112 protein-coding genes, 2 tRNA genes, 1 other RNA gene and 1 pseudogene (1 of these 116 only partly in view) are annotated in these 111,339 nt (G+C 71.2%); 67 read left to right on the forward strand and 49 right to left on the reverse strand.

Annotated elements, in window-relative coordinates; all coding sequences use genetic code 11:
- Positions 1-26: 26 nt before the first annotated feature.
- The 10 genes from H4696_RS35760 to H4696_RS35805 form a co-directional block, all read right to left on the reverse strand.
- Positions 27-1,502 (reverse strand): LCP family protein, encoded by a 1,476-nt coding sequence (locus tag H4696_RS35760; protein WP_192782708.1) that lies wholly within the window; start codon positions 1,500-1,502, stop codon positions 27-29.
- Positions 1,503-2,629: 1,127 nt separating this feature from the next.
- Positions 2,630-3,304, reverse strand: coding sequence for a GGDEF domain-containing protein (locus H4696_RS35765; RefSeq protein ID WP_086864523.1), 675 nt, complete (start codon positions 3,302-3,304; stop codon positions 2,630-2,632).
- Positions 3,305-3,424: 120 nt separating this feature from the next.
- Complete coding sequence (gene idi, locus H4696_RS35770) at positions 3,425-3,988, reverse strand: isopentenyl-diphosphate Delta-isomerase (protein ID WP_086864522.1); 564 nt, start codon at positions 3,986-3,988, stop codon at positions 3,425-3,427.
- Positions 3,989-4,075: 87 nt separating this feature from the next.
- Positions 4,076-4,909, reverse strand: coding sequence for an alpha/beta fold hydrolase (locus H4696_RS35775; RefSeq protein WP_086864521.1), 834 nt, complete (start codon positions 4,907-4,909; stop codon positions 4,076-4,078).
- Between the two features lie 9 nt (positions 4,910-4,918).
- A complete protein-coding gene (locus tag H4696_RS35780) occupies positions 4,919-5,470 on the reverse strand; it encodes a cysteine hydrolase family protein (RefSeq protein WP_086864520.1) in 552 nt (183 codons plus the stop codon).
- A complete protein-coding gene (locus H4696_RS35785; protein ID WP_192782709.1) occupies positions 5,467-6,900 on the reverse strand; it encodes a purine-cytosine permease family protein in 1,434 nt (477 codons plus the stop codon). The genes H4696_RS35780 and H4696_RS35785 overlap by 4 nt, the downstream gene beginning before the upstream one ends.
- Entirely contained in the window at positions 6,897-7,772 is an 876-nt protein-coding gene (locus H4696_RS35790; protein ID WP_086859083.1) for a PfkB family carbohydrate kinase, read from the reverse strand. Before H4696_RS35790 ends, H4696_RS35785 begins: the two co-directional genes overlap by 4 nt.
- Entirely contained in the window at positions 7,769-8,764 is a 996-nt protein-coding gene (locus tag H4696_RS35795; protein WP_086859084.1) for an ADP-ribosylglycohydrolase family protein, read from the reverse strand. Before H4696_RS35795 ends, H4696_RS35790 begins: the two co-directional genes overlap by 4 nt.
- Positions 8,761-9,453, reverse strand: a complete 693-nt coding sequence (locus H4696_RS35800) for a GntR family transcriptional regulator (protein WP_169734954.1) — start codon at positions 9,451-9,453, stop codon at positions 8,761-8,763. Before H4696_RS35800 ends, H4696_RS35795 begins: the two co-directional genes overlap by 4 nt.
- A gap of 33 nt (positions 9,454-9,486) precedes the next feature.
- Entirely contained in the window at positions 9,487-10,137 is a 651-nt protein-coding gene (locus tag H4696_RS35805) for a VC0807 family protein (protein WP_086859086.1), read from the reverse strand.
- Positions 10,138-10,246: 109 nt separating this feature from the next.
- On the opposite strand from H4696_RS35805, the gene H4696_RS35810 reads away from it, so the two are divergent.
- Complete coding sequence (locus H4696_RS35810; protein WP_086859128.1) at positions 10,247-10,630, forward strand: hypothetical protein; 384 nt, start codon at positions 10,247-10,249, stop codon at positions 10,628-10,630.
- Here H4696_RS35810 and dusB read toward each other — a convergent pair.
- Positions 10,551-11,690 (reverse strand): tRNA dihydrouridine synthase DusB, encoded by a 1,140-nt coding sequence (dusB, locus tag H4696_RS35815; protein WP_086859087.1) that lies wholly within the window; start codon positions 11,688-11,690, stop codon positions 10,551-10,553. The two genes, H4696_RS35810 and dusB, sit on opposite strands and share 80 nt — an antisense overlap.
- 37 nt (positions 11,691-11,727) lie before the next feature.
- Complete coding sequence (locus H4696_RS51335; RefSeq protein ID WP_249026971.1) at positions 11,728-13,656, reverse strand: phosphorylase family protein; 1,929 nt, start codon at positions 13,654-13,656, stop codon at positions 11,728-11,730.
- 334 nt (positions 13,657-13,990) lie between these two features.
- Between H4696_RS51335 and H4696_RS35825 the strand changes: the two genes are divergently transcribed.
- From H4696_RS35825 to H4696_RS35835, 3 genes are all read left to right on the forward strand, one after another.
- A complete protein-coding gene (locus H4696_RS35825) occupies positions 13,991-14,956 on the forward strand; it encodes a Gfo/Idh/MocA family protein (protein WP_086859088.1) in 966 nt (321 codons plus the stop codon).
- Between the two features lie 60 nt (positions 14,957-15,016).
- Complete coding sequence (locus H4696_RS35830) at positions 15,017-16,834, forward strand: DUF2339 domain-containing protein (RefSeq protein ID WP_225955886.1); 1,818 nt, start codon at positions 15,017-15,019, stop codon at positions 16,832-16,834.
- Positions 16,835-16,901: 67 nt separating this feature from the next.
- Complete coding sequence (locus tag H4696_RS35835) at positions 16,902-17,294, forward strand: TIGR03667 family PPOX class F420-dependent oxidoreductase (protein WP_086859090.1); 393 nt, start codon at positions 16,902-16,904, stop codon at positions 17,292-17,294.
- Here the strand turns inward: H4696_RS35835 and H4696_RS35840 are convergent, their stop codons facing one another.
- Positions 17,295-17,858: a superoxide dismutase family protein gene (locus H4696_RS35840; protein WP_086859091.1), complete on the reverse strand. Its 564-nt coding sequence runs from the start codon at positions 17,856-17,858 to the stop codon at positions 17,295-17,297.
- Between the two features lie 125 nt (positions 17,859-17,983).
- On the opposite strand from H4696_RS35840, the gene H4696_RS35845 reads away from it, so the two are divergent.
- A complete protein-coding gene (locus H4696_RS35845; RefSeq protein WP_086859092.1) occupies positions 17,984-18,472 on the forward strand; it encodes a DUF6328 family protein in 489 nt (162 codons plus the stop codon).
- Here H4696_RS35845 and H4696_RS35850 read toward each other — a convergent pair.
- Entirely contained in the window at positions 18,448-18,840 is a 393-nt protein-coding gene (locus tag H4696_RS35850) for a VOC family protein (RefSeq protein ID WP_086859093.1), read from the reverse strand. The two genes, H4696_RS35845 and H4696_RS35850, sit on opposite strands and share 25 nt — an antisense overlap.
- Positions 18,841-18,919: 79 nt before the next feature.
- Between H4696_RS35850 and H4696_RS35855 the strand changes: the two genes are divergently transcribed.
- Together H4696_RS35855 and helR are read left to right on the forward strand one after the other, a co-directional pair.
- The gene (locus tag H4696_RS35855) at positions 18,920-20,737 is read left to right on the forward strand and encodes a LamG-like jellyroll fold domain-containing protein (RefSeq protein WP_086859094.1); all 1,818 of its coding nucleotides are present in this window, start codon (positions 18,920-18,922) and stop codon (positions 20,735-20,737) included.
- A 99-nt stretch (positions 20,738-20,836) separates the two neighbouring features.
- Positions 20,837-23,041, forward strand: a complete 2,205-nt coding sequence (helR, locus tag H4696_RS35860; protein WP_086859095.1) for an RNA polymerase recycling motor ATPase HelR — start codon at positions 20,837-20,839, stop codon at positions 23,039-23,041.
- A 46-nt stretch (positions 23,042-23,087) separates the two neighbouring features.
- On the opposite strand, the gene H4696_RS35865 is transcribed toward helR, so the two are convergent.
- Positions 23,088-23,564 carry an Lrp/AsnC family transcriptional regulator gene (locus H4696_RS35865; RefSeq protein ID WP_086859096.1) on the reverse strand — a complete coding sequence of 159 codons (477 nt, stop codon included), beginning with the start codon at positions 23,562-23,564 and terminating at the stop codon, positions 23,088-23,090.
- A gap of 264 nt (positions 23,565-23,828) precedes the next feature.
- Between H4696_RS35865 and H4696_RS35870 the strand changes: the two genes are divergently transcribed.
- Complete coding sequence (locus H4696_RS35870; protein ID WP_086859097.1) at positions 23,829-25,367, forward strand: APC family permease; 1,539 nt, start codon at positions 23,829-23,831, stop codon at positions 25,365-25,367.
- Here H4696_RS35870 and H4696_RS35875 read toward each other — a convergent pair.
- Positions 25,364-26,725 carry an FAD-dependent monooxygenase gene (locus H4696_RS35875; RefSeq protein ID WP_086859098.1) on the reverse strand — a complete coding sequence of 454 codons (1,362 nt, stop codon included), beginning with the start codon at positions 26,723-26,725 and terminating at the stop codon, positions 25,364-25,366. The genes H4696_RS35870 and H4696_RS35875 overlap by 4 nt on opposite strands.
- Before the next feature lie 63 nt (positions 26,726-26,788).
- On the opposite strand from H4696_RS35875, the gene H4696_RS35880 reads away from it, so the two are divergent.
- Positions 26,789-27,409: a TetR/AcrR family transcriptional regulator C-terminal domain-containing protein gene (locus H4696_RS35880; protein ID WP_086859099.1), complete on the forward strand. Its 621-nt coding sequence runs from the start codon at positions 26,789-26,791 to the stop codon at positions 27,407-27,409.
- Here the strand turns inward: H4696_RS35880 and lysA are convergent.
- On the reverse strand, positions 27,387-28,730 hold the full coding sequence (gene lysA / locus H4696_RS35885; RefSeq protein ID WP_086859100.1) for a diaminopimelate decarboxylase: 1,344 nt from the start codon (positions 28,728-28,730) through the stop codon (positions 27,387-27,389). The genes H4696_RS35880 and lysA overlap by 23 nt on opposite strands.
- 315 nt (positions 28,731-29,045) lie before the next feature.
- Here lysA and H4696_RS35890 point away from each other — a divergent pair, with 315 nt between their 5' ends.
- Positions 29,046-29,780 (forward strand): sigma factor-like helix-turn-helix DNA-binding protein, encoded by a 735-nt coding sequence (locus H4696_RS35890; RefSeq protein WP_338064907.1) that lies wholly within the window; start codon positions 29,046-29,048, stop codon positions 29,778-29,780.
- Here the strand turns inward: H4696_RS35890 and H4696_RS35895 are convergent.
- The 4 genes from H4696_RS35895 to H4696_RS35910 all read right to left on the reverse strand — a co-directional run bounded on the left by H4696_RS35895 (position 29,777) and on the right by H4696_RS35910 (position 32,564).
- Complete coding sequence (locus H4696_RS35895; RefSeq protein ID WP_169734956.1) at positions 29,777-29,935, reverse strand: DUF6307 family protein; 159 nt, start codon at positions 29,933-29,935, stop codon at positions 29,777-29,779. The genes H4696_RS35890 and H4696_RS35895 overlap by 4 nt on opposite strands.
- Positions 29,932-30,138, reverse strand: coding sequence for an RGCVC family protein (locus H4696_RS35900; RefSeq protein ID WP_086859101.1), 207 nt, complete (start codon positions 30,136-30,138; stop codon positions 29,932-29,934). Before H4696_RS35900 ends, H4696_RS35895 begins: the two co-directional genes overlap by 4 nt.
- Positions 30,135-31,178 carry a fatty acid desaturase family protein gene (locus H4696_RS35905; protein WP_086859102.1) on the reverse strand — a complete coding sequence of 348 codons (1,044 nt, stop codon included), beginning with the start codon at positions 31,176-31,178 and terminating at the stop codon, positions 30,135-30,137. The genes H4696_RS35900 and H4696_RS35905 overlap by 4 nt, the downstream gene beginning before the upstream one ends.
- Before the next feature lie 468 nt (positions 31,179-31,646).
- A complete protein-coding gene (locus H4696_RS35910) occupies positions 31,647-32,564 on the reverse strand; it encodes a dihydrodipicolinate synthase family protein (RefSeq protein WP_086859103.1) in 918 nt (305 codons plus the stop codon).
- An 88-nt stretch (positions 32,565-32,652) separates the two neighbouring features.
- Between H4696_RS35910 and H4696_RS35915 the strand changes: the two genes are divergently transcribed.
- The 5 genes from H4696_RS35915 to H4696_RS35935 all read left to right on the forward strand — a co-directional run bounded on the left by H4696_RS35915 (position 32,653) and on the right by H4696_RS35935 (position 37,577).
- Positions 32,653-33,849 carry an extracellular solute-binding protein gene (locus tag H4696_RS35915; RefSeq protein WP_086859104.1) on the forward strand — a complete coding sequence of 399 codons (1,197 nt, stop codon included), beginning with the start codon at positions 32,653-32,655 and terminating at the stop codon, positions 33,847-33,849.
- Complete coding sequence (locus H4696_RS35920; RefSeq protein WP_086859105.1) at positions 33,846-34,895, forward strand: ABC transporter ATP-binding protein; 1,050 nt, start codon at positions 33,846-33,848, stop codon at positions 34,893-34,895. The genes H4696_RS35915 and H4696_RS35920 overlap by 4 nt, the downstream gene beginning before the upstream one ends.
- Positions 34,892-35,785, forward strand: coding sequence for an ABC transporter permease (locus H4696_RS35925; protein ID WP_086859106.1), 894 nt, complete (start codon positions 34,892-34,894; stop codon positions 35,783-35,785). The genes H4696_RS35920 and H4696_RS35925 overlap by 4 nt, the downstream gene beginning before the upstream one ends.
- Positions 35,782-36,609, forward strand: a complete 828-nt coding sequence (locus H4696_RS35930; RefSeq protein ID WP_086859107.1) for an ABC transporter permease — start codon at positions 35,782-35,784, stop codon at positions 36,607-36,609. The genes H4696_RS35925 and H4696_RS35930 overlap by 4 nt, the downstream gene beginning before the upstream one ends.
- Before the next feature lie 122 nt (positions 36,610-36,731).
- Positions 36,732-37,577, forward strand: a complete 846-nt coding sequence (locus tag H4696_RS35935) for a MerR family transcriptional regulator (protein ID WP_086859108.1) — start codon at positions 36,732-36,734, stop codon at positions 37,575-37,577.
- On the opposite strand, the pseudogene thrS reads toward H4696_RS35935, so the two are convergent.
- From thrS to H4696_RS35950, 3 genes and pseudogenes are all read right to left on the reverse strand, one after another.
- Positions 37,504-38,733: pseudogene (gene thrS / locus H4696_RS35940) on the reverse strand (threonine--tRNA ligase); the annotation flags it as partial. The gene H4696_RS35935 and the pseudogene thrS overlap by 74 nt on opposite strands.
- Before the next feature lie 171 nt (positions 38,734-38,904).
- Complete coding sequence (locus H4696_RS35945; protein WP_086859110.1) at positions 38,905-39,369, reverse strand: heme-degrading domain-containing protein; 465 nt, start codon at positions 39,367-39,369, stop codon at positions 38,905-38,907.
- A 25-nt stretch (positions 39,370-39,394) separates the two neighbouring features.
- On the reverse strand, positions 39,395-39,772 hold the full coding sequence (locus H4696_RS35950; RefSeq protein WP_086859111.1) for a VOC family protein: 378 nt from the start codon (positions 39,770-39,772) through the stop codon (positions 39,395-39,397).
- 68 nt (positions 39,773-39,840) lie between these two features.
- On the opposite strand from H4696_RS35950, the gene H4696_RS35955 reads away from it, so the two are divergent.
- Positions 39,841-41,787 (forward strand): phosphocholine-specific phospholipase C, encoded by a 1,947-nt coding sequence (locus tag H4696_RS35955; protein WP_086859112.1) that lies wholly within the window; start codon positions 39,841-39,843, stop codon positions 41,785-41,787.
- On the opposite strand, the gene H4696_RS35960 is transcribed toward H4696_RS35955, so the two are convergent.
- Positions 41,784-43,013, reverse strand: coding sequence for a M20 metallopeptidase family protein (locus H4696_RS35960; protein ID WP_086859113.1), 1,230 nt, complete (start codon positions 43,011-43,013; stop codon positions 41,784-41,786). The genes H4696_RS35955 and H4696_RS35960 overlap by 4 nt on opposite strands.
- A gap of 77 nt (positions 43,014-43,090) precedes the next feature.
- Between H4696_RS35960 and H4696_RS35965 the strand changes: the two genes are divergently transcribed.
- The 4 genes from H4696_RS35965 (at position 43,091) to H4696_RS35980 (ending at position 44,383) form a co-directional block, all read left to right on the forward strand.
- On the forward strand, positions 43,091-43,573 hold the full coding sequence (locus tag H4696_RS35965) for a tRNA adenosine deaminase-associated protein (protein ID WP_203612659.1): 483 nt from the start codon (positions 43,091-43,093) through the stop codon (positions 43,571-43,573).
- Between the two features lie 23 nt (positions 43,574-43,596).
- On the forward strand, positions 43,597-44,025 hold the full coding sequence (locus tag H4696_RS35970; protein ID WP_086859115.1) for a nucleoside deaminase: 429 nt from the start codon (positions 43,597-43,599) through the stop codon (positions 44,023-44,025).
- Positions 44,026-44,052: 27 nt separating this feature from the next.
- Positions 44,053-44,262: a CsbD family protein gene (locus tag H4696_RS35975; RefSeq protein WP_225955887.1), complete on the forward strand. Its 210-nt coding sequence runs from the start codon at positions 44,053-44,055 to the stop codon at positions 44,260-44,262.
- 33 nt (positions 44,263-44,295) lie between these two features.
- Positions 44,296-44,383 (forward strand) — tRNA-Ser (locus H4696_RS35980).
- A gap of 55 nt (positions 44,384-44,438) precedes the next feature.
- Here the strand turns inward: H4696_RS35980 and H4696_RS35985 are convergent.
- Positions 44,439-45,113 carry an NBR1-Ig-like domain-containing protein gene (locus tag H4696_RS35985; RefSeq protein ID WP_192782710.1) on the reverse strand — a complete coding sequence of 225 codons (675 nt, stop codon included), beginning with the start codon at positions 45,111-45,113 and terminating at the stop codon, positions 44,439-44,441.
- A 90-nt stretch (positions 45,114-45,203) separates the two neighbouring features.
- Here H4696_RS35985 and H4696_RS35990 point away from each other — a divergent pair, with 90 nt between their 5' ends.
- Together H4696_RS35990 and H4696_RS35995 are read left to right on the forward strand one after the other, a co-directional pair.
- Positions 45,204-45,605, forward strand: a complete 402-nt coding sequence (locus H4696_RS35990) for a hypothetical protein (RefSeq protein ID WP_143265047.1) — start codon at positions 45,204-45,206, stop codon at positions 45,603-45,605.
- Between the two features lie 62 nt (positions 45,606-45,667).
- Entirely contained in the window at positions 45,668-46,444 is a 777-nt protein-coding gene (locus H4696_RS35995; protein WP_086859118.1) for an SDR family oxidoreductase, read from the forward strand.
- On the opposite strand, the gene H4696_RS36000 is transcribed toward H4696_RS35995, so the two are convergent.
- Together H4696_RS36000 and H4696_RS36005 are read right to left on the reverse strand one after the other, a co-directional pair.
- Positions 46,437-47,009: a hypothetical protein gene (locus H4696_RS36000; protein WP_086859119.1), complete on the reverse strand. Its 573-nt coding sequence runs from the start codon at positions 47,007-47,009 to the stop codon at positions 46,437-46,439. The genes H4696_RS35995 and H4696_RS36000 overlap by 8 nt on opposite strands.
- Entirely contained in the window at positions 47,006-47,362 is a 357-nt protein-coding gene (locus H4696_RS36005; protein ID WP_225955888.1) for a hypothetical protein, read from the reverse strand. The genes H4696_RS36000 and H4696_RS36005 overlap by 4 nt, the downstream gene beginning before the upstream one ends.
- Before the next feature lie 107 nt (positions 47,363-47,469).
- On the opposite strand from H4696_RS36005, the gene H4696_RS36010 reads away from it, so the two are divergent.
- From H4696_RS36010 to H4696_RS36020, 3 genes are read left to right on the forward strand one after another with little or no spacing between them, the layout of a single operon-like run.
- Positions 47,470-47,637 carry a hypothetical protein gene (locus H4696_RS36010; protein WP_192782711.1) on the forward strand — a complete coding sequence of 56 codons (168 nt, stop codon included), beginning with the start codon at positions 47,470-47,472 and terminating at the stop codon, positions 47,635-47,637.
- A gap of 47 nt (positions 47,638-47,684) precedes the next feature.
- Positions 47,685-48,602, forward strand: coding sequence for a TauD/TfdA dioxygenase family protein (locus tag H4696_RS36015; RefSeq protein ID WP_086859121.1), 918 nt, complete (start codon positions 47,685-47,687; stop codon positions 48,600-48,602).
- 16 nt (positions 48,603-48,618) lie between these two features.
- Entirely contained in the window at positions 48,619-49,065 is a 447-nt protein-coding gene (locus tag H4696_RS36020; RefSeq protein WP_192782712.1) for a limonene-1,2-epoxide hydrolase family protein, read from the forward strand.
- 347 nt (positions 49,066-49,412) lie between these two features.
- On the opposite strand, the gene H4696_RS36025 is transcribed toward H4696_RS36020, so the two are convergent.
- Positions 49,413-50,363: a CapA family protein gene (locus H4696_RS36025; RefSeq protein WP_086859123.1), complete on the reverse strand. Its 951-nt coding sequence runs from the start codon at positions 50,361-50,363 to the stop codon at positions 49,413-49,415.
- A gap of 126 nt (positions 50,364-50,489) precedes the next feature.
- Here H4696_RS36025 and H4696_RS36030 point away from each other — a divergent pair, with 126 nt between their 5' ends.
- The 8 genes from H4696_RS36030 to H4696_RS36065 all read left to right on the forward strand — a co-directional run bounded on the left by H4696_RS36030 (position 50,490) and on the right by H4696_RS36065 (position 56,896).
- Positions 50,490-52,958, forward strand: a complete 2,469-nt coding sequence (locus tag H4696_RS36030) for an endonuclease/exonuclease/phosphatase family protein (protein ID WP_086859124.1) — start codon at positions 50,490-50,492, stop codon at positions 52,956-52,958.
- A 129-nt stretch (positions 52,959-53,087) separates the two neighbouring features.
- A complete protein-coding gene (locus H4696_RS36035; RefSeq protein WP_086859125.1) occupies positions 53,088-53,546 on the forward strand; it encodes a hypothetical protein in 459 nt (152 codons plus the stop codon).
- Positions 53,543-54,745 (forward strand): putative T7SS-secreted protein, encoded by a 1,203-nt coding sequence (locus H4696_RS36040; protein ID WP_086859126.1) that lies wholly within the window; start codon positions 53,543-53,545, stop codon positions 54,743-54,745. The genes H4696_RS36035 and H4696_RS36040 overlap by 4 nt, the downstream gene beginning before the upstream one ends.
- The gene (locus tag H4696_RS36045; protein WP_225955890.1) at positions 54,745-55,320 is read left to right on the forward strand and encodes a hypothetical protein; all 576 of its coding nucleotides are present in this window, start codon (positions 54,745-54,747) and stop codon (positions 55,318-55,320) included. The genes H4696_RS36040 and H4696_RS36045 overlap by 1 nt, the downstream gene beginning before the upstream one ends.
- Positions 55,317-55,655 (forward strand): hypothetical protein, encoded by a 339-nt coding sequence (locus H4696_RS36050; RefSeq protein ID WP_086862336.1) that lies wholly within the window; start codon positions 55,317-55,319, stop codon positions 55,653-55,655. Before H4696_RS36045 ends, H4696_RS36050 begins: the two co-directional genes overlap by 4 nt.
- Positions 55,643-56,110 (forward strand): hypothetical protein, encoded by a 468-nt coding sequence (locus tag H4696_RS36055; RefSeq protein WP_249027087.1) that lies wholly within the window; start codon positions 55,643-55,645, stop codon positions 56,108-56,110. Before H4696_RS36050 ends, H4696_RS36055 begins: the two co-directional genes overlap by 13 nt.
- Positions 56,107-56,463: a hypothetical protein gene (locus H4696_RS36060; protein WP_225955891.1), complete on the forward strand. Its 357-nt coding sequence runs from the start codon at positions 56,107-56,109 to the stop codon at positions 56,461-56,463. Before H4696_RS36055 ends, H4696_RS36060 begins: the two co-directional genes overlap by 4 nt.
- A 64-nt stretch (positions 56,464-56,527) precedes the next feature.
- On the forward strand, positions 56,528-56,896 hold the full coding sequence (locus H4696_RS36065; RefSeq protein ID WP_086862337.1) for a YbaB/EbfC family nucleoid-associated protein: 369 nt from the start codon (positions 56,528-56,530) through the stop codon (positions 56,894-56,896).
- 6 nt (positions 56,897-56,902) lie between these two features.
- Here the strand turns inward: H4696_RS36065 and H4696_RS36070 are convergent, their stop codons facing one another.
- The 7 genes from H4696_RS36070 to H4696_RS36100 form a co-directional block, all read right to left on the reverse strand.
- Entirely contained in the window at positions 56,903-57,304 is a 402-nt protein-coding gene (locus H4696_RS36070; protein WP_086862338.1) for a hypothetical protein, read from the reverse strand.
- Positions 57,301-60,030: an FtsK/SpoIIIE domain-containing protein gene (locus H4696_RS36075; protein WP_086862339.1), complete on the reverse strand. Its 2,730-nt coding sequence runs from the start codon at positions 60,028-60,030 to the stop codon at positions 57,301-57,303. Before H4696_RS36075 ends, H4696_RS36070 begins: the two co-directional genes overlap by 4 nt.
- A 34-nt stretch (positions 60,031-60,064) precedes the next feature.
- Positions 60,065-60,310 carry a hypothetical protein gene (locus H4696_RS36080; RefSeq protein WP_086862340.1) on the reverse strand — a complete coding sequence of 82 codons (246 nt, stop codon included), beginning with the start codon at positions 60,308-60,310 and terminating at the stop codon, positions 60,065-60,067.
- 4 nt (positions 60,311-60,314) lie between these two features.
- Entirely contained in the window at positions 60,315-60,575 is a 261-nt protein-coding gene (locus H4696_RS36085; RefSeq protein ID WP_003056176.1) for a hypothetical protein, read from the reverse strand.
- Positions 60,576-60,948: 373 nt separating this feature from the next.
- Positions 60,949-61,830 (reverse strand): class I SAM-dependent methyltransferase, encoded by an 882-nt coding sequence (locus tag H4696_RS36090; RefSeq protein WP_086862341.1) that lies wholly within the window; start codon positions 61,828-61,830, stop codon positions 60,949-60,951.
- Between the two features lie 115 nt (positions 61,831-61,945).
- A tRNA-Ser gene (locus H4696_RS36095) sits at positions 61,946-62,030 on the reverse strand.
- Positions 62,031-62,074: 44 nt separating this feature from the next.
- Positions 62,075-62,818 carry a PP2C family protein-serine/threonine phosphatase gene (locus H4696_RS36100; protein WP_192782713.1) on the reverse strand — a complete coding sequence of 248 codons (744 nt, stop codon included), beginning with the start codon at positions 62,816-62,818 and terminating at the stop codon, positions 62,075-62,077.
- Between the two features lie 78 nt (positions 62,819-62,896).
- Between H4696_RS36100 and H4696_RS36105 the strand changes: the two genes are divergently transcribed.
- Positions 62,897-64,591 carry an HsdM family class I SAM-dependent methyltransferase gene (locus H4696_RS36105; protein WP_086862343.1) on the forward strand — a complete coding sequence of 565 codons (1,695 nt, stop codon included), beginning with the start codon at positions 62,897-62,899 and terminating at the stop codon, positions 64,589-64,591.
- Positions 64,592-64,599: 8 nt separating this feature from the next.
- Positions 64,600-65,490, forward strand: coding sequence for a serine/threonine-protein kinase (locus H4696_RS36110; protein ID WP_086862344.1), 891 nt, complete (start codon positions 64,600-64,602; stop codon positions 65,488-65,490).
- Here the strand turns inward: H4696_RS36110 and H4696_RS36115 are convergent.
- Complete coding sequence (locus tag H4696_RS36115) at positions 65,480-65,989, reverse strand: hypothetical protein (RefSeq protein WP_086862345.1); 510 nt, start codon at positions 65,987-65,989, stop codon at positions 65,480-65,482. The two genes, H4696_RS36110 and H4696_RS36115, sit on opposite strands and share 11 nt — an antisense overlap.
- 206 nt (positions 65,990-66,195) lie before the next feature.
- Here H4696_RS36115 and H4696_RS36120 point away from each other — a divergent pair, with 206 nt between their 5' ends.
- Both H4696_RS36120 and H4696_RS36125 read left to right on the forward strand, forming a co-directional pair.
- Entirely contained in the window at positions 66,196-66,837 is a 642-nt protein-coding gene (locus tag H4696_RS36120) for a L,D-transpeptidase family protein (RefSeq protein ID WP_192782714.1), read from the forward strand.
- A 111-nt stretch (positions 66,838-66,948) separates the two neighbouring features.
- Positions 66,949-69,783, forward strand: a complete 2,835-nt coding sequence (locus tag H4696_RS36125; RefSeq protein ID WP_192782715.1) for a PQQ-dependent sugar dehydrogenase — start codon at positions 66,949-66,951, stop codon at positions 69,781-69,783.
- A gap of 51 nt (positions 69,784-69,834) precedes the next feature.
- Here the strand turns inward: H4696_RS36125 and H4696_RS36130 are convergent, their stop codons facing one another.
- Together H4696_RS36130 and H4696_RS36135 are read right to left on the reverse strand one after the other, a co-directional pair.
- Positions 69,835-71,352, reverse strand: a complete 1,518-nt coding sequence (locus tag H4696_RS36130; RefSeq protein ID WP_086864874.1) for a 3-hydroxyacyl-CoA dehydrogenase — start codon at positions 71,350-71,352, stop codon at positions 69,835-69,837.
- 41 nt (positions 71,353-71,393) lie between these two features.
- Positions 71,394-72,065 (reverse strand): TetR/AcrR family transcriptional regulator, encoded by a 672-nt coding sequence (locus H4696_RS36135; RefSeq protein ID WP_192782716.1) that lies wholly within the window; start codon positions 72,063-72,065, stop codon positions 71,394-71,396.
- Positions 72,066-72,449: 384 nt separating this feature from the next.
- On the opposite strand from H4696_RS36135, the gene H4696_RS36140 reads away from it, so the two are divergent.
- Entirely contained in the window at positions 72,450-72,896 is a 447-nt protein-coding gene (locus H4696_RS36140; RefSeq protein WP_192782717.1) for a nitroreductase family deazaflavin-dependent oxidoreductase, read from the forward strand.
- Here H4696_RS36140 and H4696_RS36145 read toward each other — a convergent pair.
- From H4696_RS36145 to H4696_RS36160, 4 genes are all read right to left on the reverse strand, one after another.
- Complete coding sequence (locus tag H4696_RS36145; protein WP_086864815.1) at positions 72,886-73,083, reverse strand: hypothetical protein; 198 nt, start codon at positions 73,081-73,083, stop codon at positions 72,886-72,888. The genes H4696_RS36140 and H4696_RS36145 overlap by 11 nt on opposite strands.
- Before the next feature lie 9 nt (positions 73,084-73,092).
- Positions 73,093-73,758, reverse strand: a complete 666-nt coding sequence (locus H4696_RS36150) for a response regulator (protein ID WP_086864814.1) — start codon at positions 73,756-73,758, stop codon at positions 73,093-73,095.
- On the reverse strand, positions 73,755-74,909 hold the full coding sequence (locus H4696_RS36155; protein WP_192782718.1) for a histidine kinase: 1,155 nt from the start codon (positions 74,907-74,909) through the stop codon (positions 73,755-73,757). The genes H4696_RS36150 and H4696_RS36155 overlap by 4 nt, the downstream gene beginning before the upstream one ends.
- 107 nt (positions 74,910-75,016) lie before the next feature.
- Positions 75,017-75,628, reverse strand: coding sequence for a hypothetical protein (locus H4696_RS36160; RefSeq protein ID WP_192782719.1), 612 nt, complete (start codon positions 75,626-75,628; stop codon positions 75,017-75,019).
- A 168-nt stretch (positions 75,629-75,796) separates the two neighbouring features.
- On the opposite strand from H4696_RS36160, the gene H4696_RS36165 reads away from it, so the two are divergent.
- A complete protein-coding gene (locus H4696_RS36165) occupies positions 75,797-76,546 on the forward strand; it encodes a response regulator transcription factor (RefSeq protein WP_086845625.1) in 750 nt (249 codons plus the stop codon).
- On the forward strand, positions 76,524-78,032 hold the full coding sequence (locus H4696_RS36170) for a sensor histidine kinase (RefSeq protein ID WP_086862842.1): 1,509 nt from the start codon (positions 76,524-76,526) through the stop codon (positions 78,030-78,032). The genes H4696_RS36165 and H4696_RS36170 overlap by 23 nt, the downstream gene beginning before the upstream one ends.
- Here H4696_RS36170 and H4696_RS36175 read toward each other — a convergent pair.
- Complete coding sequence (locus H4696_RS36175; protein WP_192782720.1) at positions 78,001-78,306, reverse strand: hypothetical protein; 306 nt, start codon at positions 78,304-78,306, stop codon at positions 78,001-78,003. The genes H4696_RS36170 and H4696_RS36175 overlap by 32 nt on opposite strands.
- 89 nt (positions 78,307-78,395) lie before the next feature.
- Between H4696_RS36175 and H4696_RS36180 the strand changes: the two genes are divergently transcribed.
- The 9 genes from H4696_RS36180 (at position 78,396) to ffs (ending at position 87,924) form a co-directional block, all read left to right on the forward strand.
- Positions 78,396-80,288, forward strand: a complete 1,893-nt coding sequence (locus H4696_RS36180; RefSeq protein ID WP_225955892.1) for a glycosyltransferase family 39 protein — start codon at positions 78,396-78,398, stop codon at positions 80,286-80,288.
- Positions 80,289-80,967: 679 nt separating this feature from the next.
- Positions 80,968-81,936, forward strand: coding sequence for an ABC transporter substrate-binding protein (locus H4696_RS36185; RefSeq protein WP_086861821.1), 969 nt, complete (start codon positions 80,968-80,970; stop codon positions 81,934-81,936).
- Positions 81,933-82,871 carry an ABC transporter permease gene (locus H4696_RS36190; protein WP_086861819.1) on the forward strand — a complete coding sequence of 313 codons (939 nt, stop codon included), beginning with the start codon at positions 81,933-81,935 and terminating at the stop codon, positions 82,869-82,871. Before H4696_RS36185 ends, H4696_RS36190 begins: the two co-directional genes overlap by 4 nt.
- Positions 82,868-83,656, forward strand: a complete 789-nt coding sequence (locus tag H4696_RS36195; RefSeq protein WP_086861820.1) for an ABC transporter ATP-binding protein — start codon at positions 82,868-82,870, stop codon at positions 83,654-83,656. The genes H4696_RS36190 and H4696_RS36195 overlap by 4 nt, the downstream gene beginning before the upstream one ends.
- A 25-nt stretch (positions 83,657-83,681) precedes the next feature.
- A complete protein-coding gene (locus H4696_RS36200) occupies positions 83,682-86,447 on the forward strand; it encodes a sensor histidine kinase (protein WP_086861818.1) in 2,766 nt (921 codons plus the stop codon).
- Positions 86,444-86,878 (forward strand): roadblock/LC7 domain-containing protein, encoded by a 435-nt coding sequence (locus H4696_RS36205; protein ID WP_086861817.1) that lies wholly within the window; start codon positions 86,444-86,446, stop codon positions 86,876-86,878. The genes H4696_RS36200 and H4696_RS36205 overlap by 4 nt, the downstream gene beginning before the upstream one ends.
- On the forward strand, positions 86,878-87,231 hold the full coding sequence (locus H4696_RS36210) for a DUF742 domain-containing protein (protein ID WP_086861816.1): 354 nt from the start codon (positions 86,878-86,880) through the stop codon (positions 87,229-87,231). The genes H4696_RS36205 and H4696_RS36210 overlap by 1 nt, the downstream gene beginning before the upstream one ends.
- Positions 87,209-87,808 carry a GTP-binding protein gene (locus H4696_RS36215; RefSeq protein ID WP_086861815.1) on the forward strand — a complete coding sequence of 200 codons (600 nt, stop codon included), beginning with the start codon at positions 87,209-87,211 and terminating at the stop codon, positions 87,806-87,808. Before H4696_RS36210 ends, H4696_RS36215 begins: the two co-directional genes overlap by 23 nt.
- A gap of 21 nt (positions 87,809-87,829) precedes the next feature.
- Positions 87,830-87,924: signal recognition particle sRNA small type (ffs, locus tag H4696_RS36220), an RNA gene on the forward strand.
- A gap of 250 nt (positions 87,925-88,174) precedes the next feature.
- Here ffs and H4696_RS36225 read toward each other — a convergent pair.
- A complete protein-coding gene (locus H4696_RS36225) occupies positions 88,175-89,050 on the reverse strand; it encodes a spermidine synthase (RefSeq protein WP_192782722.1) in 876 nt (291 codons plus the stop codon).
- Between the two features lie 83 nt (positions 89,051-89,133).
- On the opposite strand from H4696_RS36225, the gene H4696_RS36230 reads away from it, so the two are divergent.
- On the forward strand, positions 89,134-90,657 hold the full coding sequence (locus tag H4696_RS36230) for an ALF repeat-containing protein (RefSeq protein ID WP_338078709.1): 1,524 nt from the start codon (positions 89,134-89,136) through the stop codon (positions 90,655-90,657).
- A gap of 44 nt (positions 90,658-90,701) precedes the next feature.
- Positions 90,702-92,777 carry a DNA polymerase III subunit gamma and tau gene (locus H4696_RS36235; protein WP_192782724.1) on the forward strand — a complete coding sequence of 692 codons (2,076 nt, stop codon included), beginning with the start codon at positions 90,702-90,704 and terminating at the stop codon, positions 92,775-92,777.
- 61 nt (positions 92,778-92,838) lie between these two features.
- Here the strand turns inward: H4696_RS36235 and H4696_RS36240 are convergent, their stop codons facing one another.
- On the reverse strand, positions 92,839-93,690 hold the full coding sequence (locus H4696_RS36240; RefSeq protein ID WP_338078710.1) for an N-acetylmuramoyl-L-alanine amidase: 852 nt from the start codon (positions 93,688-93,690) through the stop codon (positions 92,839-92,841).
- A gap of 78 nt (positions 93,691-93,768) precedes the next feature.
- Here H4696_RS36240 and H4696_RS36245 point away from each other — a divergent pair, with 78 nt between their 5' ends.
- Both H4696_RS36245 and recR read left to right on the forward strand, forming a co-directional pair.
- Entirely contained in the window at positions 93,769-94,128 is a 360-nt protein-coding gene (locus tag H4696_RS36245) for a YbaB/EbfC family nucleoid-associated protein (protein WP_086864816.1), read from the forward strand.
- 5 nt (positions 94,129-94,133) lie between these two features.
- The gene (gene recR / locus H4696_RS36250) at positions 94,134-94,730 is read left to right on the forward strand and encodes a recombination mediator RecR (RefSeq protein ID WP_086864817.1); all 597 of its coding nucleotides are present in this window, start codon (positions 94,134-94,136) and stop codon (positions 94,728-94,730) included.
- Here the strand turns inward: recR and H4696_RS36255 are convergent.
- Positions 94,727-95,287: a glucosaminidase domain-containing protein gene (locus tag H4696_RS36255; protein ID WP_086864818.1), complete on the reverse strand. Its 561-nt coding sequence runs from the start codon at positions 95,285-95,287 to the stop codon at positions 94,727-94,729. The genes recR and H4696_RS36255 overlap by 4 nt on opposite strands.
- 59 nt (positions 95,288-95,346) lie before the next feature.
- The gene (locus H4696_RS36260; RefSeq protein WP_086864819.1) at positions 95,347-96,444 is read right to left on the reverse strand and encodes a UDP-N-acetylglucosamine 2-epimerase; all 1,098 of its coding nucleotides are present in this window, start codon (positions 96,442-96,444) and stop codon (positions 95,347-95,349) included.
- An 84-nt stretch (positions 96,445-96,528) separates the two neighbouring features.
- On the opposite strand from H4696_RS36260, the gene H4696_RS36265 reads away from it, so the two are divergent.
- The 11 genes from H4696_RS36265 to H4696_RS36315 all read left to right on the forward strand — a co-directional run bounded on the left by H4696_RS36265 (position 96,529) and on the right by H4696_RS36315 (position 108,774).
- Positions 96,529-97,548 (forward strand): glycosyltransferase family 2 protein, encoded by a 1,020-nt coding sequence (locus H4696_RS36265; RefSeq protein ID WP_086864820.1) that lies wholly within the window; start codon positions 96,529-96,531, stop codon positions 97,546-97,548.
- Positions 97,545-98,852, forward strand: coding sequence for a lipopolysaccharide biosynthesis protein (locus tag H4696_RS36270; RefSeq protein ID WP_086864821.1), 1,308 nt, complete (start codon positions 97,545-97,547; stop codon positions 98,850-98,852). Before H4696_RS36265 ends, H4696_RS36270 begins: the two co-directional genes overlap by 4 nt.
- An 83-nt stretch (positions 98,853-98,935) precedes the next feature.
- Complete coding sequence (locus tag H4696_RS36275) at positions 98,936-100,903, forward strand: DUF6541 family protein (protein WP_192782725.1); 1,968 nt, start codon at positions 98,936-98,938, stop codon at positions 100,901-100,903.
- Positions 100,904-100,962: 59 nt separating this feature from the next.
- Positions 100,963-101,664 carry a glycosyltransferase family 2 protein gene (locus H4696_RS36280; protein ID WP_086862207.1) on the forward strand — a complete coding sequence of 234 codons (702 nt, stop codon included), beginning with the start codon at positions 100,963-100,965 and terminating at the stop codon, positions 101,662-101,664.
- A 13-nt stretch (positions 101,665-101,677) separates the two neighbouring features.
- A complete protein-coding gene (locus tag H4696_RS36285) occupies positions 101,678-102,112 on the forward strand; it encodes a DUF2304 domain-containing protein (protein ID WP_086862205.1) in 435 nt (144 codons plus the stop codon).
- 52 nt (positions 102,113-102,164) lie between these two features.
- A complete protein-coding gene (locus H4696_RS36290) occupies positions 102,165-102,653 on the forward strand; it encodes a uridine kinase family protein (RefSeq protein ID WP_249027075.1) in 489 nt (162 codons plus the stop codon).
- Between the two features lie 318 nt (positions 102,654-102,971).
- On the forward strand, positions 102,972-104,648 hold the full coding sequence (locus H4696_RS36295) for an ABC transporter substrate-binding protein (RefSeq protein ID WP_225955893.1): 1,677 nt from the start codon (positions 102,972-102,974) through the stop codon (positions 104,646-104,648).
- 87 nt (positions 104,649-104,735) lie between these two features.
- Entirely contained in the window at positions 104,736-105,737 is a 1,002-nt protein-coding gene (locus H4696_RS36300; protein WP_086862203.1) for an ABC transporter permease, read from the forward strand.
- The gene (locus H4696_RS36305; RefSeq protein WP_086862202.1) at positions 105,734-106,663 is read left to right on the forward strand and encodes an ABC transporter permease; all 930 of its coding nucleotides are present in this window, start codon (positions 105,734-105,736) and stop codon (positions 106,661-106,663) included. The genes H4696_RS36300 and H4696_RS36305 overlap by 4 nt, the downstream gene beginning before the upstream one ends.
- A gap of 6 nt (positions 106,664-106,669) precedes the next feature.
- On the forward strand, positions 106,670-107,665 hold the full coding sequence (locus tag H4696_RS36310) for an ABC transporter ATP-binding protein (protein WP_086862201.1): 996 nt from the start codon (positions 106,670-106,672) through the stop codon (positions 107,663-107,665).
- Positions 107,662-108,774, forward strand: coding sequence for an ABC transporter ATP-binding protein (locus H4696_RS36315; protein WP_086862200.1), 1,113 nt, complete (start codon positions 107,662-107,664; stop codon positions 108,772-108,774). The genes H4696_RS36310 and H4696_RS36315 overlap by 4 nt, the downstream gene beginning before the upstream one ends.
- Before the next feature lie 68 nt (positions 108,775-108,842).
- Here the strand turns inward: H4696_RS36315 and H4696_RS36320 are convergent, their stop codons facing one another.
- Complete coding sequence (locus H4696_RS36320) at positions 108,843-109,274, reverse strand: nuclear transport factor 2 family protein (RefSeq protein ID WP_086862199.1); 432 nt, start codon at positions 109,272-109,274, stop codon at positions 108,843-108,845.
- 86 nt (positions 109,275-109,360) lie between these two features.
- Between H4696_RS36320 and H4696_RS36325 the strand changes: the two genes are divergently transcribed.
- The 3 genes from H4696_RS36325 to H4696_RS36335 all read left to right on the forward strand — a co-directional run.
- Positions 109,361-109,720, forward strand: coding sequence for a YciI family protein (locus tag H4696_RS36325; RefSeq protein ID WP_086862198.1), 360 nt, complete (start codon positions 109,361-109,363; stop codon positions 109,718-109,720).
- Positions 109,717-110,898 carry an RNA polymerase sigma factor gene (locus H4696_RS36330; protein ID WP_086862197.1) on the forward strand — a complete coding sequence of 394 codons (1,182 nt, stop codon included), beginning with the start codon at positions 109,717-109,719 and terminating at the stop codon, positions 110,896-110,898. The genes H4696_RS36325 and H4696_RS36330 overlap by 4 nt, the downstream gene beginning before the upstream one ends.
- 401 nt (positions 110,899-111,299) lie before the next feature.
- Positions 111,300-111,339, forward strand: the beginning of a protein-coding gene (locus H4696_RS36335; RefSeq protein ID WP_086863563.1) for an SDR family oxidoreductase. It continues 605 nt past the right edge of the window; only the first 40 of its 645 coding nucleotides appear in the window; the start codon lies at positions 111,300-111,302; its stop codon lies beyond the right edge, outside the window.

A 111,339-nucleotide genomic window follows, 5' to 3' on the forward strand; every position in this document is an offset into this window, starting at 1 on the left:
GAACCCGGTCTAACGATCCTCGCGGATCAGCCCGTGGTGCCGCTCTTCTTGCTGGTCGTGGTGCTCTTGGAACTGCCGGTCTTCGACTTCGACGTGCTGGTCGGCGGCGCCTGCTCGCTCGGCGGGATCGGCGCGTTCGGGTTGGGCAGCGGGGCGTTGTTGCGCAGCGCGTCGAAGAGGGCCTTCGCCTTGCTGCGGACGAGGACCTCGTTGCCGCGGCTGTTGTGTTCCCCGGTCGTCGGCACGGTGAGGAACGTGATCTTCGACGGGTCCAGGCCCTTCATCGACTGCGCCAGGCTCATCATCTGCTTGACGCCGAGGTTGTCGCCGAAGGTGGCCTTCGCGAACGCCGTGATGAAGTCGCTGAGCTTGCCGGGGTCGAGCACGACGTCCGACGACATGACCTTCTTCAGCAGCGCGCCGATGAACAGCTGCTGCCGCTTGATGCGGCCGTAGTCGGACGTCGGGTCGCCCTTGACGTGGCGCGCGCGGACGAAGTTCAGCGCTTGATCACCGGAGATGGTGACGTCGCCGGTCTCCAGCAGCACCTTGCCGAGGATGGTGTCGTCGATCGGGGTCTCGTTGTGCACGGTGACCCCGTGCACGGCGTCGACCATCTCCTTGAAGCCGTTGAAGTCGATGCCGATGAAGTGGTTGATCCGCAGCCCGGTGATCTGCTGGATCACCTTGGTGGTGCAGGGCGGGCCGCCGACCGCGTAGGCGGTGTTGAGCTTCGCGATCTTCTGCTCGGGAACCTTTTCGTCGGTCGTCTTGCTCTGCGCGGTGTCCCAGCGCTGGCACTCGGGCCGGTCGATCTCGAGGTCGCGCGGGAACGACGTGACGACGACCCGCTTCCGGTCGGCCGGGATGTGCGCCACCATCACGGTGTCGCTCCGCGCGCCGGGGGTGCTGTCGGCGGTGCCGACGCCCTCCTCGTCGGACGCGCCGTCGCGGGTGTCGGAGCCGACCATCAGGAAGTTCTCGTCGTTGGCCTGCGCGTCGGCGTCCTGGATGTCGGAGGAGTTCTCGTCGAGCGCGGATACCTGGGTGAACTTCGCGTCGAAGTACGTTTGGGCGCCCCACGCGCCCCCGATCCCGAGGAAAACGAGCCCGGCGACCACGGCGGCGGCGATCCGCCCGAACCGCACCGAGCGCTCGATCTTCCGCGCCTTCTTCTCCTGCAACCGGGTCTGCGCGGCCTGCTCCTCGGAGACGGCCTCGCTTTCGCCCTGCGGCGTCGTGGTGACCACGCGCTGAAGGGCGGTGCGGGTGCTCTCGATGATCGAAGCGGGCGAGAGGCGCTCACGGCGTTCGCGCCGCTTCGCTTCTTCGGCTTCCATCTCGTCGTGCGCGGCGGAGAACCGGGCGAGGGTGTGATCGATCTTGCGCCGGTACTGGGTCGCCTCGTCGATCGCTTCCATCTCGTCGGTCATGGTCAGCGGATCGAGCGCGGCCCGCGGCGGGACGCCGGGCGTGCGCTGCGGCGCCGCGCCTTCCGCCATCGCGGCGCGGCTCTCGTCGGGTGCGGTGCCTCGGCGCGGAGCAGGGCTGTCCGGGGTGGCGCCGGGGCGGCGGCCGGCTGGTCCGGCACGGCGGACGGCCTCGGGCGTGGCGGCGCGGTTCTCGTCGGGTGCGGCGCCCCGGCGCGGCGCGGGGCTGTCCGGAGTACCGGGAGGACCGACCGGGCGCGCGGTGGCGGGCCGTCGCTCGGGAGAACGGTGCGGAGCGGGCCCGTCCGGCGCGGCAGCACGGCGGGGCGCGTCGACCGCCGGAGCGTGGCGGGTGGCGGCATCCTCGGGCGCACCACGCCGGGGCGCGGGTCCCTCGGCCGTGCGCCGGGCAGCGGGGGCGTCGGCGGTGGGGCTGTGACGGGTTGCGGGGCTGCCGTTCGCGGGGGTGTGGCGGGTTGCGGGGCTGCCGGCTGCCGGGGTGTGGCGGGGAGCGTCGTCGGGTGCCGCTGCGCGTCGGGCGGCGGGCGCGTCGGCCGCGGGGGTGTGGCGAGGGGCGTCGTCGGGCGAGGCCGCGCGCCGGGGGCGGCGAGGGGGCTGGGGCGCCGCCGACGTCTGCTGGGGGCCTGGGTTGGCCGCCGGGGGACGGCGCTGGAGCGGGGCCTCCGGGGCCGGGGCCGCCGCTGCCGTACGGCGGGGCTGGCGGGGGCGCGGGGGGCGTGGTTGACGGTTCGCGTCCGTGGGTACTGGGTCTTCGGCGGGAGGCTGCGGTGCCCGGCTCCGAGACGGCGGCTCGGCGGCCCGGCGGTCGGGCTCGCGGGGCGGTACCGGCCGCACGCCGGTGGTCTTGGCCACGACGTCCGAGACGCTGATGCCGCCCTGGTCCTCCATCGACCTGCGTCTACCCGTCCGGGGCCGCGCCGGGCCATCGGTGCGGCGACCGGTTCCCGGGCTGTCGTGCTCGTCCGGCACTCGGTCTCCTTCCGCACGATCTCGACTAGGGCGTCCTCCCCCGCAGGAGGTGATCGTTCCCCCGGAGGTTTTCGTTATCGTACGGATACCCCCCGTTCGTGACGACACCCTCCCGGAAATTTCTTCACCTTGAGTCGACGAACGGCCGCTCGGCGTCGACAAACGGGTGAAGCATCCCGTCGGCAATCCGGAGTAATGCCGTGTTTACGTTACTCAGAGTGGGTTAATAACTGCGTGCTTTGCGCGTCGCGATAGGCCACTTTGTTGCGCCCCGCGCGTTTCGCCGCATAAAGCAGGTTGTCGGCGCTGCGCAGCTGGCGTTCGGGGGACGACGGTGCCCCGGCTTCGTGCGCCAGCCCGGCGCTGATCGTGACGTGCAGCCCCGGCTGGAGTTCTGACCAGGGATGACGGGCCACGCGCACCCGGGCCGCGTCGACGATGCGGATCGCGTGCCCGGCGTCGACGCCCGGCAGCCACAGCACGAACTCCTCGCCGCCGTAGCGGGCGCAAAATGCGTCCGGGGGCAGTTCCTCCTGCAGCAGATCGGCGACCCGGCGGAGGACGCGGTCGCCGACGAGGTGACCGTACGTGTCGTTCACGCGCTTGAAGCGGTCCAGATCGACCAGTGCGATCCCGAGTGGGGGACGGTCGGTGAACGGTCCGTAGAGCCGCTCGTCGAGATAGCGCCGGTTGTAGCTTGACGTCAGCGCGTCGCGCAGGCTGCCGTCGCGGGCGATGTCCAGCGCGGACCGCAGGTGCTGGTACGCGCGCCGCCAGTCGCCTTGGGTCGCGAAGAGGCCGGCGATGGCTTCGTGCAGGCGGAGCAGGTCCGGCGGCCGTGGGCGGCCGGCCCGGCTCAGCGCGCTTTCGCCCTCGGCGACCATGCCCACCTCCACCACCCCATGGTTGTCGTCGCGGCGGAGGCCGCTCTTGAGGCATCGGTGCGGACGAAGGTGAATTTCGCTCAAACGGGACAGTGGTGGTGACTCTGCGGAGTGGTCACTTCAGAGGCCGGAGAACGGCTCGATGCCCTTGAGCTGGGCGAACTGATCTTTGGCCCAGTAACTCACGTCAGCCGTGACGTCGTCGAGTAGCTCCGCGTAGTCGGTCCAGGCGACCCAGCGCCAGTCGCCGACCTCGGCCGGGTTCGGGGACGGCTCGTCGTCGGCCCACGCGACGAACACCGGGCAGAACTCGTTCTCGACGATCCCCTGGAACGGCGGCGTCCGGTAGCGGTAGTTCGGCAGCACACAGCGCAGCCCGGACAGCGACGGCAGCCCCAGCTCGTAGGCCGCGCGCCGGCGGACGGCGTCTTCGAGCGACTCGCCCGGCGCGGGGTGACCGCAGACGCTGTTGGTCCAGACCCCCGGCCAGACCTTCTTGTCGGCGGCGCGCTGGGTGATCAGCAGGGCGTCGTCGCCGCGGCGCAGGACGTAGCACGAAAAGGCCAGGTGCAACCGGGTGTGCTCGTGGTGGCTGGCCAGCTTCGGGCCGGTTTCGCCGGTGGGCACGCCGCCTTCGGTGACGAAGACGACCTGCTCGGTCTCGGGTTCGGTCGCGATATCCACGTCGCCCAGTGAACACGAACGCGCCGAACCGGCCGTACCGCGAGGTGGGTGGGTTACCCGCGATCCGCCCGGCGGGGTGACGGCCGGTTACCGCGCGTCGAGATGCTCGACGAGCAGCGAGGTGACGGCCTCCGGCGCCTCTTCCGGCACCCAGTGCGTGACGTCCTCGAGCATCTCGAACCGGTACGGCCCGGTCACCCAGTTCGCGGTGTCGAGCGCGGCGGTCGAGCCGAAGGAGACGTCCTCGGTGCTCCAGACGTACAGCGTCGGCACGGCGATCTTTCCGATCTTCCCGCCGGGCCGCCCCGCGCGGTACCAGTTGAGCGCCGCGGTGAGCGCCCCCGGCTCGGACAGCCGCCGCACGTAGTCGTCGACCTTGGACGGCGACACCCGCCGCTCGAACATGTCCCGCAGCGCGCGGCCGTCGTTCTCCAGCATCCGCCGCTCGGTGACGCGCGTCTGCCGCCACTCGGTCATGTACCGCGTGCGCAGGTGCTGGTCCTCATCGGTCTTCATGGCCGCGGCGAGCGCGGCGGGGTGCGGCGTGGAGATGACGGCGAGGCTGCGCAGCCGCTCGGGGTGCGCATCGGCGGTCCACCACGCGACGGCACCACCCCAGTCGTGCCCGACGAGGTCGAACCGCTCCCAGCCCAGCTCTTTGGTGATCGTGACGACGTCCTCGACGAGGTGGTCGATCGAGTATTCGGCCGCCTGCTCCGGCCGCACCCCGGGCGAGTAGCCCCGCTGATCGGGCGCGACGGCCCGGTAGCCGAGCACCCCGAGCGTGGCGACCTGGTGCTCCCACTCGGTCGCGGCTTCGGGGAAGCCGTGCAGCAGCAGCACGGGCCGCCCGTCTTCGGGCCCGGCGGCGATGGCGTCGAAGGTTCCGGCCTCGGTGGGGATGCTGATGTGGTCGATCACGGGCCGAATCTACTTCGCGGGGTTGAACGGCGAGTGGCCGAGCACCTCCTCGGTGGTAGCCACGGTTACCAAGGGGCTGTAGAGCCGCAGGATGTCCAGCGCCTTTGCGTGGCTTTCGTCGTCCACGCCCGCGCACGCGTCGGACACCACGGTCACCGAGACGCCCGCGTCCGCTGCGGCCAGGGCGGTCGACAGGACGCAGCAGTCCGTCGATACGCCCGCCAGTACCAGCCGGGCGCCGCCGACGCGGGTGGCCATTCTGGGGGTCCACTTGCCGAACGTTGTCGCGTCCACTGTGGATGGTGGGTGGAACGCGTCGACGACTTGGTACAGCGGCGCGTCCGGGGGCTGCAGGGCGAAGGGCCACTGCGCGTAGTACTGCTTCCAAGCCCCTTCTGGGCGCGAAGGCGCGACGAACCGCGTGAACACGACGTCGTCGCCGAATGCGTTCACCAGCCGGCGAATCGGGGGGATTGTCTCGGCGAAGCGCGGGGTGAACCACTCGCTCGCCGGGTCGGCGAAGACGTTCTGCAGGTCGATGACCGCCAGGATCGCTTTCACGCCGCCTCCTGCGCGCGGACCCGCTGCCGCGTCAGCAACGTGACCAGGAAGCCGAGTGCCAGCGCCAGCAGCACGCCGAGGTTCGCGAATGCCCAGGCTCCTTCGCGGCCGCCGAGGCCGAACGGCTCCAGCAGGTAGCCCTGCCACTTCAGCCAGTCCGCGGACGTGTTCGTCACCAGGCCCCAGCCGAGCGCGGTCGCCACCAGGACCAGTGTGATCGGCCCGACGCGGACGTCGCCGTAGCGGCCCGCCGGGTCGAACAGTTCCGGGTCGGCGTAGTCGCGGCGGCGCAGCAGGACGTCCGCGAGCATCACGCCGCACCACGCTGCCACCGGGACGCCCAGCGTGACCAGGAAACCCTGGAACTGGCCGAGGAACTCGCCGCCGAAGAACACGATGTAGATCGTGCCCAGCACCATCAGCGCGCCGTCGACGAGCGCCGCGACCGGACGCGGGACGCGCAGGCCGGCCGAGAGCAGTGCCAGGCCCGACGAGTAGATGTCCAGCACCGCGCCGCCGACCAGGCCGAGCACCGCGACGATCGCGAACGGCACCAGGAACCACAGCGGCAGCAACGTCGTCAGCGCGCCGATCGGGTCCGAGGCGATCGCCTTGTTCAGGTCCGGCGACGAGCCGGCCAGCAGCAGCCCGAACACCAGCAGCACCAGCGGCGCCACCGACGCGCCGAACGTCGTCCAGCCGACCACGCCGCGGCCCGACGCCGAGCGCGGGAGGTAGCGCGAGTAGTCCGCGGCCGCGTTGACCCAGCCGAGGCCGAAGCCGGTCATCAGGAACACCAGCGCGCCCACCCACTGCTGTGCCGAGCCGGACGGCAGTGCGCTGACCGCGTCCCAGTGGACGTCACCGGCCACCAGAACCACGTAGACGACCGTGAGCACGCCGGTGATCCACGTGATCCACGTCTGCAGCTTCATGATCGCGTCGAAGCCCAGCACGCCGGCGGCGACCGTCAGCGCGGCGACGACCACCAGCGCGACCACCTTCGTCACCGTGCCGCCGCCCCAGCCGAGGCGGTCGAACACGGTCGCCGTCGCCAGCGTCGCCAACGCCGTCAGCACGGTTTCCCAGCCGACCGTCAGCAGCCACGAGATCGCCGACGGCAGCCGGTTGCCGCGGACGCCGAAGGCCGCGCGCGAGAGCAGCATCGTCGGCGCCGACCCGCGCTTGCCGGCGATCGCGATGAACCCGCACAGCAGGAACGAGAACAGGATGCCGACGACGCCTGCAACTAGCGCCTGCCAGAACGAGATGCCGAAGCCCAGGGTGAACGAGCCGTAGCTCAGCCCCAGCACCGAGACGTTCGCGCCGAACCACGGCCAGAACAGCTGCCGGGGCCGGCCGCGCCGCTCGGCGTCGTCGATCACGTCGAGGCCGTTGGTCTCCACCTCGAGCCTGCGGGAACCGGTCATGTCATGGCCTCCACCCAGTGGTCGATCTCCGCCCGCCCCGGCGCCGTCGCCGGGCCGCGCCGGGTGACCGAAAGCGCGGCCGCCGCGTTGGCGCGCACGGCGGCGTCGAGGAGGGTACTGCCGCGCAGCAGCTCCGCGGCCAGCACGCCGCAATGCGTGTCGCCGGCGCCGTTGGTGTCCACGGCGTCGACCGCGAGGCCGGGGACCTCGGTGGTCCGGCCGTGCTCGTGGACGCGGCAGCCCTTCGCGCCCTCGCGGACGACGGTGACGTCGGGAAGCTCGCCGAGCACGTCGGCTTCGCGGGCGGTGCAGCTCACGATGTCTACAATGGACAGAACGTCATGAAGGTCTCCAGGGTTGATTTCGGCCACCAGCGGGCCGGGGTCGAACAGGATCCTCGAGCCGGGCAGCCGGGGCAGCCACTCGACGAGAGCCCTGCGATTGATCTCGTGCAACAAACTGTAGCCAGTCACGTACACCACGTCGTCATCACTTGGGAGGACCCGGTCGAGCAACGCGGGCGCCAGCCGTCCCTCGGCGCCGGTACCGGTCGCGAAGGTGCGCTCGCCGCTCGCGTCGACCAGCGCGACGACGACGCCGGTGTCCAGCTCCGGCGTCGGTTCGTGGGCCAGTTCGACACCCTCGGCGGCCAGTGCGGCGCGCGCGAGGTCGCCCAGCACGCCGGTGCCGTGAGTGCCCGCGTAGAGCACCCGCGCCCCGGAACGCGCGGCCGCGGCCATCACGTTGAAACCGCCGCCGGGCAAGAGGTTCGTCGAAGTCGCCATGACGTCGCCGCCGGGCGGGGGCGGGGCCGGCACCGCCATGACCAGGTCGAGGACGACCTGTCCGGTGTGCACCAGCCGGCCGGTCATCGACGGCGCAGCTTGAGGAGCTCGTCGACCAGCGGACCGAATTCCAGGCGGTTCACGCTGAGCACGGTCTCGACGACGTCGGGGCGGAAGGCGTCGACGCCGTGCGCGGCCCCGAGCATCGCCCCGCAGATCGCGGCCACGGTGTCGGTGTCGCCACCCAGCCCGGCGGCCAGCCGCAGCGCCGACGGCGGGTCGTCGCCCATGGCCTCGGCCAGCGCGAACGCGGCCACGACGGACTCCTGCGACGCGACGGAAGTGCCGATCACGCGGGCGACCGCGTCGGCGACGGCGGCCGGCGCCATGCCCCGCACCCAGCCGCGGGCCCAGCCGATCCGGGCGGCGATCTCGCCACCGGGTGCCCAGTGCCCGCGTTCCCCGCCGACGACGGCGGCGCGCTCGCCCGCGTCGAGCGCTTCGGCGAGGCTCGCGCCATCGACCCCGGCCGAGACGGCGGCGGCGACCGCGGCGGCGGACGCGATGCCCAGACTGGTATTGTGCGTGACCCGCGCGGTCGCGACGACGGCGTCGACCAGGCGGTGCAGGTCCTCGGACGGCGTGGCGATGCCGACCGGCGTGACCCGCATGGCGGCGCCGTTGGTGGTGCCCGTGCGGCCGGCTTCGTCGGCCGGGACGCCGTCCTGCAGCCGGCGAAGCGCGCGCTTCGTCGACGGTCCGAGCAGGTCCGCGGACCCGCGGCGGACCATGTCCGCTTCCCAGATAAGCAGGGCGTCGGCGAAGACGTGCGGTTCGACGGTGCCGCGGCCGTCGATGAGCAGCCGGGCCAGCAGGACGGCCTGCTCGGTGTCGTCGGTGACCGACCCGGCCGGCATCGACGGCGCGATCGGCTGCTCGGCGGCGGCGCTCAGCAGGCCGGTGACCGGCCCGTAGGTGGCGGCGATCGCGGCGCGGGACATCGACTGCGTCGGCATCCCGAGCGCGTCCCCGACCGCCAGCCCGGTGAACGCGCCGAGCGCCCGGTCCCGCGCGTTCACCGGTGTCCGAAGGTGAGGTGGAACTGGAAGCGGTCCGGGTCCAGCAGACTGACCACCCGCTCGACCAGCCGTCCCTCGACGTCGACCGAGGTGCGCTCGGCGCGGAGGAAGAGCTCGCCGATGCTGCGGCCGAGGAGTTCCGCGGCGCAGGCATCGAGGCGTTCGGTGCTGATCCACTGGTCGCCGCCGACGGAGACCAGGCCGGCGGCTTCGAGGGTCTTGGTGAGGGAGCCGTCCCGCAGGCCGGTCGCGGGGAGGTCGGCGAGCGGCCCGACGGCGGGCACGGTGGCAGTTTCCAGGGAAACCCCGCGGTCGCGCTCCCGCCGCAGCCGCCGGACGGCGACGTAGGTCTCGGGCCCGAACTCCTCGTGCAGCGCCTGGTCCCGGACGGTTTCGATGCCGAGGAGCTCGGTGGTGACGGGCGCGCCGGCGTCGGCGAGCGCGCGGGCCCAGCCGATCCGCTGGTCGAGCTGGACGCCGTCGAAGGTGACGAACGACCCGACGCCGGCCTGCGTGGAAATCAGTTCGAGCTGCTGCAGCTCGGACAGCGCGCTGCGGACCGTGCCGCGGCTGACCTGGTACCGCAGGGCGAGCTGGTTCTCACCGGGGAGACGTTCGCCGTTGGCGAGGCGCCCGGAGCGGATCAGGTCGGTGAGATCGCCGACCAGCTGCTGCCGCTTGCTGTACATGTACACACCTGTACACCCCGGAGTTGTCGCAGGTCAAGCGGCGACGAGCGGCCGGACGTCCGCCTTCGCCTCGGCGACGATCAGCTTGGCCGCCCCCTCGGCGACCTTCCCGCCGACGACCATGATCACCGCGAACGCGCCCACGAAGATGACGGTGCTCAGCCACACCATGGTTTCGATCGGCAGCGTGAAGGCACCGACCACGCGGGCGGCGGACTCGAGCACGAACCCGATGCCCCAGATGACGCTGGTGCGGCGCATGATCCGCTGGAATTTCGCGGTGCCGCTCAGGCGCTCCCACGCGGCTTCGTTCTCCGCCTTGCCGCGGGTGAGGAACGGCTGGATCGTCTTGGTCATGATCGGCGCCGCGGTGAACGCGGAGACGAGGATGACGAGCCCGGTGATGCCGCTGCCGATCGAGTCCTTCGCGATCATCATGCGGGCGTCGCCGGAGACGAAGGTCAGCAGCATGCCGACGACGTTCGTGACCAGCACGACCAGCGCGAGGCCGTTGAGGGTGCGGTTCTTCGCGAACTGGTGGAGCGTCCGGGCGAGCGGGACGACACCGCTGAGGGCGAGCGAGAGGAAGACGCTGACGCCGAGGGCGTGGAGCCCGTAGTAGACGCCGATGGGGACGGCGATCTCGATGGCGAGGGTCTGGAGCGGGGAACCGTTCTTCGTCATGCGAAAAGCTTGTCGCGGCGGGGGTTCCGGGACCGATGCCGTCCGCCACGACTTCGGCCTGACAGATGTCACGGCCTCACGTTCCGCGGGGCTGCGTCGTCGGGTGGGCATGGGAACGTTCTTGCGCGTCTTGCAGACCTTCGCGGTCTTCCTCTCGGCGGTCACCGCCGGCCTGCTGCTCACCACCCGGAGCGGGCATTCGCTGCACAGCGCGGCGGCCTACACCGTGTTCATCGTCGCTGTCGTGCAGGTGGTGGCCGGGGTCCTGGCGTGGAAACCCGGCGGCGGCTCACCGCGGCCGATCGGGTACGCCGTGGTCTTCCTCGCGCTCGTGACGGCGCAGGTCGTGCTGGGGATCGCGCACGTCACGGCCGTGCACGTGCCGCTCGGGGTGCTGCTGTTCGGGGTGAGCCTCAGCCGCCTGAGTGCATGTCTTCCGCTTCGGGGACGCAGTCGTCGTCCGGGTCGTCGAGCCAGCCGTGCGGCAGCGTGACCTTGCCGGGCGAGCCCTGACGGCCGCGGGGGCCGGTGGCGGCTTCGGGGAAGGGGGCGGAGTGGTCGAGCTGGGCGATGAGGTCGTCCAGCTGGTCCATGCTCGACAGCATCGCGAACCCGCGGCGGAGTTCGGAGCCGACCGGGAAGCCCATCAGGTACCAGGCCATGTGCTTGCGGATGTCGCGCATGGCCTTGTCGTGGCCGTCGTGCTCGATGAGGAGTTCGGTGTGGCGGCGCAGGACCTTCGCGACCTCGCCGAGGTTCGGCGGGGTCGGGATTTCGGTCCCCTTGAAGGCGGCTTCGAGCTCGCCGAACAGCCACGGCCGGCCGAGGCAGCCGCGGCCGACGACGACGCCGTCGCAGCCGGTTTCGGCGACCATGCGCAGGGCGTCGTCGGCGCTGAAGATGTCGCCGTTGCCGAGGACCGGGATGCCGGTGACGGCTTCCTTGAGCACGGCGATCTTGGTCCAGTCGGCCTGGCCGGAGTAGCGCTGGGCGGCGGTCCGCGCGTGCAGGCTGACGGCGGCGGCGCCCTCGGCTTCGGCGATGCGGCCGGCGTCGAGGAAGGTGCGGTGGTCGTCGTCGATGCCGATCCGGAACTTCACGGTGAACGGCACGTCACCCGCCGCGCGGACGGACTCCCGGACGATGGCCTCGAACAGCTTCCGCTTGAACGGCAGCGCCGCCCCGCCGCCCTTGCGCGTCACCTTCGCGACCGGGCAGCCGAAGTTGGAGTCGACGTGGTCGGCCAGCCCCTCGCCGACGATGATGCGGACGGCCTCGGCCATGGTCTTCGGGTCGACGCCGTAGAGCTGCATGGACCTGGGCTTTTCGTGCTCGCCGAAGGTCATCATGTGCATGGTGCCGGGGTGCCGTTCGACGACCGCGCGGGCGGTGATCATTTCGCACACGTAGATGCCGGCGCCGTACTCGGCGCACAGCCGGCGGAAGGCGACGTTGGTGATGCCGGCCATCGGAGCGAGCACGACCGGTGGATCGACCTGGTAGGGGCCGATCTTCAGGGCGGGCTTGCTCAGGGTGGCGGTCACGTCCTCCATTGTCGCTTGTGGTGTCGATCACGTCGACCAGGGGCCGCTACTCGAACGGCTCGACGTTCGCCGCTTCGAGGGCGCCGTGGACGCGCTGCCAGAACTTGCGGAAGTCGGCTTCGGCGTGTTCCGCCTGGGACCCGTGGGCGGCGACGCGGACGAGCACCGCGAACTGCTCCGGGGTGAGCAGCAGGGAGAACCACGTCCAGTCCCGGCCGGAACCCGGCGGGGTGGCCAGGTCGCGCCGCTTCGTCATCTCGCGGGCGACCAGCCGCAGGTGGAAGATCGTCTCGCGGAGTCCGGCATCGGGTTCCCCGTCGCTCATCAGTTGCCCGACGAGGTCGCCGAGCAGGGACGTCGTCCAGTCGTAGTCCTGCACCGAGAGCTTGAACCCGTAGAAGTTTTCCGCCGTGCTGACCCGGTTTTCGGCGCGCTGCCGCCACCAGACGGGGGCGGACTCCTCGGGCGCCGGGGCTCCGGACGAGCGCAGCCGCGCCGCGAACGCGCGCAGGTTCCCTTCGCCGATCCGGTCGTAGTACTCGAACGCGACCGCGGGCAGGTGGGCCCGCGCGGGCATGAGGGTGCAGAAGTGGCCGAGGATCGCCACGACCTCGTCTTCGGCCAGCGTGCCCCATTCCCCGTACCGGCCGCCGCACGTTTCCTCCAGATCGCCGAGGCAGAGGGCGACGGCCCGCGGCTCGCCGCCGAATTCCGTTTTGGTCCAGCGCGCGTATTCGGTGTCGGTGGGCATGGGTTCTCCTTCGCTCGGGTCGTGCTCCGACGGTGGGCGTTCGAAAGGTGTGTGGCCCGCGAGGGCGCCGAGACCCAGCGCGAGCCGGCGCCGCAGTCCTTCCAAGCTCGCGCGCGCGGCTCCGTGACCGCCGGCGGCGGACTTCTCGTACCACTTGAGGGCCTCTTCGGGATCGCCGTAGTGCTCCTCGTGGACCCGGCCGACGTGGAAGGCGCCGAAAGCGCTGCCGTGGTCCGCGGACTTGGCGTACCAGTGCAGGGCGGTCCGGACGTCCGCGGCGGACGGGTCACCGGACGGCTGCCCGAGGACGCTCGCCCGCAGCTGGCCTTCGGCGCCCAGGCCGACCATGGCCATCGCGTCGGGGTGGCCGCCGTCCGCCGCCTGGCGGTAGAGCCGCTCGATCTCCACCAGGTCGTCGACCGTCTTGTCCCAGCTCATCTGTAGTTCGCCGGCGGCCGCGTAGGCCCGATCGGCTTGCTCGCTGTCCCGCGCGCTCAGCACGGTGAGCAGTTCGAAGGCGAACGCGGCCGCGTGCCGGGACGCCACCGGCTGCCAGTGCTCGTCGGCCGTTCCGGTCTTGCCGGACAGCAGGTCCGAGATCCCGCGGACGACCAGGGCCTGCACGCCCTCGTTGACGTACGCGCCGTAGAGGAAGCCGTGGGCCTCCATCTCGACCGCGGCCGCGTCGCCGCAGTGCCGCTCCAGGAACCGGGCGGTCGCCGACGCGGTGCCGGCGACGACCTTGCCGCCCGCCGCGATCGGTTTCACCACCGCGCGCGGCATGGTGTCCGGGGTAGCGGGCCGGATGCGGCGCTGCCACCCGGAGTCTCGGGCCAGCTGCCGGGCGCGGCGCACCAGCGGCATGGACGCGGCGGCCGTCTTGATGCGCGGCAGGTAGCCGCCGGTGGTGTCCTTGCCGGACTCGTAGTCGTAGACGTGGTCGGCGACCACGACGTCGCCGAGGGAGACGTCCTTGCGGCCGCCCGCGACGCCGACGAACAGGACCACCCGCGGGCGGAACACCGAAATGGCGCGTTCCAGCTCGACCCCCGCCTGGGTGTTGCCGTCGCCGGTCTGGGCCAGCGCGACGGTCCACGGGCCGAAGGCGCCGACGTCGTACAGCGCGCCGCGTTCTTCGCGTTCGGTGAAGGGACCGCGCACGTGCTCGCGGACGGCGCGGTACTCCACGTCCAGCGCCGTGCAGATCACCACCGTATCCGTCACCCATTTCACATTTCCTTCCTTTCGCCTGGACCAAAAGCGGGTGGCCACAACCGGTCACTGACGGAAGACAGCTCTACCTCGACGAGGTCGACAACCCGACCGCAACGCACGCCGCACCCGTCCTGCGCAATGCGTCGTCGACCGGGCAGGCGGCCTCCTTCTACCTGGCCGACCACGAGCAGGAGCTGTGGCGGCGCTCGCTCGGGACGCGGCAGAACTCGGTCTCGGGCGACGGGTGCGCGGTGGTGGCGCTGGCCGCGCTGGGCGCCGTGACCGCGCTCGCCACGGCTTGGGCGCGCGCGAAGTGGGGCGCCTGACGCCTAGGCTCGCCGGCATGAACGACAAGCCCCTGCGCTGGGGAATCATGGGTACCGGCGGCATCGCGAAGGCCTTCGCCGACGACCTGGCGCTGACCACCTCCGGCGTAGTCGCCGCTGTCGGGTCCCGCAGCGCGGAGAGTGCCGCGCGGTTCGCCGACGCGCGGGGCATCCCCACCCGGCACAGCAGCTACGAAGCCCTCGCGAACGACCCCGGCATCGATGTCGTCTACGTCGCCACCCCGCACCCGCTGCACCACGCCAACGCGCGGCTCGCCCTCGAAGCCGGCAAGCCGGTGCTCGTCGAGAAGCCCTTCACGATGGACGCCGCCGAGGCGCGGGACCTCGTCGAGCTGGCGCGGGACAAGAACCTCTTCCTCATGGAGGCCATGTGGACGCGGTTCCTCCCGCACATCCGGCACATTCGCGAACTCCTGCCGAGCCTCGGCCGGATCGTCACCGTCCTCGCCGACCACGGGCAGTGGTTCGCCGAGGACCCCGGGTTCCGGCTGTTCGCCCCCGAACTCGGCGGTGGCGCCCTGCTCGACCTGGGGATCTACCCCGTCTCCTTCGCCTCGATGGTGCTCGGGCGGCCCGAGCGCGTCGCCGCCATGGCCACGCCCGCGTTCACCGGTGTCGACGCGCAGATGTCGATGCTGTTCGGCTACGCGAGCGGCGCGCAGGCCGTGCTGAGCTGCACGCTCAGCGCGGTGTCGCCGACCACCGCGTCGATCGTCGGCACCGACGCGCGCATCGAGATCGAGGGCGCCTTCTACGCGCCGGCCTCCTTCACGCTCATCCCGCGCGAGGGCGAGCGGCGCCGCTTCGAGTACGTCGACGAGGGCCGTGGCCTGCGGTACCAGGCCGACGAGGTGGCGCTGCGGCTGGCGAACGGCGAGACCGAAAGCCCGCTGATGCCGCTGGCCGAGACCGTTTCGATCATGACCACCGTGGACGAGGTGCTGGCCGCGACCAGGACGTGACCCGGGTTTGAGTAGTGCTACGGATCCGCGGGTGGACGTCGGTGCGTGACCCTGTCCGGTATGACCACCGAAGCAGATGTGCTCCTCCGCCTCGCCGGCGAGATCGACGACCTGGGGCGTCGTCTCGCGTTGGTGGGTGCCGAACTGCGGACCGCCCGCACCGAACAGCCGAAGCCGGAACCGGCTCCGCAGCAGGCAGCGCAATCCCAGCCGCAGCCCCAACCCCAGCCGATGCCGCAACCGATGCCGCAGCCGCAGCCGCAACCGATGCCGCCGCCCTGGCCGCAGTACCAGTGGCAGCCGCCGCGGCCGCAGTACTTCCCGCAGCCGCCTCCCCAGCCCGTTCCCCGTCAGACGCTCGGCGAGAAGCTCGGCAAGGAAGGCGCCGGGAGCCGCGTGCTCGCCTGGGTCGGCGGGGCCGTCACGCTGCTCGGCGTCGTGCTGCTGCTGGTGCTGGCCGTCCAGCGGGGCTGGCTCGGGCCGCTGCCGCGGGTGCTCGTCGGCGCCGCCTTCGGGCTGGCGCTGACCGGCACCGGCGTGTGGCTGCACCGCAAGCCCGCCGGCCGCACCGGGGCCTTCGCGCTCGCCGCCACCGGGATCGCGACGCTCTACCTGGACGCCGTCGCCGCGACCTCGCTCTACGAGTTCCTGCCGGTGCTCGCCGGGCTCGCCGCCGGGCTGGCGATCACCGTCGGCGGGCTGCTCGTGGCCGTGCGCTGGGAGTCGCCGCTGCTGGCCTCCGCCGTCGTCGTCGGCTGCGTCGTCTGCGCGCCGATGATCACCCGCGGGTTCACCGCCGAACTGGTCACCTTCCTGCTCATGGTCCAGCTCGCGACGACGCCGGTGCAGCTGCGCCGCGACTGGTCCTCGCTGACGCTCGCCGCCGGGGTCCCGCCGCTGTTCGCCTCCGTGATCAGCACGGCGGTGCTCGGCCAGGGCGGCGGCTGGGCCAACACCGCCGCGGCGGGCGGGGCCGGCGTCGTCGGGATCGCGCTCGCGCTGATCGTGCTTCGCCGCCGCGAAAACGACCCCGCCGCGCTGTCCGTGCTGGCGACGGCCGTGCTCCCCACGCTCATCGCGGCGCTGCTGCTGCCGAAGCCGCAGGCCGTGCCGATCACCGCGGGCGCCGGCGTGCTCCTGCTCGCCGTCTGGGCGGCGCGCCGCTTCTGGCCGGGCGTCGCCGGGCACCTGGCCGGGCTGGCCGGCCTGCTGGCGATCCTGCAGGCGACCATCACGCAGTTCGACGGCCCGGCCCGCGCCGGGGTTCTGCTCGGCGAGGCGCTGCTGCTGGTCGTGGCCGCGGTCGCCGGCCGCAACCGGTTCGCGCTCGGCGCCGCGCTCGGGTTCGCCGCGATCGGCGGCCTGATCGGCGTGTTCTTCGACGTCACGCCCGCGCTGCTGATCATCCCGCGGACCCGGTCGGCCGCCGAGCTGGCCGGCGCGCTCGCGGTCGCCGCGCTCATCCTCGCCGTGTCGGTCGCGCTGCCGTGGGCGGCGGCCCGGCTGGCGGTGTTCCGCGGGCCGGCCGACGACCTGCCGGTGTGGCTCCTCGCCGGGGTCGCGGCGCTGTACGGCGCCGCCGGGGTGGTGCTGTGCGGGTCGCTGCTCGCGGTCCCCGGCCGCTCGGGTTTCCTGCTCGGCCACGCGCTGATCACGGTGTCCTGGACGGTCGCCGCGCTCGTCCTCCTGCTGCGCGGGATCGACGTCGTGGGCTTGCGCGTGACCGGCCTGGTCCTGGTCGGCGCCGCGGTGCTCAAGCTGGTGCTGTTCGACCTGTCGGCGCTGGACGGGCTGGCGCGCGTCGGCGCGTTCCTCGGCGCCGGGCTGGTGCTGCTGGCGGCCGGGACGCGGTACGCCCGCCGGGTCGCCTCGCGCTAGCCGGGAAGAATTGTCGGTGCCCCGTGGTTACCTGGGTCACAGGACCGAGGAGCCAGGGGGCACCGACATGGCGGAACCGAAGCTCGCCGACCGGGCGGGCGAGAAGATCGCGTGGCTGACCACGACCACCCCGAAGGGGCGGCCCGCACCACGACCGGTGTGGTTCGTGCTCGACGGCGACGACATCGTGCTGTTCAGCAAGCCGGACACCGCGAAGCTCCGGCACATCGAAGCGAATCCCCAGGTGAGCTTCCACCTCAACGGCGACGAGCACGGCGGCTCGATCCTCGTCGTCAACGGGAAAGCGACCGTCGACGAGGCGAAGGCTTCCGAGGCGCCGGGGTACCTCGACAAGTACGGCTCCGACTACGCGTCGATCGGCTTCGAGACGCAGGAGGCCTTCGACGCCGCGTACTCCGTCCGCATCCGCGTGGTGCCCGAGCGCACGTGGGGGTGGTGACTAGAAGTCCACGTCCAGGCAGGCGAGCCGGGCGCCCGCCGTGCCCGCGTGCCCAAGGTCGGTGTGCGTGTGCGTCTCGTGCACGACCACCGAACGGGGCCGCCGCGCGTCAAACGTCCAGTCCACAGTGGACCGGGCGAAGCCGGTGCCGAGCCGGTCGGTGGTGAAGTCGAGCCAGATCTCGTTGCGCGGGTTGGCGTACGCGGGGTCGGTCGACGGCTTCACCGGGTCCGGTACGTGCTGGAAGTGCGGCCCGGCGGCGTCACCCGTGGCGCCGCACGGCTGTGCGTGCGCGTGGGCGCCGTAAGCGCGCCCGGGCCGCAGGCCGGTGACGACCAGCGTGGTCGTCGTGCCCGCGTGCGCCGCCGAGAGGCTGAACACGTGCGCGCGGGCACCCGCGGGGACGAGGCCGGGGCGGTACGTCACCGCGTGTGCGCTGGGGGCATACGCGGTGAACGTGCCGTGCGCGGTCGCGACGTGCACGGGTGACGTCGACGCGGAAGCGGCGCCGGGGAGGAGGGCGGTGAGGGCCGCGGCGGCGGCGAAAGCCGGGAGGAGACGCATGGTCCTTCTTTAGCAGCGTGGCCGCCGGCCGCCATGATCTTCACGCGAACGAGTGGGCGGACGCGGTGGGAAATTCACGCTTTTCCCATCCGGTGGGAGATCGCGGTGGCGGTTAGAGTTTTCCGGTGCCCGAACACACCGGCGAGACACGCAACGAGCAGCTGACGCGCAACGTCGGCGAGCTGCTGCAGGAGCTGCGGGTCGCGCAGGCCGGCGTGCAGATCCTGTTCGGGTTCCTGCTGTCGGTGGTGTTCACCGACCGCTTCCACGACGCCAGCGGGTTCGAGAAGTCGCTGCACCTCTCCGCGGTCGCGCTCGCCGTGGCCGCGACGGCGCTGCTGACCGCGCCCGCGGCCTGGCACCGGCTGCTGTTCCGCACGGGGAGCCGGGAACGGATCCTGACCGCGGGCAACCGGCTCGTCCTGGTCGGGCTGGTCTGCCTGGCCCTGGCGATCACGTCGACGGTCGCGCTGATCGCCAAGGTCGTCTACGGCGGGATCGCGATGGTCGTCATGGCCGCGCTGTGCGTGCTGATCTTCGGGCTCCTCTGGTTCGTCATGCCGATCCGGATGCACCCGGACAACGGGGATCAGCCGACGGGCCCGCCCAAGTAGCGCGTGTCCTCCTGCACGAAGCACAGCGGGTTGCCGAACGGGTCGTCGGCGTAGAAGGAGCGTTCGCCCCAGAACTGCGTCTCGATGGCGTCGTCGATCCAGCGCGGCTGCGCGGTGCGGACGCGCTCGAACGTCTCGTCGACGTCGTCGACCGCGAGGTAGACGATCCGCGGGTCCTTCCGCGGGCGCGGCTCGCGGTGCTCGAGCGGCGCCTCGACGCAGGCGAGCACGACGTCGCCGCAGTGGAAGTAGTGCCGGTTGACGGCGATCCGCTCGCCGGGGTGGCCGAGGACGGCGGTGTAGAACGCGACGGCGACTTCGATGTCGTCGACGGGCTGGATCATCCGGAACACCCGCGGGCCGCTCATGCGCGAACAGTACCGCTGTTCATCCCGCGTTCGGCGGCAGTTGCCGGTGCGGTCGGCCGGCGCCCGTAGCTTCCGGCCCGTGACTGACACTTCTCGCCGGACCTTCCTCCTCGGCGCGCCGGCCGTCGCCGCCGCCGCGACCCTGCCGGGCGTCCTCGGCGCGCCGGCCGCCCACGCGCAGGGCCCGCACCGCCCCGACCGGGAAGACCCGCGCTTCACGCTCGTGGTCATGCCGGACACGCAGTACCTGTTCGACGAGGACCGCGGCGACGCGGCCCCGCTGGACGCGTCGCTGCGGTACGTCCTCGACGAGTCGGATGACAACGTTGTCTTCCTCGCTCACCTCGGAGATCTCACCCAGAACGGCCGGGCCGACGAGTTCGCCCGCATCAGCAAGTCGTTCCAGGCGCTCGACCGCCGCCGGTTCCCGTACAGCACCCTCGCGGGCAACCACGACATCGACGGCTCGAAGGACGACCAGCGCGGCCCGTCGCCGTACCTCGACGCGTTCGGCCCGCAGCGCCAGCGCAACTCCCCGACGTTCCGCGGTGCCTCGAAAGACGGCTACAACACGTTCCACATCTTCCGCGGCGGTGGCCGTGACTGGCTGCTGCTCGCCCTGGACTGGCGTCCGTCGGCGGGCGGCTTGAACTGGGCCAAGCAGGTCCTCGAGCAGCACCCGACGCTGCCCGCGATCCTCACCATCCACGAGCTGGTCTGGGCCGACGACGACGCACAGGCGCAGATCTCCACCTTCGGCGAAATGGTCTGGAAGGAGCTCGTCGACGGCAACGACCAGATCTTCCTGACGCTGAACGGCCACTACTGGCCGACCGGGCGCACGGTCCGCAAGAACGCCGCCGGGCACGACGTCCACGTCCACATCGCCAACTACCAGGACCGCTACTACGGCGGCAGCGCGATGGTCCGGCTCTACCAATTCGACCTCGCGCGCGGCGTGATCGACGTCCGGACGTTCTCGCCGTGGCTCGCCGCGCAGGACCACCTCAGCGAGATGCAGCAGGTCGAGGTCGAACGCAGCGGTACCGCCGACTACTTCAGCCTGGAGATCGACTTCGCCGAGCGCTTCAAGGGGTTCGCGCCGGTGCCGGTCCCGCCGGGACGTCCGGCGAAGCAGCTGCTGGTGCCCGGAACCGTCGCCTACTGGCGCTTCGAGGGCGGCCAGGACGGCAAGCCCGTGCCGGACAACGTCGTCGTGCGGGACCAGACCGGGCGCGGCAACGACCTCACCCGCGTCACCGCGCCCGGCAGCGGTCCGGACGCGCTGAAGTTCTCCAGCGAGTTCTCGCCGCGGCAGCCGTCGCGGGCGAGCCTGCGCTTCGACGGCGGCCGCGACCCTAGCCGGGGCGCGTACCTGCGCACCGTCGACGCGGCGCCGCTGAACAAGCTGAAGTTCGAGCGCGGCTACACCGTCGAGGCGTTCTTCCGGCTGCCGTCGAACTTCAAGGACGGCCACCACGGCTGGTGCGGCCTGTTCGCCCGGCAGGGCAGCGGCGCGGCGGCGGGCAAGACCGGCGACGACCCGAAGGAATCGGCCGCCACACTGTCCCTTTCGGACGGTGGGGAGCTGCAGTGGGCGGTGTTCCCGCTCAACCAGGACCGGATCTCGACGAACTGGGGGCACGAGCTGGCGGTCGAGAAGTGGTGGCACGTCGCCGTGGTCAACGACGGCCGGCGCACGATCGTCTACGTCGACGGCTGCCCGGTGGTGCGGAACCCCGCCACGCCGTCGGTCGGGCTCGCCGACCCGGGCGGCTCGTGGCTGGTCGGGGCCTCCTCCTACGACGGGAAGGTCGACCGGAGTTTCGCCGGGCTGCTGGGTGACGTGCGGGTGGTGGACCGGCCGCTGAACCCGCGCGAATTCATGCTGGGCTGAACCCCTTGACAGCGGGTGGACAATAAAAAATCGGCGTGCTCTCCTAAATACAAGAGAACTCGCCGAACCTGGTGCCAGTCTAACCGCTGTGAGGGGAAATTGTCAAATCAGGGGTACGACGAGGAATTGCGGGACGAGCGCGCGTACATCGCCGGGCTGTACGCGCGGCTCGACCGCGAACGCGAACAGGCGCGGGCCCGCTACCACGCGTCGCTGGGGGAAACCGGGATCGCGCTGGTGGAACGGGACGCCGACGTGCGCATCCGGGCCCGGGAGGCGGCGCGGCTGAACGTCGTCGACAACGGGCTTTGCTTCGGACGGCTGGACGCCCTTTCGGGCGAACGCGGCTACATCGGCCGGATCGGCCTCTTCGACGGCGAAAACGACTACGAGCCCCTTCTGCTGGATTGGCGGGCGCCGGCGGCGCGCCCGTTCTACGTCGCCACCGCGGCGTCGCCGGAAAACATGCGCCGCCGTCGCCAGTTCCATTCCCTCGGCCGCCGGGTCACCGGGTTCGCCGACGAGGTGTTCGGCCGTCCCGGCGCCGGCGAACGCGGGGACGCGGCGCTCCTGGCCGCGGTCACCGCACCCCGGGGCGAGGGCATGCGGGACATCGTCGCGACGATCCAGGCCGAGCAGGACGAGATCATCCGGCTCGGCCACGCGGGTGTCCTGGTGGTCGAGGGTGGCCCGGGCACCGGGAAGACCGCCGTCGCGCTGCACCGCGTCGCCTACCTGCTCTACACCCGGCGCGAGCGGATGTCCCGCACCGGCGTGCTGGTGGTCGGGCCGAGCCCGCTGTTCCTCGACCACATCGGCCGCGTGCTGCCTTCGCTCGGCGAATCGGACGTCGTCTTCCTGACCACCGGCGACCTCGTCCCCGGCCTGCGCGTCACCGCCGAAGACGCGCCGGAGGTGGCGCGGCTCAAGGGATCTTTGAAGATGGTCGGCGTCCTCGCCGCGGCCGTCGCCGACCGGCAGCGGGTGCCGGACGAACCGGTGCCGGTCGAGCTGGCGGACGTCACCGTCGACCTCGACCGGGACGTGGCGGCCGAAGCCCGGCTCGAAGCCCGCCGGTCGGGCTTGCCGCACAACGAAGCCCGCGCGGTGTTCGGCGAGCACGTGATCGCGATGCTCGCCGAGCGCGCCGTGGCGAAGATCGGCGAAGGCTGGCTGACCCGGGCGGACCGCGGGGCGTGGGCCGATCTCCGCGCCGACGTCCGCGAAGAGCTGGCGGAGCACGAACAGCTCGACGCCACGCTCAGCGGGCTGTGGCCGGAGCTGACGCCGGAGACGCTGCTGGCGCCGCTGTACATGTCGCCGCGCCGGCTGGCGGCCGCCGGCGCCGATCCCGCGTTGTTCCGCGCGGACGGCGGCGCCTGGACGGTGTCGGACGTGCCGCTGCTCGACGAGCTCGTCGACCTGCTCGGCCGCGACGAGGCCGCCGACCGGGCGGCCGCACGCCGTCAGGCAGCCGAAGAGGCCGAGTACTCCGCGGGCGTCCTGGACGTCCTCAAGCTGGACCGCGAGGAGCTGGACGAGGACGTCCTGCTGTCGGCGGAAAACCTGCTGTACGCCGAAGACCTGGCCGAGCGGTTCGTCGAGCGCGACCCGCGCGACCTCGCCGAACGCGCGGCCGCGGACCGCGACTGGACGTACGGGCACATCGTCGTCGACGAGGCGCAGGAACTGTCCGAAATGGACTGGCGGGTGCTGATGCGGAAGTGCCCGAGCCGGTCGTTCACGATCGTCGGCGACCTCGCCCAGCGCCGGTCCGCGGCCGGGGCGACGGCGTGGGGCCCGATGCTGGCGCCGTACGTCGGCGACCGGTGGCAGTACCGGGAACTGACCGTGAACTACCGGACACCCGCGGAGATCATGACCGTCGCCGGCGCCCTGCTGGCGCGGTTCGCGCCGGACGCGCGGCCGCCGGAATCGGTGCGCGCGTGCGGGGTCCGGCCCTGGTCCAGACAAGTTGCGGACGGCGAATTGCGTGACGCCATCGAAGATTTCGCCCGCGACGAGGACGGCCGTGCGGGCACGGCCGTCGTGATCGGCCCGCCGGGCGTGCCCGGCGCGGTACCGCCGTCGGCCACCAAGGGCCTGGAGTTCGACGCCGTGCTCGTCGTCGAACCCGAGCGGATCCTGGCCGAGGGCGCGCGTGGCGCGGCCGAGTTGTACGTCGCGCTCACCCGTGCCACGCAGCGCCTCGGGGTGCTGCACCGGGAACCGTTGCCGGCGGTGTTGTCGGGGCTCGCCCCGGCCGGAGTTCCGGCGCGGGCCGGGCACCGGCGGTTCGTGTAGCGGAACGGGGGTGGCGGGCGGGGTCCCGGCCCGTCATCCCCGGTCGCTACGCCGTGAGCCGGCCCCAGGAGTAGTTCTGCTTGGCCAGCTTGAGGTACACGAACAGCTCGGTCCCGGAGACGCCCGGGATCTGCCGGATCTCCTCGCCGAGCACTTCGAGCATGTGGTCGTCGTCCCGGCAGACCAGTTCGGCCAGCAGGTCGTACCGCCCGGCGCACAACACGACGTAGTGCACGTTCGGCAGTTCGGACAGCTTGTTCGCGACCTCGCGCGGATCGGCGCCGTCGACGCTGATCCCGACCATCGCCTGTCTGGTCAGGTCGACGTTGACCGGGTCGGTCACCGCCACGATCTGCATGAGGTCGTCGCGCAGCAGCCGCTGCACGCGCTGGCGGACGGCTCCCTCCGAAAGCCCCACCGCCTTCGCGAGCGCGGTGAACGACGCGCGGCCGTCCTGCTGAAGCAGGGCGATCAACGATCTGTCCGTGTTGTCCAGTCCGCGCGCACGTGAATCGTCACCCATGCCGTCCCTCCCTGTGTTTCGGCATGTGATTTGTCAAGTGCGCAGCGTATCGAGACCTGACCAGAAAGCGAGACCCCAGCGCCAGCTTCGCGTGATCCGGCGTACACATCGCCGTCAGCCGAGGAATCGGTGGCTCGGGAGGAAAATCACGAGGCTTTCCGAGGCGGTTTTGTGCGCCCGCGCACAGCCGCACGCGCTCGGCGGGCCCCGCCGGGTACCGTCTGGCGGCTCTGTCGTCTCCCGTTACCCCAGGAGGACCAACGCATGTCGGAGGCCGTGGCGCTCGGCGCCGCTCCCGCCGTCCCCGGGAAGGGACTGCGCGGCGGGACCCTGGGCATGGTGTCGTCGATGGTCATCGGGATGTCGTCGACCGCTCCGGCGTATTCGATCGCGGCCACGCTCGGGCTGATCGTCTTGGCGGGCACCGGCTTCAAGGCCGCCGCGTTCGTCCTGCTGTCGTTCGTTCCGGTGCTGTTCGTCGCGATCGCGTTCCGCGAACTGAACACCGCGGAACCCGACTGCGGGACGAACTTCACGTGGGCGGCGCGCGCGTTCGGCCCGCACGCCGGGTGGTTCACCGGCTGGGTCGTCACGGTCGCGCAGCTGCTGGTGATGAGCAGCCAGTCCGCGCTCACCGGCCGGTACACGCTGCTGCTGTTCGGCGCCTCCGATGCCGCGGACAACCGGTGGGTCACGACGGCGATCGGGGCCGCGTGGCTGCTCGCACTGTGCTGGCTCTGCTACCGCGGCATCGAGGTGTCCGCGCGGGCGCAGTGGATCCTGCTCGGCGTCGAACTCGTCGTCCTCGTGCTCTTCTCGGTCGTCGCGCTGGTCCGCGTCTTCGAGGGGACGGCCGGACCGCAGGCGTCGGTCCCGAGCCTGGATTGGCTGTGGCCGGGCGGGGTCGGCGCCGGCACCGCGGTCTCGGCGGTGCTGCTCGCCGTGTTCATCTACTGGGGCTGGGAAAGCTCGCTGTCGGTCAACGAAGAGTCCGCCGACCCGCGCCACGCGCCGGGCCGCGCGGCGGTGCTCTCGACCGTGCTGCTGGTGCTGAACTACCTGCTTGTCACGGTCGCCGCGCTGGCCTTCGCCGGCGTCGGAACCGAGGGCATCGGGCTGGGCAACGAGGCGAATTCCGACGACGTCCTCGCGGGTCTCGGTGGCGCGGTGTTCGGGGACGGCACCGCGGGCAAGGTGCTGGGCGTGCTGCTGATCGTCTCGGTGCTGACCAGCGGCGCGGCCACCAGCCAGGCGACGATCATGCCGGCGGCGCGCACGACGTTGTCGATGGCCAGCCACGGCGCGCTGCCCCGCGTCTTCGGGCGCGTGCACCCGAAGTTCCGGACGCCGTCGGTGGCCACCTGGACGTTCGGGCTCGTGTCGCTGGCGGTGTACGTGCTGCTCGCGCTGATCAGCGACAACGTGCTGGCGGACTCGGTCGACGCGGTCGGCCTGACCATCGCGATCGAGTACACGATGACGGCGCTCGCCTGCGTCTGGGTGTTCCGCCGGACGCTCTTCGCGAGCGCGCGCAACTTCCTGCTGCGCGGCCTGCTGCCGTTCCTCGGCGGGGTGTTCTTCCTGGCCGTGCTGGGGTTCGCGCTGATCGAGTACGCGCGGCCGGACGCGGGCGAGACGACGGTGTTCGGCATCGGCGGCGTCGCGGTGATCGGGGTGGTGTCGATCGTGCTGGGGATACCGCTGATGTTCGCGGTGCACCGCGCCTGCCGCGACTTCTTCGCCGGGCGCCGCCTGCCGCGTGGCGTGGTGCGCCGTGGCGGCGACGTCATCGAACCGGGCTAGAACCAGGTGTCGAGGGCGACGTCGAGGGGGCCTTCGCCGGCCCAGGCGATCACGCCGTCCGGCCGGAGCAGCAGCGGTCCGGTGTTGGTCGCCGGGACGACGTCGACGCGCGGGTCGGCGGGGTGCTCGGTCGTCAGCAGGAGGCCGCGGCCGGTGCGCGTGTGCTCGTGCAGCCGGGACTTCCGGCCGCTGTCATCGACGATTTCGACGTCCGGGCAGTGTTCGCCGGCCGGTCGCCCGGCGGGGTACGGGAAGTCGTAGCGGATCTCGGTCCCGGCCAGGAGCTGGGCGAAGTACCGGTTCGCCTCGGGCAGGTCCATGACCTCCGCGACGATCTCCCGCAGCGCGTCGACGTGCGGGCCGGGCGCGAGCAACGCCGACTGCGCCCTCGTGTTGCGCAGCACCGCTTCGCCGGCCGGGTGCCGTTCGCGGGTGTAGGTGTCGAGGAAGGCTTCGGGCTTGTCGCCGCGGAGGACGGCGCCGAGCTTCCAGCCGAGGTTGGCCGCGTCGGGAACGCCGAGGTTGAGGCCCTGGCCGCCGCTGGGCGAGTGGACGTGCGCGGCGTCGCCGGCGAGCAGGACGCGGCCACGGCGGTAGGTATCGGCCTGGCGGGCCTGGTCGGTGAACCGCCGTTCTTCCCGGAACTCCTCGACGACGACGTCCGCGCCGGTGACGCGCCGGACGCTCGCGGCGAACCCGGCCGCGGTGACCGGCTCCGGGGCTGACGCGGGTTCGGTGACCCCGACCATGCTGCCGCCGCGCAGGAACGTGCCGCCGGGGTAGCGCCCGGCCGGCGGGACGTCGCCGGCGAACCGCGCTTGGCCGGCGATCGTGCGCAGCAGCGCGGGTGTCCCCGGGAAGCCGAACCCGGCGAGCTTGCGGATCGTGCTGCGGCCGCCGTCGCACCCGACGACGTAGCGGGCGCGCCAGGTCTTCCCCGCGGTGACCGTGACGCCGTCCACATCGGACTCGAGCGCGGTGACCTCGTGGCCGCGCAGGACCCGGACGCCCTCGGCGTGCTTCGCGAGGACGCGCTCCAGTTCCGGCTGCCAGATGTTGGTCCGCGGCCGGTCGTCGTCGGGCACGATCTTGAAGATGTTCGCGAAGTGGCCGCGGGTGCTGCCGTGATCGCGGGCGAGGTCCTTCGTGCCGTCGACGTGGGCGGCGGCGAGCTGCTCGCCGAGACCGCGGCGCCACAGCGCTTCGGTCGCCAGCGCGCCCAGGCCGCGTGCTCTGGGTTCTTCGGAAGGGGTTTCCCGCCGTTCGAGGACCAGCGGTTCGGCGCCCGCGAGCTTGAGCTCCGCGGCGAGGAACAGGCCCACCGGACCGGCGCCCACGACGATCACGTCGGCATCCATGCTGTCTCCTTAACTTGTTAAGGGCTAGGATGTCCTTAACAAGTTAAGGCGTCAAGGAGCAGCATGCCGCTGGAAGTCGCCGACGCGGTGCGCGTCGCGCTGAAACTGCTGGAAGACGAGGGTCTCGACAAGCTGACCGTACGGCGGCTCGCCACGGAGCTCGGCGTCAAAGCGCCCGCGTTGTACTGGCACTTCCGCAACAAGCGCGCGCTGCTCGACCACTTGACGGACGCGATCGTCGCGCCCGTCGTCGCCGGGCTGCCCGCTTCCGGTCCGTGGCTGGCGTGGCTCGAGGAGGCGGGTTTCGCGCTGCACACGGCGTTGCTCGCGCACCGCGACGGCGCCCGCGTCGCCCTCGGCGCGGACCTCCGGGTGGCCCGCGCGCTCGGCGAACTCGCCGAGCGCGCGACCGGCGTCCTGCACGACGCCGGCTTCCCGCTCGGCGAGGCGACCCGCGCGGCCGGGCTGCTGGTGCACTTCGTGCTCGGCCGGGCCGTCGAGGACCAGACGCGGCTGCCGCCCGCCGAGGAGGCCGCGGCGATCGCGTCGGCGTCGTTCCCGTTCCCGCTGATGGCCCGTGGCCTGCGCGAACGCGCCGGGTCGACGGTCGAGGCCGACTTCCGGTACGCCCTCGGTGTGCTGCTCGCCGGGCTGGACGCGACTAGCCGAGGTCGCGGCGGCTGAGGTCCTCCTCGGTTTCGCGGCGCACCAGCAGCGTCGCGACGCCGTTCCGCACGCCGACCAGCGGCGGGCGGCCGACCTGGTTGTAGTTCGACGCCAGCGAGTGGTGGTACGCGCCGGTGCACGGCACGGCCAGCAGGTCGCCCGCGCGCAGGTCGGCGGGCAGCGCGATGCCGTCGGCCAGGATGTCGCCGGCCTCGCAGTGCCGGCCGACGACGGTCATCGTGACGCGCTTCGCGGTGGAGCGCCGGCCCACCATGCGCGTCGTGTACCGGGCGCCGTAGAGCGACGGCCGCGCGTTGTCGCTCATGCCGCCGTCGACCGCGACGAACGTGCGGCTGCCGCGCTTGACCGCGCACACGCGGTACACCGTGATCCCGGCCGGCCCGACGATCGCCCGGCCCGGCTCGATCGTCAAGCGGGGCAACGGGAAGTCGTGCGCCGCGCACTCGTAGGCGAGCGCCACGCGCAGCCGTCGCGAATACCCGCCGAGGTCGAACGCGGGCTCACCGCACCCGTACGGCACGGCGTGCCCGCCGCCGAGGTCGAGCTCCCGCAACGTGACGCCGTGGGTGTCCCGCAGCCGGACGAGCACCTCGGCCATCCGCCGCGCGGCGGCTTCGTACCGGTCGACCCGCGAGACCTGCGAACCGATGTGGCAGTGCAGGCCGGCCAGCCGCAACCCGGGTTGCGCCAGGACGGCCCGGGCCGCGGCGTCGACGTTGTCGGGCACGCCGTCGAGCAGTGAAAACCCGAACTTCTGCCCCTCGGCACCGGTGCTGATGGCGGCGTGCGCCCCGGCCGCGACGCCCGGCGTCACCCGGATCATCACCTGCTGCCCGCCGTGGGCGAGCGCGCCGAGCTGCTCGATCTCGTCGAGCGAGTCGACCACGATCCGCCGCACGCCGTAGCCGAGCGCGGCCTTCAGGTCTTCGGGCGTCTTCGCGTTGCCGTGCAGCAGCATGCGCTCGGCGGGAAAGCCGATCGAGCGGGCAACGGCGATCTCCCCGGCCGAGCAGGTGTCGAGCGACAACCCCTCCTCGGCGACCCAGCGCAGCACGGAGCGGGTGCAGAGAGCCTTGCTCGCGTAGGCGACCTCGACGTCAGGGAGCGTCTCGCGGTACTCGCGGGCGGTGTCGCGGACCTGCTGCTCGTCGATGAGGTAGGACGGCGTCCCGAAGCGGGCGGCGAGGTGACTGACTCGCGCGCCGGCGAAGAGGAGCTCGCCGTCTTCGCCGAGTCGGGTGCTTCGCGGCCAGACTCCTGGCTCGAGGTGATCGGCGGCTTCGCAGCCGAGGCTGGGAAGAAGCTCGCTGAGCGTCACGGGTGCCTCCGGGCATCGCGGCGGATCGGACCCCGTCAGGACACCGCCGTCCGCGTCACCGGGCCTCCCCCGTGAATGCGGTCCTGACGGTGTCCCGGCGCCCGCTTACTCGTCCTTGACGCGCGGGTAACTCAGGCCACAGCGGGGGTGACCTGCGAAGAGTTGATTTCCGGTGCCGGCCGTCGTCACACCGGGCATGGTTACCGACACGATGGACGAGACCGAGTTCGCCGAACTGACCGAGCGGCACCGGCGGGAGCTGCGGGTGCACTGCTACCGGCTCCTGGGGTCGCTCGACGAGGCCGAGGACCGCGCGTGGTCCCGGCGCTGGACCTGGCCGTGGCTTCCGATTCGCACTTGGCGCCCCGGCCGGCCGCGGCGGTCCCGTGGCTGCAGCCGGCGCCGGACGACCTGCTGGACGTGGCGATCGCCCGGGAGACGGTCGAGCTGGCGTTCCTCGCCGCCGTCCAGTACCTCCCGCCCCGGCAACGTGCGGTGCTGATCCTCCGCGACGTCGTCGGCTGGTCGGCGAAGGAGACGGCGATCGCGTTGGAGACAACCCCCGCTTCGGTGAGCAGCTCGCTTCAGCGTGCACGAGCCGAGCTGAAGGAGCAGCTGCCCGCGCGGCGCACGGAGTGGCGAGCCGAGTCGAGCGGTGCCGAGCGGGCGGTCGTCTCCCGCTACATCGCGGCGATCACGGCCGCGGACGACACGGCCATCGCGGCCGTGCTGAGCGACGACGTCCGCTGCAGCCACCAGCCGGGCGCCGGTGGTCATCGCGGCCCCGAACCGACTTGGTACCGCGGGCTGGCGACGGTTCTCGAAGGCTGGGCCCCGGTGCTGCACGGGGCGGTGCCGATGGAGCTGCGGATGGTCCCGGTCCGCGCGAACGGTGGCCCGGCCGTGGCGACGTACCTGCGCCACGACGGCCGGTTCCACGCGTTCGGCTTGAACGTGTTGTCGATCGGCGGCGGCCGGGTGACCGAGGTGACGACGTTCGCCGCGGGCGTCTTCGGGAAGTTCGGGCAGCCGCTCGTGCTCGAGCCTTAGCGGATCCGCTCCGGGACGGTGTCGAGCTCATGCACCATGAGCACGGCCAGCTCGAGTGCCTTGGCGTCGCTGAGCTCGGTGTGCTCGACGACGATGTCCTTCACGCGGTCGACGCGCAGCTGGTAGCGGGTGACGGGTGCGGTGGTACTGGTCATTGGTCTGCCCTCGGCTTCTCTGGTGCTTTGACGTGGTCTTTCGGGGTGCCGCAGACGCAGCCGCGGTCGACGGCCGCGCCGGCCGTGGTGGCGGCGCAGTAGCGGCGGGCGATCGCGTCGTGCGTGCCGAGCGGGTGCGGGCAGCTCGGGCAGCGGGTGCCGGAACGGGTCTCTTCGGACGTGTCCGGTGCCGGGGTCGTCATGCCGCCACCTCCGCCGGCCGCCGCCGCAAGGGCTCGCCCGCTTCGTGCAGGTGCTGCAGCACGTACCCGTAGGAGCGGGCCCAGCCGCACTCGGCGTAGGAAATCCCGTGCCGGGCGCAGAAGTCCCGGACGATCACCTGCGCGTGCTTGAGGGAGGGCCGGGCCATGCTCGGGAACAGGTGGTGCTCGATCTGGTAGTTCAGCCCGCCCAGCACGAAGTCCGCCACCGGGCCGCCGCGGACGTTGCGCGAGGTCAGGACCTGCTTGCGCAGGAAGTCGAGCTTGTGCCCGCTCGACAGCATCGCCATGCCCTTGTGGTTGGGCGCGAACGAGCAGCCCATGTACAGCCCCCACAGGAACTGGTGCACGAGGATGAAGATGATGCCGGTGAGCGGTGAGAGCACGACGAACACCGCGGTGAGGTAGGCCGCCAGGTGCGCGATCAGCAGGGCGGACTCGAGCTTGCGCCGGCGGATGTCCTTGCGCAACACGGCTTTCACGCTCGAAACGTGCAGGTTGAGGCCTTCGAGCAGGAGCAGCGGGAAGAACAGGAACGCCTGGTACTTCGCGATCCAGCGCAGGAAGCCGCGCTTGCGGGCGCTTTGCGCCTTGCTGAACGCGAGCGCCGCGATGTCGACGTCCGGGTCCTCGTCCTCGTTGTTCGGGTTGGCGTGGTGGCGCGTGTGCGTGCTCATCCACCAGCCGTAGCTCAGCCCGGTCAGTCCACCGTGGACCATGCCGGTGACGTCGTTCGCCCGGCGGCCGCGGAAGATCTGCTTGTGCCCGGCGTCGTGTCCGATGAACGACAGCTGCGCGAACATCATCGCGAAGAACGCGGCGAGGAAGAGCTGCCACCACGAGTCGCCGAGGAAGGCGAAGGCGACCCAGCCGCCGCCGAACGCGAGGAGGTTGAGCCCGATGCGCACGGCGTAGTGCCGCCGCCGCCGCCGGAGGAGCCCGGCGGCTTTGATCAGGCGCGACAGCTCGGCGAAATCACTGCCCGCCGTGGCCGCGGCATCCGGAAGTTGGGTAGAGGTCATCGGCGTCACCGCTCTGGTTAGGACATGAAAGCTTGTCCAGCAACGGTTTCCGCCCCGACGGGGTCCGGGTCCGGTCCGGGAAAAGGGCACTGGGGCCTGGCCGCGGTGGTACCGCGTCCTACGTCAACACTCTCACCCCGGTGCCGGATTGGCAATTCCCCGCAGGCCGCCGAAAAGGTGTACAGTCAGCCACATCGGGATGAAGGTGACCCACCACACACCCGAGACCTTCCCGCCGGAGCGATCCGGCCGGGGACAGGAGTCGAGCCCGGGCCGGAAACCCGCTCGTACGCAGCCGTGCCGGCTGATCAGCCGGCGAGCAGCCGCCCGTAGCCGCCGAAAGCGACACTCGAGGCGCCCAGTTGGGTTGCTGCAGCGTGTTCCGTTCCGCCCCGGTTTCCTGTCATCAGGTGGCTCGTCGGCGAGCCGAGTTCCGGGTGTTCACTGCGCGCCGATGAGCCGCCACCTTCACGAAAGTCCCCACGACGACAACATGCTGAAGAGCTGATCGCGTTCGACCGCGGTCAGCAAGCGGCTCGGCGGCCGGACGTCGGCGCGGCACAGGCCCAGCTGGGCGAGCGCGTCCTTGACCACGCTGACGTTGTTGGCGTTCCCGTTCGCGGCGCGGAGCTCTTCGAAGGGCCGGATCCGCTCCCAGACCGCCATCGCCGCCGGGTAGTCCCCTGTGGACAGTGCGCGGAACATCGCCAGCGACGTCGCCGGGTCGACGTTGACCAGCCCCGAGGTGAAGCCGGTGGCGCCGACGGCGAAGTAGCCGGGTGCCGACAGCTCCGCCAGCCCGGCGATCCAGACGAACCGTTCGAAGCCGGCGTCGCGCGCCACCGAGCCGAACCGGACCGGGTCCGGCACCGCGTACTTCACGCCGATGACGTTCGGCGCCGCCTCGCCCAGCGCGCGCAGCTGCTCGCCGGCGATCGCGGGGTTGCGGACGTAGAGCACGACGCCGAGTTCCGGCACCGCGCCGGCGATCGCCGCGTGGTAGTCGACCCAGCCGTCGCCGGAGACGTACGGGTGCACCGGCTGGTGGATCATGATCATGTCGGCCCCGGCGTCCCGCGCGTGGGTCGCGGCCCGCGTCGCCGAAGCGACGTCGTGCCCGATGCCGGCGAGCACACTGGCCCGGCCCGCGGTGGCCTCGACGGTGATTTCCAGGCACTGCCGCGCTTCGGCGGCGTCGAGCGCGTAGAACTCGCCGGTGTTCCCGTTCGGCGTCACGACCTCGATGCCGCTGGTGATCAGCCGGTCCACCAGCTTCGCGTACGTCCCGGCGTCGACGGCGCCCTCGGCGTCGAAGGGCGTGACCGGGATGGCCACCACGCCCGAGAGTCGGCGCTTCTGCTCCTCGAACGTGCTCGCCACTGACATGTCCTATCTGATATACGATGCGGCGTACAACATTATCACGGACCCAGGAGCAGCCATGCACCGTCGCACCGGCTTCCGATTCCGACGAATGTTGCTGGCGGCGAGCCTCGCCGCCGGTCTGGCCGCCTGTGGCGCACCCGGCGGTGACGGCGGCGGCCAGGCCGCGGATCCGAAGGCTGTGCCGGACAAGCCGAGCAAGCCGGTCGAGCTGAACATCCTCGACGTCGCGGGCAACCTGCAGCTCACCAAGCAGATGATCGAGAACTTCAAGGCCGCCCACCCCGAAGTGCTCGCGAAGGTGACGTACTCGACCGCGCCCGCGCCGAGCATGGCGGGCAAGCTCAAGGCCGAGCAGGACGGCGGGGTCGCCCAGACGCACCTGGTCCTCAGCGGCACCGACGGCCTCTCCGCCGGCATCGCCAACGGCACCCTCGCCAAGGTCCTCCCGGACTTCTCCGGCCGGTTCCCGAACCTCATGCAGAACTACCTCGAGCCGGCCGCCAAGATGCAGGAACTCGCCAACGGCTACGGCGTCGAGGTCGTCTACTACCCCTCCGGCCCGCTCCTGGAGTTCAACCCCGGCGCGGTGCCGGCCGCGCCCGCGTCCCCGCAGCAGCTGCTCGACTGGGCCAAGGCGCACCCCGAGAAGTTCCAGTACGCGCAGCCGGCCAACTCCGGCCCGGGCCGGACGTTCCTGATGGGACTGCCGTACCTGCTCGGCGACCAGGATCCCAAGGACCCGGACAAGGGCTGGGACAAGACCTGGGCGTTCCTGCAGGAGCTCGGCAAGTACGTGAAGTACTACCCGTCGGGCACCACCGAGACGATGAAGAACCTGGCGTCGGGCTCGGTGGACATGATCATGTCCACCACCGGCTGGGACATCAACCCGCGGAAGCTCGGCACCGTGCCGAACACGGTCAAGACCGCGATCATGCAGCCGATGCACTGGGTCACCGACGCCCAGTACGCCCTGATGCCGAAGGGCCTCTCGCCCGACCAGGAGTCGGCGATCCTGCAGCTGATCGCGTGGATGCTCAAGCCGGACCAGCAGGCGATCGCCTACGACGACGGCTACTTCTACCCCGGCCCGGCCGTCAAGGACGTCACCCTCCAGATGGCGCCGCAGAAGAGCCAGGACACGATCAAGCAGTTCGGGCGCCCGGAGTACGAGCAGTGGATCGCGCAGTACCCCAAGGAGACGTCACTGCCCGCCGAACAGCAGGTCAAGGCGTTCGACAAGTGGAACCAGCTGGTCGGCGGCTCGAAGGTCGGCAAGAAGTGACGTTCGAGCGGCTGCGCCTCGACGGGGTCTCCCGCAGCTTCGGCACCGCGAACGCCCTGCGCGACCTCGACCTCGCCATCACACGCGGCGAGTTCGTGGCCCTGCTCGGCCCGTCGGGCTGCGGCAAGTCGACCGCGCTCAACTGCCTGGCCGGCCTGCTCCCGCTGACCGGCGGCAGCATCTGGCTCGACGACACCCGCATCGACGGCCGCCCGCCGGAGCAGCGCGGGTTCGGGATGGTGTTCCAGAACTACGCGCTGTTCCCGCACCTGTCCGTCCGCGCCAACGTCGGCTTCGGCCTCAAGATGCGCAAGGTCGCCCGCGCCGAAGCCCGCCGCCGGGTCGACGACGCCCTCCGCCTCGTCCAGCTCACCGAGCACGCGGCGAAGTTCCCGGCGCAGCTCTCCGGCGGCCAGCAACAGCGCGTCGCCATCGCCCGCGCCGTCGTGCTGGAGCCACCGGTGGTCCTGATGGACGAACCGCTGTCCAACCTGGACGCCAAGCTCCGCCTCGAGATGCGGATGGAGATCCGCCGCCTCCACCAGACGCTCGGGCTGACCACCGTCTACGTCACCCACGACCAGGAGGAGGCCCTGTCGCTGGCCGACCGCCTGGTGGTGCTCCGCGAGGGCGCGGTCCAGCAGGTCGGCACCCCGGAGGAGGTCTACGCGCAGCCGGTGAACAGCTACGTCGCCTCCTTCATGGGCTACCGCAACCTCCTGGACGTGACGGTCACCGGCACCGCCGGCTCCTCGGTCACCGTCGAAGGCGACGGTGTCCGCCTGACCGGCGCGAACCGCGGCTCGCTCGCGGAAGGCCCCGCGAAGGTGGCGATCCGCCCCGAGGACTTCGTCGTCGGTGACGGCGCGGAGAACGCCCTCGACGTCACGATCGAGATCGTCGAGTACCACGGCCGCGAGCTGTCCGTCTCCTCCCGGCTGCCGACCGGGGTGCCGGTCTACTTCCGGACGGACAAGCGCCTGGCCCCCGGCGACACCGCGAAGATCGGCGTCCCGGCCGAGCGGGTTCTGGTGTTCGCGCCGTGACCGCCGCGACGACGGCCCGCCCGGCCCTCCGCCACCGCCTGGCCGAACGCGGTATCGACCGCACCCTGCTCCTGCTGGTTCCCGGCCTGCTGGTGATCGCCTGCCTGTTCCTGTACCCCTTCCTCTACGGCCTGCAGTTGTCCTTCGCCCCACGCCGGGGCGGCGTCTTCGCGAACTACGCCCGGTTCTTCGGCGACCCCTACCTGCGCGACACCATCTGGACGACGCTGGGCATCGCGCTGCCCGCGACGTTCATCAACGTCCTGGCCAGCATCCCCATCGCGTACGTGCTGCGCGGCCGCGTCCGCGGCAAGCGCCTCCTGACCGCGATCCTGGTCGTCCCGATCACGCTCGGCACGGTGCTCACCGCGCAGGGCCTGATCATGTACGGCGGCCCGGCGGGCTGGCTGAACAAGGTGCTCACGGTCCTGGGCATCACCGACCAGCCGCTGCCGCTGATCCACAACTACACCGGCGTGCTGCTGTCGCTGGTGATCACCGGCTTCCCGTTCTCCTTCCTGCTGACGTTGTCCTACCTGTCGGGCATCGACCCCTCCCTGGAGAAGGCGGCCGCGACGCTGGGCGCGAACGGCGTCCAGCGCTTCCGGCGGATCACGCTGCCCCTGCTGGCCCCCGGTCTGGCGATCACCTTCTGCTTGTCGTTCGTCATGGCGTTCTCGGTGTTCCCCTCGGCGCAGCTGGTCGGCGACCCGGCGAACGAGACCCGCGTCATCTCGATCGCCGCCTACCACGCCGCGTTCGAGGAGTACGACTACTCGATGGGCTCGGCCGTCGCGATGCTCATGGCGGTGGTCATGCTGATCGTGATCGGCCTGGTCATGGCGTGGCGCGCCACGCTCTACCGCGGAGCGACCGGAGGCAAGGGATGACCGGTTGGGTCGCGCGTCCTGGACGTTGGGTCGTCTGGGCCGTCGTCGCGTTCTTCTTCGTCAACCTCGCCGGCGTGGTGCTCTCGGTGGTCGTCGACTCGTTCGGCAAGCAGTGGTTCGGCACCTGGCTCCCGGACGGCTTCACCACCCATTGGTACGCCGACGCGTGGCGCGAGTTCGGCCTCTCGGACGTCCTCCTGACGACGGCGGTCGTCGCTCTCGTGGTGATCGCCGTGTCGGTGGCGGTCGGCGTTCCGGCCGCCTACGCGCTGGCCCGCCGGTCCTTCCCCGGCAAGCGCCTGGTGATGCTGCTGTTCGTGCTGCCGATCCTCATCCCGCCGATCACCTACGGCATCCCGCTGGCCACCGTGCTGTACAAGGTCCACCTCGCCGGCACGACCACCGGTGTCATCCTGGCGAACCTGGTGCCGTCGGTGCCGTTCGTCGTGCTGACCATGACGCCGTTCATCGAACAGATCGACCCGAAGATCGAAGCCGCGGCGCGCATGTCCGGCGCGCGGACGGCGTCGGTGTTCACCCGCATCCTGGCCCCGCTGCTGCTGCCGGGCATCCTGGCCGCGTCGATCCTCGTGCTGGTGCGCACGGTCGGGATGTTCGAGCTGACGTTCCTCACCGCCGGCCCGGATTCGACGACCCTCGTGGTGGCGCTGTACAACTCCGTGTTCGCCGCGGGCATCCGCGCGAACCAGTCGGTGGACGCGATGGCGACCATCTACACCGCTTCCATGCTCCTGCTCCTCCTCGTCGCGTTGCGGTTCGTGAACCCGACCCAGCTGGTCACCCGGATCCGGGAAGAGACCTGAGGGCCGGTGGTGCTCGTTCGGTCATGTGATCCACGTTACCGCGAATCGTCGAACACGTGATCGACACGATGGGGTGAAACAAGGCTTGCGGCTCCCCCGAGGGGAGCTGCCAGGCTGAGGGCATGCGGTATTCGATCGGCGAGCTGGCGAGGCGGACGGGCCTGACGATCAAGGCCGTCCGGTTCTACTCGGATCGCGGTCTCGTGCCGCCGTCCGGACGCAACACCGCAGGTCAGCGCTGGTACGACGACGCCGCCCTCGCCCGGCTCGGCCTCGTCCGCACGCTGCGCGAGCTGGGCCTCGACCTCGCCACGATCCGCCGGATCGCCGACGGCGAAGTCGAGGTCGCCGACATCGCGGCCCGGCACGCGGCGGCCCTGGAAGCGGAAATCCGCCTGCTGCGCCTGCGCCAAGCGGTGCTGACGGCGATCGCCGGCCGCGGCTCGACGACGGAGGAGACGAAACTCGTGCACGAACTGGCCCGGCTGTCCGAAGTGGAACGCCGCCACCTGATCGGCGAGTTCCTGGCCGAAGCGCTGGGCGACCGTCCCGAACTGGCCGGGATCGCCCGGACGCTGACCCCGGAACTGCCGGACGACCCGAGCCCCGAGCAGCTCGACGCCTGGATCGCGCTCGCCGAGCTGACGCAGGACGCGGAGTTCCGCGCCGTCCTGCGCCGGCTCGTCGACCGGCACGAAGGTGGCCTGCGCCGAGACCTGGCCGCCGAGGTCCGCGCCGCCGTCACGCCGGCGCTCGACGCGGGGATCGCCCCGGACACCCCGGAAGCGGCGTCGATCGTCGACGGCCTCGGCCGCGACCCCCGCGAGCTGCGGGACTGGCTCGAGGCCGTCAACGACCCGCGCCGTGAGCGCTACGTTGAGCTGCTCGCGGTGATCAACGGCTGGGCGCGACCGGAAAGCCTGACCCCGGCCCTCGACTGGCTGACGGCGGCGAGCTCTCGGCGTTGAGCCACGCGAGCGCGTCCTCGACTGGTTGCGCCTCGAGCCGGCTGCCGTCACGCAGCCGCAGGGAAAGCCGTCCCGCGGCGGCCTCCTCCGGTCCGAGCACGGCCTGGAACGGCACCAGCCGCCCGTCCCGGATCCGGGCGCCGAGGCTGCCCTCGGCCGCGATCTCGGCGCGCAGGTCGCCGCAGCGATCGAGGACTTCGCGCGCGTACGGCACTTCGGCGTCGGAAAGCGGGAGCAGCCGCAGCTGCACCGGCGCGAGCCAGGCCGGGAACGCGCCGCCGTGCACCTCGATCAACTGCGCCACCGCGCGTTCGACGCTGCCGATGATGCTCCGGTGCACCATGACCGGCCGGTGTTTCGCCGCGTCCGCGCCGACGTACTCGAGGCCGAACCGCGCGGGCTGGTGGAAGTCGACCTGGACGGTGGACAGGGTCGATTCGCGGCCCGCGCCGTCGGCGATCTGAACGTCGATCTTGGGCCCGTAGAAAGCAGCTTCGTCCTCGACGGCGTCGTAGGCGAGCCCGCACTGGTCGAGCACGGAACGCAGGATTTCGGAGGCACGGTCCCAATCTCCGGCCGCGTACTTTTCGCCGTCGCCGGGCAGCGAAAGGCGGTAGCGCGCCGGGCTGATGCCGAGCGCGTCGTAGGCCTCGCGGATCAGTTCCAGCGCCGCGACCGCCTCGGCTTCGACCTGGTCGAGCGCGCAGAAGATGTGCGCGTCGTTGAGCTGGATCGCACGCACCCGGCCCAGTCCGCCGAGGACGCCGGACAGTTCACTGCGGTACATCCCGCCGAGTTCGGCGATCCGCAGCGGCAGTTCGCGGTAGCTGCGGCCGCGTGACCGGTAGATCAGCGCGTGATGCGGGCACAGGCTCGGCCGCAGCACGAACTGCTCGCCGCCGACGTCCATGGGCGGGTACATGTCGTCGCGGTAGTGCGCCCAATGCCCGGAAATCTCGTACAGCTCGCGTTTGCCGAGAACGGGTGAATGGACGTGCTGGTAGCCCGCGCGCCGTTCGAGGTCGCGGACGTATTCCTCCAGGCTGTGCCGGACGACGGCGCCGTCGGGCAGCCAATAGGGCAGGCCCGCGCCGATCAGCGGGTCGGAACCGAACAGGCCGAGTTCCCGGCCGAGCTTGCGGTGGTCGTGCATGGTGGACTCCTCGGAAAGGCGAGGCGGCGCACCACAAGACGAAGCCCGGGGCGACCGCCCCGGGTTGGAATGCGTGGTTCAGCGCGCCGGGACACTCTCCGGCGTCGTCGTCAATGCGCGCTTCATGGGATCGACGGTAGCAGCGCGCGCCACCCCTTATTCCGCGATCGACACTCAGGCCAGAAACAGCTCCAGCTGCTCGACGACGAACGCGTGGTCCTCGGCCTGCGGCAGCCCCGAAACGCCCACCGTCCCGACCGGGCCGACGCCGCGCACCAGCACCGGGAACACCCCACCGTGGGCGGCGTACTCGTCCGGGTCCAAATGGCTGTCCGCCTCGAACGAGCCGCCCTTGGCGCGGAACTGGGTGCCGACCAGGAAGGAGCTGTGGCCGTAGCGGTCCACCACCCGGCTCTTGCGGTCGATCCAGGCGTCGTTGTCGGCCGACGTGCCGGGCAGCGCCGCGTGGAAGAGGCGCTGGCCGTTGCGGCGGACGGAGATCGTCACCGGCAGTCCGCGCTCGCGTGCGGCCGCGAGCAGCTGCTGGCCGAGCGCGAGCGCGGTCTCGTTGTCGAACTTCGTGAACTGGAGGCGTTCCTCCTGCTCGGCGAGCTGGGCGAGGGCGTCGGCGTCGGTCATGCCGCCATTAAATCAACACTGTTGTTTAATTGCCAGTGAACTCCGTCAGCGACAGCACATTGCCGTCCGGATCGCGGAACCACGCGATCCGGCCGCCGGGCGTGGTCCAGATTTTGTCGGTGTCCTGTGGCAGCGTGTCGAACGTGAGGAACTCGACGCCGCGGCCGCGCAGCTCGGTAACGGCCGCCCGGATGTCGGCGACCGCCCAGCCGAGCACGGTGAACGGCTGCGGCGTGAACTCGGCCACGGCGGTGACGCGCACCATCGTCCGGCCACTCCGGAACACGACCGCGAAGGGGGTTTGCTCGATGAACTCGAGCCCGGCGACATCCGTGTAGAAGGCGCGCGAGCGTTCGAGGTCGCTCGACGGTGCGAAGGCGACCAATTCCGCTGAGTTGAGCATGGGCTTCACCTCTCTCGGCGGGAAAGGTACCCCGGTCAGGCCGCTGACCTGGGCACGAGGAGGTGGGCATGAGCCGGATCCGGCGGCGCACGGTGCTCGGCGGCGCGGCCGCGGTCACCGTGGCCGGCGCGCTGTCCGCCGCGTGCGCCCCGGCGTCGCGGAAGGGCACGATCGACGACGTCCGCCACGTCGTGGTGCTGATGCAGGAGAACCGCTCGTTCGACCACTACTACGGCACCATGGCGGGCGTGCGCGGCTTCGGCGACCGCGCGGCGCTTCGCGACGTCTTCCGCCAGCGCGGTGCCGGCGACCCGGTGCTGCCGTTCCGGATCGACACGTCCGTTGTGGACGGTCAGGACCTCGGCGAGCTGCCGCACGACTGGAACAGCACGCACCGCGCGTGGAACGGCGGCGCGTACGACGGCTGGATCGCGGCGAAGAGCCCCATGACGATGGGGTACTTCACGCGCGACGACATACCGTTCCAGCACGCCCTGGCGAGCGCGTTCACGTTGTGCGACAACTACTTCTGCTCGCTCCAGGGTCCGACGCACCCGAACCGGCTGTTCCACTGGACCGGCACGATCGACCCGGAGGGCGTCGCCGGCGGCCCCGCGACGCGCAACGCGCCGGACTACGAGCCGTCGTTCCGCTGGACGACCTACCCGGAACGGCTCGAGTCGGCGGGTGTCTCGTGGCGGATCTACGCGAACGACGAAGAGCGCGGCGTCCCCGAGCACTTCGTCGGCGACTACGGCGACAATCCGTTGTGGCTGTTCCGGAACTACCACGACGCGCTGTACTCGATGGATCCCGTGAAGCGGCGGCTGGCCGAGCGCGCGAACCTGCGCAAGAAGCTCAAGCCCGACTCGGGCCGGGGGAAGGACGTCGACCACGTGCTGGCCGAATTCCTCGCCGACTGCGCGGCGGGCACGTTGCCCGCGGTGTCCTGGGTGGTGGCGCCGTACGGGTACTGCGAGCACCCCGCCGCCCGGCCGGTCGACGGCGCCGCCTACGTCCAGCGGATGCTGAAAGCGTTGTGGGACAAGCCGGAGCTCTGGGAATCCACGGTCGTCTTCATCAACTACGACGAAAACGACGGCTTCTTCGATCACGTCGTCCCGCCGGTGCCACCGCCGGGCACCTCCGGCGAGTACCTGCCGGGAAACCGGCCGGAGAAGGGCGAGCCGTCCGGGGCGCCCGCGCCGATCGGGCTGGGGCCGCGCGTGCCGATGACCGTCGTTTCGCCGTGGAGCCGCGGTGGCTGGGTGAACTCGCAGGTCTTCGACCACACGTCGGTGCTGCGCTTCCTCGAGACGTGGACCGGGGTGCGCGAGCCGAACATCTCGGCGTGGCGCCGGGCCATCTGCGGCGACCTGACCAGCTGCTTCGACTTCCGCACGCACGACACGACGATCCCGCTGCTGCCGGACGCCGACGCGTTGCGCGCCGAAGCCGACCGGACACAGGCGAAGCTGCCGAAGCCGCGGGTCCGGCCGGGCGCGCTCGTGCAGGAGCCCGGCACGGCCAAGGCGCGCCCGCTGCCGTACCAGCCGGTCGCGTGGGCCGAGGTCGAGCCGAGCGCGCTGACGCTGCACCTGGCCAACCACGGGACTCAGGCGCTGCAGCTGGCCGCGTACGCCTACCACGTCGGCGGGCCGCCGCAGCGCTACGACGTCCCGCCGAACGGGGAGGTCACCGGCCGGATCCCGCACGGCGGGTCGTACGACGTCGCGATCCACGGCCCGAACGGCTTCGTCGTCGAAGCCTCGGGCGGTTCCGGTCTCGACGCCGCCGTCACCTTCGTGAGCACGCCCGCGCTGCGGGTGACGGTGACCAACAGCGGGCCGTCGCCGGTCACGCTGAACGACGTCGTGGTCCCGCCGGGCGCCTCGCGCGACTTCCCGGTGCCGGCGCGGAACGGCTGGTACGACGTCGCGTTCGAGGTCCCGGGGTGGCGCCGCCGCTTCGCGGGCCACCTGGAAGACGGCCGCCCGTCGCGCACCGGGCCTTAACGAAGGGAGTCGAGCGCGAAAGCAGCCAGCATCGCGACGCCACTCGGCATGGCGTCCTCGTCGAAGACGACGCGGTTGGAGTGGTTCGCCGCCGCTTCGGCCGGGTCGACGCCGGGCGGGCAGGCGCCGAGGAACGCGTACGCGCCCGGAACGCGTTGCAGGACGTAGGAAAAGTCCTCGGCGCCCATCAGCGGGTCGGCGAGCAGCTCGACGTTCTCCGGTCCCAGCACGCTCGCGCCGAGGCGCAGCACCTCGGCGGCGATCCGGTCGTCGTTGACGGTGACCGGGTAGCCCGGCTCGACGTCGGCGACCACGCGGCAGCCGTACGCGGCGCCGACCTGCTCGCACACCTTGGGCAGCTCGGCGCGGACCAGCGCGCGCGTCTGCTCGGACAGCGTGCGGATGGTGCCTTCGAGCTCGGCGGTCTCCGGGATGATGTTGGACGTCGTGCCGGCCTGGATCCGGGTCACCGAGAGCACCGCGGGGTCGAACACGCTGACCCGGCGCGTGATCATCGTGTGCAGCGCGCCGACCATCGCCGCGGCCGCCGGCACCGGGTCGATCGTGTGCTGCGGCGCCGAGCCGTGGCCGCCCTTGCCGGTGACGCGCACGGTGAACGAGTCCGCCGACGCCATCAGCGGGCCGGGCCGCAGCTGCAGCAGCCCGCTGGGCGCGTTGGCGAGGATGTGCACGCCGAACGCGCGCTCGACCCGCGTCCCGGCGGCGTCCAGCACGCCTTCGTGGATCATGAACCGGGCGCCGTGGTGCCCCTCTTCGCCCGGCTGGAACATGAACACGACCGAGCCGGCCAGCTGGTCCGCCCGCCCGGCGAGCAGTCGCGCCGCGGACGCGAGCATCGCGACGTGCGTGTCGTGCCCGCACGCGTGCATCGACTCCTCGTCCTCCGACGCGAAGTCGAGCCCGGTCTCTTCGGTCAGCGGCAGCGCGTCCATGTCGCCGCGCAGCAGCACGGCCGGACCGGGCCGGGCGCCGCGCAGGACCGCCGTCAGCGACGTCGTGGCCTTGCCCTCGGTGATCTCCAGCGGCAGGTCGGCGAGCGCGTCCCGGATCGCCGCTTGGGTGTGCGGCAGGTGGAGGCCCTGCTCCGGACGGCGGTGGACGGCGCGGCGGAGCGCGACCGTGCGGTCTTGCAGCGCCCGCGCGTCGTCGAGGAGGCCGGCGAACGGCGTGCCGGGCAGGGTGGGCAGGTCAGTGGGGCCGGTCATGGTCCCGATAGTGCCCCATGCGGCGCTTCGGGCGCACCGTGCGTGCGTTCGGTCGGGCGGCGGAATACGGTGTGCGCATGGCGGTGGATGAGCCGGTCACGGGCTTCGCGGTGGCTGTGGTCCGGGAAGACGGTCGGTGGCGGTGCAGTGCGCTCGACCCGGGAGCGTTGACCGAGCTGGACGCGGCGATCACGGAGCTGGGCAAACTACGTTCCACCGGTGCGGCCTTCGGGCTACTGGCGGTCGATGACGAGTTCTTCGTGATCGTCCGGCCGAGCCCGCGTGGGCCGTCGTTGCTGCTTTCGGACGCGGCGGCGGCATTGGACTACGACATCGCGGCGGACGTCCTCGACGTCCTGCGCGTCGACCCGCCGGACGAGGAAGACGACTCCGTCTGGCCCGAGGGCGACCTGGGGCTACTGGCGGACCTCGGCCTGCCGGCGCCGGAGCTGGAGGTCATCGTCGGCGAGGTCGACCTGTACCCGGACGAGCAGCTGCAGATGGTCGCGCAGCGCTGCGGGTTCGGCAGTGAGTTCGCCAAGCTCCTGGACGAGCTCTGAGACGCCCGTCCGACACCGAGGCCGTGGAGGCGGCGCTGGAAGCCGCGCGCGCTCCCGGCGCGGACGTCCCGATCGGGGCGGTCGTGTTCGGCCCCGACGGCCGCCCACTGGCCGCGGCCCGCAACGCGCGCACGGAGCTCGGCGACCCGACGGCCCACGCCGAGATCCTGGCGCTGCGCGCGGCGGCCGGCGCGGTCGGCGACGGCTGGCGGCTGGAGGGCTGCACGCTGGCGGTGACGCTGGAGCCGTGCACGATGTGCGCGGGCGCGCTGGTGCTGGCGCGCATCTCGCGGCTGGTGTTCGGGGCGTGGGAGCCGAAGACGGGCGCGGTGGGCTCGCTGTGGGACGTGGTGCGTGACCGACGTCTCAACCACCGCCCGGAAGTCCACGGTGGAGTGCTCGTGGACGAGTGCGCCGGCTTGCTCGAGACGTACTTCGCGATGCGGCGCTGACTTTTTGGGTACCTCTCCGGTATGACGATGAAGCACAAGATCCAGCAAACGATCGGCGGCGCTCGTCAGAAGCTCGGCTCGGCGACGGGCAACCGCCGGCTCCAGGTCCAAGGCATGGCCCAGCGCCGCGGCGCCCAGGCCCGCGAGGCGGCTCACGACTTGCGTACGCGAGCCCGGGGCGCACTCCGGGAAGCCCAGGTCAGGTGGCGTTCGGGCGGTGCGGGCGACCCCTCGTGAGCCCGGCGCACACCCTCCGGTATTGTTCTTGGCGGTGGCGTGTCCGAGCGGCCGAAGGAGCACGACTCGAAATCGTGTGACGGCTAATCCCCGTCCGTGGGTTCAAATCCCACCGCCACCGCTCTCACCCGGCCCCCCGGTCAGCCCAGCTGGCCGGGGGTCCGTGGGTTTCGGGCTCAGTCGGGCACGAGCCGCCGGAGGTTCGGGGGCGGGGCTCGGTCGTCGACCACGATGATCATGAAGATGCCTTGGTAGTAGCGGTCCGGGAAGAACTCGAAGCCGTCCTCGTCGACCATCTTCCAATGGATTTCCGCGGTGCCCGGCAGGATGTGCGACTTCAGCGGCACGCGGATGTCGACGGTTTCGCCTGGCATCGTGTCGGTTATCCGCACCCGGACCGGCGAGCTGGGAATGCCGAGTCCGCCCGGGGCGCCCAGGCGGCGCAGGTACCGCCCGATCCACGGGACCGTGCCGGCGTTGCGGAGGCGCCACACCTTCTCGAACCGGAAACCCGGTGGCATCACGGTGCCGTCCGGCACGGTGACGTCGGCGACGAAGGCTGATTCGTCGCCGGCGATCGGGTAGGCCGGATGCGTTACCTGCGGCCGGCGTTGTCGTGGCCCGGCCACCGTTTCGACGTAGGCCGACCACAGTTGGCCGTCGCCGCCGTAGGCCTCCTCGTAGAAGTCGATCAAATCCCAGCTCGGCGAGTCGCGACCACGTTCGACGTTGCTCAGGTGGCCTTTGCTGACGCCGGCCGCGAGGGCGGCGGCCGTCAAGCTCGCGCCGTTCGCGGTCCGGAGGTGGCGCATGGTCTCACCCAACGTCTCGAGGGCGCTCTCGCGGCTCATGGGACAACTCTGGTTTGGGGTTCGCCATACGGCAATCGCCCGACCTAGCGTGGTGTCTCCTCATCGCCGCGACCTGTCAGGAGACCGCTGATGGCCATTCCCTCCGATGTCGATCTCGGTCAGTCACTGCGGTTGATCCGAGCGTTGAACGCTCTGCGCGTGAGCCGACGGTACGGTCCGTTACCTCAGGTTGAGGCTGCGGACGTCCTCGCCTGGCAGCTGGTCGTCGAAATGCAGAAGCGGGGGAACCGCCCAGCGGATCCCTACGGTCCCGTCGAAGTTTCGACGGCGAAAGCCCGAGCTGCGGGCTTCAAGAACCGCCGGCTTTTCGGGTATCGGGCGTACAAGGCGGGGACAGAAGTGAACATGCTGCCGCGAATGTGGGCACGGCAGATCGACGTCTTCGGTCGGGACGTGCTCGACAGTCGTGTCATCTACTGCGGCGCGGCGCACCAGAACCGCAACTATGTGCTGATCTTCGTCGCCAAGTAGCTTGACTTGAAGGGAACTTGAAGTGTGACCGTGGTCGGTACCACCCGATCAAGGAGCACTCCATGAAGGTTCTCGTCACCGGAGCCACCGGTCACTCCGGGCGCCACGTCGTCGCCGGGCTGAAGGACGCCGACGTCCGGGTGCTCGTCCGCGACCCCGCCAAGGCGCCCGAAGGGGTCGAGGTCGTCGTCGGCGACATCACGAACCCCACCGAAGCCGCCGAAAACGTCGACGCCGTCTACCTCCTCTGGCCCTTCTTTACCGCCGAAGGCATCCAACAAGCCGTAAAACCCTTCGAAGGCAAGAAGATCGTCTACCTCTCCGCCATGTCGGCCGAGGACGGCGGTGTCTGGGGAGACGTCGAGGCCGCCATCCGGAACGTCACCGACGACTGGACCTTTCTCCGCGTCACCGGCCTCGCCACCAACACCCTCGGCTGGGCGCAGCAGGCGAAAACCGGCATCGTAAGAGCGCCGTACGGGCAAGCCAAACGCTCACTGGTCCACGAACGCGACGTCGCCGACATGGCCGTCAAGGCGCTCACCGAAGACCACCGCAAGCAGATCTACCTCGTCACCGGCCCGGAAGCCCTGAGCCAAGCCACTCAAGCCGAGATCATCGGCGAAGCGATCGGAACGCCCGTCCGGTGGGAAGAACAACCACTCACAGAAGCGAAAACGCAGCTGGCCCAATACATGGGTGAGGAATTCGCAACGAGCGCACTCGCCCACTGGGCGTCACTAGTCGACGATCCAGAGCCCGTCTCGCTGGACGTCGCGAACGTGACCGGGCATCCCGCGCGGCCCTTCGAAGAATGGGCGCGCGAACACTTCAGCTGAGCTCGACGGCGGGGCTCGTCAACGGCTCCAGTTCCTCCGCCAGCGAAGACAGCGACGCCACCTTCGCGGAGACCGTTCGCAGCACGGCGGTGCACGCGGTGCTGACGTCGCTGACCACATCGGCCGAGCGGTCGCCGGTCAGCACCGCGGCCACCGACGCCGATGCGGCGGACGCGATGGAGCACACCTCCGACGCCGCCGACTCCGCCAGTTCGTCCAGCCGCGAGGCGATGCGGGCACCCAGTGCCGCCGTCGTGGCGGCCGCGCGGGCGGCCGCGCCGTACTGACCGTCCACTGTGTCCGCCCAGGTGCCGAACGTCTCCGCGCTGCCGCCGGTTTCCGCGCGGTCGACGCCGGCGCGGAACTCCTCCTGGGCCGACGTCACGACCAGGGAACCCGTGTCGACCGTCGTCGCCGACGTGCGGATCGCGGCCGGGGCGCAGTCCAGGTGCCGGAGCGCCGCGACCGGGTCCGGGACGCCCAGGCGGCCGGCCGCCGAGCGGAGCGACGAGAGCTCCGCCGCCGCCGCGGTCAGGGCCGGGTGCTCGAACAGCTCGAGCGTCACGGGGCCACCGCGATCCGGCCCCGGAAGCCGGTGCTCCGGGTGCTCTCCGCGGCCATGCGCAGCCGGCCCGCCAGGTCGGACGTCGCGTCGCCGAGGACGCGGGCGTCGGCCTCGCGCGCGGCCAGCGCGGCCGCCCAGCGGGCCGCCAGCTCGCGGGCCTGCGGCGAGATGCCGAACGGCGTCGAGTCGACGCGGGCTTCGGCGAACCGGCCCGCCGCCTTGTCGTCGGCGGCCGCCGCCTGGTCCAGCAGGTCGGCGGCCTCGCGCAGGCGGTCAGGCCGCTTCGGGGCGAAGCCTCCCGCGCGGAGTCCCGGCAGGTCAGTGTCGATCCGCGAGCCTCTGCCTTCCGGCATGGGGACCTCCGTCGTCAAGGGCGCTCACCCGATCGTGGAAGATCTTGCCTCATGCGCCCGAGCCGCCCGCATCGCGGTGACCTGCGCCGTTCGGCACGTTCCAACAAGTGGACGTCTTGACCGCGAGGCGGGACGGCGCGGACCATGGCGTCATGCTCGCCACCTCGGAACGCATCCCCGTCCGGTGGCTCGACCGCGCCGTGAAGCGGTCGATCGGAGAGGGCGTCGTGGAGCTCCTGCTCCGCCGCGGCCGCCTGGGCTCGCCCCCTGCCTGACGCGAGCCCGGCGTCCGAACCCTCCCGAAAACCCTTGGAGCACAACCATGTCCGTAGATCTTCCTGCCCGGATTCAGCTGCGCGAGGCCGTCACGCCCGCCGGCGGCATCGTCGAAGGCCCGCGCGTCCTGCGCGAGCCGCCGCAAACCTACGCGCACTTCCGGATCCGGCCGCTGAGCCGGGTGATCGGCGCCGAGGTCGACGGCGTCGACCTGCGCGAGCCGCTCACCCCCGAGCTGCGCGAAGAGCTCAACCGCGCCCTGCTCGACTGGAAGGTGCTCTTCTTCCGCGACCAGGACATCACGTCGGCCCAGCAGCGCGCGTTCGCCGCGAACTGGGGTGAGCTGGAGACCAACCCGTTCATCCCGAAGGGCGATGACGACGCCGTCACGCGCTTCGAGCGCACCGCCGCCATGCCCGGCTACGAGAACATCTGGCACGTCGACGTCACCTGGCGGCCGGAGCCGGCGCTCGGCTCGGTGCTGCGGCTGATCGAGGTGCCGCCGGTCGGCGGGGACACGATGTGGGCCGACATGGCCGCCGCCTACGACAACCTGCCCGCGGACGTCCGCGCGCGCATCGACGGGCTCACCGCCGTCCACGACTACCTCCCCGGCTTCGACCGGTTCTCCGATCCCGCGCTCCTCGCGCGGTGGCAGGACCGCTTCCCGCCGGTCGAGCACCCGGTGGTCCGGACGCACCCGGAGACCGGGCGGCGCACCCTGTTCGTCAACCAGGCGTTCACCACGCACATCGTCGGCCTGGACCGCGACGAGAGCGACCGGCTGCTGCGGTACCTGTTCCTGCAGGCCCACACGCCCGAGTTCCAGGTCCGGTTCAGCTGGCGGCCCGGCTCGGTGGCGTTCTGGGACAACCGCGCGACGCAGCACTACGCGGTCAACGACTACCACCCGCACGTCCGGATCGCCGAGCGCGTCGCCATCGCGGGCGACCGGCCGTTCTGAGCCTTAGCCTGGGGGCATGACCGATGAACCCCAGGCAGTGGTGACCGGTTTCCTCAAGGCCCTCGAAGACCTAGACGTGGACCGCGCGCTGACGTTCGCGGCGAGCGACATCGTGTACCAGAACGTGCCGTTGCCGCCCGCCCGCGGCGTCGCCGCGGTCGAAAAACAGCTCCGCTTCATGGCCAAGTACGGCTCCGGGTTCGAGGCGCGCACGCACCACATCGCCGTGGACGGCAACGTCGTGCTCACCGAACGCACGGATGTGCTGCGCCGCGGCGCGTGGGAAGCGGAGTTCTGGGTGTGCGGCACGTTCGAGGTCGAAGGCGGCCGGATCGTCCTCTGGCGCGACTACTTCGACTGGACGACGTTCCTGGCCGCGAGTGCGAAGGGTGCCGGCCGGGTCGCGTTGGCCGGTGCTCGCACGCTCCTCGGCCGCTACAAGGGGAGGCAGGCGGTGCGCTAGGCCCGGTGCTCGCCGCGGTCGTGGTCCCGAAGGTCCACGACCGCGGCTATCCCCAGCACCAGCACGAACACGCAGCTGAGAACAATCAGCCCCCACATGATCGTTCTCCCTCCCCCCGTGTCGTGCCGACCGCGAGCTGTCGGGGAGTGGTCTGTGCCACTTTTCCGGCGGCTCATGGAGACCGTACCGCCGCTTCACGCAGGTTGTTCCCGGCCTTGAGCTTCATTTAAGGCAGATGCGCCGGATGGGCGACAAGCCGGTGTCCGGCTGTCACAGAACGCGCGCGATCCGTTACCGCCACCGTCCTCCCCGCCGCCACCCTCAACGGAGGAGCTTCGCTCCACTGTTCACACAGTGCCTAAACCGGACACCGAGGCGATTCCGTCGTGGACGGACACCTTGGTCGAGCGCAACGCCGAAACGTCCGAGAGGTACCGAAGCACCTTCCCCGCGTCCTCTCCGGCCAGCGGCTCGCACTCGTTGTCCGCGTTCCGCCGCACCGGGATCAGCTCGAGCCGGGGCTCGGCGCCGAACATGCAGCCCGCCAGCAGCCCGTCGACGTGCCGCCCGCGCATCGCCGGCCAGTCGAAGACGAGGTTGCCGAGGCTGTAGAGGATCGGGCGGCCGCGGCGGACCTCGACGGCCTGGATGGTGTGCGGCCCGTGGCCGACCACCAGGTCGGCGCCGGCGTCGATCGCCGCGTGCCCGTACGCGACCTGGTACTCCGTCAGCTCCGGCCCCGGCAGTCCCCAGTGCATGGAGACGACGACGTGGTCGTTCGCCGCCTTCGCCTGCTTGACGTCGGCGACGAGCCGGTCGAGGTGCTCGGGCACCGGTGTCGTGCGGACGAGCGGCGGGCGGCCCGGGATCTCCGCGACGCGCGGATCGGGCTGGTAAGCCGTGGTCGCAAACGCTTGCGCGACGCCGGGGAAGTCCGGCAACGCGCTTTGCCCGCGAGACCGGAGTGCGGTGTACGCGAGGAACGCGACCTTTTCGCCCGACCGCTCGAGCACCGCGGGCGCGTGCGCGGCGTCGGGGTTGGCGCCGGCCCCGCAGTGCGCGATCCCCGCGTGGTCGAGGACCGGGAGGCTCGCCACCGCGGTGAGGTCGTTGGCGCACGAGACGACGTCGATGGCGGCCGCCGTCAGCGCTTCGGCCACCCGTGCGTCGACGGCGCCCTCGAGGTTCACGAACCGGAGGTCCGCGCCCTGGAGCAGCGGGCTCAGCCGCTCGAACGCCGTCGCCGGGGTGGCCCGGCCCTGGATGTTGACGTCTCCGCCGAGTACCAGCGTGATCACAAAACCTGCTCTGCCAAATGAGTGACGACGAAAGTAGTTGTTACGAATCGTTGCATCTTTGTCTTCCTCCTCCTCACTTGCCCGGGGGACTATGCCACGACTGTTCAAGCACAAAGGGGACTCAGGGTGACCAAGACCCACAGATCCAAGGCCGCCTTCACGGTGGCCGTTGCGTCGGGCCTGGTGCTCGGCGGCGTGGCCGCCCCGGCCGCGCTCGCCGCACCCAGCGCCGACGCGGTCATCGCCGAGGTCTACGGCGGCGGTGGCAACTCCGGCGCCACGTTGACCAACGACTTCGTCGAGCTCGCCAACCACGGCGCGGCAGCCACGAGCGTCGACGGCTTCAGCGTCCAGTACCTGCCCGGTTCGGCCAGCCCGTCGAGCACCTGGCAGGTCACTCCGCTGGCCGGCAGCGTGGCACCGGGCGGGCGTTACCTCGTGGCCGAGGGCAAGGGCAGCGGCGGCACGGTCGCGCTGCCGACGCCGGACGCGACCGGCGCGATCGCGATGTCCGCGACCGCGGGCACGATCGCCCTCGTCTCCGGCACCACCGCGTTGACCTGCAAGACCGCCGCGGACTGCGCCGCCGACACCCGGGTCAAGGACCTCGTCGGGTTCGGCGCGGCCACTGTCCGCGAAGGCGCCCCGACGGCCGCGCCGTCCAACACGACGTCCGTCGCGCGCGGCACCTCGCTGGCCGACACGGACGACAACGCCGCCGACTTCACCGTCGGCGACCCGTCCCCGACGAACACCAAGGGCGAAACGACCGGCGGCGGCAACCCCGGCGAACCCGGCACCCCGGCGAAGATCCACGAAATCCAGGGCACCACGCGCATTTCGCCCTTCAAGGACCAGAAGGTCAGCGCCGTCACCGGCGTGGTCACGGCGACCCGGACGTTCGGTTCGTCGCGCGGCTTCTGGCTCACCGACCCGAACCCGGACAACGACCCGCGCACCAGCGAGGGCCTGTTCGTCTACGCCGGCTCGACCACCCCGGCTGTGGCGGTCGGCGACGCCGTGACCGCGGCGGGCACCGTCCGCGAGTTCTACCCGGACGCGCCGTCGACGTCGAACTACCAGTCGCTCACCGAGCTGAGCAGTGCACAGTGGACGGTCGACTCGCACGGGAACGCGCTGCCCGCGCCGACCGTGCTGAACCCCGACACCGTGCCGACGACGTACGCGCCGTCGCCTGGCGGCAACATCGAGCCGCTCGCCCTGGAGCCGTCGAAGTACGCGCTCGACTTCTGGGAGTCGCACGAGAGCGAGGTCGTTTCGGTCAGCGACGCCCGCGTCGTCGGCCCGTCGAACTCCTTCAACGAGCTGTACGTGACGTCCAAGCCGGACCAGCACGAGTCGGTCCGCGGCGGCAGCGTCTACCTGGGCTACGACCAGCTCAACAGCGGCGTCATGAAGGTGTCGTCGCTGATCCCGTTCGACCAGCGGCCGTTCCCGAAGCTCAACGTCGGCGACGTGCTGACCGGCACCACCTCGGGGCCCGTCGAGTACAGCAACTTCGGTGGCTACACGCTGTTCGCCAGCGTGCTCGGGACCGAAAAGGACAACGGGCTGCAGGGCGAGGCCACGCGCAAGCAGCGGTCGGGCGAGCTCGCGGTCGCGACGTACAACGTCGAGAACCTGGCGCCCGGTGACTCGCAGGCCAAGTACGACCGGCTCGGCGAGGCGATCGTGACGCACCTGGCGACGCCGGACATCGTGAACCTGGAAGAGATCCAGGACAACACGGGCGCGACCGACGACGGCACCGTCGCGGCGGACCAGACGCTGCAGAAGTTCACCGACGCCATCGTCGCCAAGGGCGGCCCGCGCTACCAGTGGCGCTCGATCGACCCGGTGAACGACCAGGACGGCGGCCAGCCGGGCGGCAACATCCGCGTGGCGTTCCTGTTCAACCCGGCGCGCGTGTCCTTTGTGGACCGTCCGGGTGGGACTTCGACGACGGCGGTCGGTGTCGTGCGCGAGCACGGGAAGACGCACCTGACGGCATCGCCGGGCCGCGTCGACCCGGCGAACGAAGCCTGGACGACCAGCCGCAAGCCGTTGGCGGGCGAGTTCGTCTTCAAGGGCCGCACGGTGTTCGTCATCGCCAACCACTTCAACTCCAAGGGCGGCGACCAGCCGACGCACGGCCGCTTCCAGCCGCCGGCGCGGAGTTCCGAGGTGCAGCGCGCGAAGCAGGCCACGGTGCTGCGCGGGTTCGTCGATTCCTTGCTGGCGTCGGACAAGAGCGCCAACATCGTGGTGGCGGGCGACCTGAACGACTACCCGTTCTCGCCGGCGGTCCAGACGCTCACCGCCGGTGGCGTGCTGAAGGACCTGATCGCTTCGGTGCCGGAAGCCGAGCGGTACAGCTACGTGTTCGAGGGCCAGTCGCAGGTGCTGGACCACATCCTGGCGTCGAAGGCGCCGCGCGGGGTGGACTACGACGTCGTCCACATCAACGCGGAGTTCGCCGACCAGGCCAGCGACCACGACCCGCAGGTGATCCGGTTCCGGCCGGGTGCGGGCAACGCGCTGCAGGACGGGCTCAACGACCTGCTCGACTACCTGGAGCAGGTCTTCGGCCACTGAGGTTTCGCCGGCCCCCGTCGGGTTTGACCCGACGGGGGCCTTTCTCTTGCTCGCTCCTTTGGGTGACGATGAAACCGCGGAGGGTTGACCGCCGTCCTAGGTTGGACGGGACCACAGGGGAGGGGTGGCGTGGACGGGTATGCGGTGAAGGTCGACGAGCTGGGCAAGCTCATCGACGACCTCGGTACGGCGGCGGGCCGGATGGCCGACGCGAACAAGAAGCTCGGCGGCGGTGGGGCGTTCGGCTCGTTGGGGAACGCCGATCTGGGCAAAGCGGGCGTCGAGTTCGAAGAGGCATGGGGCTACGGGATCGGCCGGCTCGGCGACGCGGCTACGGAGATCACTGAACGGCTGAAGCAGGCGAAGCAGAAGTACGAGCGGATCGAGGCGCAGTTCGGCGGCGAGCTGTCGAAGCTGGGCACGGCGGTGCTGGGTGACGAACCCGGCGACGGGCCCGGCACCGGGACCCGGGGGCACTACCCCCGGGTCGGGCAGCCGTCCGGCGAAGCGCCAGTGGGCGACGGCGGCATGGTGGGCGGCGGCGCGACCGGCGGCATCACCGGCATCCTGGACGGACTCGGCCGATGAGCAGGCGCGACTTCCCGGCCCTGGGCTTCGACCCGGCGCCCGGCGACCTCGACGGCGTCACCGACCTGGCGAGCAAGTACCGGGCAGTGAGCAAGGACCTGACCGAGGCCGACGACGCGTTGCGCCGGATCGTCCGGAAGCAGGGCATCTGGCAGGGCGAGGCGAGCGACGCGTTCGCCCGGCGCATCGGCCCGCTGCCGCAGTACCTCGAGGGCGCGGCCCGTTCGATGGGCGACGCCGGCTCCGCGCTCGAAGCCTGGGCCCAGCAGCTGGGTGACCTGCAGAAACGCGCATCCGACCTGGAGGCCCGAGCGGAGACGGCGGCCCAGGCAGCGGAGGCGGCGCGGGCGAACCCGGACCTCGCGCTGGCGAACCGGACGTTCCCGGATCAGCAGTCCCTGCGGATAGCGCAGAGGCTGTTGGACAACGCGGGCCGGCAGCTCCAGGCGGCGATCGACGGCTGCCAGAACATCCAGGACGCGGCGAAGCAGCTCCAGCAGGAGCACGGGGAGGCGGCGGGCCGGGTCGCGGAGGCGCTGCGGAAGGCGAAGGAGCTGGCCCCGGACGAGCCGGACCTGCTGGACAAGCTGGAGGACGCGGTCGGCGGAGCGTTTGTCGACTTGTCGACCACGATCGCCGACGGGGTTGATCAGGCTTGGGACTTCGTCCAGGACCACGCGGAGCTGCTGTCGAAGGTCTCGGATGTGGTCGGTGACATCGGCAATGGCCTCGGTGTACTGAGTGACGTCCTCCCGCCGCCTGCCGGTGAAGTCACGAGCCTCGTCGCCGGCTCCCTCGGTGTGGCGGCACTCGGCGGTCACGCTGTCGCGAAGGCGGCTGGAGCCGATGTGGCACCCGAAACTTTGATCTTCGACGTGGCGGGTGCGGTCACTTCGATCGCCGGGTTGAATCCCATGATGCCGGACACCGTGATCAAGGTGGCGACCTACGGCGCGCTGGCCGGTCAGCTGGGGAGCGAAGCCGCGGAGGGCGATGACTTCGAGAGTCCCTGGGACGACTTCAAGAACTACTGGGTGCCCAAGGACTGGGGACAGGTGGCAGTGGCCGGCAGCACGCTGGTCGCCGGACCCGCACCGTGGGCGGCGGTGGCTCTGGGCAACGCGGCCGATGCCGGGGTCCAGGCCGACAACGCACCGGAGCGCCGGCGTGAGCGGGCGGAAGACGAGGTGTGGAACTGATGCCGCTGCAGATCGACCTGCCGCCCGGCTTCGCGGGGATGCCGGTGGGCACCGACGACAAGAAGAACCGCGGCCACGCCTGGACCATCGCCGAGAACCTGGCCGCCGGTGCCGGGAAGTCCGTCGAGGAGTTCGGCAGCTACCTGATGGCCCTGGTCCCGACCATGCAGGCCAACGGCATCCGGGTGTTCGGCAAGTTCGCGGTCGGCCCGCGCAAGGGAGACGTCGCGACTCTGACGCTGGGTGTGGCGCAGTGGCCGGAGACGGCGCCTGGCAGTCGCGACGCCCTGGTCGCGGCGATGGCCGAGCAGTACCGGAGCCGCCACAAACGCGCCGTGGTGCAGCCGGTCCGCCTCCCGATCGGCCCGGCGATCGTCGCCATCAGCGGCGGGGAGTACCACCTGCCCGAACAGGACGTACGAACCCAGATCAAGGCGGAGTACCAGATACCCCTGCCGGACGGCCGGTCCGTGGTGATCCTGTCGGTGGTTGCCGAGTCGGAGGACGCCTGGCCCGCGGTCGCCGAGGCGACCGCGAAGGTGGCTTGGAGCCTCCGCAGCGGGGAAACGCCGTGATCAGCACGGTGGCCGCCGGTTCGGGTGATGACCCGGCGCGGGTGATGTTCCTGGTGCTGATGGGCTTGGTGATCGTCGGTGGTCTGACGTTGACCGTCGTCCGCACGATGCGGTCGAGGAAGCCGCGAGAGACGCAGATCGCGCGCTTGGTCGCGGAGCTGGACGGCCGGAGCCGCGTGTACCTCCGGATGATGGAGGTCGGCCTGGATCACCGGGATCTGCTGCAGGTGGCGCAGAGCCGCGGCTACAGCCTGATCGTGCACCAGGTCGGCAAGTACTACGAGTTCGTCTACACACCGCAGCAGCCGGGGAGGTCGGTGCCGTGGGCGATCTGAACCTCGCGGGGTCCAAGTTCAACGGCAGTGACGCCGAGTACTTCGGGACACTCGCCGTCGTCGGGGGGATCGTCCTGGTGGTCCTCGCCCGAAAGGGTGATGTCGCGACCCTGACGCTGGGCGTGGTCCAGTGGCCGGAGACCTCGCCGGGCAACCGGGACGCCGTCGTCGCGGCGATGGCCGCGGAGTACCGCACGCGCCACCCGCGGTCAGCCGTTCAACCGGTGCGGCTGCCGATCGGCCCGGCGCTCGTGGCGTTCAGCGGCGGCGAGTTCCACCTGCCCGAGCACGACGTGCGCACCCAGATCAAGGCGGAGTACCAGATCCCGCTGCCGGACGGCCGGTACGTGGTGATCCTTTCGGTGGTCGCCGAGTCGGAGGACGCCTGGCCCGCCGTGGCCGAAGCCACGGCAAAGGTCGCTTGGAGCCTCCGCAGCGAGCAGGAGAACGGATGACGGGCGTGGTGGCTGCCGCGGCGACGGACTCTCCGACTTCTCCAGCGGCTTACGTACTCGGCTTCATCGTGCTCGGCGGGCTCTTGGCCGTAGGCGTCACCGTCAACGTCATCCGGTTCAGGAAATCCCGGAAACCCCGGGAACACCAGATGGCACTCTTGGCCGCACAACTCGACGGCCGTCGACAGGTCTATGTCCGGTTCGACGAAATCGGCTTGGCCCAGGAGGATCTCCTTCGTGTGGGGTACAGCCGGGGGTACGGTCTGATCGAGCACAAGGTCGGTAAGTACTACGAGTTCGTCTACGCGCCGAACCAGGCTCAGCCGGGGAGGCCGGGGCCGTGGGCGATCTGACTCTCGAGGCACGGTCGAAGGCCGGGGCGCGCACAGTCGCACGACGTCAGCCGGGGCAGGTGGCATGAGCGACAATCCGCAACTCATCGAGGAAATGCGCTGGCAGCTCAAGCAGATCGAAGACCGCAAAGCCGAGAACCAGCGCATCCTCGCAGGCATCGCCGGGAGTGACCACACCACCGTCGTATCGCCGGATCGCACCGTCACCGTCGTCGCCGGGACGGGCGGCGTCGTCAGCGAAGTCCGGGTCGCCCCCGAAGCCATGCGCTACGACGCCGGCACGCTCAGCCGGACCATCACCACCGCCATTCGGGAAGCCGTGGCCGCCGGGCGGCCGCTGACCCTGCAAGACGCGCCACAGCCCGCACAAAAGCCGCGCAGGCCGGCACCCACCGACGAGGAAGAGCCCTACGACACCGTTTTCGACGTCTGAGATCGGCTAAGCAGGTGGCTCTTCCCGCTTCGGCGCCGCCCGCTTGGCCCGCCAGCCCAACCCGAGCACCGCCTGCACCAGCTCCTGGTAGCTCGGCTTGACCTCCTCGAGGTACCGCTCCAAGTACGCCGGACGCGCCGTCATGACCGGGCGGGGTTCGTCGCCCGGGTCCAGCCACAGCAGGCCCTGGATGTTGTGCAGCGCCATCTTCCACCAGCGCGTCGCGCGCTCGGCGGCCCGCTGTTCGCGGTCTACAGCCACCTCGATCGCACCCTTGGCTTCTTCGATCTCCGCTTCCAGGGTCTCGGCGCGCTGCAGCTCCCACTCGCGGAGGTTCTCCGCCGAGCCGCGGGACAGGGCGATGATCTCCTTGTACCGCATGGCCGCGGTGGCACCGTCGTCGGTCATTGCGCGTTCTCCGGACGCTGGAACGGGATGATCACTTCGGGGGCGCCGTGGGTCGTGCGGTCGAAGAACAACGCGCGGCCCGGGCGTGGTGACCAGTGCACGACCTGTCCCGCCGCGAACGGCGACAGTTCGTTGCCCTGGACGTCGAGCGCGGCCCACGTGCCGATGTCGTCGGTGCCGCCGAAGCCGAGAGTGTCCTTCAGCCGGGCGATGCTGCGCCACCAGCCGATCGTGTGGATGCCGTGGCCCGGCCCTTGCTTCAAGATCACGCGCAGGTGGTCCAGGCCGCTCTTCAGCTGGCCGACCGCCTTCGCTTCCAGGGCCGGCAGCGCCGCGTCCACTCCGTACAGGAGCAGCACTTTCGCGCCACCGGACAGCGAGCCGGTCATCGATTCGAGCACGCCGGTCAGGTCCTCCACCAGGGAGGCCGCGTGGCCGTCCTCGCGCAGCCGCTCGGTCAGCTCCCACGCGGCCGGGCCGCACGCCTCGATCGGGCAGCTCAGCACGAACTCCACTTCGCCGGGTTCGTACTGCCGGGACAGCGAACGCGCCGAGGAGTCCATGATGGACAGTGCCTCCGCGGTGGCCGAGCCGAGCACCGCGACGTTGCGGCCCGGTGCGCGCGGGAGGTCGACGCCGCACGCCGTCTCGGTCACGTCGATCGATTGGCCGAGCAGGGCGCGCGGCTTCGTGTTCGGCTTGAGGTCCAGGTACGCCGGGAACTGTTCGAGCACGGGCTGGTGCGCGCCGTCGAACAGGCGGGGGCGCGGGAACCGGCCCGCGTACTCCTCCCACAACCGGTGCTGGAGCCGGACGAACACGTTCTTGCTGCTCGCGTCCGGCACGTGGGCCAGCTGGTTGCCGTGCGCGACGCCGGAGTCGTGGTTGATCACCGCGTGCCACTTCGGGGCCGATACCGCCGCGTTGTTCGTCTCGGCCAGCACGCGCCGCGCCTTCGGCATCGCGATCCGCAGCGTGCACTGCTCGAACACCGCCGGCTTGCCCCAGAACGCCTCGATCCCGGCGACGTCCTGGCTGGCCAGAACCAGGTGGATGCCCTGCGACCGGCCGCGCCGCGCGATGTCCTCCAGCAGCTGCGTGGCCGTCGCCGTCACCTGGTCGCGGCCGGCGAACAGGTACTGGAACTCGTCGATCACCGCGACGATCCGCGGCCAGTGCCCGCCGGGGTCGGCTTCGCGGAGGTCGGCGAGGTTCGTGACCTCGTGCTCCTTCGCGGCCGCGGACCGGCGGCGCAGCTCGTCGGCCAGGAAGCGCAGCAGCGCCAAGCCGAACTCGCGGTCGGTGTTGACGTTGACGCCGACGAGCCGCGCGTGCGGCAGCCAGCTCGCGTCCTTCCGGCCCGGCGCCAGCCCGGCGAACGAGACGCCTTCCTTGAAGTCCAGCAGGTACAGCGCCAGCTCGTCCGGGGTGTACCGCGCCGCCAGGCTGCCGAGCAGCGCGTACAGGAAGTTGGTCTTGCCCGAACCGGACGGACCGCCGATCAGGACGTGGGGGCTCGCGTCGCCGATCACGACCTCGACGGGCTCGCCTTCGAAGAACCCGACCGGGGCACGCAGTTCTCGCGCGGAGCTTTCGCGGCCCAGCTCCGTCGGCAGCAGGTCGTCGAACGAGCGCGGGCCGCCCTGCTTGGCGATCAACGCCTTCGCGATCGTGTCGACGGCCCGGATGACCTGCGCGGAGGGCATCGCGGAATCGAGGTCGACGACCAGGTCGGTGCCGGTCATGCTGCTGATCGCGTGCCGGTCGTCGAGCAGGCTCAGCGTCTCGACCGGCGCGCTCACGGCGGTCGGCACGTCGACCATGATCAGGCAGATCCCGGCGGCCAGCGCACCGCTCGCGACGCGCTTGAGGTCGCGGGCGCGTTCGGGTTCGAGGGTTTCGCCGTTGCCGTACAGCACGACGATGCGGAACGGCTCGCCCCGCTGCTCGGTCTTCTGCCGCATCTCCCGCAGCGACGTGTACCCGGCGGACATGCAGCTCGCGTGGATCCGGCGGATGTGGCCGGCCAGCTCGTCGAGGAGGTCCTCGAGGCGCCCGGGGTCGTACAGCGACAGCGCGCTGGTGTGGCTGAGCGGGTAGAGGTCGGGCAGGATCGCGGTCAGCTGCCCGATGTCCCACAGGTGCACGCGCACCGAGCCGGGCTCGAACGTCGAGAGCATGCGGACCAGCAGGTTCTGCACGATGCCGTCGATCACCGGCCGCGTCTTGGGCGCCGACGAAATCGCCAGGTGCGACTCGTCGAGCAGCGGGACGGCGACGTCGAACACGCGGGTCGGGTCGTTGCCGGCGGCCGTCGCGGAGCCGACGCGCCACAGACCGGGCGAGGTGAGGCCGGGGTTGTGCCCGACGGTGCCGAGCCAGTCGCCCGGTGGCAGTCCGGCCGGGCCGGGCGCGTTGTGCGCGACGAGGTCCCGCAGGGTCGCGGGGCCCTGGCTCCAGTCGGTGTAGAAAGCGCTTCGCACGGTGCCGAGCGCGCCGAACACTTCGTGCGCGGCGGGGTGGCGGGACCACTCGCTCTGCTGCTCGGCGCCGGCGTGGTTCATGCCCACCCGGACGATGTCCCGCTCCAGCTCGAGCTTGGCGAGGTCGGCTTCGGCGGCTTGGCGCGCCCCGGCGGCCGCGCCCAGCACCAGCCCGATCTGATGGCGGACCCGGTCGAGTGCGGTCTCGACGCGGTTGCGTTGCTCGGCTGACTTGTTGGCCATCGGCGTCCCCAAGAAAAAGGTGTCCCTAGCAGGATTACAGGCGCGACCGGTATCCGCTCACCAGGTCTTCGGCAGAAGCCAGGCGGACGAGGAGCTGGTCGAGCCCCTCGCCGGCCTGCGCGTACTGCGAAGGGAGCCAGGGATCGGCCTTGGCCTGGGCGTCCACGAGCGCCTGCCGGGCTTCCCCGAGCAGGCTCGTGGCCCGCTCGGAGTGGGCGCGCGCATCGGCGAGCCCAGCCACGACCGCGGTCAGCAGCTGGTGGAGTTCGGCGAGCGTCATCCGGCTAGAGACGCGCCGAGTAGGAGTCAGCTGAGGAAATGCTTGCTTGGACGGTGCTCTGCAGACCATTGATGCCTTGCAGGGCTTCGGCCAGCAGTCCGTGTGCCTGACTCACTTCGTGCTGGCTGCTGCCCTGCGTCGCTTGTGCGAGCGACTGCTGGGCTTCTTCGAGAGACTGCGCTGCCTGCTGCAGAGCGGCGATGCTCGCGGACGCCTTTTCGTTGGCGAGCGCGATGCCAGCGCGGATCTCTTCGACTCCGGCCATCGGGCCTCTACTCCTCGAAATCTCTGGTGTCGTGCGGGACGGATTCCATTGAAACAGATCCAACGACTCAGCGTGATCATCTGACTTTGCCGAGTGATCGCGGGTCCGGAATCAGCAAGGCCCCGGACGTGGGAACGTCCGGGGCCGGGCCGATCACGGTCTGTGCGGGGGTCGTCCCGGCACCAGTACCGCACACTGAAGTCGCTGGCCAGCGCCACCCCAGGTCAGAGCGGTTTTCGTGCCACTGCTGGCCTTTCTCGACGAGGGGGCGGGCGAGGTGTGGCTGAGACTAGCGCTACAGGAGTAACCCGTTTCGCCCAGCCCTGGTCGTGACTCGCCGTACCCGCGGAGAAAGCGCAGCGCCGAAGAGGTTTCATATTTCGGGCCGCTGAAAATCCCAGACGAGCAGCGCCGGCACGCCCCGCCCGGCCGCCCGGGCCGCGTCCGGCACGAGGGCGGCGAGGCTCCACGGCCAGACCTCCCACGGCCCGGGCTCGGTCGTCGCGGGCGCGGGATCCTTCGGCGGCGGGCACGGTTCTTCACAGCGGAGCGCGGTGAGACCGGCCGCCAGCGCGGCCCGCAGATAGTTCCCGACGAGGTGCCGGTGCGAGGCGAGTCGCCCAGGCTGTCCGCCGGGGCCGCGCAGCGAGGGGATCGAGCCGCGGGCGACGGACTCGGGGTGGACGTCGCAGAGCACGGCGTGCCCGCCCGGCCGCAGCACGCGCGCGAACTCCGCGAACACCGGGCCGAGGTCGGCGACGTGGGTCAGCGCGAGGCCGCAGGTGACGAGATCGACGGAGGCGTCGGCGACGGGCAGCGCGGTGAGGTCGCCGAGCCGGAAGTCCCCGCCGGGCACCCGTTCGCGAGCCCCCGCGAGCATGCCGGGCGAGCTGTCGACGCCGATCACGCGATGCCCGCGCCGCGTGAGGATGTGTGAGTAGCGGCCGGTCCCGCAGGCCGCGTCGAGGGCGTCGCCGGGTGGCAGCGTCCCGATGAATTCTTCGAGGAGTGGCTCATCGAGGGCGAACGCGGCGTTCGCGGGGTCGTCGTAGGTGCCGGCCCAGAGGTCGTAGCCGGTCACGCTGTCGAGCCGCTCGACGGCCACGCCGTCGGCGAGGGATTCGTCGTCGAGGAGCCGGCGGACCTCGGCGATGCGGGCTTCGGTGAACTCGCGGTCGAACTCGCCGGTGAAGCCGCGCAGCAGCGCGAGGCCTTCGATGCCGAGCAGGTAGGCCAGCGGGTGTTCGTAGCTCACGCGAGGGACGTTAGGGGCGCCGATCCGGTGCAGGCCAGCAGTTTTTGGCAGCACAGTCGGCCCCGATACGACGAAACGCCGGGCGCGCGGCCCGGCGTTTCGCCTGATCAAACGGCGGAGGATACAGGATTCGAACCTGCGAGGGCGTGAACCCAACACGCTTTCCAAGCGTGCGCCTTAGGCCGCTCGGCCAATCCTCCGCAGGAGACGATACCGGATGCTCTTCACGCGACTCGAAGGTGGGTCAGCGCGTGACGTCGGCCACCACGCACGTGATGTTGTCCGGGCCGCCGCCTTCGTTGGCCAGGCGGATCAGTTCCGGGATCGCCTCCGCCGGGTCGGCCACAGACGCCAGGACGTCTCTCAGGCGCGGTTCGCTGACCGGGCCGCTCAGGCCGTCCGAGCAGAGCAGGTAGCGGTCGCCCTCCGCGGCCGGGAACGTCCAGATGTCCGGGGCACCGGATCCCGCCGTCTGCAACGCCTTCATCAGCAACGACCGCCGTGGGTGCGACTCCGCGTCCTCCGCCGCCACGCGGCCGTCTTCGACCAGGGCCTGGACGAGCGTGTGGTCTCGGGTCAGGCGGCGCAGTTCGCCGTCGCGCAGCAGGTAGCCGCGGGAGTCGCCGATGTGGGCCGCCGCGAAGTCGATGCCGTCGAACATCAGGGCCGTCAGGGTCGTGCCCATGCCCGTCGTTTCCGGCTCCTGCGCGGCCACTTCGTGCAGCCGCTCGTCGATCGACTTGACCACGCCGGTCAGCGTCGCGGCCAGATCGACCCCGGTGAGGTCGAGTCGCCGGAGGTCGACGTCGAGCTCGCGCAGCACGTCCACCGCGGTCGCGCTGGCGACCTCGCCGTACGGCTGGCCGCCGATGCCGTCGGCGACGGCCAGCAGGCGGGAACTCGCGTACACCGCGTCTTCGTTGACCTGGCGACGCTGCCCGACGTCCGACCCCGCGGCGTACCGCAGGACGTACCGATCGTGTGTCATGTTCCCCATGTAAGCATTGGTTGACTGAGTTCACAACCATGTCGGCTGAATGGAGCATCCTCCGATAGAGTTCTCGCCATGGACGACGACGCCACGGTCAGCGCGGCCGACATCGCGCGGCTCGCCGGGGTCGGCCGGGCCGCGGTGAGCAACTGGCGCCGCCGCTACCCGGACTTCCCGCAGCCGGTCGGCGGCACGGCTTCGAGTCCGTTGTTCGGCCTGTCCGCCGTCGCCGGCTGGTTCGAGGCCCGCGGCAAGCCGTTCGAGCTGAGCGAGGGCGAACGCGCCTGGCAGCGCCTGCGCGCCCTCGGTGACGACCTCGACCTCGCCGAGCGCGTCAACCGCGCGGGCGTCTTCTTCGCTTTCCAGGCCGGCATCTTCGACACCTTCGACAGCAAGCTCGACGACCCCGAACTGCTCACGCTGCTCAGCGAGATGACGCACCGCGCGGGCCCGGTCGCGGCGTTCGAACTGGTCTGCCGCCGGTACTTCGAGGCGCACTCGCGGCGGCTGTCGGCCACGCCGGAGCCGATCGCCGAGCTGATGGCGCGGCTCGTCGGCCCGGTTTCGACGATCCTCGACCCCGCGTGCGGCTTCGGCGCGCTCGCGCTGGCGAGCGGCGCGAAAACCGTGCTGGGGCAGGACAGCGACCCGATGACGGCGTCGATCGCGGCGCTGCGGCTGCGGCTGCGCGGCCTCGAAGCCGAGGTCCACCCCGTTGACGCGTTGCGCGAAGACGCCTTCGCCGGCCGGACCGCGGAAGCCGTGCTGTGCGACCCGCCGTTCAACGAACGCGCCTGGGGCCACGACGAACTCGTCGGCGACGAACGCTGGGAGTACGGCCTCCCGCCGCGGGGCGAGCCCGAGCTCGCCTGGGTGCAGCACTGCCTCGCCCACGTCGAACCCGGCGGCGCGGTGGCGATCCTGATGCCGGGCGCGGCGGCCGGGCGGCGCAGCGGCAAGCGCATCCGCGGCAACCTCCTGCGCGCGGGCGCGGTCCGCGCCGTCGTCACGCTCACGCCGGCTGGTCCCGACCTCTGGCTGCTGCGGCGGCCGGTTCCCGGCGAGCGCCCGCCGTCCACGGTGCTGCTCGGCGAGGCGGGCGACGACCTGTCCACAGTGGACGAAATGTGGCGGGAGTTCCGCGAGCACCCCGAATCCGGGGTCCGGATCATCGACCTGCTCGACGACGACGTCGACCTGACCCCGGCCCGCCGCCGCACCAGCGACGAGGATCCCGGGCAGGCCTTCGAGGCCGTGCGGAGCCGGTTCGCCGAGCTCGTCCCGCGGCTGCCGCCCCTGGAAGCGGCGGACGGCGAGCCCGTGTTCACGACGATCGGCGAGCTGGTCAAGGCCGGTGTCGTCGAGGTGCGGCACGCGGCGGCCCGCGCGGACGCCGAGCACCCGCTCGCCGAGGCGGGCGACGTCGTGGCGTCGGTGACCGGGATCGCGTACGTCCACAGTGGACCGGTGGGGCCGGTGGGCGCCGGGCTCACCGTGTACCGCGTCGACGCCGCGCGGCTGGACGCGGATTTTCTGGCCGGCTGCCTGCGCGCGGCCGACCTGCCCGCCGCGTCCGCGTCGACCCGGATCGACGGCAGGCGCGTGCGGATCCCGCGCGTCCCGATCGCCGTCCAGCGCGAATACGGCCAGGTCTTCCGGAGTCTCGCCGAGTTCGACGCCGTCCTGCGCCAGGCGGCCGAAACGGGCCGTGAGCTGGTCCGGCTAGGCTTCGCAGGACTTGTCGAAGGACGGCTCAGCCCGGGCCGATAGGGGAACGGATGCTGATCGCCGACCGCTACGAGCTCGACGAGCTGCCGCTCGGCCGCGGCGGGATGGGCGCGGTGCACGGCGGGCACGACCGCAGGCTGGGCCGGCGCGTGGCGATCAAGCTGCTCAGGCTGCCGGGCCGCGACGAAGAACTGGAAGCCCGGTTCGCGCGCGAGGCGCGGATCCTGGCGACGCTCGACCACCCCGGCGTGCCGACGCTGTACGACTACGGCACCCACGACGACCGGTTGTTCCAGGTCATGCAGTTCGTCGACGGCGTGACCGTGGCCGACCTGCTCGCCGAGCACGGGCCGCTGCCGGTGCCGTGGGCCGCGGCGATCGCGGCGCAGACGTGCGCGGTGCTGACCGCCGCGCACGCGCTCGCGGTGTGCCACCGCGACCTCAAGCCGTCCAACCTGATGCTCGGGCCCGACGGCGGCGTGAAGGTGATGGACTTCGGGCTCGCCGTGCTGCGGGAAGCCGACGCCGCGCAGTTCACGCGGGCCGGGCAGCTGCTGGGGACGCCGTCGTACATGGCGCCCGAGCAGATCCAGCGGGGCGGCGCCGAACCGCGCAGCGACCTCTACGCGCTCGGCTGCGTGCTGCACGAGATGCTCACCGGGCAGCGGCTGTTCGACGGGCCGACCGCGTACGCGGTGTTCGAGCGGCAGGTCAAGGAGCTGCCGCCGCCGGTCCGGGGTGTCCCGAACCAGCTCAACGCCTTGCTTGCGGAGGTGCTGGCGAAGGAGCCGGATGCCCGGCCGTCCGGCGCGGCCGAGCTGTACGAGCAGCTCGGCGGGTTCGTCGGCGGGCTGCCGCCGCTGCCCGGGTTCCTGGTGCCGCCGTCGGTGCCGAGCCCCGGCCGGATGTACGCGCGGATGCTGGGGCGCGTCAGCGGCTGAGTGCCGCCGGGCGCCGGTCGGCCAGCGGCAGGCCGCGGCGCTGGATGCGGAGGTAGGTCGTCGCGTTCTGCACCAAGATGCTGACGCCGAGGGTGAGCGCGATCGACGTCGAGGTCAGCGGGCCCGCGACGCCCAGCGCGGTGCCGAGCGCCACCAGTCCGATCCGGACCGCGACGGTCAGCGCCCACAGCCCGATCGTGACCGCCGAGCCCTTCTGGAACGTCGTGCCGTCGCGCTCGGTGAGCGTCGTGGTCGTGCTGCGCAGGACGCCGAGGCCGGCGAGCACGACCAGGTCGACGGCGAGCAGGCCGAGCTCGCCGGCGGACGTGCCGGGCAGCGCTTTCAGCGTCAGGTAGGCGCCGGCCGCGGTGAGCACGAGGGGCAGCGTGACCAGCGACTTGCGGTCGAGCAGCGTGCCGCGGACCTGCCGGTAGACGACGCGGTACAAGACCAGCAGGGCGATGGCGGCGTAGAGCAGGACGTTCGCGGCGGTGGGCATGGCCGGGGCTCCTCGGTTCGTCGGGTGCTCCCAGCTTCGCCGCGCGGCGGCCCGGTTTCGTCGGCGCAGGGGCCGGTCCTGGGTGGATTTCGGCCTCCACCCCCGGGTTGACCCAAATCGTGACCTTCGCCGACGAACCTCGACCGGGTGAACGCCGTCTTTACGGGTGTTCAAAGCGGTGATCGAGACACTGGGGGTACCGGATCGTGAAGAGGCTTCTGGCGGGAGCGGCCGCGCTGGCCACCGCCTTCGTGCTGGCTGCCTGCTCCGGTGGCGGGGGTGCGGCCGGCGGGCCGAACGCGGGCGGCGGGGCCGTCGCGGCGGGTGCCGGCGGCGGAGCGCCGACGACGTCGAGCGCCACCCCGACCCCCACGCCCACCACGGCGACGTCGAGTGCGGCTCCGGCCCCGACCACGTCGAAGGCGGCCCCCACCACGACCAAGCCGAAGCCCAAGCCGAAGCCGGCGCCCGCGGAGAACCCGGGCGTGCCGTGCGCGGCGGCAGCCGCGGCATCGGGCACCGCGGCCTGCGTCGACATCTCGTCGCACCAGGCGTGGCTGCTGCAGGGCGGCAAGGTCGTCTACGGGCCGGTGAAGATGCTGCCGGGCCGCAAGAGCAACCCGACTCCGACCGGCACGTTCCACGTGCTGTCGAAGGAAAAGATGCACCTGTCGAAGGAGTTCGACAACGCGGAGATGCCGAACTCGGTGTTCTTCTACCCGGGCGACGCTTTCCACACCGGCAGCCTGTCGGTGTACTCGCACGGCTGCATCCACCTGTCGGCCGCCGCGTCCCTGAAGTTCTTCAACACTTTGCACGTCGGTGACGTCGTGCAGGTGGTCCCGTAACGCGTTACCGGCCAATACGGACAGTAGGTCACAGTCCGATAAATTCACTCTGCCGAGTGCAACTGGCCCCCCTGCTCGGGCGATAAGTGATCGCTTGGGAAGGGGGGCCAAATGGCCTTGCGAAAACTTCGCGCACTCCGTCACGCCTTCGTGGCGGCAGTTTTGACCGGGGCGATGCTGCCCGTCGTGGCCACGGGGGTGGCGACGGCGGCGACAGCGCTCCCGCAGGGGTTCGTGCTGCGGGACACCAGCTCCGGGCTGGGGCAAGAACCACTCACGGACTTCGCGTACCTGCCGGACAACTCGGTGCTCGTCACCGGCAAGAACGGCACCGTCCGCTGGCTGCCGGCCGACGGCTCGGCGGGCCGCTCGCTCACGAAGCTGGCGGTCCGGACCAATGAGGACCTCGGGCTCGTCGGGCTCGCCGTCGCGCCGGACTACGCCACGTCGCACGCGATCTACCTGACGCGGTCGATCAACCAGACCAGCGGCTTCGTCATGCGGATGGCGCGGTTCACGGTCACCGTGGACGCCGCGGGCGCGCCGACCGGGCTGACCGGTGAGCAGTCGCTGTTCGAGGTGCCGGGCATCTTCAACGTCCACGGCATCGACGAGGTCGTCGCGGCCACCGACGGGACGCTCTGGCTGTCCATCGGCGACAACGGCGACTTCACCAAGATGGACCCGGGCTCGTTGCGTGCCCAGGACATCAACCAGCCGTACGGCAAGATCTTCCACCTCGCCGCGGACGGCAAGGGCGTGCCGGCGAACCCGTACTACGACGCGGCCAACCCGGGGTCGACCGCCAGCAAGGTGTTCGCCCGCGGGTTCCGCAACCCGTTCCGCTTCAGCATCGACCAGAACCTCGGCCTGCCGGTCGCCGGTGACGTCGGCTGGAGCACCTGGGAAGAGGTCGACGTCGTGCAGCGCGGCGCGAACCAGGGCTGGCCGTGCTGGGAGGGCAGCCACCCGACCCCGGGCTACAGCGACCTCGCGGAGTGCGCCGGCGTGGCGAACCAGCCGCCGGTGTTCGAATACCAGCACGGCAGCGGTGCGATGCAGGGCAACAGCGTCAGCGGCGGGATCGTCTACAACGGATCCAGCTACCCGGACGCCTACCACGGCTCGTACTTCTTCGGCGACTACGTGACGCACAAGATCTGGACGATGAAGTACGACAAGCAGGGCCAGCTCACGCAGGCCCCGGAGAACCCGCCCGTGTTCACCGACATCGGTGGTCCGGTGAAGTTCGCGGCGGCGCCGAACGGCGACATCGTCTACGCCGACATCCTCTCCGGCAACCTGCGGCGGCTGACCTACTCGGCCAACAACACCGCGCCGGTCGCGAAGGCCACGTCGGTGACCGATCCGGACACCCGCACCGTTTCGTTCGACGGTTCGGCGTCGGTGGACTACGACAAAGACCCGCTGAAGTACGACTGGGACTTCGGCGACGGCAAGACCCTCGTCGACGCGGGGCCGACGGTGTCGCACGCCTACGCGGCGGGCACCGAGGCGTTCACCGCGAAGCTGACCGTCCGGGACCCGCTGGGCGCCGCAGACACGACCAGCATCGCGGTCGCGCCGGGCAACCACACCCCGGTGATCACCCTCACCACGCCGGGTGACACCGCGACGTTCGCGGTCGGCCAGCAGGTTTCGCTGAGCGCCACCGCGACCGACGCCGAGGACGGCGCGCTGCCGATCACCTGGAGCACGACGGTGCGGCACTGCCCGAGCGAGGCGACGTGCCACTCCCACCCGGGCGACGGTGGTACCGGGGCGAGCTTCGCGGCCGCGTTCACCGAGCACCCGGACTCGCGGATGGAGTTCACCGCGACGGTGACCGACAGCGCGGGCGTCACGACGTCCAAGACGTACACGGCGTGGCCGCGCGAGCACCGCATCACCTTGGTCAGCACGCAACCCGCGGCGCTGAGCATCCCGGTCGAAGGCGGTGTCAGCACGGCGATGGTCGCCGAGGGTGCCACCTTCGACGTCAACGCGAGCAAGCTGGCCATCGACGGCGTCTCGACGTTCACCGGCTGGCAGGGTGGTCCGACGGACACGAAGTGGATCATCACCGTCGGCACGACCGACATGACGCTGACGGCGAACTACGCCACGCCGATCGACCAGCGCTACAACGCCGACCCGGCGCTGCAGGCGAAGCTGGGCGCGCCGACGGCGGCCGAAGTCACCGACGGCCCGGTCCACTACCGCGTCTACGCGAACGGCCGGCTGTACTGGAGCGCGGTGGGCGGCACGAAGTTCGTGACCGGCCCGGTGCTCGACAAGTACGTCGCGTTCGGCGGCCACAGCGTCCTCGGCCCGCCGACGTCGGACACCGCGTCCACTCCGGACGGTGTGGCGCAGTACAACCACTTCGTCAACAACGGCAACGTGGGGTCGATCTACTACACGGCCGCGACGGGTGCGCACGCGCTCTACGGTGAGATCCGGAAGAAGTGGGCGGCGCTGGACTACGAGCGTGGTCTGGGCTATCCGACGACCGACGAGGCCGGCACGCCGGACGGGGTGGGCCGCTACAACCACTTCATCAAGGGTGGCAACGTCGGCTCGATCTACTACACCGCCGCGAACGGTGCGCACGCGATCTTCGGTGAGATCCGGAAGAAGTGGGCGGAGTACGGGTACGAGCGCGGCCTCGGCTACCCGACGACCGACGAAGGCGTGACGCCGGACGGGATCGGGCGCTACAACCACTTCAGCCTCGGCCACTCGATCTACTACACGGTGGCGACCGGCGCGCACGCGGTGAAGGGCGAGATCCGCAAGCGCTGGGCGGCCCTCGGGTGGGAGCGGTCCTACCTGCGCTACCCGACGTCGGACGAGTACGTGGTGAACGGGGTGTACCGCAGCGACTTCCAGGGCGGCTACATCACGTTCACGCTCGCGGGCGGGGCCGTCGACCGGCCGTGGTGAAGTAGGCGGTGAAGAAGCGGGCCGTCCCTCGGGGCGGCCCGCTTTTCCGTGTCAGGAACGAAGAGTGGCGGGTGTGGTCCCGGTCGTCGTCAGCGGGAGGCCGAGGGCGACGCGCTCGGTGAGCCACGGGCTCGGCCGGTAGCGCGGGTCGCCGGTGGCCGCGGCGAGGCCGCGCAGGATGCGCAGCACCACGTCGCCGCCGACGAGGTCGCCCCAGGCCAGTGGACCGCGCGGGTAGCCGAGGCCGAGGCGGACCGCCGTGTCGATGTCCGCCGGGGTCGCGAGGTGCTGGCCCGCGATGAAGCACGCCGTGTTCACGATCGAGGCCAGCAGGCGCTGGGCGATCGGGGCGGGCCCGTCGCGCACGACGGTCACCGGATGGCCGGTCGCCGCCAGCGCGCCCCAAGCGGCACGGCCGGCCGCCGGGTCGAGTCCCGGGTGGACGGACATCGTCAGCCGTCGTTCGTAGCCACCGAGCGGATCGACGCCGGTGGCCCGGTCCAGCGGCAGCCCGGCGCGGGTCGCCGCGTCCACTGTGGACTCACCGTAGAGCGGCACGAGCAGTACCGCGTCCGGGTAGGCGTCGGACACCACGTGCACGCCCGCGGACGACAGCGCGCGGGCGAGGTGCTCGTCCGCGGTGAACACCGGGCTCGACGGCTTCGGCGGCGCCGCGGGCTCGTCGGGGGCCTGCTGCTTGCCGTCGACGTAGGAGTAGAACCCTTCGCCGTTCTTCCGCCCGAACAGCCCGGCGGCGACCCGCGGGCGGGTCAGCCAGGACGGGCGCAGCCGCGGGTCGCCGTGGAAGCCGCTCCAGATGCTTTCCAGGACGGCGTGGGAGACGTCGAGGCCGGTGAGGTCGAGCAGTTCGAACGGGCCCAGCTTCAGGCCGAGCACGTCACGGGCGACGCGGTCCACGTCGGCGGGCTCGGCCAGCGCCTCGGCCAGGATCTGCAGCGCTTCGGTGTTCAGCCCGCGGCCGGCGTGGTTGACCAGGAAGCCGGGCGCGTCCTTTGCCAGCACCGGCTCGTGGCCCCAGCTCCGCACCAGCTCGAGCGCCTGGGCGGGCAGCCAGTCGTGCGTGCGCGCACCCGGCACCACCTCGACCAGGCGCATCAGCGGCACCGGGTTGAAGAAGTGCAGCCCGACGAGCCGCCCGGGCTCGGTCAATTCGGCGGCGATCTCGGTGACCGACAGCGAGCTGGTGTTGGTCGCGAACACCGTCTCCTGTGGACAGGCGCGCTCGAGGGCGGCGAACAGGGCCCGCTTGGTCTCGAGGTCCTCCCGCACGGCCTCGACGACGAGATCGACGCCGTCCGCCGGAGCATCGGGCGCGGCCACGGCGACCAACCGGTCCTTCACCGCCTGCGGATCGTCGAGCTTGCCCTTCGCGGCCAGCTTGTCGACCATCCCGCCGACGTACGCGATCGCGTCGTCGACGGCCTCGCGGCGGACGTCGGCCAGCTCCACGGTCACACCCGCGGTCGCGGCCAGCTGGACGATCCCGCGCCCCATCACCCCGGTGCCGATCACCCGGATCCTGCCGACCTTCCCGGCCCACCCCGTCACGTCGCCCGCCTTTCCGTTGGCCTCTGGCGTGACGGTACCGCCTAGAGGCCGACGAACTCGGCCATCCGCTTCGCCGAGTGGGCGAAGAACGCGTCCGCCGGGTCGACGCTGCCGACGTACTGGCCGAACAGGTCGAAGCTGATCGCGCCGAACAGCTGCGTCCAGGCCATCAGCAGCCGGGCCACGGTCTCGGGACCGGCGACGATCCCGAGGGCCTTGGTGAGCGCTTGGGCCTGGTCGCGCAGCTCGGGCGGGACTTCGTCGGCCGCCTGCACCTTGGTGTGCGTGAGCACCTTGACCAGCGCGAGCGCGACCCGCGCCGCCGGGGCGACGGTGTCCTGGGGTGCCTCGTAGCCGGGGATCGGGGAGCCGTAGATGAGCGCGTACTCGTGCGGGTGGGCGCGGGCCCAGTCGCGTGTCGCGTGCCAGATCGCCAGCCAGCGCTCCCGTGGGGGCTCGCCTTCGCCGGGGTCTCCGTTCTCCGCGGCTTCGCCGATCGCGTTGTAGGCGTCGACGATCAGGTCCGTCAGCAGCCGGTCACGGCTCGGGAAGTAGCGGTACAGCGCGGAGGAGACCATGCCCAGCTCGCGGGCCACCGCACGCAGCGACAGCCCGTGCGCGCCGACGTCGGCGAGCTGGCGGCGGGCTTCGTCCTTGATCTCCTGGGTCAGTTCGGCACGGGCGCGTTCACGGGCGGTCCGGGTCGCGGTCATGGTGATCAGTGTGCCACGGGGAGAGCGGCGCACAAAATGGAGAGCAGTGCTCTGGGTGGTGAGCGATGCTCGGGTGTTCCGCCGCTCCTAATCGAGAGCGCTGCTCTTTGGGGCGTCGAGGGACTCGGGCTGCCGCTCGCTGCGCGGGGTCGGACGTGCTTGCCGTGGCGGGTCGGAGGGGGGTTGGCGGCGGCGGGGAGGGGGCGAGGGAGCGGCAGGGGTGGGCGGGTTGGGGGTGAGGGGGTGAGCGGCGAAGGGGTGTGCCGGAGTGCCGCGGAGAGAGCGGTGCGCAAAAGAGAGAGCGGTGCTCTTGACAGTGAGCACCGCTCGAGTGTTAACTGCTCTTAACCGAGAGCACTGCTCTCCCAAACTTCGGAGGACACCATGACCGCCGCCCGCTACATCGAGCCGAAGAAGTCCACCAGCGCCTTCAACGAGATCGTCGCGAAGCTGACCAGGATGGGGGTCAGCGTCTGGGGCAGCCGGGTGCTGACCGTCGTCGGCCGGAAGAGTGGGGAGCCGCGGTCGGTGCCGGTGAACCTGCTCACCGTCGACGGCGTTCGCTACCTCGTCGCCCCGCGGGGCGAGACGCAGTGGGTGCGGAACCTGCGCGTCGCCGGCGAAGGCACGCTCCGCGTCGGGAAGCGCGTCGAGGAGTTCACGTTCCGCGAGCTGGCCGACGACGAGAAGCCGGGCATCCTCCGCGCCTACCTCAAGCGCTGGAAGTTCGAGGTCGGCGTGTTCTTCGACGGCGTCGACGCCAAGGCCTCGGACGAGAAGCTGCGCGAGATCGCGCCGGGCTACCCGATCTTCGAGATCTTCACGAAGTAGGTTTGCGCCGCGTCAGGTTCGCCGCGACCAGGACCACGCCGACCAGGAACGCGGCGAGGCCGATCAGGAACCACAGTTTCTGGCCGGTCATGAAACTGCCGGTGATGACCCCGATGCCCTGCAGCACCCAGACGGCGCCGACCAGCACGAGCACGATCCCGACCGCGAGCGTGATCCAGCGCCTCATCGGCCCAGCTTAGGCGGGCGGCTCGGCCGGCACGAGTTTGTGGCGGTAGGCGTAGACGACGGCGTGCACGCGGTCGGGCAGGCCCAGCTTGCTCAGTACGCGCGACACGTGGGTCTTGACCGTCTCCTCGCCGACGTGCAGCCGCCGCGCGATCTCGGCGTTGCTGCAGGCGTTGGCGATCAGGAGCAGCACTTCGCGTTCGCGGGACGTCAGCCTGGCCAGCTCGGGTGGTTCGGCGGCCGCGGGTTCGAGTACCGACGTGAACTTCGCGACCAGCCGCCGCGTCACCGACGGGTCGATCAGCGCGTCCCCGCGCGCGGCCACCCGCATCGCCGCGACCAGCTCCTCCGGTGCCAGGCTTTTCAGCAAGAACCCGCTCGCCCCGGCGCGCAGCGCGCGGTAGACGTACTCGTCGGCGTCGTAGGTGGTGAGCACCAGGACGCGCGTGTCGTTGCCCGGCGCGGCGAGGATCGCTTCCGTCGCGGCGAGGCCGTCGAGGCGGGGCATCCGGACGTCGAGGACCGCGACGTCCGGGCGGAGCCGCGCGGTCTCGGCGACGGCTTCGCGGCCGTCGGAGGCCTCGCCGACGCAGGTGAAGTCGGGCTGGGTGTCGAGCAGCGCGCGCATCCCGGAGCGGAACATCGCGTGGTCGTCGGCCAGCAGGACGCGGATCATGAGCTCTCCACCGGGAAGGTCGTGCGCAGCTGCCAGTGTTCGCCGGTCTCGCCGTAGGAAACCTGGCCGCCGAACAGGGTGACGCGCTGGCGGATCCCCGCCAGGCCGCGGTGCGCGTGCTCGTTCTGCCGCGGGCGGTCGGGGCGGAGCCCGTTGGTCACCGTGAGCACGACTTCGGTGCGGCCGTGGTTCAGCTCCACCTCGACCGGGCCTTCGCCGTGGCGCAGGGCGTTGGTCAAGGCTTCCTGCGCGATCCGGTACAGGGCGACGTCGAGCGAGCCCGGCAGCTCGCGGGGTTCGCCGCGCAGGGTCAGCCGGGTGGGGAGGCCGGCCGAGCGGACGGTCTCGACCAGCTCGTCGAGGTTGTCCAGGCCGGGTTGTCCGGCGTTGGTGTCCGCGTGCAGGAGGTCGAGGAGCCGCCGGAGGTCGGCCATCGCCGAGCGGCTGGCGGACTCGACGGCGCCGAGGGACTTCCGCACCGGTCCGGCTCCTTCGAGGAGGCCGAGCCGGGCCGCGCCGGCGTGCACGCCGATGGCGCTGACGTGGTGGGAGATGACGTCGTGGAGGTCGCGCGCGATCGTCGTGCGCTCCTCGAGAACGGCCCGCCGCACGGCCTCCTCCTCGTGCTGACGGCGTTCGTCCGCCGCGCGTTCGAGGTCGGCGATGTAGGCGCGGCGGGCGGTCGTGTACCGGCCGACCAGCCACGGCAGGAGCCCGCTGACGCTGACGCTGATGGCGGTCAGCCGCCAGTCGGACGCGGTGCGCCCGCCGCCTTCGACGCAGCCGGCGGTGACACCGGCGAGCAGGGCGAGGAGCGCGAGGACGGCGGGTTTCGGCCGCAGCCAGGCCCCCGCCCGGTAGCCCGCGATCAGGATCCCGGCGTTGTTGCCGACGACGTACCCCTGGCACGTGCAGAGCAGGAGCGGCGAGGTGGCGAAGAGCAAAGCGTGCGCGAGCGCGACCCAGCCGGAATGGCGGGCGGCCCCGGCGAGCGCGGCGTTGACGGCGACGCCGCCGAGCAGCACCGCCCACGCCCGCCAGCCCGCTTCGCCGAGCGGGCCGCGGAGGGCGAACAGGGCGGCGTCGCAGACCACGCAGACGAGCGCCACCAGCAGCGACTGGCGCCTCAGCGACCCCCTGATGTCCGGCACACCCGCAACTGTGCCCTAAGGCGGCGGCGAGGTGGGCGGGAACGCCCCGACGCGGCGGGAGGGGGACGCGGCATCGGGGCGTTCCCTGGCAGGAGGGCTCGGGGCCGTCAGTTCGTGGGGCGGGCCGGGTAGCCGCCGTTGCGGCGCTGGCCCGGCTGGCGCTGGCCTTCGAAGCCCTGGCCCAGCGACGTCGCCGTCGCGGTCTGGCCGTCGACCTTCGCCACCACCGTCACGTTCGCGTCGCCCTGCTTCACGTCGCCCGTCTTCTGGGTCGACGAGTCGATCGTGTACGTCTGCTTGTAGCCGTCCTTGCTGGTCAGCGTCACCGACGTGGCGCTCAGCTCGGTCACGTCGCCGGTCTGCAGGCGCTCGGTCGTGTAGCCGCCGTTCGGGTTCGCCACGACGAAGTCGCCGTGCAGGGCGTCCCGCATCGCCGCCATGCCGCCGCCGAAGCCGCCGCCCGGCATGCCCTGGCCGCGGAACTGGCCGCCGCCCGGGCCGCCGAAGCCGCCGGGGCCCTGCGCGGTGTTGTCCGCGCTGCTGGTGCCGGCCCAGATCGCCGCGCCGCCGCCGGCCGCGATGACCACCGCGATGCCCGCGGCGATCGCCGTCTTCTTGCCGGACCAGCCTTTCTTCGGCGCGGCTGGGGCCGGGTCGCCCCAGTTGGCGGGGGCCGGCTCGCCCTGGGGTGGCGTGGTCGGCGTCGGCTCGGTCGTCATCGTGTCCTCCGGTGGTGCCCGCACTGGTCCCGGTCAGGTTCGCCGCCGAGGCTGTGTTTGAGCTGTGCGCGGCGTCAGCGGGTGCTGTGCCTCGACCGGGGGAACACTCACAGGAAACGCACAGCGAGTGCACAGCGAACACCGACGGTGCGCCGGGAAGGTGGCACCATGACCGCTATGAACGCCACGTCACCCGGCCCCGGCAAGGCCGACCTGCGCCGCGCCGACGGCAGCCCCGTGCGGGTGCTCGTGGTCGACGACGAGGCGACGCTGGCCGAGCTGGTGTCGATGGCCCTGCGGATGGAGGGCTGGGAGGTGCGCAGCGCGGGCGACGGCACGGAGGCCGTCCGGATCGCGCGCGACTTCCGCCCCGACGCCGTCGTCCTGGACGTGATGCTCCCCGACTTCAGCGGTCTCGAAGTCCTGCGGCGCATGCGGTCCGAGGCGCCGAACCTGCCGGTGCTGTTCCTGACGGCGAAGGACGCGGTCGAGGACCGCATCGCCGGGCTGACCGCGGGCGGCGACGACTACGTCACCAAGCCCTTCAGCCTCGAAGAAGTCGCCCTGCGCCTGCGCGCGCTGCTGCGCCGCGCGGGCGGGGTCACCGGCGCGAGCGGGTCGCAGCTGGTCGTCGGCGACCTCACCCTGGACGAGGACAGCCGCGAAGTGCACCGCGGCGGCGACTTGGTGCCGCTGACCGCGACCGAGTTCGAGCTGCTGCGCTACCTCATGCGCAACCCGAAGCGCGTGCTGTCGAAGGCCCAGATCCTGGACCGCGTCTGGAGCTACGACTTCGGCGGGCAGGCCAACATCGTCGAGCTCTACATCTCCTACCTGCGCAAGAAGATCGACGCCGACCGCGAGCCGATGATCCACACCATGCGGGGCGCCGGGTATGTCCTCAAGCCAGCGGGCTGAACCGGAGCGGGCGCGCCGGCCGTGGTCGCTGCGACGACGGCTGATCGTCCAGCTCGCCGCGCTGCTCGCGCTGGTGTGCCTGGTCGTCGGCGTGGTCACGGAGTTCGCGCTGAGCGAGTTCCTCGTCGGTCAGCAGGACAAGCGGCTGGCCGCGGCGAGCGACCGCGCCGCGCACAACGGGGACCGGCCGCCGCCGTGGACCTACGGCGAAGCGCCGCCGCCGGATCCGCTGCGCGTGCTCGGCCAGGGCGAGGGCACGCTCGCCGTCGTCCAGATCGGCTCGCAGGCCTCCGCCGGGGTGCTCGACTCGAGCGTGGCCGGGGCGTCGAAGCGGAAGGCCCCGTTCAAGGACATCCCGAAGGCGCAGGTGCTGGCCCTGCTCGAGGTGCCGTCGGACGGGAAGCAGCGCAGCATCGACCTCGGCGGCAGCCTCGGTGAATACCGCGTCGTCTCGACGACGTCGCCGCGCGGGGAAAAGACGGTCATCGGCCTGCCGCTGAAGGACGTCAACGAGACGCTCTGGCAGCTCGGGTTCATCCTCGGCGGCGTCGCGCTCGCCGGGATCCTGGTGGCGGGCGCGGTCGGCGCGGCGACGATCCGGCGCACGATGAAGCCGCTCGACCGGCTGGCCGCGACCGCGACGCGCGTGTCCGAACTGCCGCTCGACCGCGGCGAAGTCGCGCTGTCCGAACGCGTCCCGGAGACCGACACCGACCCGAACACCGAGGTCGGCAAGGTCGGCTCGGCGCTGAACCGGATGCTGCAGCACGTCGCGAACGCGCTGAGTGCGCGGCACGCGAGCGAGAACCGGGTCCGCCAGTTCGTCGCGGACGCGAGTCACGAACTGCGCACGCCGCTGGCGGCGATCCGCGGCTACGCCGAGCTGACCCGCCGCGGCGGCGAGCACGTGCCGCCGGACGTCGCGTTCGCGATGAGCCGCGTCGAGTCGGAGTCGCGCCGGATGACGACGCTGGTCGAGGACCTGCTGCTGCTCGCGCGCCTCGACTCCGGTCGCCCGGTGGTGCACGAGTGGGTGGACCTGTGCCGCCTGGTGGCCGACGCGGTCGCGGACGCGCACGTCGCCGGTCCGGAGCACAAGTGGCTGATGGACGTCCCCGGCGAGCCGATCGGCGTGCTCGGCGACGCGGGCCAGCTGCACCAGGTCGTGATCAACGTGCTCGCCAACGCGCGCACGCACACCCCGGCGGGCACGACGGTGACGACCACTCTGTCCACTTCGGACGGTACGGTCCGGCTCCGGGTGGCCGACGACGGCCCGGGCATCCCGCCGGACGTTCTCCCGGACGTCTTCGAGCGCTTCGCCCGCGGCGACAATTCGCGGTCACGGGCCGCGGGGAGCACGGGGCTCGGGCTGGCGATCGTGGCCGCGGTGGTCGGCGCGCACGGCGGCCGGGTGGGGGTGCAGAGCCGGCCGGGGCGGACGGAGTTCGAGATCACGTTCCCGGCGGCGCCGGCGCCCGCGTGAGCCGGGCCACGATCGTGGCGGAACCCGGGGCCAGCCGCAGTTCGGTGGCCAGCAGGTCCGGGTGCCGCGCCGGACCGTCACGTCCGGCACGCCGGCGAAGAGCTCCGACGCGGCCGCGTGCCGTGCGGCGTCCCGCTCCACGCTGACCACCGTCGTGCCCGGCCCGGCACCGGCGGCGAGCCAGGCACGATCGGTCGAAACCCGCGCGATGGGCGGCTCGCATCGCGCGGCGCACCAGCTCGGGCAGGTCCGGTTCGAGTGCGTCGTCCGACACGACTCTCCCTCCTCGATCGGGGCGGATACACAGCGCGCGCACAGCTTCGGCACAAGTTCACCACATGCGGCGCCGACACCGTGAGGACCATGACGACCACGCTGCCGGCGCCCGCGGCCGCCCAGCCCGCTCCGGAAACCGCGCGGAAAGCGCGGTGGGTCAAGCCTTCCGTGGGGGCGCTGCTGCTCGGGACCGGGCTGCTCTACCTGTGGGATCTGGCGAAAACGGGCTGGGCCAACGACTTCTACGCGATGGCCGCGCAGGCCGGCACGTGGAGCTGGAAGGCGTTGTTCTTCGGTTCGCTCGACCCCGGCAACGTCGTCACCGTCGACAAACCGCCGTTCTCCCTGTGGATCATGGGGCTGTCCGGACGGATCTTCGGCTTCTCCAGCTGGAGCCTGCTCGTCCCGAACGCGCTCGCCGGCGTCGCGTCGGTGGGGCTGCTGTACCTGGCCGTGCGGCGGCTTTCCGGGCCGGGGGCCGGGTTGCTGGCCGGGGCCGGGCTCGCGCTGACGCCGGTCGCCGCGCTCATGTTCCGCTACGACAACCCCGATGCCTTCCTCGTGCTGCTGCTCGTCGCCGGCGCGTACTGCGTCGTGCGCGCGCTCGAACGCGGGAGCACCGCGTGGCTGCTGCTGGCCGGGGTCGCGATCGGGTTCGGCTTCCTCGACAAGATGCTGCAGGCGTTCCTCGTGCTGCCCGCGTTCGTGCTCGCGTACGCCGTCGCGGCGCCGACGTCGCTCGGGAAGCGGATCTGGCAGCTGTGCGCCGCGGCGGGTGCGGTGCTCGTCTCCGCGGGCTGGTGGATCGCGGTCGTCGCGGTGTGGCCGGCCGCCGACCGGCCCTACATCAGCGGTTCGACCGACAACACCGTGCTGGAACTGGCGTTCGGCTACAACGGGCTCGGCCGGATCTTCGGCGAAGGCCGTGGTGGCGGGGGTGGCGGGACGTTCACGCCGCCCGCCGGGGTGGAGCTGCCCGCCGGCGGCCGCGGCTTCGGTGGCGGCTTCGGCGGTGAGACCGGGCTGACGCGGTTGTTCGGCGGCGAGTTCGGCGGTGAGGCGTCGTGGCTGCTGCCCGCCGCGGTCATCGGGCTGGTCGCGGGCCTGTGGTTCACCCGCCGCGCGCCGCGCACCGACCGGACGCGGGCGGCGCTGCTGCTGTGGGGTGGCTGGCTGGTCGTCACCGCGCTGGTGTTCAGCTACATGAGCGGGATCATCCACCCGTACTACACGGTGGCGCTGGCGCCGGGAGTCGCCGCCACGCTGGGGATTTCCGCGCGGGAGCTGTGGCGCGGCCGGGCGAACTTCGCGGCCCGCGCGGTGCTCGCAGTCATGCTCGCGGTGACCGCGGTGTGGGGTTTCGTGCTCCTCGCGCGCACGCCGGACTGGCAGCCGTGGGTGCGCTACACGCTGCTCGTGCTGAGCGCGGCCGCGGTGTTCGCGCTGCTCTTCGGCGCCGACCGGCTCCGGCGGCTCGGTCCGGTCGTGGCCGTGCTCGGCCTGTGCGGCGCGCTGCTCGGGACGTCGGCGTTCACGCTGGCCACGGCGGCGACCGCGCACTCGGGCGGGACGCCGTCGTCCGGTCCGGCCGCCGCGAGCGGCCGCGGTTTCGGTGGCGGCGCGCGCGGTTTCGGTGGCGGCCAGACCGACTCCGCGGTGATCGACCTGCTGAAGGGCACGACGACGAAGTGGGCCGCGGCGCAGAGCGGCGCGATGGAGTCGGCCGGGCTGGCGCTCGCGAGCGGACGACCGGTGCTCGCGATCGGCGGCTTCAGCGGCAGCGACCCGGCGCCGACGCTGGAGCAGTTCCAGCAGTACGTCGCGAGCGGCGACGTCCACTACTACGTCGCGGGCGGGCGCGGCGGCTTCGGAGGCGGCCGCGGGACCGCCGGCGAGATCCAGACCTGGGTCGAGCAGAACTTCGCGCCGAGCACCGTCGGGGGCACGACCGTTTACGACCTGACAAATTCGATCAATTGATCGAAATTCGAGGTCGTGTTGCATTCGTGTTAACAACCAGGGAATCATTCGCGCCGCCGAGACCGATGCGGTATCGGCGGCGGCGTACACCTGTTCGATTCGCGTCTCAGTCAATGAAACACGGCGAACGGCCGTTCGGCGGCGCGAAGTAGCGCTCGGTGATGATCGCGCCGCGGTGTAACGACCGGGGACTACTGCCCGTGCAATTGCACGCGCCGGACGGGCGTGCAGGATCAAACCTGGCCGGGCGGCCGACAGAAAGTTAGCGGAAGTCGATCTTCGCGAGTTTAGATGTTGCTGGTTAACACGGTCGTTGGTCACTCGTTCGGATGCGCTAGCAGGGCGTTGTGGGGATCTTGTGCTAGTCGCTAGGCTCTCCGCCGGGAGAGGGACAAGGGGTGGTTGACGCGGCACGCTGAGTGTCGTGGTTTCACACCATGGTGGGTAATCCTTGTCTCGCGTTCTCTCGCTATGACCCGATCAGGTGCGGATGGAAGCGAGCAGCGATGACCGTGCGCGGTGGCGCAGCTCGGCCGTACCTGCCTCCTTCTCGTCACGACCCGTAGTCCCGAGCACCGCAATTCCCCCTTTAGGTACGGCACCACTCCACTTCCCCTGCACTCTGGAGTTCGTTGTGATTTCCCGTCCTCGACCCCGTCCGCTGACGGTGCTCCTCACCTTGCTCGCCCTCGTGGGAGTGACCGCGCTCTCCGGCTGCAGCGACAGTTCCGCCACGGGCAGCGGCGGCAAGATCACGCTCGGGTTCAGCGCCTGGCCGGGGTGGTTCCCCTGGCAGGTGGCGCAGGAACAGGGCCTGTTCGCCAAGAACGGCGTGAACGTCGACCTCAAGTACTTCGACAACTACACCGACAGCATCAACGCCCTCTCCAGCGGTGCCATCGACGCCAACAGTCAGACCCTCAACGACACGCTGTCCTCGCTCTCCGGCGGCGCCAAGCTGTCGATCGTGCTGGTGAACGACAACTCCACCGGCAACGACAAGATCATCGCGCGCGACGGCATCACCAGCGTCGCCGACCTCAAGGGCAAGAAGGTCGCCGTCGAGCAGGGCGCGGTCGACCACTACCTGCTGCTGCTCGCGCTGCAGGCGGCGAAGCTGACCGAGAAGGACATCCAGCTCGTCAACCTCCCGACCGACGCCGCGGCGGCCGCGTTCGCCGGCGGCCAGGTCGACGCGGTCGCCGCGTTCGCGCCGTTCACCTCGAAGGCGCTGGAGCGCCCCGGCAGCCGCGCGATCTCGACCTCCGCGGAGTTCCCCGGCGCCATCCCGGACCACCTCGTCACGTCGCAGAAGCTGGTCAAGGACCACCCGAAGGACGTGCAGGCGCTGGTCAACACCTGGTTCGAGACGCTGACCTGGATCAAGAACAACAAGGACGCGGCCGTCGGGATCATGGCCAAGCGCGGCGGCGTCTCCGACGCGGACTACAAGAGCTACGACGCCGGCACCACGATCTTCACGCGCCAGCAGAACCTCGACGCGTTCACCCCCGGCGTCACCGCGCAGCACCTCGACTTCCAGGCGAACAAGATCATCGACTTCATCGTGAACACCGGGCTGGCCCAGCAGCGCCCGACGATCGAGGGGTTGTTCGACGACCAGTTCGTGAAGGCCGCACCGCAGTGACCGGTCCGACCCAGCGCACCACCTCGGCGAGCCCCGCCGACGAGCGGGCCGCCGAGGCACTGGAAGCCGAGCAGCGGCTGGCCGAAGCGCAGGAGTCCAGGCGGGGCCGTCCCGCCTGGACCCCGCTGCCGCGCCGGACCCCGCCGAAGCGGGCCTCGGCGTTGTTTTCCCTGCGCACGCCCATTCCCGCGGGTGCTCGCTGGACGCTGGCGGTGCTGTCGTTCGCGATCCCGTTCCTCGCCTGGGTTGTGCTGAGCGTCAGCGGAGCCGTCGACTCGACGTTCCTGCCGTCGCCGGCCGCCGTGCTCAAGGCCGGGATCGACATGGCGGGCAGCGGCGACCTCTTCGCCGATCTCTGGGCGACCACCCAGCGCGTCCTCGAAGGCTTCGGCCTCGCCGTGCTCGTCTCGGTGCCGCTCGGCATCCTGATGGGCACCTTCGCCGCGGGGCAGGCGTTCTTCGAGCCGCTGATCGGGCTGCTGCGGTACCTGCCGGCGAGCGCCTTCATCCCGCTGCTGATCATCTGGCTCGGCCTCGGCGAGCCGTCGAAGATCGCCATCCTGTTCATCGGGACGGTCTTCTTCAACACCCTGATGACCGCCGACGTCGTCCGCGGCGTGCCGCGCTCACTCCTCGACGTCTCCTACACCCTCGGCGCGCGCCGGGGCGAGGTGCTGCGCAAGGTCGTCGTGCCGCACTCGCTGCCGGGCATGATCGACGCGATCCGGGTCAACGCCGCCGCGGCGTGGAACTTCGTGGTCGTCGCCGAGCTGATCAACTCCTCGGCGGGCCTCGGCTACCGGATCGTCCGCGCGCAGCGGTTCCTGCAGACGGACAAGATCTTCGCGGTGCTCGTGGTCATCGGGATCGCCGGGCTCCTCATCGACGTCCTGCTGCGCCTGCTGCGCACGCGGGTCGGGAAGTGGGCGGCATGACGCTGGAACTGCGGAACGTCGCCAAGGACTACGCCGTCCGCGGCCGGGTGACGCGCGCGCTCGACGGCGTCGACCTCGAGGTGCTGCGCGGTGAGTTCGTCTGCGTCGTCGGCGCGAGCGGCTCCGGCAAGTCGACGCTGCTGTCGCTGGTCGCCGGGCTCGACCGGCCGACCGACGGCGAGATCGTGCTCGACGGCGTCCCGGTGACCGGTCCCGGGCCGGACCGCGGGCTCGTTTTCCAGTCCGGCGCGCTCTACCCGTGGCGCAACGTCGAGAAGAACGTCGCGTTCGGACTCGAGCTGCTGGCGCTCGACGCGGCCGAGCGCGCCGAGCGCGTCGACTGGTACCTCGCCGAAACCGGGCTCGACGGCGTCCGCAAGTCGCTGCCGAAACAGCTGTCGGGCGGGCAGAAGCAGCGCGTCGCGATCGCGCGCGCCCTCGCGTGCGAGCCCGACGTGCTCCTGCTGGACGAACCCTTCGGCGCCTTGGACGTCCAGACCAAAGAGGACATGCAGGTGCTGATCCGCCAGGTGTGGGCCGACACCGGCACGACGGTGCTGATGGTCACCCACGACGTCGAGGAAGCGGTGTTCCTCGGCGGCCGGGTGGTCGTGCTCGCCTCCGACCCGGGGCGGATCGCCGCCGACGTCGAGGTGGAGCTGCCCACCGAACGGGACCTGGCGGTGAAGCGCGAACCGCGGTTCCTCGCGCTGCGCGCCCGGATCGAGGACCTGGTCCGGGAGCAGCACCGGGGCCACGTGAGCCGGGTGGCCGCGGTCGAGTGAGAACGGACAACGGGAAGGTGGCGGGATGAAGCACGGCGGGGCGACCGCGAAACGTGCGGGCGGCGGGGGTTTCCTCGCCCGGCTCGGCATTCGCGGCAAGCTGAACCTGCTGCTCCTGCCACCGCTGGTCGCGGTGGTGCTGGTGTCGGTGCCGTTCGTGCTGACGCAGGCGAGCAGCGCCGTGGCCGCGACGCAGTCGGCGACGGTCGCGCGGCACACCCAGCAGCTCGGCGGCCTGGTCTGGCAGCTGCAGCGCGAGCGGCTGCTGACCGGCGCCTACGTCGCCACCCCGTCGATGGCCGCCGACCAGATGCTGCAGCAGCAGAAGGCGGTGAACGCGGCGGTCGAGAACGTTCGATCGACGCTGGGTGCCGACGCGCCGGACGAGCTGGCCGCCGCGCTGACCCGGGTCGGTTCGCTCAACGAGCTCCGGCAGAACGCGGAGCGCCGCGGCGTCGCGCTCGACAGCGTCGCCCGCACCTACCACGCGCTGATCGGCGCGGTGATCGACTCGCTGCGGCTCGTCCCGCAGCTGACCAGCGACGCCGAGGGCACCCGCGAGCTGACCGCGCTGGAGGCGCTGCTGCGCGCGAACGAGGAGAACTCGTTGCGCGGCATGGCGTTGATCGTGACGGCGGTGTCGCCGGAGGCCGGCCGGTCCATTTTGGACGACGCGACCCAGCAGGCGCCGATCTTCACCGACCGGTTCGTCCAGCAGGCCGACGACGAGGCCGACCGCTCGCAGTCCGCGCTGGTCGTCAACGTCGAGCAGAGCGAAGCGGGCCGCCGGATCAACGACCTCGCCGCCCAGATCGACAACCCCCGCGACGCGGCCGGCACCACCCAGTACGTCGCCGACGTCCTCACCGCGTCGGAAAGCCAGGCGAGTCAGCGGAAACTGGTGCAGGAGCGGGTCACCGGCGAGATCGCCGAGGCGGCGACCGACCGCGCCGACGCCGGCACCCGGCTGGCCTGGACGGTCGGTATCGGCGCCGGCGCGCTGTTCCTGCTGGTCGCGTTCCTCGCCGTCGCGGTCGCCCGCTCGATCGCGCAGCCGCTGCGGCGGCTGACCACGGCGGCGACGTCGGTCGCCGACCTCGCCGGCACCGAGCTCGTCCGCGTGACCGACACCGAAGAGGCCGAGGAGCAGGTCCCGCGGCTGGCCACCATCGACGTCGTCTCCGCCGACGAGCTCGGCAAGCTGGCCGCCGCGTTCAACCGGGTCCAGACCACCGCCGCCGAGCTGGTCGAGCGGCAGGCGCTCACCCGGCGCAACACCAGCCTGATGTTCGCGAACGTCGCCAAGCGCACGCAGAACCTCGTCGGCCGCCAGCTGGCGCTGATCGACGAGGTCGAGCGCAACGAGCAGGACACCCGGCTGCTGGCCAGCCTCTACCGGCTCGACCACCTCTCCACCCGCCTCCGCCGGAACGCCGACAACCTGCTCGTCGTCTCCGGCACCCGCGACGACACCCGCATCGCCGGCCCGATCGAGCTGGCCACGGCGCTGCGCTCGGCGCTCGCCGAAATCGAGGACTACCAGCGGGTGAAGCTCGGCGTCGTCGCCGACATCCTGCTGTCCTCGGCCCTCGGCGCCGACCTGGTGCTGGTGTTCGCCGAGCTGCTGGAGAACGCGACGTCGTTCTCGCCGCCGGGGTCGATGGTCGAGGTGGACACGATGCTCCTCGCCGACGGTTCGTGCCTGGTGAACATCGTCGACCACGGCATCGGCATGACCGCGGAGAAGCTGGCCGAGGAGAACAAGCGGCTCGTCGAGCGCGAACGCCTGGAGCTCGCGCCGACCAGTGTGCTCGGCCTGTTCGTGGTCGGCCGCCTGGCGCGGCGGCACGACCTGGGCGTCGAACTGCTCGCGACGCCCACCACCGGCGGTGTGACCGCGCGGCTGACCATCCCGCCGTCGCTGTTCAGCCACCGCACCGGGCTGCTCCCGAAGACCGAGCCCGTGCCGGCGATCCCGGCGCAGGTCACCCCGAAACCGCGTCCCGCGGAAGCTGCCGCGGTGGCCGCGTCGGCGTCCACTTTGGACGAACCGCGCGTGGTGGCGCGGCCGGCCGAACTGCCGGCGCCGGCGATCCCGGCCCTGCTCGGCAACGGCAACGGCTTCCGCTGGTTCAACCAGCTCGAACCGGTGTGGCCGGACAGCGAACCCGCCGAGCCGCCCGCGCCCGAACCGGAGCCGGAGAGCCGGGGTGGCCTCCGCCGCCGCGTCCGCGGTGCCCAGCTGCCCGACGCGGGCACGACGGCGCCGCCGGCCGAGACCAAGCCGCGCCACGACCCCGACGCGACCAAGCTCGCCATGGACGGCTTCCAGAGCGCGTTCGCCAAGGCCGCCGAGGTCAGCGCGCTGGAGCCCAGCCCCGCACTTTCACGTGAAAGTGCCGACCTGGGCGCGTCGCTTTCACGTGAAAGTGCCGCTTTTTCGCCGGGCGACGGCGCGTCGCTGCCGGTGCGCGTGCCCGGGGAGTCGCCGATGCCCGGTGGCGCGGTGCGCGCCACCCCGCCGGCCGCCGCGGCCCCGCCGACCCGGGACGGCCTGGTCCGCCGCGTCCCCGGTGCCCAGCTCGCCCCCGGCCTGCGCCAGCAGCCCGCGGGGCGGCCGATCGCCCGAGCCGTCGTGAACCGCAGCAAGCGGGACCCGGCGGCCGAGCGAGCGGCGTTCGACGCGTTCGCCGCCGGCCTGGCCAAGGCGGACGTGGTGACGGCAGACAGCCCGCCCCAAGGCGTGGTCGCCGGTCGTGTGATGGAACGAGGAGAAGAGAGCAGGAAATGAGCATCCCCGCACCTGGAGTCAGTGTCGAAGCCCAGAACTTCAACTGGCTGGTGAGCCGCTTCGCGCAGCACACCGCGGGCGCGATCGCCGCCATCGCGGTCTCGGCCGACGGCTTGCTGATCGCGGTGTCCTCGGAGCTCGAGCGCTCCAACGCCGACCGCCTCGCCGCGATCTCCTCCGCCATGCTCGGCCTCGCGCACGGCGTCTCCGAAAGCCACCCGCTCGGCTCGCCGGACAAGGTGATCATCGAGCTGGAGCACGGCTACCTGCTGGTCTGCACCATCAGCATCGGCTGCTCGCTCGGCGTCCTCGCCAACAAGCAGGCGAGCCTCGGCACGATCGCCTACGAGATGGCGATGTTCGCCAACCGCGCCACCGAAGTCCTCACGCCGGGCCTGATCGAGGAGCTCAAGAACACTGTGGGTGCGTGATGACGGAAGAGCCGGACATCTCGCTGCTGCGGCCGTACCTGATGACCTCGGGGCGGGCGCAACCGGTGGACCAGACCCTCGAAATCGAGGCGCAGGTCATGACGTCCCGACTCGGTGCGGCGTCGCACCCGCAGCTCACCTTCGAGCGGCAGGAAATCGTTTCCCTCTGCCGGAGCACGATGTCGGTCGCCGAGGTGGCCGCCATGCTCGGCCTCCACATCGGCGTCGCCCGCGTGCTGGTAGCCGACCTCGCCGAGCTGGGCTACGTCGTCGTCCGGCGCCCGGGGAACCACAACAAGCACGACCTCGGCATGATCGAAAGGGTCATTCGTGGACTCGAAGCCATTCACTGAACCGGCGGCCCGCCCGCCGGCCCCGGTCAAGATCGTCATCGCGGGCGGCTTCGGCGTCGGCAAGACGACGGCCGTCGGCGCCATCTCGGAGATCAAGCCGCTGACGACCGAAGCGGCGATCACGTCGGTGGCGGCTTCGGTGGACCGCACCGGCCACGTCCCGGCCAAGACCACGACGACGGTCGCGCTGGACTTCGGCTGCATCACGATCGACGACGAGGTCAAGCTCTACCTGTTCGGCACGCCCGGCCAGGACCGCTTCGGCTTCATGTGGCAGGACCTGGTCCACGGCGCGCTGGGCGCGCTGGTGATCGTGGACACCCGCCGCATGGACGACTGCTACCCGGCGGTCGACTACTTCGAGAACGCGGGCCTGCCGTTCGTGGTGGCGGTGAACATGTTCGACGGGGCACTGGGGCACAACCTCGAGGACATCCGCTGGGCGCTCGCGGTCAGCGAGGACGTCCCGCTGATCACGTTCGACGCGCGGCAGAAGCTGTCGGTGCGGGACGCGCTGCTGGCGGTGCTGCACAACACGTTCAAGAAGGCCCGGGCCCAGGCGGGCGCGGGGGCCTGAGCGGTATTCGCTACACTGATCCACGGACCCCGCGCGGCGTCCACCCTGTGAACCTCCCCAGGGCCGGAAGGCAGCAAGGATAAGCAGGCTCTGGCGGGTGCGCGGGGTCCCCTTTTTTTCGGCTCCGGCTCTCGGGGCTTCGCCCCTTCGCCGGGCCTTCACTTCGTTCTTCCGCCCGGGGGCCGAGCCCCCGGAGCCCCCACGGTGCCTTACTCGGCGGTTGGGAGCGCTGCCGCCGCTTTGGGGGCACGCCGAACGTCTTGAATGAGTCATTCAGGTCTTCGGAGGTCCTGAATGACTCATTCAAGACGCTGGTGGAATGCTGCGGGCTGGGCGGCGTGACGCGACTTTGCCGGAGGCCTGGGGTCAGAACAGGCCCAGGACGTCTTCCGGGGGCTTCGGGGACGGCGGGGTGTCCGCGTCCGTGATCGGGGCTGCCCGGCCCGCCAGTTTCCGCAGCTCGGCGCCCGACACGCACCGCGCCGGGAAGGCCGCTGACGCGGTGCGCTGGGCGATCTCCGCAGTGGGGAGCCCGGTGGCCGAGGCCGCGAACACCAGGTTGCCGAAGCGGCGGCCCTTCAGGACCGCCGGGTCCGCCAGCACCACGACCTCCGGGAAGACCTCCCGCAGCGTCGCCAGGAAGCGGCGGGCGAAGGGCAGGCCCGAGCCGTCCGTGATGTTGGCCAGGTAGGTGCCCGGGGCGCGCAGGATCTCCGCGATCGCGAGCGTCGCCTCCAGCGTGGCCAGGCCGCCCGCCAGCGTCGCGCGCTCGAACGCGTCGACCACCACCAGGTCCGCCGTGTCCTCGCGGCGGGTGGCCAGGCCCGTCCGGCCGTCGGTGATCCGGACCCGCAGGCCCGGGATCCGCAGGCCCAGCTGGGCGCGGACCAGGTCGACCAGCTCGCCGTCGGCGTCGAACACCAGCTGCCGCGAGCCCGGCCGCGTCGCCGCGACGTACCGCGGGAGGGTGCACGCCGCGCCGCCGATGTGCAGGGCGTCGATCGGTCCCTCGGGCAGCTGGTCGACCACGTCCCCAAACCGCCGGACGTAGTCGAACTCCAGGTTGGCGGGGGTGTCGAGGTCGACGTACGACTGCGCGACCCCGTCCACCGACAGCAGCCAGGCGTTGCCGCGGTCGGCGTCCCGGATCAGCTCCGCGGTCCCGAACCGCACCGGATACCGCCCGGGCAGCGGCCCGGTCTTCCGCGAACGACTCACGAAGTCCGAGGTTATCGGAAACATTCCGCCGGGCCCCGCGATAAGTGAACGGAACGATCATCGATCGAGGGGGTTTTTCCTTGCGTGCGAACGCATTAGCCGCTGCTGTGGCACTCGTCGCCGTCGCTTGGGCGACGCCGGCCGCCGCGGACGTCCTGCCGGACCGGGTCCAGGCCGTCTCGCTGTTCGAGACCGGGGGCCCCGGCGTGAGCCGGGCCGCCGAAGCCGCGCTGCTCGGCTCGGCCGCCGACCTGCAGGCCTTCCTGGCCACCGGCCAGTACCGGGCGAAGGAGACCGACGACCGCGTCCTGGTCAACCAGGCGATGAGCGCGGGCGGCCCGGTCACCAAGCGCGCCGCCCAGCAGGCGCTGGACGGCACGGCCGAGGACATCCGGGCCTTCCTGGCCACCGGACTGGCCCAGGCGCGGATCGCGGACGACCGGATCGCGGTCGGCCAGGCCATGAGCACGGGCGGCCCGACCGTCAACGCCCGCGCGCAGAAGGCGCTCGACGGCACGCCCGCCGACGTCCGCGCCTTCCTCGAGACCGGCCTCCAGCAGGCGCGGGACACCGATGAGCGGATCACCGCCAACCAGGCCCTCGCGGCCGGTGGTCCCGAGGTCAAGGCGGCCGCGCAGACGGCGCTCGACGGCACCCCGGACGACATCCGGTACTTCCTGTCCGTGTGGCGTCAGGTCGCCGCGAACGGCGACAGCGAACTCGCCGGGATCCAGGCGCAGGTCGACTACGGCAAGGCCGCCGCGGCCAACCACAGCGCCATCGGCGTGCGGCTGGCCAGGAGCCGCGCCAAGACCATCGCCTCGGACGCGCGCCAGGCGAACACCGACCGGCTCGCCGGCCAGCGCGCCAAGGCCCAGCAGGACGCGCAGGCCGCGGCCGGTGCGGCCGCCGACGCGGCGCAGCAGGCCCGCGACGCCGCGGCCCGCGCCGCGCAGGCCGAGGCCGACAACGACAAGCTGCTCACCGACGCGGCCGACCCGGCGCTGACCGTGCCGAACGGCCGCCGTGCGTCGGTCTACCTGCTGCGCACCGGCGGCGCCGCGGTGAAGAACGCCGCCCGCGCCGCGCTGAGCGGCTCCGACGACGACGTCGTCGCGTTCGTGCGCGGCGGGCTCGCGGCCGCGCGGGAGAGCGACGACCGTGCCGCCGTTTCGGCGATCGCGGCCGACGCCGGCGCGCGCTCCGGGCTGCGGCAGGCCGCTCGTGACGCGCTGGCCGGGCCGTACTCCGCCGTGGTCGCGCTGCTGCGCACCGGCGACTACCCGGGCCGCGACACCGACGACCGCGTCGAGGTCAACCAGATCATGGCGGCCGGCGGTTCCGCGACGAAGTCGGCGGCCCAGCGGGCGCTGGACGGCACCGTCGCCGACGTCCGCGAGTTCCTCGCCCACGGTCAGTACGCCGCGCACGTGATCGACCTGCGGGTCAAGGTGACGCAGACGCTTTCGGACGGCGCCGAGGTCGACGCCGTCGCGCAGGGCGTCCTCGACGGGCCGGACTCGTTCCTGCAGCCGTACCTGGACGGCGAGCTGGCGAAGGCGCGGGCTCGTGACGCCTTCACCGCGGAGCACGTCGCCAAGGTGAACGCGCTGCTGGCCCAGCTGCCCTGACCCGCACGGCGAAGGTTGTCGGTGGTGCCCGGTACCCTCGCGAGGTGGCTCTCGCGCTGTACCGCAAGTACCGTCCGGCAACCTTCGCCGAGGTCGTCGGGCAGGAGCATGTGACCGATCCCCTCCGCACGGCGCTGTCCGCCGGGCGGATCAACCACGCCTACCTGTTCTCCGGCCCGCGCGGCTGCGGCAAGACGTCGAGCGCGCGCATCATGGCGCGCTCGCTGAACTGCGCCAAGGGCCCGACGCCGGACCCGTGCGGCGAGTGCAACTCCTGCAAGGCGCTCGCGCCCGAGGGGTCGGGCAGCGTCGACGTCACGGAGCTGGACGCAGCGAGCCACGGTGGTGTCGACGACGCCCGCGAGCTGCGGGACAAGGCGTTCTACGCGCCGGCCGAGTCGCGCTACCGCGTGTTCATCATCGACGAGGCGCACATGGTCACCACGCAGGGCTTCAACGCCCTGCTGAAGATCGTGGAAGAGCCGCCGGAACACGTCATCTTCATCTTCGCGACGACCGAGCCGGACAAGGTGCTCACCACCATCCGCTCGCGCACGCACCACTACCCGTTCCGGCTGATCCCGCCGAGCTCGATGCGCGCCCTGCTGGAGCGCAACATCGCCGCGGAGGGCGTCGAGGTCGAGCCGTCGGTGTACCCGCTGGTCATCCGCGCGGGCGGCGGGTCGGCGCGCGACACGCAGTCGGTGCTCGACCAGCTGCTCGCCGGCGCCGGGCCCGAAGGCGTGTCGTACAGCCGCGCGGTGGCGCTGCTGGGCGTCACCGACGTCGCGCTGATCGACGACATGGTGGACGCGCTGGCGACCGAGGACGCCGCGACGGTGTTCGGCACGGTCGAGAAGCTCGCCGAAGCCGGCCACGACCCGCGCCGGTTCGCCACGGACCTGCTCGACCGGCTGCGTGACCTGGTGCTGCTGCGCGCGGTCCCGGATTCCGCGGGCGGGCTGGTGTCCGCGCCGGAGGAGGAACTCTCGCGGATGGTGGCGCAGGCCGAGCGGATCGGCCTGGGGACGTTGTCGCGCTACGCCGACATCGTCCACAATGGACTCCTGGAGATGCGGGGCGCGACCTCCCCCCGGCTCGTGCTGGAGCTGCTGGCCGCCCGGATGCTGCTGCCGTCGGTGACGGACGCGGAGAAGGCGCTGCTGGCCCGCATCGAGCGCCTGGAGCGCCGCGCGACGGCACCGGCCGCCCCGGCCGAGGGCGGCGTCGAGCCGCCGATGCGGGCGGCTCCGGAGCGGGAGTTCTCACGTCCTTCGCAGCGTGCGGGTTCGGCGGGCCCGGCGCCGGTGGCGGAGCCGGTCAAACCGGCTGAACCCGCGCCGGTGGCGCAGCGCCCGGCGGCTCCGGAAGCCGCGCCGGCGGCTTCGAGCGCCGGTGCCGCTCCTGCTTCGGCGGCCGGGTCCGGTGCTGCTCCGGCCTCGGATGGTGGCTGGGGAACGCCGCGCACGCCCGGTGGCGGCACGCCCGCCCCGGCTCCGGAAGCCGCACCCGCACCGGCCGCACCCGCGGCGGAGGGCGCGTTGGACGCCGCCGCGATCCGGAACATCTGGCCGCAGCTCATGACCGCGCTGCGCAAGTTCACCGGCGGCCGCAGCCTCGAAGCGATGCTGACCCAGGCCACGGTTGCGAGCGTCGACGGCCACGCCGTCACGCTCACCCACAAGTCCGAGCCGCTGTCCCGCCGCCTCTCCGACCAGGACAACGCCCGCAAGATCGCCGGCGCCCTGTCCGAGGTCCTCGGCGGCGAGTGGCAGGTCCGCTGCGTCCACGGCAACGCCCCCGCGGCCCCCGCCGCCCGCGCCCAGCAGGCGGCCCCCGCGCCGGAGCGCTCGTTCACGCGCCAGTCCGCCGCGGCCGCGCCGCCCGCCGAAGCCCCGGCCCGGCCGGCGGCCCCGCCCCCGCCCGCACGGCCCAAGGTCGCGACGAGCGAGCCGGACATCCCGCTGCCCCCGGAGCCCTCGGACGAGGACGACGAGGACCTCTACAACGAGGACGCCAGCCCGGCCCCGCCGCCGCCCCCACCCCCGCCGGACCAGGACCCGGACGAGGTGGCCCGCAAGCTCATCTCCGACCACCTCGGCGCCCGCCCCCTGGACTGACCGAAGTCCGTGAATGCCACATCGAGGGACGAAGTGTCCGTGAATGTGGCATTCACGGCCATCAGGAAGCCAGGTAGGCCTCGATCGCCGCGGCGATCGAGGCGGCGAAGCCCTGCCGGCCCTCCGCGCTCGTCATCCGGGCCGCTTCGGCCGCGTTGCGCATGTTGCCGCACTCCACCAGGGCCGCCGGCCGCGTCGACAGGTTCAATCCGGCCAGGTCCGAGCGGGCCGACAGGCCGTTGCCGCCGATGTAGTTCGACGTGCTGAAGCCGCCCGTGCGCATCGTGTCGCGCAGCACCTCCGCCAGCCGCAAAGAAGGCGCGCCCTGTGCGGCGTTCAGCGGCGGGGACGAATACGCGACGTGGAAGCCGTTCGCGCCGGCCGCGGTCGAGCCGTCGGCGTGGATCGACACGACGGCGTCCGCGTTCGCCTCGTTGCCGATCGCCGCGCGGCGGTCGACGCAGGGGCCGACGCCCGTGTCGTCCTGTCGCGTGTAGACGACCCGGATTCCCTTGCCGGTCAGCACATCCCCGACCCGCCGGGCGACGTCGAAGGTGAACGCGTGCTCCGGGTAGCCCGCGTTGGTCGCGGTGCCGGTGGTGTTGCACGGCTTGGTCTGCCCGCGCCCGGCGGGCACCGGGCGGTTGATCTCCGCCGGGTGGGACGCGTTGCCGCCGTTGTGCCCCGGATCCAGCACGACGACCTTGCCGGACGCCACGACCGGCGGCGGGGCGGACGAGGACGGCGGGGGTGGCACCGACGACGGAGGCGTCACCGTCGTCGGGGTCGGCGTGATCGTCCGCGTGGTCACGGGAGCGGGTGCCGGGGCCGCCGGGGTGTCGCCGGAGCAGCGCGTGAGCAGCAGGGCACCGGCCAGCAGGATGGGGACAATCGCGCGTCGCACGGCGACCACGGTGCCACAGCCCGGCACCCCGCGTGGCGCGACTACCCTGGTGGGGACACAGGCGTGCAGAGAGGACCGAGTGCGATCATGGTGCAACCCGGCGGTGGCTTCGACATTTCCCAGCTGATGCAGCAGGCCCAGCAGATGCAGCAGAAGCTCGTCGAGGCCCAGGAAGAGCTCGCCAACACCGAGGTCACCGGCAGCGCCGGCGGCGGGCTGGTCACCGCGACCGTCTCCGGTGACAGCCAGCTGAAGAGCCTGCAGATCGACCCGAAGGTGGTCGACCCCGACGACGTCGAAACGCTGTCCGACCTGGTCGTCGCGGCCGTACGGGACGCGTCGGCGAACGCGCAGAAGCTCACCGAGCAGAAGCTCGGCCCGCTGGCCAACGGGCTCGGCGGCGGTGGCGGCATGCCGGACCTCGGCAGCCTCGGCTTCGGCGGCTGACGAACTTGTACGAAGGTGTCGTCCAGGACCTGATCGACGAGCTCGGGCGGCTGCCCGGGGTCGGGCCGAAGAGCGCCCAGCGGATCGCGTTCCACCTGCTGGCCACCGACCCGGCCGACATCGGGCGGCTGCAGGACGTGCTCGGCAAGGTCAAGGAAGGCGTGCAGTTCTGCGAAATCTGCGGCAACGTCTCCGAGCAGCCGACCTGCCGCATCTGCCGCGACGAGCGCCGCGACCTCACGGTCATCTGCGTGGTCGAGGAGCCGAAGGACGTCCTGGCGGTCGAGCGCACGCGCGAGTTCAAGGGCCGTTACCACGTCCTGGGCGGCGCGCTCGACCCGTTGTCGGGCATCGGCCCGGAGCAGCTGCGGATGCGCGAGCTGCTCAAGCGGATCGGCGAGGCGGACATCAAGGAGATCATCATCGCCACCGACCCGAACACGGAGGGCGAGGCGACGGCGACGTACTTGGTCCGCATGCTGCGGGACTTCCCGGGCTTGAGCGTGACGCGGCTGGCGTCGGGCCTCCCGATGGGCGGCGACCTCGAGTTCGCCGACGAGCTGACGCTCGGCCGGGCGCTTTCGGGCCGCCGCGTGCTCTAAGGCACGTCGAAGCGGCGCAGGTCGTACAGGTCCATCAACCTGATCACCTTGTTCGCGTACTCCGGGTCGGTGGCGTACTTCCGCGCCACCGCCCGGACGAACGCGTCCGGGTCGTCGCGCACCGGCAACGCCGCCGCGTAGTTCGACGACGTCGTCAACAGCCGCCCGTAATCGCGGAACGAGTCGGAAACCGACGCGTACGAGCGGAAAAACGCATCCACCGGGTGGCACGGCGACGGAACGCACTCCGTCGTCGGATACCGGGCGCACCGCACCGCGATCGGCCCCGGGCTCGTCGGCGTCACGCACTTGAAGCCGAAGTGGTTCAGTTCGTTCACCGACAGCCTGCTGCGGCCCCAGTTCGACTCCAGGATCGACTGCGCCACCGTCACCGATGCCGGGATGTCGTACGCCGCGTGGATCGCCCGCGCGATCGGGCCCGCCTCGCCGACGTACGCTTCCTGGAAGCCCGAGGAAAGCGCATCGTCCCGCACCGACGCCTGGTCGATGGGCGGCGGGACCACCGCCAGCAGCGCCGCCAGTCCGATGTGGATCATGGGGCGAAAGCTGCCCGATCGCCGCCGAAGCGGCGACCGGGATCACTCCAACGGGACTCTCAGCAGTAGCCGAGCTGGGCGAGGGTGTCCACGATGATCTCGGACGGGTGGTACTTGTCCATCCAGGACTCGCCGCGCCGGTTCTGGTACGTGTCGAGGAAGTTCTGCAGCTTGTCGCCGCGCATCTCGGTCAGCACCACCGTTTCGCCGAGGTGCTGCGGGGTCTCCGTGCGCTCGCGGTGCACCGCGCACGGCAGGCCGAGGTAGTAGCACTCCGCCGAAAGACCACCCGAGTCGGTGACGACGTACTCGGCGCGCGCGACCAGCGGCAGGAACTTCAGGTAGCGCATCTTCGGCTGCACGATGAACTGGTCGTCGAAGATGTTCCCGATGCCCAGCGCGCGGATCTTCTCGCGCTCCGGCGCGCCGGCCATGTACAGGATCGGCATCTTGCGGCTCTGCTCGCGCAGGATCTCCAGCGCCTCGCGGTACTTGTCCGGGCGCGAGACCAGCTCGAAGCGGTGCAGCGTGGCCAGGCCGAACTTCTCCGGCAGGTTCGGCACGTCCAGCGGTTGGTTGATCGCCAGGCGCATCGCGTCGATCGCCGTGTTGGCTTCGGTGTCGACGACGACGCCGCGGGCGTTGCGGAGGTTGTTGACCTCGCGGATGCTCGGCGCGAAGTGGATGTCGACGATCTTCGCCGCGATCTTGCGGTTCAGCTCCTCCGGCAGCGGCGAGAGGATGCTGCCCGAGCGGGCGCCCGCCTCGACGTGGCCGACGCGGGACTTGAGGATCCGCTTCCCGATCAGCGAGCCGTACGGCGTGGTGAACGTGTCGCCGTGCACCAGCACCAGCGGGGGACGGCCGTCCTCGGTCAGCGCGGCGCGCAGCTCGTGGCGGCGGCTCCAGGCGGTCCGCAGCACCTGCGCGGCCCAGCCGGGCACCTGCGCCGGCGACTCGAGGTTGTGGGCCTTGTCCTCCGGCACCAGCCAGACGTCGGGCTCCGGCATGTCGAGGTCCGCCAAAACGTCCGCGACCTCGTCGACGTGCTGGGCGGTGAACCAGATCTTCGGCCGCATCCCGCGCTCGCGGATCCCGTGGTACACGGGCGCGATCTTGATCAGTTCCGCGGTGGTGCCGAGAATGAAGGAAATCACCAGAGGAGCCCATTTCGGATCGGGTGCGGTGGCGTAAGGATACTGGCCGACCCCTCGCGGGGGCCGCCGGGTAGCCTCGGCACGGTGAGTGCGAACCCGCTCCTCCCCTCGCTCAGCGTCGTGATCCCGGTCTACAACGAGCAGGACTGGATCGAACGCAGTGTCGGCGCGCTGCTCGCTTCGGCGTCGGCCGCGAGCTGGCCGATCGAGGTCGTCGTGGTGGACGACGGCAGCACCGACGCCACGCCGTCGCGGCTCGACGACCTGCGCGAACGCCACGGCATCACGGTGCTCAGCCAGGCCAACGCCGGCCGGTTCGAGGCCAGGAGCGCGGGCATCGCCAAGTCGTCCGGCGAATGGATCGCGCTGCTCGACAGCCGCGTCATCGTCGACGAGCACACCCTGACGTTCCTGCGCGACCAGCTCGTGGACCACCCCGAGCGCGCGGTCTGGAACGGCCACATCAACGTCGCCTCCGAGCACAACCCGTACGCCGGTTTCATGGCCGGGCTGGTGAAGGTGCCGTGGCGCAAGTACTGCGCGAACCCGCGGCTGATGTCGTACGGCATCGAGGAGTTCGACGTCTACCCGAAGGGCACGACGTTCTTCTGTGCCCGCCGCGGCCTCCTCGAAGGCTCGGTCACGGCGTTCGCGTCGCTGTTCGACGACATCCGCTTCGCCAGCGACGACACCCGCATGTTGCGGTGGATCGCCGAGCGCGAGCGGATCTGGCTGGCCCCGGAGCTGTCGGCGACCTACAACGGGCGCGACTCCTTCAAGAAGTTCACGCAGCAGGCGTACTTCCGCGGCACGACCTACGTGGACTCCTACATCGCTTCGCCCGGCCCGGCCCGCAACGCCCTGTTCGGCGCGCTCGCGGCCGGCGTCATCGGGCTGGCCTTCGCGGCGAAGAAGCCGAAGACGACGCTGGCCGCCGGCGTGCTCGGCGCGGTCGCGGCCGGCGAGGTCGTCAAGAAGTGCGGTGCGACCGGCCCCGAAGCCCGCGCGGTCACCAAGCTGCTGCCGGTGTTCGCCGGCGGCTTCGGCGCGGGGGTCCTGCGTGGACTGGCCATGGCCGTGCGGACCAAGCTCCGCCGCCGATGAGCAGCGCGGACGTGGAAACCCCGGCCGCGACGAGCAGCGGACGCACCACCGCGGGCAGCCTCGGCGGCTCGCTGATCGTCTCGATCGGTCTCGGCTACGTCCTCACGGTCGCCTGCCAGCGCCTGCTGTCTCCGCAGGACTACGCCGTTTTCGTCACCTTCTGGGGCCTGGTGATGGGCCTCGGCAGCACGCTCTCGCCGCTGGAACAGGAGCTTTCGCGCCAGTCCGCCGTGGCCGCGCTGACCGGGGGCAGGGCGGGCCGCCCGGCGCTGCGCGCGGTCGCCGTCGGCATGCTGGTCGCGGCCGCTTTTTCGCTCGCCCTGCTGATTCCGCCGGTCAACGAGAAGCTGTTCCACGGCGACTGGTCGCTGGCCGTGATCGTGCTGTGCGGCGGCGTCGCCTTCGCCTGCCAGTTCGGCACGCGCGGGCTGCTCATCGGGCAGCACAAGGTGAAGGCCTTCTCGCTGCTCGTGGTCGCCGAACCGGCGATCCGGGCGCTGGTACTGGGCGTGCTGGTCGTCTCGGTCGCCTACAACGTCGTTTCGCTGGCCGTCGCGGTCGCCGCCGGGTCGTTCGCCTGGCTGCTGTTCGCCCGCCCGGCCCGGCAGCTGCTCGACGTCCACGTCGAGGGCGACGGCTGGGGCGTCACCGGCCGCCGGATGGGCATGCTGCTGGTCGGCGCGGCGCTGACGGCCGCGGTCATCACCGGCTACCCCGCGCTGGTCGGCCTGCTCGCTCCGGGCGGCGACGGCGACCGCGTCGGCGCCCTGTTCGCCGCGCTGGTCATCGCGCGCCTGCCGCTGACGCTGATCGGGCCGGTGCAGTCGCTGGCCGTGCCGTTCGTCGTCCGGCTCTCGGTCACCGAGGAAGGCCGCCACCGGCTCCGCCGCGTGCTGGCCCTCGGCGCCGCCGCGGCGCTGGTCCTGGCCGCGCTCGGCGCGCTGGTCGGGCTGTGGCTCGGGCCGTGGGCGGTGCGGTTCGTCAGCGGGCCGAAGTACGACATCGACGGCTGGTCGGTCGCCGGGCTCGTCTGGTCGTCGGTGCTGCTGGTGCCGATGCAGCTGCTCACGGCCGTGCTCGTGGCCCGCACCCAGGCCCGGCTCGTGCTGCTCACCTGGGCCATCGTCACCGGCACCGCGTCCCTGCTGCTGGTGCTGCTGCCCGGCGACACCGTGTTCCGCGCGGTCGTCGCGCTGGCCGCGGCGCCGACGCTGGGCCTGGCCGTGGTGCTCGCGTTCGTTCTCCGGAAAGCACCGGAAACGGTTCCGGGGACAACCCCGGGCACCGGTGGAACGTCTTCGTAGCGGCCCAGTAAGGTGCGATGCGAACCCGCCGGTGGGGACGGGAAACGGCGTGAAACGCCGGTAAGGTTTGGACTGCGAATTCGATGAACGTGCTACTCGTTTTGCTCGCGTTCTGGTTGCCGGGTCTGGTGTTCGGTGCCGCGATCCGCCTGCGCGGCTGGACGCTGGCCGCCGCCGCGCCGATGCTCACCTTCGGCCTCGTCGCCATCGGCATCCCGGTGCTCGGCAAGTTCGGCATCCGCTGGTCGATGCTGAACGTCACGCTCTGGACGCTCGTGCTTTCGGCCGTCGGGTTCGCGCTGGCCTTCGCCGTGACCCGGTCCACGCGCCGCCGCCACCCGGACTGGGAAGAGCCGGAGCGGCCCGAGCGCAGCGTCCGCGACCACGTCCTGATCGGCCTCGGCGTCCTCGCCGGCACCGGCATCGGCACCGTCACGTTCCTCCGCGGCATCCGGAACGTCGGCAACGTCCAGCAGGGCTGGGACGCGCCGTTCCACGCGAACCTGGTCCGCTGGATCGCCGAGCACGGCGACGCCCGGCCCTCGACCGTCGGCACCATCGCGAACCTGCCGAACGAAACGCACTACTTCTACCCGGACACCTACCACGCGCTGCTCGCCCTGGTCTTCGGCAAGGGTGGCCTGACGATCATGCCGACGCTGAACCTGGCGGCGCTCGCGGTCGTGCTGACCGTGCCGCTCGGCGTCGCCGCGATGTGCCACGCCTGGCGGATGCCCCCGATCGGGGTGGCTTCGGCGGCCGCGGTGTCGGCCTGCTTCACGGTCTTCCCGTACGACTCGCTGTGGCGCGGCCCGCTGTGGCCGTTCGTCGCCGGTGTGGCGTTGATCCCGGCCATGCTCGCGGTCGCCCGGCACCTGCTGGAGCCCCGCGGGATCGCCGGCCCGGTCGCCATCGGCGTCGGCGTCGCCGGGCTCGCCGGCCTGCACACCAGCGTCGTGTTCGTCGTCATCGTCTACTTCCTGCTGATCCTCGCCGCGGTGGTGTTCCGCTTCGAGGCGATCACCTGGCGCCGCTCGCTGCCGTCGCTGATCGCGACCGTGGTGCTGGCCGCCGCGCTCGGCATCCCGGTGGTGCTCCCGTCGCTGTACAACGCCGGCGGCGTGACCAGCGCGTACTGGGCGAACGAAGCGACCGTCAGCGGTGCGGTCGGCGAGACGATCACGTTCTCGCCGATGGCCGCGTTCCCGCAGTGGTGGATCGGCGTCCCGGCGATCATCGGCGTCTTCCTGCTGGTGAAGCACCGCCGGATGCTGTGGATGGTCGGCGCGTACGTCGTGCTCGGCGGGCTCTTCGCCGCGACCGTGTCCCTCGAAACCGACCTGGTGCACACGCTCAGCAGCCCGTTCTACAACGACAACTGGCGGGTCGCGGCCCTGGTGCCGCTGGCAGGCTGCGTCGCGTTCGGCGAGTTCGTGCACACGGCGTCCGGCTGGTTCGCCGAGAAGGTCGCCCCGCGCCTGCCGAACCTCAAGCCCGCCACGCTCACCCTGGTCGGCGTCGTGGTCTTGGCGCTGGTCGTCGGCGGGCTCAGCCGCGGCGGCTACATCGGCCGCAACGCCGCCCGCCTGCAGCTGAACTACAGCGGCGGCCCGACGGTCAGCAAGGACGAAGAGGCCGCGTTCACCTGGCTCGCGCAGCACACCGCGCCGGGCGAGCGCGTGCTGAACGACAAGGCCGACGGCTCCGTCTGGATGTACGCGCTGGCCGGCGTGATGCCGACGCAGTGGAACTTCTACGGCGCCGAGTTCGACACCGACGCGGGCTACCTGAGCGTCTTCGCCAACGACGTCGAGAAGTACCCGAAGGTGCGCGAGCTGCTCACCGACCTGAAGGTCCGGTACGCGTTCGTCGGGGCGGGCAAGGTGACCCCGACGACGCAGAACGACGTCGGTCTCCAGCACCTCGACACCAGCCCCGGGTTCAAGCTGGTCTACCGCAACGCGGGCGCGAAGATCTACGAGATCGAGGGCCAGCAGGGCGTCGTCGCGGCCGGTGCCGCGCCCGGGTCCGCGGCCGGTAACGGGCAGTGAAAGGCTAGAGTGATCGCGTGTCCACCACCTCCGTGACCAGCCGCCGGGTGCTCATCGTGATGCCCGCGCTCAACGAATCGGCGAGCGTCGCTTCGGTCATCGCGCAGGTCAAGCGGGCCTTGCCGGACGGCGATCTGCTGGTCGTCGACGACGGCTCGGTGGACGACACCGCCCAGCTGGCCCGTGCGGCCGGCGCCGAGGTGGCCCGGCTCGCGGTGAACCTCGGGGTCGGCGGCGCGATGCGCACCGGTTTCCGGTACGCCGCCGCCCGCGGCTACGACGTCGTCGTGCAGGTGGACGCGGACGGCCAGCACGACCCGGACGAGCTCGACGCGCTGCTGCGCGGCCTGGACGACGCGGACATCGTGATCGGCTCGCGGTTCGCCGGCAAGGGCGCCTACAAGGCCAGCGGGCCGCGCAAGTACGCGATGGTCGTGCTGTCGCTGGTGTTCTCGCGGCTGGCGAAGACCAAGCTCACCGACGTCACGTCGGGGTTCAAGGCAATGGGCCCGCGGGCGATCCGGCTGTTCGCCGGCTACTACCCGGCGGAGTACCTGGGCGACACGGTGGAGTCGCTGGTCATGGCCATCCGGGCCAAGCTGACCATCAAGGAGATCCCGGTCATCATGCGCGAGCGCGCGGGCGGCACGCCCAGCCACTCGCCCGTCAAGTCGGCCGTCTACCTGGGCCGAGCCGGGCTCGCGCTGCTGCTCGCGCTGGTCCGCCGCCGCCCGGCCGTCGACTCCTCAGACTCGGCTTAAGGAGCTACCGAAGATGGTCGGTTGGCGCATCCTCAGCATCGTCATCGCCTGCCTGGTGCTGTTCGTCGTCATCGAGATGATGCGGCGGCGCAAGCTCCGCGAGAAGTACGCGGGCGTGTGGCTGATCGTCGCCATCGGCGTCGTGGTCCTGGCCGTGGTCCCCTCGGCCGCGGAGTTCCTGGCCCGGCTGACCGGGGTGGAAACCCCGTCGAACTTCGTCTTCCTCCTGGCCGGCGTCGTGCTGGCGCTCGTGTCGCTGCACCTGTCCACCGAGGTCGGGCACCTCGAGGAAGAGGTGCGCACGTCGGTCGAGGAGATCGCGCTGCTGCGCTGCGAGCTCGAAGACACCCGGCGCGACCTGGAGCGGCGGATCGCCGGGCTCGAGGCCCGCGTGTCGGCTCCCGACGACGTCAAAGGGCTCCCGGAGGTCGAGCGCGTCAGCAAGTGACGCCCTGGTCGAAGCCCTGCTGGCCGCTCCGGCCCGGCTGGGCGGGGTCCGAGTGCTCGCGATCGACGGGCCGTCGGGAGCGGGGAAGTCCACGCTGGCCGCGCGGGTCGTCGCCGAGCTGCGCGCCCGCGGGTGCCGCACCGAGCTGATCAGCACCGACGCCTTCGCCACCTGGGACGACCCGGTCGCGTGGTGGCCGGAGCTCGTCGACGGCGTCCTGCGGCCACTGGCCGAAGGCGTTCCGGGCGCTTACCGGCGCATGGACTGGACCACCGGGGTTCCCCGCCCGGGTGAGCTCGTCCGGGTGACCGTGCCGGACGTGCTGGTGCTGGAAGGCGTCTCGAGCGGCCGGGCTTCGGCAAGAACCCTGCTTTCGCACCTCTGCTGGGTCTCCGGCGGCCCGGAAAGCGAGCGGCTGCACCGGACCGTCACCCGGGACGGCGCGGCCGCACGGGCCGATTTGGCGCGCTGGCAACGGTTCGAGCGCGGCTGGTTCGCCGTCGACGGCACCCCCGGCGCGGCCGGAACCCGACTTTCGTAGGGAACGGACCGGTCACCCTGCGTGGCCGAACGATCCGGATCGATCCAGCGAGCCATCACGACGGGCCTGACATAGGTACCGCCATCTGAGTTAGTGATCGGGTACCGGGCGCATCCGTAACGCCGAAACGGTCACATTCTGTCGTGATTTACGGACACATTGCGGTCAAATCGACGCCCACGTAGCGCGATCGTAACCTCACGTGCTTAAGTGCGGGCCGAGTTCCCGCTAGTGTCGGCGAGCACACCGATCGTCCGTCGAGTTCCTGACCGACCGGACGGTGACTTTGAACCCGAAACATCTCCCAAGGGGTGCCAGATGCAGCAATTGCGGCTGACCCGAACACGCCGCGTGGCCCTGATCGGGCTCGCCGGCGCGCTCGCGGTTTCGCTGTCCGCCTGTGCGGAATCCAAGCGTGAAGAAGGCGCCGGGGGTGGTACCGGGGGCACGATGATCTTCGGTGCGGCCGGCAACCCGAAGCTGTTCGACCCCGCGTTCAACGACGAGGGCGAGACCTTCCGCATCACGCGGCAGATCTTCGACACGCTGATCCAGAACAAGCCGGGCACCGCTGACCTCGAACCCTCCCTCGCCGAGAAGTGGGAGTCGAGCAACGAGGGCAAGACCTGGACGTTCTCCTTGAAGTCGGGCGTCAAGTTCTCCGACGGCACCGCGATGGACGCGACGGCGGTCTGCGCCAACTTCGACCGCTGGTTCAACATGAAGGGCGCCGCCGCCCAGAGCCAGATGATCTACTACGGCGACGTCTTCGAGGGCTTCGCCAAGAACGAGGGCGACGCGGCGGGCGACCCGGTCTACAAGAGCTGCGAGGCGAAGGACCCGACGACCGCGGTCCTCAACCTGAACAAGGCCAAGGGCGCGTTCCCGGCGGCGTTCACCCTCCCGTCGTTCGCGATCCAGAGCCCGACGGCGATCAAGCAGTACAACGGCGACACGGTCACCCAGAGCGGCGACTCGTTCACCTACAGCGAGTACGCGAACAAGCACCCGGTCGGCACCGGCCCGTTCAAGTTCGAGAGCTGGGACCAGGGCAAGGGTGAGATCACCCTGGTGCGCAACGACAGCAGCCCGTCCCCGGCGAAGCTCGACAAGCTGATCTTCAAGGTCATCCCGGACGAGAACGCCCGCAAGCAGGCGCTGAAGGCCGGCGACATCAACGGCTACGACTACCCGAACCCGGCGGACTACGGCCTGCTGCGCAACGACGGCGAGCAGGTCCTCATCCGCCCGTCGTTCAACGTGCTGTACCTGGGCATCAACCAGTCCGGCCCGAACGCGGCGAAGCTGAAGGACCCGCGGGTCCGCCAGGCGCTGGCCTACGGCATCAACCGCGAGCAGTTCGTGAAGTCCAAGCTGGCCGAGGGTTCCGAGGTCGCGACCGAGTTCGTCCCGAAGGTCATCTCGGGCTACACCGACGACGTCACCAAGTACCCGTACGACCAGCAGAAGGCCAAGGACCTGCTGAAGCAGGCCGGTGCCGAGGGCATGACGCTGAAGTTCTACTACCCGACCGAGGTCAGCCGCCCGTACATGCCGAACCCGGCGGACACGTTCACGGCGATCTCCGAGGACCTGAAGAAGATCGGCGTCAACATCGAAGCCCACGCCGAGCCGTGGAACGGTGGCTACAAGGACGACGTGCAGAAGTTCGGCAAGCAGGACCTGCACCTGCTCGGCTGGACCGGTGACTACAACGACGCCGGCAACTTCGTGGGCACGTTCTTCGGCCGCGAGAAGAAGGAGTTCGGCTTCAACAACCCCGAGCTCTTCTCGGCCCTCGCCGCCGCGGACGCTTCGCCCGCCGGCGACGCGCACGCCAAGGCGTACCAGGAAGTGAACAAGAAGATCATGGACTTCCTCCCGGCGGTCCCGATCGCGTACCCGACGCCGGCCATCGTGGTCGGCCCGAAGGTCAAGGGCCTGGTCGCGAGCCCGCTCACCGATGAGCGCTTCAACACCGTGACCGTGAGCTGATTGCTGGATTTCAGCCAAAGGCAAGGGGTGGGTGCTACCGCGCCCACCCCTTGCGCCTGATCCCGGGCTGGCGACAAAGGACTGCACGTGCTCCGTTTTCTCGTGCGTCGGCTGCTACAAGCGATCCCGACGCTCCTCATCCTGTCCATCCTGGTCTTCGCATGGTTGCGTTCCCTGCCCGGCGGCCCCGCAGCCGCGCTGCTGGGTGACAAGGCAACGCCCGAGAAGATCGCCGACCTCAACCACGTACTCGGGCTCGATCAGCCGATCATCCTGCAGTACTTCGGGTTCCTCGGCCGCGCCTTCACCGGCGACTTCGGCAACTCCCTGGTCTCGACCCAGCCCGTCATGGGCGAGATCACCACGTTCCTGCCGGCGACCATCGAACTCGGCCTCACGGCCATGATCATCGCGATCGTCATCGGCATCCCCGCGGGCTACCTGTCGGCCCGTTACCGCGGTGGGCCGGTTGACAACGGTGTCATCCTGCTGAGCCTGATCGGCGTCGCGGTGCCGGTCTTCTTCCTCGGCTACATGATGCAGGACCTGCTGGCCTCGCCGCTGGGCCTGCCGTCGCAGGGCAGGCAGACGACCGGCCTCGACGCCACCGCCATCACGAACTTCGCGATCCTCGACGGCATCATGACGAGCGAGTGGGACGCCGTCTGGGACGCGATCCGGCACCTGATCCTCCCCGCGTTCGCGCTGGCCACGATCCCGCTCGCGGTGATCACCCGGATCACGCGCGCGTCGGTGCTCGAGGTGCTCAACGAAGACTTCATCCGCACGGCCAACTCGAAGGGCCTCACGCAGCAGGTGGTCCGCCGCCGGCACGTGCTGCGCAACGGCCTGCTGCCGGTGGTCACCACCATCGGCCTGCAGACCGGCGCGCTGCTCGGCGGCGCGGTGCTGACCGAGCGGGTGTTCAACTTCCGCGGCCTCGGGTTCCTCCTGGCCGAAGGCATCGAGCGGCGTGACTACCCGCGGCTGCAGGCGCTGCTGCTGTTCGGGGCCGTGGTCTACGTCCTGGTGAACATGCTGGTCGACATCTCGTACGGGATCATCGACCCGAGGGTGCGTGTGCGATGAACACTCTGCTCAACAAGAAGAAGGAACCGATCGACAAGCTCGCCGCGGCGAGCGGGCGCAGCATCGGCGGCGAAGCGTTCCGCCGGATGCTGCGCAGCCCGGTCGCGATCACCGGCGGGGTCATCACCGGCCTGTTCTTCCTCCTGGCGATCTTCGCGCCGCTGCTCGCGCCCAAGGACCCGCTCGACCGCTCGATGCAGGACCAGGTGCAGCTCGGCCGGGGCATCATCCCCGGCTCGATGCCCGGGTACCCGCTCGGCGTCGACGACTTCGGCCGCGACTTCCTGTCCCGGCTGATCGTCGGTGCCCAGCAGACGCTGATCGTCGGCGTGCTCGCCACGCTGATCGGCGTGCTGCTCGGGGTCATCATCGGCGGCGTCGCGGGCGCGTTCGGCGGCTGGGTCGACACCGTCCTCATGCGACTGGTCGACGTCATGCTGTCGTTCCCGTCGCTGCTGCTGGCCATCTCGATCGCGGCGCTGTTCGCGAAGCCGAGCCAGTGGACGGTCATCCTGGCCGTGTCGATGGTCGGCGTGCCGATCTTCGCCCGGCTGCTGCGCGGTTCCATGCTGGCCCAGCGCGACGCCGACCACGTGCTGGCGGCGACGTCGCTGGGCGTGAAGCGCGGGACGATCGTGTTCCGGCACATGCTGCCGAACTCGCTCGGCCCGGTCATCGTGCAGGCGACGCTGACCCTGGCGACCGCCATCCTCGAGGCCGCGGCGCTGTCGTTCCTCGGTCTGGGCGACCCGGACCCGTCGCGGGCGGAGTGGGGGCTGATGCTCGGCAAGGCCGCGCGCCAGTTCCTCGACATCCGCCCGGAGCTCGCGTACTACCCGGCCATCGCGATCATCGTGGTCGCGCTCGGGTTCACGCTGCTCGGCGAGTCCCTCCGCGAAGCCCTCGACCCGAAGAACAGGCGGTGAGAACCCATGGCACTCCTTGAAGTCCGCGACCTGACGGTCAACTTCGTCCGGCGCGGCGAAAAGTCGTTCACCGCGGTGGACGGCGTGAGCTTCGACGTCGAGCCGGGCCAGACGGTCGGCCTGGTCGGCGAGTCCGGCTGCGGCAAGTCCGTGACGTCGCTGGCGATCATGCGGCTGCTCGCCCGCCGCGGCAACACGGTCAGCGGTTCGGTGCGCTTCGAAGGCACCGACCTGCTCACGCTGTCCGACAAGGACATGCGCGACCGCCGCGGCCGCGACCTCGGCATGGTGTTCCAGGACCCGCTGTCCTCGCTGAACCCGGTCATCCCGATCGGGCTGCAGATCACCGAGGTGCTGGAGCGCCACCGCGGGATGTCGCGCAAGGCGGCGTCCGTCGAAGCGGTGGACCTCCTCGACAAGGTCGGCATCCCCGACCCGTCGCGGCGGCTCACCGAGTACCCGCACCAGCTCTCCGGCGGGATGCGGCAGCGCGCGCTGATCGCGATCGCGCTGGCGTGCCGGCCGCGGCTGCTCATCGCCGACGAGCCGACCACGGCGCTGGACGTCACCATCCAGGCGCAGATCCTGGCGCTGCTGCGGGAACTGGTGCAGGACACCGGCACCGCGCTGATCATGATCACGCACGACCTCGGCGTCGTCGCCGGGCTCTGCGACGAGGTCAACGTGCTCTACGGCGGCAAGATCGTCGAGCGCGCGCAGCGGCACCAGCTGTTCGCCGAGCCGCGGCACCCGTACACGCACGGCCTCCTCGCCTCGATCCCGCGCCTGGACGCGGGCCGCGGCGAGAAGCTGGTCCCCATCCGGGGCTCGGTGGCCGACAACATCCCGTGGGACAACGGGTGCGCGTTCGCACCGCGCTGCCCCAACGCGGTGCCCGCGTGCCGCGAGGTCCAGCCGCAGCTGGTCCCCGACCGCGGCGGGCTGCTGCGCTGTCACAACCCCGTGCGGCCGCCGGTCGCGGCGGGAGGAGGAACCCGATGACCCGTCCTGCTGGTGACGTGCTGCTCGAGGTCAGCGACCTCAAGGTGCACTTCCCGATCAAGCGCGGCATCGTGATCGACCGGACGGTCGGGCACGTGTTCGCGGTCGACGGCGTCGACCTGGCCATCCGCCGCGGCGAAACCTACGGCCTGGTGGGCGAATCCGGGTGCGGCAAGTCCACGCTGGGCCGCGCGATCCTCCGCCTCAACGAGCCGACCGCCGGCCACGTCGTCTTCGACGGCACCGACGTCGCGGCCCTGAAGGGTGAGGAACTGCGGAAGGCCCGGCGCCGGATGCAGATGATCTTCCAGGACCCGCTGTCCAGTTTGGACCCCCGCCAGTCGGTGGAATCCATTCTGCTGGAAGGCATGCACGCGCACGGGCTCGACAAGGACAAGGAAGCCACGCAGCAGCGGCTGCGCCAGCTGCTGTCCGCGGTCGGCCTGCCGGAGACGGCGCTGCGGAAGTACCCGCACGAGTTCTCGGGCGGGCAGCGCCAGCGCATCGGCATCGCGCGGGCGCTGGCCGTGGAGCCGGACCTGATCGTCGCCGACGAGCCGGTGTCCGCATTGGACGTTTCGGTGCAGGCGCAGGTGGTGAACCTGCTGGAGGACCTGCAGGACCAGCTCGGGCTGACCTACCTGGTGATCGCGCACGACCTCGCGGTGGTGCGGCACATCTCCGACCGCATCGGCGTGATGTACCTGGGCGCGCTGGTCGAGGAGACCGACGCGGACTCGCTGTACCGCGAGCCGCTGCACCCGTACACGCGGGCGTTGCTGTCGGCCATCCCGGTGCCGGACCCGCAGGTCGAGGACACCCGCGAGCAGATCCTGCTCGCCGGTGACCTGCCTTCGCCGGCCAACCCGCCGTCGGGCTGCCGCTTCCACACGCGCTGCCCGTGGCGGCAGGAGCGCCTGTGCGACACCGATCGCCCGCAGCTGCGTGAGATCGGGAGCGGGCACCGGGTGGCGTGCCACTACGCGGAGGACATCCGCGACGGGCGCATCCAGCCGCACGAGGTGGAGCCGGAACTGGTGGAGCTCACCGGTGCGCTGAACCCCGACCTGGGCCCGCCGGACGTCGGCACGTCCGCCGAAATCCTCTGACCGGAGCTTTCACGTGAAAGTGACCTGGAGGTGCCTCCTCCACGTCACTTTCACGTGAAAGTGACGCATCAGGGCTTGAGGTCGAGCGCGGCGCTCATCGTGCCGTCCATGTAGAACGGCGTCGAGTCGTGGACGTGGGCGATCCGCCACTCGCCGTCCTCCCGGCGGAAGCCCGTCGTCGAGCGGAACCAGAGCTCGAACTTCGCCGGCATCCCCTTCGGCGTCGTCGACAGCCGGGTGAGGGAGTGGCTGAAGGCGACGTCGCCGCCGACGGTGACTTCCAGGTCGCGGACCTCGTACTCGATCGGGCCGTCGAAGCTCGCGAACCAGGCCTTGCGCGCCTCGACGTCTTCGCCGTGGTGCGCGAGCGGCGGGGCCAGGGTGTAGGCGAGCAGCTCCGGCACGCACTGCGCGGCGAGCGCCTCGGCGTCACGTTCGGTCATCGCCTTGGCGCGGGCGGCCACGAGTTCGCGAATCAGCTTGTCGTCGTGCTCGGTCATGCCATCCTCCTGAGGTGGTGGTGCCTGCCTGTCGAAGGGGACGTAGGCGCCACCGCGCGGATTTCGACATCGGGCGGGAGGCTTTTTTGAAGTACGTGGTGTTGATCTACGGCAACCCCGAGTCCCGCGCGGCCTGGGCGGGCATGACCGAGGAGCAGCGCGCGGCCGGGCTCGCGTACTACCGGCAGCTCAACGACGACCTCGACGCGTCCGGCGAGCGCATCGTTTCCGAGCGGCTGGCGTTCCCGGAGGAGACGAAACAGGTCCGCGCCGGCGAGAGCGGAGTCCTGACGACCGACGGCCCGTTCGCCGAGGCCAAGGAGTTCCTCGCCGGCTTCTACCTGCTGGACTGCGAGAGCCTCGAGCGCGCGACCGAAATCGCCGGCCGCATCCCGGAGGCGTCGTTCGGGGTGGTCGAGGTCCGGCCGGTGATGGGGCTGCGGTGAACGCCGAGCTCCTGCGTTCGCTGGCCCCGCAGGTCCTCTCGGCGCTGGTCCGGCGCTACGGCGACTTCGATGCGTGCGAGGACGCGGTCCAGGAGGCGCTGCTGGCGGCGTCCCAGCAGTGGCCGTCGTCGGGGCTGCCGGACAACCCGAAGGCCTGGCTGATCACCGCGGCCTCCCGCCGCCGCATCGAGCAGCTGCGCAGCGAGACGGCCCGGTCCCGGCGGGAAGCGGCGGTGGCGCTCGCCGAACCCCCGGACCCGGAGCCGGCCGGCGTCGACGACACGCTGACGCTGCTGTCGCTCTGCTGCCACCCGTCGCTCTCGCGGCCGTCGCAGGTGGCGCTGACGTTGCGCGCGGTCGGCGGCCTGACGACGGCGGAGATCGCGCGGGCGTTCCTGGTCCCGGAGGCGACGATCGGCCAGCGAATCAGCCGCGCGAAGCGGTCGTTGCGCGGCGAGCGGTTCGTCGCCGCGGGGTCGCCGGCCCAGGTGCTGGAGGTGCTGTACCTGATCTTCACGGAGGGCCACACGGCCAGCTCCGGCGCCGAGCTGAACCGCGTCGAGCTGACGGCGGAAGCGATCCGCCTCACCCGGCAGCTGCGCTCGTCGCTCCCGTCGGACGGCGAGGTGACGGGCCTGCTGGCGCTGATGCTCCTGACGGACGCCCGCCGCCCGGCGCGCGTGTCGGCGTCGGGCGAGCTGGTACCGCTGGCTTCGCAGGACCGGTCGTTGTGGGACCGGGCGGCCATTTCGGAGGGGATCGCGCTGATCGAGGGCGCGTTGTCGACGTCCCCGGTCGGCCCGTACCAGCTCCAGGCGGCGATCGCGGCGGTGCACGCGGAGGCGGCGTCGGCGGAGGCGACGGACTGGACGCAGATTCTTACGTTGTACGACCTGCTGCGGGTGGTGGCGCCGGGGCCGATGGTGACGTTGAACCGGGTGGTGGCGTTGGCGCAGGTTTCGGGTCCTTCGGCGGGTTTGGCGGAGCTGGCCGCGGCGGCTTCGGATCCGGCGTTGGCTTCGCACCACCGGGTCGAGGCGGTGCGGGGGCACCTGCTGGAGATGTCGGGGGATGCGGCGGGGGCGCGGGAGGCGTACTTGGCCGCGGCGGAGCGGACGTTGAGCCTGCCGGAGCAGGGGTACCTGCGCTCCCGGGCAGCCGCTTTGGGCGGCGGCTGAGCGGTGCGGGCGGTTTCCGTGCCCACTCAGGTTTCCGGTGTCGGTGCCGGTGCCCTGCGGTCTTGCGGCGTCGGCGGGTGCGGTGAGGTCTTGAATGACTCATTCAGGACCGCCGAAGACCTGAAGGAGTCATTCAAGACCTTTGCCGAGGCGCTCGTACTCGAGCCGAGGGCCGAGGGCCGAGGGCTGCCCAGCAGTGCCGTGATGTCGCGAATGAGTCATTCGCGACCTTCGCGAAAGCCCGCCCCGGCAGAGCCCGCCCTCCCAAGGGGGCCATCCCCGTTCCAGCCTATCGCCGCACCCCGACAAAACCGTCCCGCTCCCCGAGTTGTCCACATGGGGGTGAACCCTGTGGACAACCCAGGCGGCGGACCCGCCCCTCCTGCGGGAAGATCGACCCCATGCAGGTCACCGTGCTGGGCGCGGCCGGACGAACCGGCT

Origin of the sequence: Amycolatopsis lexingtonensis (assembly GCF_014873755.1) — a bacterium.
In the GTDB taxonomy this organism is placed as follows: Bacteria; Actinomycetota; Actinomycetes; order Mycobacteriales; family Pseudonocardiaceae; genus Amycolatopsis; species Amycolatopsis lexingtonensis.

Bases quoted from the DNA above. Each gene is read 5' to 3' on its own strand.
- H4696_RS35915 (WP_086859104.1), top strand. From the start codon at position 32,653: ATGTTGCTGGCGGCGAGCCTCGCCGCCGGTCTGGCCGCCTGTGGCGCA.
- H4696_RS36060 (WP_225955891.1), top strand. From the start codon at position 56,107: ATGACGGGCGTGGTGGCTGCCGCGGCGACGGACTCTCCGACTTCTCCA.
- H4696_RS36205 (WP_086861817.1), top strand. From the start codon at position 86,444: ATGAGCATCCCCGCACCTGGAGTCAGTGTCGAAGCCCAGAACTTCAAC.
- H4696_RS36270 (WP_086864821.1), top strand. From the start codon at position 97,545: ATGAGCAGCGCGGACGTGGAAACCCCGGCCGCGACGAGCAGCGGACGC.
- H4696_RS35825 (WP_086859088.1), top strand. From the start codon at position 13,991: ATGAACGACAAGCCCCTGCGCTGGGGAATCATGGGTACCGGCGGCATC.
- H4696_RS35785 (WP_192782709.1), bottom strand. From the start codon at position 6,900: ATGACCGGTTCCCGCAGGCTCGAGGTGGAGACCAACGGCCTCGACGTG.
- H4696_RS36180 (WP_225955892.1), top strand. From the start codon at position 78,396: ATGACGACCACGCTGCCGGCGCCCGCGGCCGCCCAGCCCGCTCCGGAA.
- H4696_RS36320 (WP_086862199.1), bottom strand. From the start codon at position 109,274: ATGACCGAGCACGACGACAAGCTGATTCGCGAACTCGTGGCCGCCCGC.
- H4696_RS36160 (WP_192782719.1), bottom strand. From the start codon at position 75,628: ATGACGACCGAGCCGACGCCGACCACGCCACCCCAGGGCGAGCCGGCC.
- H4696_RS36195 (WP_086861820.1), top strand. From the start codon at position 82,868: ATGACGCTGGAACTGCGGAACGTCGCCAAGGACTACGCCGTCCGCGGC.
- H4696_RS35995 (WP_086859118.1), top strand. From the start codon at position 45,668: ATGAAGGTTCTCGTCACCGGAGCCACCGGTCACTCCGGGCGCCACGTC.
- H4696_RS35880 (WP_086859099.1), top strand. From the start codon at position 26,789: ATGCCGCTGGAAGTCGCCGACGCGGTGCGCGTCGCGCTGAAACTGCTG.
- H4696_RS35895 (WP_169734956.1), bottom strand. From the start codon at position 29,935: ATGACCAGTACCACCGCACCCGTCACCCGCTACCAGCTGCGCGTCGAC.
- H4696_RS36110 (WP_086862344.1), top strand. From the start codon at position 64,600: ATGCTGATCGCCGACCGCTACGAGCTCGACGAGCTGCCGCTCGGCCGC.
- H4696_RS35850 (WP_086859093.1), bottom strand. From the start codon at position 18,840: ATGAGCGGCCCGCGGGTGTTCCGGATGATCCAGCCCGTCGACGACATC.
- H4696_RS35935 (WP_086859108.1), top strand. From the start codon at position 36,732: ATGCGGTATTCGATCGGCGAGCTGGCGAGGCGGACGGGCCTGACGATC.
- H4696_RS36105 (WP_086862343.1), top strand. From the start codon at position 62,897: ATGGACGACGACGCCACGGTCAGCGCGGCCGACATCGCGCGGCTCGCC.
- H4696_RS36080 (WP_086862340.1), bottom strand. From the start codon at position 60,310: ATGACGCTCGCCGAACTCCACCAGCTGCTGACCGCGGTCGTGGCTGGG.
- H4696_RS36020 (WP_192782712.1), top strand. From the start codon at position 48,619: ATGACCGATGAACCCCAGGCAGTGGTGACCGGTTTCCTCAAGGCCCTC.
- H4696_RS36045 (WP_225955890.1), top strand. From the start codon at position 54,745: ATGCCGCTGCAGATCGACCTGCCGCCCGGCTTCGCGGGGATGCCGGTG.
- H4696_RS35990 (WP_143265047.1), top strand. From the start codon at position 45,204: ATGGCCATTCCCTCCGATGTCGATCTCGGTCAGTCACTGCGGTTGATC.
- H4696_RS36295 (WP_225955893.1), top strand. From the start codon at position 102,972: ATGCAGCAATTGCGGCTGACCCGAACACGCCGCGTGGCCCTGATCGGG.
- H4696_RS36225 (WP_192782722.1), bottom strand. From the start codon at position 89,050: ATGTTTCCGATAACCTCGGACTTCGTGAGTCGTTCGCGGAAGACCGGG.
- H4696_RS35975 (WP_225955887.1), top strand. From the start codon at position 44,053: ATGAAGCACAAGATCCAGCAAACGATCGGCGGCGCTCGTCAGAAGCTC.
- H4696_RS36135 (WP_192782716.1), bottom strand. From the start codon at position 72,065: ATGACCGCGACCCGGACCGCCCGTGAACGCGCCCGTGCCGAACTGACC.
- H4696_RS35900 (WP_086859101.1), bottom strand. From the start codon at position 30,138: ATGACGACCCCGGCACCGGACACGTCCGAAGAGACCCGTTCCGGCACC.
- H4696_RS36315 (WP_086862200.1), top strand. From the start codon at position 107,662: ATGACCCGTCCTGCTGGTGACGTGCTGCTCGAGGTCAGCGACCTCAAG.
- H4696_RS35835 (WP_086859090.1), top strand. From the start codon at position 16,902: ATGGCGGAACCGAAGCTCGCCGACCGGGCGGGCGAGAAGATCGCGTGG.
- H4696_RS36125 (WP_192782715.1), top strand. From the start codon at position 66,949: ATGGCCTTGCGAAAACTTCGCGCACTCCGTCACGCCTTCGTGGCGGCA.
- H4696_RS36275 (WP_192782725.1), top strand. From the start codon at position 98,936: ATGAACGTGCTACTCGTTTTGCTCGCGTTCTGGTTGCCGGGTCTGGTG.
- H4696_RS35865 (WP_086859096.1), bottom strand. From the start codon at position 23,564: ATGGGTGACGATTCACGTGCGCGCGGACTGGACAACACGGACAGATCG.
- H4696_RS35965 (WP_203612659.1), top strand. From the start codon at position 43,091: ATGGCGGTGGATGAGCCGGTCACGGGCTTCGCGGTGGCTGTGGTCCGG.
- H4696_RS36085 (WP_003056176.1), bottom strand. From the start codon at position 60,575: ATGGCCGGAGTCGAAGAGATCCGCGCTGGCATCGCGCTCGCCAACGAA.
- H4696_RS35945 (WP_086859110.1), bottom strand. From the start codon at position 39,369: ATGACCGACGCCGACGCCCTCGCCCAGCTCGCCGAGCAGGAGGAACGC.
- H4696_RS35805 (WP_086859086.1), bottom strand. From the start codon at position 10,137: ATGACGAAGAACGGTTCCCCGCTCCAGACCCTCGCCATCGAGATCGCC.
- H4696_RS35870 (WP_086859097.1), top strand. From the start codon at position 23,829: ATGTCGGAGGCCGTGGCGCTCGGCGCCGCTCCCGCCGTCCCCGGGAAG.
- H4696_RS35905 (WP_086859102.1), bottom strand. From the start codon at position 31,178: ATGACCTCTACCCAACTTCCGGATGCCGCGGCCACGGCGGGCAGTGAT.
- H4696_RS36115 (WP_086862345.1), bottom strand. From the start codon at position 65,989: ATGCCCACCGCCGCGAACGTCCTGCTCTACGCCGCCATCGCCCTGCTG.
- H4696_RS36065 (WP_086862337.1), top strand. From the start codon at position 56,528: ATGAGCGACAATCCGCAACTCATCGAGGAAATGCGCTGGCAGCTCAAG.
- H4696_RS35760 (WP_192782708.1), bottom strand. From the start codon at position 1,502: ATGGCGGAAGGCGCGGCGCCGCAGCGCACGCCCGGCGTCCCGCCGCGG.
- H4696_RS35810 (WP_086859128.1), top strand. From the start codon at position 10,247: ATGGGAACGTTCTTGCGCGTCTTGCAGACCTTCGCGGTCTTCCTCTCG.
- H4696_RS36280 (WP_086862207.1), top strand. From the start codon at position 100,963: ATGCCCGCGCTCAACGAATCGGCGAGCGTCGCTTCGGTCATCGCGCAG.
- H4696_RS35830 (WP_225955886.1), top strand. From the start codon at position 15,017: ATGACCACCGAAGCAGATGTGCTCCTCCGCCTCGCCGGCGAGATCGAC.
- H4696_RS35910 (WP_086859103.1), bottom strand. From the start codon at position 32,564: ATGTCAGTGGCGAGCACGTTCGAGGAGCAGAAGCGCCGACTCTCGGGC.
- H4696_RS36170 (WP_086862842.1), top strand. From the start codon at position 76,524: ATGTCCTCAAGCCAGCGGGCTGAACCGGAGCGGGCGCGCCGGCCGTGG.
- H4696_RS36285 (WP_086862205.1), top strand. From the start codon at position 101,678: ATGGTCGGTTGGCGCATCCTCAGCATCGTCATCGCCTGCCTGGTGCTG.
- H4696_RS36245 (WP_086864816.1), top strand. From the start codon at position 93,769: ATGGTGCAACCCGGCGGTGGCTTCGACATTTCCCAGCTGATGCAGCAG.
- H4696_RS36200 (WP_086861818.1), top strand. From the start codon at position 83,682: ATGAAGCACGGCGGGGCGACCGCGAAACGTGCGGGCGGCGGGGGTTTC.
- H4696_RS36310 (WP_086862201.1), top strand. From the start codon at position 106,670: ATGGCACTCCTTGAAGTCCGCGACCTGACGGTCAACTTCGTCCGGCGC.
- H4696_RS36255 (WP_086864818.1), bottom strand. From the start codon at position 95,287: ATGATCCACATCGGACTGGCGGCGCTGCTGGCGGTGGTCCCGCCGCCC.
- H4696_RS36165 (WP_086845625.1), top strand. From the start codon at position 75,797: ATGACCGCTATGAACGCCACGTCACCCGGCCCCGGCAAGGCCGACCTG.
- H4696_RS35875 (WP_086859098.1), bottom strand. From the start codon at position 26,725: ATGGATGCCGACGTGATCGTCGTGGGCGCCGGTCCGGTGGGCCTGTTC.
- H4696_RS36210 (WP_086861816.1), top strand. From the start codon at position 86,878: ATGACGGAAGAGCCGGACATCTCGCTGCTGCGGCCGTACCTGATGACC.
- H4696_RS36305 (WP_086862202.1), top strand. From the start codon at position 105,734: ATGAACACTCTGCTCAACAAGAAGAAGGAACCGATCGACAAGCTCGCC.
- H4696_RS35955 (WP_086859112.1), top strand. From the start codon at position 39,841: ATGAGCCGGATCCGGCGGCGCACGGTGCTCGGCGGCGCGGCCGCGGTC.
- H4696_RS35765 (WP_086864523.1), bottom strand. From the start codon at position 3,304: ATGGTCGCCGAGGGCGAAAGCGCGCTGAGCCGGGCCGGCCGCCCACGG.
- H4696_RS35800 (WP_169734954.1), bottom strand. From the start codon at position 9,453: ATGTACAGCAAGCGGCAGCAGCTGGTCGGCGATCTCACCGACCTGATC.
- H4696_RS36140 (WP_192782717.1), top strand. From the start codon at position 72,450: ATGACCGCCGCCCGCTACATCGAGCCGAAGAAGTCCACCAGCGCCTTC.
- H4696_RS35790 (WP_086859083.1), bottom strand. From the start codon at position 7,772: ATGACCGGCCGGCTGGTGCACACCGGACAGGTCGTCCTCGACCTGGTC.
- H4696_RS35985 (WP_192782710.1), bottom strand. From the start codon at position 45,113: ATGAGCCGCGAGAGCGCCCTCGAGACGTTGGGTGAGACCATGCGCCAC.
- H4696_RS35950 (WP_086859111.1), bottom strand. From the start codon at position 39,772: ATGCTCAACTCAGCGGAATTGGTCGCCTTCGCACCGTCGAGCGACCTC.
- dusB (WP_086859087.1), bottom strand. From the start codon at position 11,690: ATGGAGGACGTGACCGCCACCCTGAGCAAGCCCGCCCTGAAGATCGGC.
- H4696_RS36100 (WP_192782713.1), bottom strand. From the start codon at position 62,818: ATGACACACGATCGGTACGTCCTGCGGTACGCCGCGGGGTCGGACGTC.
- H4696_RS35930 (WP_086859107.1), top strand. From the start codon at position 35,782: ATGACCGGTTGGGTCGCGCGTCCTGGACGTTGGGTCGTCTGGGCCGTC.
- H4696_RS35960 (WP_086859113.1), bottom strand. From the start codon at position 43,013: ATGACCGGCCCCACTGACCTGCCCACCCTGCCCGGCACGCCGTTCGCC.
- H4696_RS36040 (WP_086859126.1), top strand. From the start codon at position 53,543: ATGAGCAGGCGCGACTTCCCGGCCCTGGGCTTCGACCCGGCGCCCGGC.
- H4696_RS36070 (WP_086862338.1), bottom strand. From the start codon at position 57,304: ATGACCGACGACGGTGCCACCGCGGCCATGCGGTACAAGGAGATCATC.
- H4696_RS36145 (WP_086864815.1), bottom strand. From the start codon at position 73,083: ATGAGGCGCTGGATCACGCTCGCGGTCGGGATCGTGCTCGTGCTGGTC.
- H4696_RS35840 (WP_086859091.1), bottom strand. From the start codon at position 17,858: ATGCGTCTCCTCCCGGCTTTCGCCGCCGCCGCGGCCCTCACCGCCCTC.
- H4696_RS36015 (WP_086859121.1), top strand. From the start codon at position 47,685: ATGTCCGTAGATCTTCCTGCCCGGATTCAGCTGCGCGAGGCCGTCACG.
- H4696_RS36075 (WP_086862339.1), bottom strand. From the start codon at position 60,030: ATGGCCAACAAGTCAGCCGAGCAACGCAACCGCGTCGAGACCGCACTC.
- H4696_RS36150 (WP_086864814.1), bottom strand. From the start codon at position 73,758: ATGATCCGCGTCCTGCTGGCCGACGACCACGCGATGTTCCGCTCCGGG.
- H4696_RS36005 (WP_225955888.1), bottom strand. From the start codon at position 47,362: ATGCCGGAAGGCAGAGGCTCGCGGATCGACACTGACCTGCCGGGACTC.